This window comes from Thomasclavelia cocleata (genome assembly GCF_900102365.1).
Lineage (GTDB): Bacteria > Bacillota_I > Bacilli_A > Erysipelotrichales > Coprobacillaceae > Thomasclavelia > Thomasclavelia cocleata.
In genome coordinates this window covers 97,735-213,077 of the sequence record NZ_FOIN01000001.1, presented here as the reverse complement: position 1 = coordinate 213,077, position 115,343 = coordinate 97,735, and the positions used below count along the sequence as shown (strand labels likewise).

The 115,343-nt window shown below is 29.2% G+C and carries 128 protein-coding genes (2 of these 128 only partly in view); 75 read left to right on the top strand and 53 right to left on the bottom strand.

From position 1 onward, the window contains the following. The 52 genes from BMW96_RS01200 to BMW96_RS00945 all read left to right on the top strand — a co-directional run. Nucleotides 1-123 carry the 3' end of a DHH family phosphoesterase gene (locus BMW96_RS01200; RefSeq protein ID WP_092351656.1) on the top strand. It extends 816 nt beyond the left edge of the window, so only the last 123 of its 939 coding nucleotides appear in the window; its start codon lies off the left edge, out of view; its stop codon occupies nucleotides 121-123. Next, nucleotides 116-1,783: a hypothetical protein gene (locus BMW96_RS01195; protein ID WP_092351654.1), complete on the top strand. Its 1,668-nt coding sequence runs from the start codon at nucleotides 116-118 to the stop codon at nucleotides 1,781-1,783. The genes BMW96_RS01200 and BMW96_RS01195 overlap by 8 nt, the downstream gene beginning before the upstream one ends. Nucleotides 1,784-1,877: 94 nt before the next feature. Beyond that, a complete protein-coding gene (locus tag BMW96_RS01190) occupies nucleotides 1,878-2,549 on the top strand; it encodes a response regulator transcription factor (RefSeq protein WP_092351652.1) in 672 nt (223 codons plus the stop codon). Continuing rightward, nucleotides 2,546-3,940, top strand: coding sequence for a HAMP domain-containing sensor histidine kinase (locus BMW96_RS01185; RefSeq protein WP_092351650.1), 1,395 nt, complete (start codon nucleotides 2,546-2,548; stop codon nucleotides 3,938-3,940). The genes BMW96_RS01190 and BMW96_RS01185 overlap by 4 nt, the downstream gene beginning before the upstream one ends. A 3-nt stretch (nucleotides 3,941-3,943) precedes the next feature. Continuing rightward, nucleotides 3,944-4,516, top strand: a complete 573-nt coding sequence (locus tag BMW96_RS01180) for a xanthine phosphoribosyltransferase (RefSeq protein WP_092351648.1) — start codon at nucleotides 3,944-3,946, stop codon at nucleotides 4,514-4,516. 16 nt (nucleotides 4,517-4,532) lie between these two features. Then, nucleotides 4,533-7,478: a chromosome segregation protein SMC gene (locus BMW96_RS01175; RefSeq protein WP_092351646.1), complete on the top strand. Its 2,946-nt coding sequence runs from the start codon at nucleotides 4,533-4,535 to the stop codon at nucleotides 7,476-7,478. A gap of 12 nt (nucleotides 7,479-7,490) precedes the next feature. Next, nucleotides 7,491-8,474: a signal recognition particle-docking protein FtsY gene (ftsY, locus tag BMW96_RS01170; RefSeq protein ID WP_092351644.1), complete on the top strand. Its 984-nt coding sequence runs from the start codon at nucleotides 7,491-7,493 to the stop codon at nucleotides 8,472-8,474. A gap of 1 nt (nucleotide 8,475) precedes the next feature. Continuing rightward, entirely contained in the window at nucleotides 8,476-8,805 is a 330-nt protein-coding gene (ylxM, locus tag BMW96_RS01165) for a YlxM family DNA-binding protein (RefSeq protein WP_092351642.1), read from the top strand. 12 nt (nucleotides 8,806-8,817) lie between these two features. Next, on the top strand, nucleotides 8,818-10,209 hold the full coding sequence (gene ffh / locus BMW96_RS01160) for a signal recognition particle protein (protein WP_092351640.1): 1,392 nt from the start codon (nucleotides 8,818-8,820) through the stop codon (nucleotides 10,207-10,209). 242 nt (nucleotides 10,210-10,451) lie between these two features. Further along, complete coding sequence (gene rpsP / locus BMW96_RS01155; RefSeq protein ID WP_092351638.1) at nucleotides 10,452-10,724, top strand: 30S ribosomal protein S16; 273 nt, start codon at nucleotides 10,452-10,454, stop codon at nucleotides 10,722-10,724. Nucleotides 10,725-10,726: 2 nt separating this feature from the next. Beyond that, nucleotides 10,727-10,975, top strand: coding sequence for a KH domain-containing protein (locus tag BMW96_RS01150; protein ID WP_092351636.1), 249 nt, complete (start codon nucleotides 10,727-10,729; stop codon nucleotides 10,973-10,975). A 40-nt stretch (nucleotides 10,976-11,015) separates the two neighbouring features. Next, on the top strand, nucleotides 11,016-11,525 hold the full coding sequence (gene rimM / locus BMW96_RS01145; RefSeq protein ID WP_092351634.1) for a ribosome maturation factor RimM: 510 nt from the start codon (nucleotides 11,016-11,018) through the stop codon (nucleotides 11,523-11,525). After that, entirely contained in the window at nucleotides 11,515-12,234 is a 720-nt protein-coding gene (trmD, locus tag BMW96_RS01140) for a tRNA (guanosine(37)-N1)-methyltransferase TrmD (protein WP_092351632.1), read from the top strand. Before rimM ends, trmD begins: the two co-directional genes overlap by 11 nt. A gap of 104 nt (nucleotides 12,235-12,338) precedes the next feature. Beyond that, nucleotides 12,339-12,689, top strand: a complete 351-nt coding sequence (rplS, locus tag BMW96_RS01135) for a 50S ribosomal protein L19 (RefSeq protein WP_092351630.1) — start codon at nucleotides 12,339-12,341, stop codon at nucleotides 12,687-12,689. A 286-nt stretch (nucleotides 12,690-12,975) separates the two neighbouring features. Further along, nucleotides 12,976-13,521, top strand: a complete 546-nt coding sequence (gene lepB / locus BMW96_RS01130; protein WP_092351628.1) for a signal peptidase I — start codon at nucleotides 12,976-12,978, stop codon at nucleotides 13,519-13,521. A gap of 11 nt (nucleotides 13,522-13,532) precedes the next feature. After that, a complete protein-coding gene (ylqF, locus tag BMW96_RS01125) occupies nucleotides 13,533-14,399 on the top strand; it encodes a ribosome biogenesis GTPase YlqF (protein ID WP_092351626.1) in 867 nt (288 codons plus the stop codon). Beyond that, the gene (locus BMW96_RS01120) at nucleotides 14,386-15,006 is read left to right on the top strand and encodes a ribonuclease HII (RefSeq protein ID WP_092351624.1); all 621 of its coding nucleotides are present in this window, start codon (nucleotides 14,386-14,388) and stop codon (nucleotides 15,004-15,006) included. Before ylqF ends, BMW96_RS01120 begins: the two co-directional genes overlap by 14 nt. Before the next feature lie 72 nt (nucleotides 15,007-15,078). Beyond that, on the top strand, nucleotides 15,079-15,831 hold the full coding sequence (gene dprA, locus BMW96_RS01115) for a DNA-processing protein DprA (RefSeq protein WP_092351622.1): 753 nt from the start codon (nucleotides 15,079-15,081) through the stop codon (nucleotides 15,829-15,831). A gap of 75 nt (nucleotides 15,832-15,906) precedes the next feature. After that, nucleotides 15,907-17,979, top strand: a complete 2,073-nt coding sequence (gene topA / locus BMW96_RS01110; protein ID WP_092351620.1) for a type I DNA topoisomerase — start codon at nucleotides 15,907-15,909, stop codon at nucleotides 17,977-17,979. Between the two features lie 61 nt (nucleotides 17,980-18,040). Continuing rightward, nucleotides 18,041-19,345 carry a methylenetetrahydrofolate--tRNA-(uracil(54)-C(5))-methyltransferase (FADH(2)-oxidizing) TrmFO gene (gene trmFO / locus BMW96_RS01105; RefSeq protein WP_092351618.1) on the top strand — a complete coding sequence of 435 codons (1,305 nt, stop codon included), beginning with the start codon at nucleotides 18,041-18,043 and terminating at the stop codon, nucleotides 19,343-19,345. Further along, on the top strand, nucleotides 19,326-20,231 hold the full coding sequence (gene xerC, locus BMW96_RS01100) for a tyrosine recombinase XerC (RefSeq protein WP_092351616.1): 906 nt from the start codon (nucleotides 19,326-19,328) through the stop codon (nucleotides 20,229-20,231). The genes trmFO and xerC overlap by 20 nt, the downstream gene beginning before the upstream one ends. Before the next feature lie 159 nt (nucleotides 20,232-20,390). Continuing rightward, nucleotides 20,391-21,251 (top strand): 30S ribosomal protein S2, encoded by an 861-nt coding sequence (gene rpsB, locus BMW96_RS01095; protein WP_092351614.1) that lies wholly within the window; start codon nucleotides 20,391-20,393, stop codon nucleotides 21,249-21,251. Between the two features lie 69 nt (nucleotides 21,252-21,320). Beyond that, complete coding sequence (gene tsf / locus BMW96_RS01090; protein WP_092351612.1) at nucleotides 21,321-22,208, top strand: translation elongation factor Ts; 888 nt, start codon at nucleotides 21,321-21,323, stop codon at nucleotides 22,206-22,208. A 708-nt stretch (nucleotides 22,209-22,916) separates the two neighbouring features. Next, nucleotides 22,917-23,633: a UMP kinase gene (gene pyrH, locus BMW96_RS01085; protein WP_092351610.1), complete on the top strand. Its 717-nt coding sequence runs from the start codon at nucleotides 22,917-22,919 to the stop codon at nucleotides 23,631-23,633. 1 nt (nucleotide 23,634) lies between these two features. Continuing rightward, complete coding sequence (gene frr / locus BMW96_RS01080; RefSeq protein ID WP_092351608.1) at nucleotides 23,635-24,180, top strand: ribosome recycling factor; 546 nt, start codon at nucleotides 23,635-23,637, stop codon at nucleotides 24,178-24,180. Between the two features lie 123 nt (nucleotides 24,181-24,303). Beyond that, nucleotides 24,304-25,059 (top strand): isoprenyl transferase, encoded by a 756-nt coding sequence (locus BMW96_RS01075; RefSeq protein ID WP_092351605.1) that lies wholly within the window; start codon nucleotides 24,304-24,306, stop codon nucleotides 25,057-25,059. After that, complete coding sequence (locus BMW96_RS01070; protein ID WP_092351603.1) at nucleotides 25,059-25,841, top strand: phosphatidate cytidylyltransferase; 783 nt, start codon at nucleotides 25,059-25,061, stop codon at nucleotides 25,839-25,841. Before BMW96_RS01075 ends, BMW96_RS01070 begins: the two co-directional genes overlap by 1 nt. Nucleotide 25,842: 1 nt before the next feature. Next, nucleotides 25,843-26,994, top strand: coding sequence for a 1-deoxy-D-xylulose-5-phosphate reductoisomerase (locus tag BMW96_RS01065; RefSeq protein WP_092351601.1), 1,152 nt, complete (start codon nucleotides 25,843-25,845; stop codon nucleotides 26,992-26,994). Further along, nucleotides 26,994-28,073 carry a M50 family metallopeptidase gene (locus tag BMW96_RS01060; protein ID WP_092351599.1) on the top strand — a complete coding sequence of 360 codons (1,080 nt, stop codon included), beginning with the start codon at nucleotides 26,994-26,996 and terminating at the stop codon, nucleotides 28,071-28,073. Before BMW96_RS01065 ends, BMW96_RS01060 begins: the two co-directional genes overlap by 1 nt. A gap of 72 nt (nucleotides 28,074-28,145) precedes the next feature. Beyond that, nucleotides 28,146-32,465 (top strand): PolC-type DNA polymerase III, encoded by a 4,320-nt coding sequence (locus tag BMW96_RS01055; RefSeq protein WP_092351597.1) that lies wholly within the window; start codon nucleotides 28,146-28,148, stop codon nucleotides 32,463-32,465. A gap of 98 nt (nucleotides 32,466-32,563) precedes the next feature. Beyond that, complete coding sequence (locus BMW96_RS01050) at nucleotides 32,564-33,031, top strand: ribosome maturation factor RimP (protein ID WP_092351595.1); 468 nt, start codon at nucleotides 32,564-32,566, stop codon at nucleotides 33,029-33,031. A 12-nt stretch (nucleotides 33,032-33,043) separates the two neighbouring features. Next, nucleotides 33,044-34,357 (top strand): transcription termination factor NusA, encoded by a 1,314-nt coding sequence (gene nusA / locus BMW96_RS01045; RefSeq protein WP_092351593.1) that lies wholly within the window; start codon nucleotides 33,044-33,046, stop codon nucleotides 34,355-34,357. Between the two features lie 12 nt (nucleotides 34,358-34,369). Next, the gene (rnpM, locus tag BMW96_RS01040; protein WP_092351591.1) at nucleotides 34,370-34,627 is read left to right on the top strand and encodes an RNase P modulator RnpM; all 258 of its coding nucleotides are present in this window, start codon (nucleotides 34,370-34,372) and stop codon (nucleotides 34,625-34,627) included. Then, nucleotides 34,620-34,916: a L7Ae/L30e/S12e/Gadd45 family ribosomal protein gene (locus BMW96_RS01035; protein WP_092351589.1), complete on the top strand. Its 297-nt coding sequence runs from the start codon at nucleotides 34,620-34,622 to the stop codon at nucleotides 34,914-34,916. Before rnpM ends, BMW96_RS01035 begins: the two co-directional genes overlap by 8 nt. Nucleotides 34,917-34,920: 4 nt before the next feature. Continuing rightward, complete coding sequence (gene infB, locus BMW96_RS01030; protein ID WP_092351587.1) at nucleotides 34,921-36,768, top strand: translation initiation factor IF-2; 1,848 nt, start codon at nucleotides 34,921-34,923, stop codon at nucleotides 36,766-36,768. An 8-nt stretch (nucleotides 36,769-36,776) separates the two neighbouring features. Further along, complete coding sequence (gene rbfA, locus BMW96_RS01025; RefSeq protein ID WP_092351585.1) at nucleotides 36,777-37,124, top strand: 30S ribosome-binding factor RbfA; 348 nt, start codon at nucleotides 36,777-36,779, stop codon at nucleotides 37,122-37,124. Between the two features lie 157 nt (nucleotides 37,125-37,281). Further along, on the top strand, nucleotides 37,282-38,442 hold the full coding sequence (nagA, locus tag BMW96_RS01020; RefSeq protein WP_092351583.1) for an N-acetylglucosamine-6-phosphate deacetylase: 1,161 nt from the start codon (nucleotides 37,282-37,284) through the stop codon (nucleotides 38,440-38,442). Continuing rightward, entirely contained in the window at nucleotides 38,423-39,301 is an 879-nt protein-coding gene (locus BMW96_RS01015; RefSeq protein ID WP_092351581.1) for an aldose 1-epimerase family protein, read from the top strand. The genes nagA and BMW96_RS01015 overlap by 20 nt, the downstream gene beginning before the upstream one ends. A 38-nt stretch (nucleotides 39,302-39,339) precedes the next feature. Next, entirely contained in the window at nucleotides 39,340-39,513 is a 174-nt protein-coding gene (locus BMW96_RS01010; protein WP_092351579.1) for a sporulation protein Cse60, read from the top strand. Between the two features lie 66 nt (nucleotides 39,514-39,579). Further along, on the top strand, nucleotides 39,580-39,729 hold the full coding sequence (locus BMW96_RS01005) for a DUF1540 domain-containing protein (RefSeq protein ID WP_092351577.1): 150 nt from the start codon (nucleotides 39,580-39,582) through the stop codon (nucleotides 39,727-39,729). Between the two features lie 63 nt (nucleotides 39,730-39,792). Next, complete coding sequence (locus tag BMW96_RS01000) at nucleotides 39,793-40,290, top strand: hypothetical protein (protein WP_092351575.1); 498 nt, start codon at nucleotides 39,793-39,795, stop codon at nucleotides 40,288-40,290. Next, complete coding sequence (locus tag BMW96_RS00995; RefSeq protein ID WP_092351573.1) at nucleotides 40,271-40,990, top strand: pseudouridine synthase; 720 nt, start codon at nucleotides 40,271-40,273, stop codon at nucleotides 40,988-40,990. The genes BMW96_RS01000 and BMW96_RS00995 overlap by 20 nt, the downstream gene beginning before the upstream one ends. Before the next feature lie 32 nt (nucleotides 40,991-41,022). Further along, complete coding sequence (gene trmB, locus BMW96_RS00990; RefSeq protein ID WP_092351571.1) at nucleotides 41,023-41,676, top strand: tRNA (guanosine(46)-N7)-methyltransferase TrmB; 654 nt, start codon at nucleotides 41,023-41,025, stop codon at nucleotides 41,674-41,676. Next, nucleotides 41,669-41,989 (top strand): thioredoxin family protein, encoded by a 321-nt coding sequence (locus tag BMW96_RS00985; protein WP_092351568.1) that lies wholly within the window; start codon nucleotides 41,669-41,671, stop codon nucleotides 41,987-41,989. Before trmB ends, BMW96_RS00985 begins: the two co-directional genes overlap by 8 nt. 11 nt (nucleotides 41,990-42,000) lie before the next feature. Next, on the top strand, nucleotides 42,001-42,600 hold the full coding sequence (gene ytpR, locus BMW96_RS00980; protein ID WP_092351565.1) for a YtpR family tRNA-binding protein: 600 nt from the start codon (nucleotides 42,001-42,003) through the stop codon (nucleotides 42,598-42,600). A gap of 14 nt (nucleotides 42,601-42,614) precedes the next feature. Beyond that, a complete protein-coding gene (locus BMW96_RS00975) occupies nucleotides 42,615-43,298 on the top strand; it encodes a hypothetical protein (protein ID WP_092351563.1) in 684 nt (227 codons plus the stop codon). 2 nt (nucleotides 43,299-43,300) lie between these two features. Beyond that, the gene (acpS, locus tag BMW96_RS00970; RefSeq protein ID WP_092351561.1) at nucleotides 43,301-43,633 is read left to right on the top strand and encodes a holo-ACP synthase; all 333 of its coding nucleotides are present in this window, start codon (nucleotides 43,301-43,303) and stop codon (nucleotides 43,631-43,633) included. A gap of 220 nt (nucleotides 43,634-43,853) precedes the next feature. Further along, nucleotides 43,854-44,036: a single-stranded DNA-binding protein gene (locus tag BMW96_RS00965; RefSeq protein WP_244881233.1), complete on the top strand. Its 183-nt coding sequence runs from the start codon at nucleotides 43,854-43,856 to the stop codon at nucleotides 44,034-44,036. 755 nt (nucleotides 44,037-44,791) lie between these two features. Next, nucleotides 44,792-45,190, top strand: a complete 399-nt coding sequence (locus BMW96_RS00960; protein ID WP_092351560.1) for a DUF2513 domain-containing protein — start codon at nucleotides 44,792-44,794, stop codon at nucleotides 45,188-45,190. Nucleotides 45,191-45,273: 83 nt separating this feature from the next. Then, nucleotides 45,274-45,561, top strand: a complete 288-nt coding sequence (locus tag BMW96_RS00955; RefSeq protein ID WP_092351558.1) for a hypothetical protein — start codon at nucleotides 45,274-45,276, stop codon at nucleotides 45,559-45,561. A 136-nt stretch (nucleotides 45,562-45,697) separates the two neighbouring features. Then, nucleotides 45,698-46,132 (top strand): hypothetical protein, encoded by a 435-nt coding sequence (locus BMW96_RS00950; protein ID WP_092351556.1) that lies wholly within the window; start codon nucleotides 45,698-45,700, stop codon nucleotides 46,130-46,132. Nucleotide 46,133: 1 nt separating this feature from the next. Continuing rightward, on the top strand, nucleotides 46,134-46,721 hold the full coding sequence (locus tag BMW96_RS00945; protein ID WP_092351554.1) for a hypothetical protein: 588 nt from the start codon (nucleotides 46,134-46,136) through the stop codon (nucleotides 46,719-46,721). Between the two features lie 30 nt (nucleotides 46,722-46,751). On the opposite strand, the gene BMW96_RS00940 is transcribed toward BMW96_RS00945, so the two are convergent. From BMW96_RS00940 to BMW96_RS00845, 18 genes are all read right to left on the bottom strand, one after another. Next, entirely contained in the window at nucleotides 46,752-47,078 is a 327-nt protein-coding gene (locus tag BMW96_RS00940) for a hypothetical protein (protein ID WP_092351552.1), read from the bottom strand. A gap of 908 nt (nucleotides 47,079-47,986) precedes the next feature. Next, nucleotides 47,987-48,361, bottom strand: a complete 375-nt coding sequence (locus BMW96_RS00935; protein ID WP_092351550.1) for a hypothetical protein — start codon at nucleotides 48,359-48,361, stop codon at nucleotides 47,987-47,989. A 40-nt stretch (nucleotides 48,362-48,401) separates the two neighbouring features. Next, nucleotides 48,402-48,587 carry a hypothetical protein gene (locus BMW96_RS00930; RefSeq protein ID WP_092351548.1) on the bottom strand — a complete coding sequence of 62 codons (186 nt, stop codon included), beginning with the start codon at nucleotides 48,585-48,587 and terminating at the stop codon, nucleotides 48,402-48,404. 235 nt (nucleotides 48,588-48,822) lie between these two features. Continuing rightward, complete coding sequence (locus tag BMW96_RS00920; RefSeq protein ID WP_092351544.1) at nucleotides 48,823-49,914, bottom strand: peptidoglycan-binding protein; 1,092 nt, start codon at nucleotides 49,912-49,914, stop codon at nucleotides 48,823-48,825. A 59-nt stretch (nucleotides 49,915-49,973) separates the two neighbouring features. Beyond that, nucleotides 49,974-50,354 (bottom strand): hypothetical protein, encoded by a 381-nt coding sequence (locus tag BMW96_RS00915; RefSeq protein ID WP_092351542.1) that lies wholly within the window; start codon nucleotides 50,352-50,354, stop codon nucleotides 49,974-49,976. 76 nt (nucleotides 50,355-50,430) lie between these two features. Next, nucleotides 50,431-50,667, bottom strand: a complete 237-nt coding sequence (locus BMW96_RS00910; RefSeq protein WP_092351540.1) for a hypothetical protein — start codon at nucleotides 50,665-50,667, stop codon at nucleotides 50,431-50,433. Nucleotides 50,668-50,690: 23 nt separating this feature from the next. After that, nucleotides 50,691-51,179, bottom strand: a complete 489-nt coding sequence (locus tag BMW96_RS00905) for a hypothetical protein (RefSeq protein WP_092351538.1) — start codon at nucleotides 51,177-51,179, stop codon at nucleotides 50,691-50,693. Further along, entirely contained in the window at nucleotides 51,179-52,024 is an 846-nt protein-coding gene (locus BMW96_RS00900; RefSeq protein ID WP_092351537.1) for a hypothetical protein, read from the bottom strand. Before BMW96_RS00900 ends, BMW96_RS00905 begins: the two co-directional genes overlap by 1 nt. A 14-nt stretch (nucleotides 52,025-52,038) precedes the next feature. Continuing rightward, the gene (locus BMW96_RS00895) at nucleotides 52,039-54,720 is read right to left on the bottom strand and encodes a S8 family serine peptidase (RefSeq protein WP_092351535.1); all 2,682 of its coding nucleotides are present in this window, start codon (nucleotides 54,718-54,720) and stop codon (nucleotides 52,039-52,041) included. Nucleotides 54,721-54,731: 11 nt separating this feature from the next. After that, nucleotides 54,732-55,439 (bottom strand): hypothetical protein, encoded by a 708-nt coding sequence (locus tag BMW96_RS00890; protein ID WP_092351533.1) that lies wholly within the window; start codon nucleotides 55,437-55,439, stop codon nucleotides 54,732-54,734. Nucleotides 55,440-55,545: 106 nt separating this feature from the next. Continuing rightward, on the bottom strand, nucleotides 55,546-56,280 hold the full coding sequence (locus BMW96_RS00885) for a hypothetical protein (RefSeq protein WP_092351531.1): 735 nt from the start codon (nucleotides 56,278-56,280) through the stop codon (nucleotides 55,546-55,548). 26 nt (nucleotides 56,281-56,306) lie between these two features. Then, the gene (locus tag BMW96_RS00880) at nucleotides 56,307-58,109 is read right to left on the bottom strand and encodes a hypothetical protein (protein ID WP_092351529.1); all 1,803 of its coding nucleotides are present in this window, start codon (nucleotides 58,107-58,109) and stop codon (nucleotides 56,307-56,309) included. A 14-nt stretch (nucleotides 58,110-58,123) separates the two neighbouring features. Further along, nucleotides 58,124-58,321 (bottom strand): hypothetical protein, encoded by a 198-nt coding sequence (locus tag BMW96_RS00875; protein WP_092351527.1) that lies wholly within the window; start codon nucleotides 58,319-58,321, stop codon nucleotides 58,124-58,126. A 2-nt stretch (nucleotides 58,322-58,323) separates the two neighbouring features. Then, nucleotides 58,324-62,352, bottom strand: coding sequence for a hypothetical protein (locus BMW96_RS00870; RefSeq protein WP_092351525.1), 4,029 nt, complete (start codon nucleotides 62,350-62,352; stop codon nucleotides 58,324-58,326). Beyond that, nucleotides 62,343-63,161, bottom strand: a complete 819-nt coding sequence (locus tag BMW96_RS00865) for a phage tail domain-containing protein (protein ID WP_092351523.1) — start codon at nucleotides 63,159-63,161, stop codon at nucleotides 62,343-62,345. Before BMW96_RS00865 ends, BMW96_RS00870 begins: the two co-directional genes overlap by 10 nt. A 213-nt stretch (nucleotides 63,162-63,374) precedes the next feature. Beyond that, nucleotides 63,375-63,680 (bottom strand): helix-turn-helix transcriptional regulator, encoded by a 306-nt coding sequence (locus BMW96_RS00860; RefSeq protein WP_092351521.1) that lies wholly within the window; start codon nucleotides 63,678-63,680, stop codon nucleotides 63,375-63,377. 639 nt (nucleotides 63,681-64,319) lie between these two features. Continuing rightward, nucleotides 64,320-64,655: a hypothetical protein gene (locus tag BMW96_RS00850; RefSeq protein ID WP_092351517.1), complete on the bottom strand. Its 336-nt coding sequence runs from the start codon at nucleotides 64,653-64,655 to the stop codon at nucleotides 64,320-64,322. Between the two features lie 114 nt (nucleotides 64,656-64,769). Then, a complete protein-coding gene (locus BMW96_RS00845; protein ID WP_092351515.1) occupies nucleotides 64,770-69,446 on the bottom strand; it encodes a coiled-coil domain-containing protein in 4,677 nt (1,558 codons plus the stop codon). Nucleotides 69,447-69,522: 76 nt separating this feature from the next. Here BMW96_RS00845 and BMW96_RS00840 point away from each other — a divergent pair, with 76 nt between their 5' ends. Beyond that, a complete protein-coding gene (locus BMW96_RS00840) occupies nucleotides 69,523-70,110 on the top strand; it encodes a zinc ribbon domain-containing protein (protein ID WP_092351513.1) in 588 nt (195 codons plus the stop codon). A gap of 620 nt (nucleotides 70,111-70,730) precedes the next feature. Here BMW96_RS00840 and BMW96_RS00835 read toward each other — a convergent pair. From BMW96_RS00835 to BMW96_RS00665, 35 genes are all read right to left on the bottom strand, one after another. After that, entirely contained in the window at nucleotides 70,731-71,456 is a 726-nt protein-coding gene (locus BMW96_RS00835; RefSeq protein WP_092351511.1) for a hypothetical protein, read from the bottom strand. Continuing rightward, complete coding sequence (locus BMW96_RS00830; protein WP_092351509.1) at nucleotides 71,447-71,689, bottom strand: hypothetical protein; 243 nt, start codon at nucleotides 71,687-71,689, stop codon at nucleotides 71,447-71,449. The genes BMW96_RS00835 and BMW96_RS00830 overlap by 10 nt, the downstream gene beginning before the upstream one ends. A 504-nt stretch (nucleotides 71,690-72,193) precedes the next feature. Further along, complete coding sequence (locus tag BMW96_RS00825) at nucleotides 72,194-72,529, bottom strand: phage tail tape measure protein (RefSeq protein WP_092351507.1); 336 nt, start codon at nucleotides 72,527-72,529, stop codon at nucleotides 72,194-72,196. A gap of 498 nt (nucleotides 72,530-73,027) precedes the next feature. Beyond that, nucleotides 73,028-73,324: a hypothetical protein gene (locus BMW96_RS00820; RefSeq protein ID WP_143050692.1), complete on the bottom strand. Its 297-nt coding sequence runs from the start codon at nucleotides 73,322-73,324 to the stop codon at nucleotides 73,028-73,030. A 196-nt stretch (nucleotides 73,325-73,520) separates the two neighbouring features. After that, entirely contained in the window at nucleotides 73,521-74,783 is a 1,263-nt protein-coding gene (locus BMW96_RS00815) for an NUMOD1 domain-containing DNA-binding protein (protein WP_092351503.1), read from the bottom strand. 123 nt (nucleotides 74,784-74,906) lie between these two features. After that, a complete protein-coding gene (locus BMW96_RS00810; protein WP_092351501.1) occupies nucleotides 74,907-76,238 on the bottom strand; it encodes a phage tail tape measure protein in 1,332 nt (443 codons plus the stop codon). A 3-nt stretch (nucleotides 76,239-76,241) separates the two neighbouring features. Beyond that, nucleotides 76,242-77,207: a tyrosine-type recombinase/integrase gene (locus BMW96_RS00805; RefSeq protein ID WP_092351499.1), complete on the bottom strand. Its 966-nt coding sequence runs from the start codon at nucleotides 77,205-77,207 to the stop codon at nucleotides 76,242-76,244. An 88-nt stretch (nucleotides 77,208-77,295) separates the two neighbouring features. Beyond that, nucleotides 77,296-77,733, bottom strand: coding sequence for a hypothetical protein (locus tag BMW96_RS00800; RefSeq protein WP_092351497.1), 438 nt, complete (start codon nucleotides 77,731-77,733; stop codon nucleotides 77,296-77,298). 1 nt (nucleotide 77,734) lies between these two features. Beyond that, nucleotides 77,735-78,352 (bottom strand): hypothetical protein, encoded by a 618-nt coding sequence (locus tag BMW96_RS00795; RefSeq protein WP_092351495.1) that lies wholly within the window; start codon nucleotides 78,350-78,352, stop codon nucleotides 77,735-77,737. A 13-nt stretch (nucleotides 78,353-78,365) separates the two neighbouring features. Beyond that, nucleotides 78,366-78,827 carry a RusA family crossover junction endodeoxyribonuclease gene (locus tag BMW96_RS00790; protein ID WP_180320333.1) on the bottom strand — a complete coding sequence of 154 codons (462 nt, stop codon included), beginning with the start codon at nucleotides 78,825-78,827 and terminating at the stop codon, nucleotides 78,366-78,368. A gap of 127 nt (nucleotides 78,828-78,954) precedes the next feature. Further along, complete coding sequence (locus BMW96_RS00785) at nucleotides 78,955-79,269, bottom strand: hypothetical protein (RefSeq protein ID WP_092351493.1); 315 nt, start codon at nucleotides 79,267-79,269, stop codon at nucleotides 78,955-78,957. A 34-nt stretch (nucleotides 79,270-79,303) separates the two neighbouring features. Beyond that, nucleotides 79,304-80,074, bottom strand: a complete 771-nt coding sequence (locus tag BMW96_RS00780) for a hypothetical protein (RefSeq protein ID WP_092351491.1) — start codon at nucleotides 80,072-80,074, stop codon at nucleotides 79,304-79,306. Between the two features lie 34 nt (nucleotides 80,075-80,108). Then, the gene (locus BMW96_RS00775; RefSeq protein ID WP_092351489.1) at nucleotides 80,109-80,948 is read right to left on the bottom strand and encodes a hypothetical protein; all 840 of its coding nucleotides are present in this window, start codon (nucleotides 80,946-80,948) and stop codon (nucleotides 80,109-80,111) included. Then, nucleotides 80,939-81,457 carry a hypothetical protein gene (locus BMW96_RS00770; RefSeq protein WP_092351487.1) on the bottom strand — a complete coding sequence of 173 codons (519 nt, stop codon included), beginning with the start codon at nucleotides 81,455-81,457 and terminating at the stop codon, nucleotides 80,939-80,941. Before BMW96_RS00770 ends, BMW96_RS00775 begins: the two co-directional genes overlap by 10 nt. Then, a complete protein-coding gene (locus BMW96_RS00765) occupies nucleotides 81,457-82,437 on the bottom strand; it encodes a hypothetical protein (RefSeq protein WP_092351485.1) in 981 nt (326 codons plus the stop codon). The genes BMW96_RS00770 and BMW96_RS00765 overlap by 1 nt, the downstream gene beginning before the upstream one ends. Continuing rightward, nucleotides 82,430-82,729, bottom strand: coding sequence for a hypothetical protein (locus BMW96_RS00760; RefSeq protein ID WP_092351483.1), 300 nt, complete (start codon nucleotides 82,727-82,729; stop codon nucleotides 82,430-82,432). Before BMW96_RS00760 ends, BMW96_RS00765 begins: the two co-directional genes overlap by 8 nt. Beyond that, nucleotides 82,729-83,172 carry a hypothetical protein gene (locus BMW96_RS00755; RefSeq protein WP_092351481.1) on the bottom strand — a complete coding sequence of 148 codons (444 nt, stop codon included), beginning with the start codon at nucleotides 83,170-83,172 and terminating at the stop codon, nucleotides 82,729-82,731. The genes BMW96_RS00760 and BMW96_RS00755 overlap by 1 nt, the downstream gene beginning before the upstream one ends. Before the next feature lie 8 nt (nucleotides 83,173-83,180). Continuing rightward, nucleotides 83,181-83,813 (bottom strand): hypothetical protein, encoded by a 633-nt coding sequence (locus BMW96_RS00750; protein ID WP_092351479.1) that lies wholly within the window; start codon nucleotides 83,811-83,813, stop codon nucleotides 83,181-83,183. Nucleotides 83,814-83,876: 63 nt separating this feature from the next. Beyond that, the gene (locus BMW96_RS00745) at nucleotides 83,877-84,890 is read right to left on the bottom strand and encodes a hypothetical protein (RefSeq protein WP_092351477.1); all 1,014 of its coding nucleotides are present in this window, start codon (nucleotides 84,888-84,890) and stop codon (nucleotides 83,877-83,879) included. Between the two features lie 4 nt (nucleotides 84,891-84,894). Beyond that, nucleotides 84,895-85,377, bottom strand: coding sequence for a hypothetical protein (locus tag BMW96_RS00740; RefSeq protein WP_092351475.1), 483 nt, complete (start codon nucleotides 85,375-85,377; stop codon nucleotides 84,895-84,897). 82 nt (nucleotides 85,378-85,459) lie between these two features. After that, the gene (locus BMW96_RS00735; protein ID WP_092351472.1) at nucleotides 85,460-86,866 is read right to left on the bottom strand and encodes a hypothetical protein; all 1,407 of its coding nucleotides are present in this window, start codon (nucleotides 86,864-86,866) and stop codon (nucleotides 85,460-85,462) included. Nucleotides 86,867-86,868: 2 nt separating this feature from the next. After that, the gene (locus tag BMW96_RS00730; protein ID WP_092351470.1) at nucleotides 86,869-87,054 is read right to left on the bottom strand and encodes a hypothetical protein; all 186 of its coding nucleotides are present in this window, start codon (nucleotides 87,052-87,054) and stop codon (nucleotides 86,869-86,871) included. 13 nt (nucleotides 87,055-87,067) lie between these two features. Continuing rightward, entirely contained in the window at nucleotides 87,068-88,612 is a 1,545-nt protein-coding gene (locus BMW96_RS00725; protein WP_092351468.1) for a hypothetical protein, read from the bottom strand. Nucleotides 88,613-88,628: 16 nt separating this feature from the next. Further along, nucleotides 88,629-90,410, bottom strand: coding sequence for a hypothetical protein (locus BMW96_RS00720; protein WP_092351466.1), 1,782 nt, complete (start codon nucleotides 90,408-90,410; stop codon nucleotides 88,629-88,631). A 9-nt stretch (nucleotides 90,411-90,419) separates the two neighbouring features. Next, complete coding sequence (locus BMW96_RS00715; RefSeq protein WP_092351464.1) at nucleotides 90,420-91,403, bottom strand: hypothetical protein; 984 nt, start codon at nucleotides 91,401-91,403, stop codon at nucleotides 90,420-90,422. Between the two features lie 24 nt (nucleotides 91,404-91,427). After that, nucleotides 91,428-91,820, bottom strand: a complete 393-nt coding sequence (locus BMW96_RS00710) for a hypothetical protein (protein ID WP_092351462.1) — start codon at nucleotides 91,818-91,820, stop codon at nucleotides 91,428-91,430. Then, nucleotides 91,820-92,098: an HU family DNA-binding protein gene (locus BMW96_RS00705; protein ID WP_157796128.1), complete on the bottom strand. Its 279-nt coding sequence runs from the start codon at nucleotides 92,096-92,098 to the stop codon at nucleotides 91,820-91,822. The genes BMW96_RS00710 and BMW96_RS00705 overlap by 1 nt, the downstream gene beginning before the upstream one ends. A gap of 68 nt (nucleotides 92,099-92,166) precedes the next feature. Next, nucleotides 92,167-93,396: a hypothetical protein gene (locus BMW96_RS00700; RefSeq protein WP_092351458.1), complete on the bottom strand. Its 1,230-nt coding sequence runs from the start codon at nucleotides 93,394-93,396 to the stop codon at nucleotides 92,167-92,169. Between the two features lie 158 nt (nucleotides 93,397-93,554). Further along, nucleotides 93,555-94,556, bottom strand: a complete 1,002-nt coding sequence (locus tag BMW96_RS00695) for a hypothetical protein (RefSeq protein WP_092351456.1) — start codon at nucleotides 94,554-94,556, stop codon at nucleotides 93,555-93,557. A gap of 328 nt (nucleotides 94,557-94,884) precedes the next feature. Further along, on the bottom strand, nucleotides 94,885-96,693 hold the full coding sequence (locus BMW96_RS00690) for a hypothetical protein (protein ID WP_092351454.1): 1,809 nt from the start codon (nucleotides 96,691-96,693) through the stop codon (nucleotides 94,885-94,887). Further along, nucleotides 96,693-97,826: a cysteine desulfurase family protein gene (locus BMW96_RS00685; RefSeq protein ID WP_092351452.1), complete on the bottom strand. Its 1,134-nt coding sequence runs from the start codon at nucleotides 97,824-97,826 to the stop codon at nucleotides 96,693-96,695. Before BMW96_RS00685 ends, BMW96_RS00690 begins: the two co-directional genes overlap by 1 nt. 18 nt (nucleotides 97,827-97,844) lie before the next feature. Further along, complete coding sequence (locus BMW96_RS00680) at nucleotides 97,845-98,645, bottom strand: BRO-N domain-containing protein (RefSeq protein ID WP_157796127.1); 801 nt, start codon at nucleotides 98,643-98,645, stop codon at nucleotides 97,845-97,847. A 40-nt stretch (nucleotides 98,646-98,685) separates the two neighbouring features. Beyond that, nucleotides 98,686-99,060, bottom strand: a complete 375-nt coding sequence (locus tag BMW96_RS00675) for a hypothetical protein (protein ID WP_092351448.1) — start codon at nucleotides 99,058-99,060, stop codon at nucleotides 98,686-98,688. Then, the gene (locus BMW96_RS00670; protein WP_143050690.1) at nucleotides 99,060-99,734 is read right to left on the bottom strand and encodes a hypothetical protein; all 675 of its coding nucleotides are present in this window, start codon (nucleotides 99,732-99,734) and stop codon (nucleotides 99,060-99,062) included. The genes BMW96_RS00675 and BMW96_RS00670 overlap by 1 nt, the downstream gene beginning before the upstream one ends. A 2,134-nt stretch (nucleotides 99,735-101,868) precedes the next feature. Further along, on the bottom strand, nucleotides 101,869-102,411 hold the full coding sequence (locus BMW96_RS00665; protein WP_092351444.1) for a hypothetical protein: 543 nt from the start codon (nucleotides 102,409-102,411) through the stop codon (nucleotides 101,869-101,871). Between the two features lie 301 nt (nucleotides 102,412-102,712). Here BMW96_RS00665 and BMW96_RS00660 point away from each other — a divergent pair, with 301 nt between their 5' ends. The 22 genes from BMW96_RS00660 to BMW96_RS00560 all read left to right on the top strand — a co-directional run. Next, nucleotides 102,713-102,931: a hypothetical protein gene (locus BMW96_RS00660; RefSeq protein WP_143050689.1), complete on the top strand. Its 219-nt coding sequence runs from the start codon at nucleotides 102,713-102,715 to the stop codon at nucleotides 102,929-102,931. Nucleotides 102,932-103,649: 718 nt separating this feature from the next. After that, complete coding sequence (locus BMW96_RS00655) at nucleotides 103,650-104,105, top strand: hypothetical protein (RefSeq protein WP_092351440.1); 456 nt, start codon at nucleotides 103,650-103,652, stop codon at nucleotides 104,103-104,105. Between the two features lie 24 nt (nucleotides 104,106-104,129). Next, nucleotides 104,130-104,342 carry a hypothetical protein gene (locus BMW96_RS00650; protein ID WP_092351438.1) on the top strand — a complete coding sequence of 71 codons (213 nt, stop codon included), beginning with the start codon at nucleotides 104,130-104,132 and terminating at the stop codon, nucleotides 104,340-104,342. A gap of 49 nt (nucleotides 104,343-104,391) precedes the next feature. Further along, entirely contained in the window at nucleotides 104,392-104,724 is a 333-nt protein-coding gene (locus BMW96_RS00645; protein ID WP_092351436.1) for a DUF3574 domain-containing protein, read from the top strand. A 15-nt stretch (nucleotides 104,725-104,739) separates the two neighbouring features. Beyond that, nucleotides 104,740-104,964, top strand: coding sequence for a hypothetical protein (locus BMW96_RS00640; protein ID WP_092351434.1), 225 nt, complete (start codon nucleotides 104,740-104,742; stop codon nucleotides 104,962-104,964). A 117-nt stretch (nucleotides 104,965-105,081) separates the two neighbouring features. Further along, nucleotides 105,082-105,339: a hypothetical protein gene (locus BMW96_RS00635; RefSeq protein ID WP_092351432.1), complete on the top strand. Its 258-nt coding sequence runs from the start codon at nucleotides 105,082-105,084 to the stop codon at nucleotides 105,337-105,339. Nucleotides 105,340-105,354: 15 nt separating this feature from the next. Then, nucleotides 105,355-105,822, top strand: a complete 468-nt coding sequence (locus BMW96_RS00630) for a hypothetical protein (protein ID WP_092351430.1) — start codon at nucleotides 105,355-105,357, stop codon at nucleotides 105,820-105,822. 91 nt (nucleotides 105,823-105,913) lie between these two features. After that, nucleotides 105,914-106,102 carry a hypothetical protein gene (locus tag BMW96_RS00625; protein WP_092351428.1) on the top strand — a complete coding sequence of 63 codons (189 nt, stop codon included), beginning with the start codon at nucleotides 105,914-105,916 and terminating at the stop codon, nucleotides 106,100-106,102. Nucleotides 106,103-106,138: 36 nt separating this feature from the next. Beyond that, nucleotides 106,139-106,393, top strand: coding sequence for a pentapeptide repeat-containing protein (locus BMW96_RS00620; protein WP_092351426.1), 255 nt, complete (start codon nucleotides 106,139-106,141; stop codon nucleotides 106,391-106,393). Nucleotides 106,394-106,524: 131 nt separating this feature from the next. Next, on the top strand, nucleotides 106,525-106,806 hold the full coding sequence (locus BMW96_RS00615) for a hypothetical protein (protein WP_092351424.1): 282 nt from the start codon (nucleotides 106,525-106,527) through the stop codon (nucleotides 106,804-106,806). Then, entirely contained in the window at nucleotides 106,799-107,005 is a 207-nt protein-coding gene (locus BMW96_RS00610) for a hypothetical protein (RefSeq protein WP_092351422.1), read from the top strand. The genes BMW96_RS00615 and BMW96_RS00610 overlap by 8 nt, the downstream gene beginning before the upstream one ends. Before the next feature lie 22 nt (nucleotides 107,006-107,027). Then, a complete protein-coding gene (locus BMW96_RS00605) occupies nucleotides 107,028-107,705 on the top strand; it encodes a hypothetical protein (protein ID WP_092351420.1) in 678 nt (225 codons plus the stop codon). 3 nt (nucleotides 107,706-107,708) lie between these two features. Further along, nucleotides 107,709-108,050, top strand: coding sequence for a hypothetical protein (locus tag BMW96_RS00600; protein WP_092351418.1), 342 nt, complete (start codon nucleotides 107,709-107,711; stop codon nucleotides 108,048-108,050). 42 nt (nucleotides 108,051-108,092) lie between these two features. Continuing rightward, nucleotides 108,093-108,533 (top strand): JAB domain-containing protein, encoded by a 441-nt coding sequence (locus BMW96_RS00595; protein ID WP_092351416.1) that lies wholly within the window; start codon nucleotides 108,093-108,095, stop codon nucleotides 108,531-108,533. A gap of 256 nt (nucleotides 108,534-108,789) precedes the next feature. Next, nucleotides 108,790-109,374 (top strand): hypothetical protein, encoded by a 585-nt coding sequence (locus tag BMW96_RS00590; RefSeq protein WP_092351414.1) that lies wholly within the window; start codon nucleotides 108,790-108,792, stop codon nucleotides 109,372-109,374. Then, on the top strand, nucleotides 109,358-109,516 hold the full coding sequence (locus tag BMW96_RS13995; protein ID WP_157796125.1) for a hypothetical protein: 159 nt from the start codon (nucleotides 109,358-109,360) through the stop codon (nucleotides 109,514-109,516). The genes BMW96_RS00590 and BMW96_RS13995 overlap by 17 nt, the downstream gene beginning before the upstream one ends. Nucleotides 109,517-109,549: 33 nt before the next feature. Then, complete coding sequence (locus BMW96_RS00585; protein ID WP_092351412.1) at nucleotides 109,550-110,380, top strand: pentapeptide repeat-containing protein; 831 nt, start codon at nucleotides 109,550-109,552, stop codon at nucleotides 110,378-110,380. A gap of 162 nt (nucleotides 110,381-110,542) precedes the next feature. Next, nucleotides 110,543-110,791, top strand: a complete 249-nt coding sequence (locus BMW96_RS00580) for a hypothetical protein (RefSeq protein WP_092351410.1) — start codon at nucleotides 110,543-110,545, stop codon at nucleotides 110,789-110,791. Nucleotides 110,792-110,807: 16 nt separating this feature from the next. Beyond that, nucleotides 110,808-111,737 (top strand): RNA ligase family protein, encoded by a 930-nt coding sequence (locus tag BMW96_RS00575; protein WP_092351408.1) that lies wholly within the window; start codon nucleotides 110,808-110,810, stop codon nucleotides 111,735-111,737. After that, nucleotides 111,737-112,285 carry a hypothetical protein gene (locus BMW96_RS00570; protein WP_092351407.1) on the top strand — a complete coding sequence of 183 codons (549 nt, stop codon included), beginning with the start codon at nucleotides 111,737-111,739 and terminating at the stop codon, nucleotides 112,283-112,285. Before BMW96_RS00575 ends, BMW96_RS00570 begins: the two co-directional genes overlap by 1 nt. A 47-nt stretch (nucleotides 112,286-112,332) precedes the next feature. Then, a complete protein-coding gene (locus BMW96_RS00565; protein ID WP_092351405.1) occupies nucleotides 112,333-113,517 on the top strand; it encodes a hypothetical protein in 1,185 nt (394 codons plus the stop codon). After that, nucleotides 113,517-115,343: the 5' portion of an AAA family ATPase gene (locus BMW96_RS00560; RefSeq protein ID WP_092351403.1), read on the top strand. The gene runs 366 nt beyond the window's last position; only the first 1,827 of its 2,193 coding nucleotides appear in the window; it begins with the start codon at nucleotides 113,517-113,519; its stop codon lies off the right edge, out of view. Before BMW96_RS00565 ends, BMW96_RS00560 begins: the two co-directional genes overlap by 1 nt.

The following is a 115,343-nucleotide window of genomic DNA, read 5'->3' as shown; positions in this document are numbered from 1 at the left end:
ATTAATGGGATTGCACAAAAATATAATGGTGGTGGACATGCTCTAGCAAGTGGTGCAAAATTGGATGATTTTGAAATGTTGCCAAAATTAATTGAAGATTTAAAGGAGCTAATAAATGAATAAAATTAATGAAATATTTGCAAATTTTGTTGAAGGATTTACCTTTCGTAAATATCAAAACAATGTGGTTAATAAATCAGAAAAAGGGGCTTTTGTTAAAGCTTTTATACTTACTTTAGTTATAGCTTTAATTAGTGAATATGCATTATTGATACCATTAAATATTAAGGCTCCACAATTTATTATATATGTTTGTTTTTTATTAATTATTTTTGATTTTTTATATTTTAGTTTTAATCGTGGATTTAATAAGATCATGAAATATAGTCTGATTATTATTGGATTGTTAGTTATTTATGTGGCAGGAGGAACATTTGCCAGCTCAACGATATTTAATGCTAAAAGTTATCAAAAACAGTTAACATTAGACAAAAAAGCAGATTTCTTTGAAGATAATAAGACTATCTCTTATCAGTCAATTCCAGTTGTTGATCGTGACAGTGCAATTAAACTAGGAGATCGTAAAATGGGTGAAATGGTTGATTATGTTTCTCAATTTGAAGTTGATGAATCATATGAACAAATCAATTATAATGATAACCCATATCGTGTAACACCGCTTGAATATAGTGATTTGATTAAATGGTTTACTAATCGTGGAGATGGATTACCTGCTTATATTCGGGTAAATATGGTAACTCAGGAATCAGAAGTTGTTAAATTAAAAGAGGGAATGAAGTATTCTAAATCGGAGCATTTTGGAAGAAAAATTGAACGGCATTTACGAGCTAATTATCCAACTTTGATGTTTGATACTCTTGCCTTTGAAGTTGATGAAAAAGGGACACCATACTGGATTGCTCCTGTTTATGATTATAAGATTGGTATTTTTGGTGGTAAAGATATAACTGGTGCTGTGCTGGTTAATGCGATTAACGGTGATCATCAGTATTATGATATTAAAAAAGTTCCACAATGGGTTGATCGGGCATATCCGGCAGAATTAGTTTTAAGTCAGTTGGAAAATTATGGGAAATTTACAAATGGATATATTAATACTTTACTTTCACAAAAAGGTGTATTACGTCCAACTGATGGTTATAACTATGTTGCTATTAATGATGATGTATATTTATACACTGGTTTAACATCAGTTTCTAAAGATGCTTCTAATGTCGGTTTTGCAATGATCAATTTACGAACTAAGGAAGGGAAATATTATAATATTTCTGGGGCAGAAGAGTATTCAGCAATGTCTTCTGCTGAAGGACAAGTTCAAAATCTTAAATATAGGGCAACTTTCCCGATTTTAATTAATGCAGGGGGACAACCTACTTATTTCTTATCTTTAAAAGATGATGCTAATCTTGTGAAAAAATATGCTTTTGTTAGTGTCGAGAATTATCAAATTGTTGCTACAGGTGATAGTGTAGCTCAAGCTGAACAGGCATATTATGCTTTGCTTGAATCAAATGGTAAAAAGATGGATGCTGGTGATTTTAAGACAAATAAATTGACAGGTGCAATAACTGCGATTAATGAAGCTGTAATTGATGGGAATAGTACTTATTATTTTAAAATCGAAGGTAATGAAACTGTATTTATTGGTGATATTAGTTTAAGTAATCGTTTCCCATTGGCTAAAGTGGGTGATAATGTAACAATTGAGTTTGTTAATAGTAAAGATGACAGTGAGGTAATTACTTCAATTAAATTTAACTAGCAGAAAACTGTAGTTTTCTGCTTTTTTACTTGGGGTTTGACTATATTTACAAAATAAATTATGTTATAATCTTACAATGAATTGAGGTGTTTATATGAAACCAAAGGTATTGGTAGTTGATGATGAAAAGGATATTAGAGAATTGATTGGGTTTTATTTAAATAAAGAGGGTTTTGAAATGTTAGAAGCTAGTAATGGTGAAGAAGCATTAGAAATCTTTGAAAACGAATATGTTGATTTAGGAATCATTGATGTTATGATGCCAGTAATGGATGGATTTGAGCTAGTTGAAAATTTAAAGGAGTTCAAAGATGTTCCAGTAATCATGCTGACAGCTAAAGGTGAAAGTAAAGATAAACTCCGTGGTTTTTCAGTAGGGGCAGATGATTATGTAGTAAAGCCGTTTGATCCTACTGAGTTAATGGCTCGTGTAAGAGCAGTGTTAAAAAGATATAGTGTAAATACATCAAACATCATCAAATTAAATGAAGTTGAATTTGATGGTGAAAAATATGAGATTCGCTATAAGGATGAAATGATTCATCTGCCATTAAAACAATTTGAGCTAGTATTTGAGTTAGCTAAACATCCTGAACAAATTTTTAGTCGTGAGCAGTTAATTGAAAAAATATGGGGAATGGATTATGATGGTTTTGATCGTACTGTTGATGTACATATAAAAAGAATTCGTGAAAATTTAGGTCATTTACCAGGATTTAAGGTTGTTACGGTAAGAGGGCTTGGATATAAGGTAGAAGTTGAATGATGAAATCTATTTATGGTAAATTAATTTGTGGTTTTTTAATTACCATAGTTTTTAGTTTTTCAGTTGCAGGATATGTAGCTTTAAGAAGCAATTATGATCAGATTGCAGATATGGCACAAAATGAATTGAGTGCGACAAGTGAATATGTTGTGGGAATTTTAAATAGTTTAGAAGATACTAATATTAATGATATCATGGATCAGTATGCAATTAGCTCAGAAATTAATATTACGCTATATTCACCAAATTATGGATATTATACATATGGTGGTAATAAATATGCACCATCTAAAGAGATGATGAAAAGATATTATTATGATGATAGTAAAAATGGCTGTTATGCTGAACAGAAAAGTATCCAGTCATATGGTAGTAAGACAAATATAAGAGATATGGATGTATATGTTTATGTTCAAAAAGATACTAGTTATGAAAAAAGTATTTTTGCCAATTCAGCTGTATTAATTCTAGGATGTGTATTTTTATCAGGAAATTTAGTATTTATTGCGATTGCTGATATTATTGTCAAACCAATCACCCGTTTGACAAATGCAACTAAAGAGTTATCTAAAGGAAACTATAGTGTTCGAGTGAATTATGTTGGTGATGATGAGATATCAAGATTAAATCAGGGGTTTAATCAAATGGCACAGCAGTTAGCTAAACAGGAGGAAACTAGACAGAAATTTATTTCTGATATTTCGCATGAATTTCAAACGCCATTAACTGCGATACAAGGATTTGCTAATATATTAAAAGAAGAAGATTTGCCAAAAGAACAGCGTCAAAAATATGCTGATATTATTTTGTTTCATTCTAAACGTTTATCAACATTATCTAAAAATATGTTACAATTGACTCTTTTAGAGCGGGAAGAAGTTGAGTTAGAGTTTACGACTTTTTCTATTGTTGAACAGTTATTAAGGGTTATTTCGACTCAAGAAAATCAGGCGATTTTAAAGGATATTGAAATTGAATTTGAAAGACCTCGAAAAGATGCCATGGTATATGGTGATGAACAAAGATTAGAACAAGTATGGATAAATATTATTTCTAATGCAATCAAGTATACTGATAAAGGTGGATTGATTACAATAAGAGTTAAAAAGACTTCTAGAGAAGTTGAAGTTTCAATAGAAGATACTGGACATGGAATGTCAAAAGAAGTTATTTCACATATATTTGAACGATTTTATCGTGAAGATAAGGCTCGTTCAGTTGAAGGTAATGGACTAGGGTTATCAATTGTTAAGTCTATTATTGATTTACATCATGGAAATATTGATGTTATTTCACAAGTTGATGTGGGATCAACCTTTATTATAAAGTTACCAAGTGAACGAAAATCTTTTGATTTAAAAGAGAAATTATCATTAAATAGAAAGGATTAATACATGGAATTATTAAAACAAAGAATTTTGAGAGATGGTATTGTAATTATGCCTAATATACTTAGAGTTGATAGTTTTTTAAACCATCAAATCGACTGTTCGTTATATCGTGAAATTGCTAAAGAATTTAAAGAACGTTATAAAGATACCAATATTAATAAAATATTAACTATTGAAGCTTCAGGAATAGGAATTGCTTTAGCGACAGCTTTTGAATTTGGAGATATACCAGTGGTTTTTGCAAAAAAAGGTACTGCTAAAACAACTAGTACTCATTTATATACATCGAAAGTTCATTCTTTTACAAAAGGAATTGATTATGATGCAATAGTAAGTAAAAAATATTTGAATGAAAATGATAATATTTTAATCATAGATGATTTTTTGGCTAATGGTCAAGCTGTTTTAGGAATGATTGATATTGTGAATCAAGCTAAAGCAACAGTTGCTGGGGTTGGAATTGTAGTAGAAAAAGGTTTCCAAGATGGACGAAAACTGATTGAAAATCAAGGATATCGTGTAGAATCATTAGCGATTGTTGATGATTTTAAAGATGGAACAGTAATTTTAAGATAACGAAAAGGGGATATAAATGTATTTAAAAAGAATTGAATTACATGGTTTTAAATCATTTGCCGATAAAGTTAATGTTGAGTTCCAACCTGGAATTACAGGGATTGTTGGACCTAATGGTTGTGGTAAATCGAATATCTCTGATGCTGTTAGATGGGTACTTGGAGAACAATCAGTAAAATCATTACGTGGTGCTAATATGTCTGATGTCATTTTTGCAGGAAGTGAAGATCGTCGTGCTCAAAATTTAGCTGAAGTTACTCTTGTTTTTGATAATAGTGATCGTTTTATGAAATATGATTATAATGAAGTAGAGATTACAAGAAGGCTTTATCGCCAAAATAATGAAGCTGAGTATTTGATTAATAAGCAGCAGTGTCGTTTGAAAGATATTGTGGATTTGATTATGGATACTGGTTTAGGGCGAGATTCTTTATCAATTATTTCGCAAGGTAATATTTCTAGTTTTGCTGATAGTAAGCCAGAAGAACGAAGAGGAATCTTTGAAGAAGCAGCAGGAGTTTCTAAATATAAAAAACGTAAATTAGAATCAATTCGTAAATTGGAAAGAACTAAGGAAAATCTGGAACGGATTGGAGATATTGTTGCAGAGTTAGAGAAGCAGGTTGGTCCTTTAAAAAGGCAGAAAGATAAAGCTGAAAAGTATTTAGCTTTGAAAGATAAGTTAACTGCAATTGAAGTTAATGTTTTAATTAGTGAAATAAGTGAAGCTAAAAAAACACTTGATGGGCTAAGTAAGACAATGAAAGATTTAAATGAACAACAGGTATCATTAGAAACTGATATTCAGTTAAAAGAAAATAGTAATGATGAGATAAAGAAAAAAATGTTTTCATTAGATCAGCAAGTTAATGCACTGCAAACCAAACTATTAGAAGCAGTTTCCAATGTTTCTAAATTAGAAACAGCTAAAGTAGAGGTTGATCAAAAAAGAAAACATGCTTTAGAAACACTAAGTAAAGAAAATTTACAAGAAAATATTGCTAATATGAAAGCAATTTTAAGTGATATTGTTAATGAATATAATGATCGTGTAGAACGTTTAGAAAATACTGAAAAAGAGTTAAATGAGGTAATTGAAAGTCAGGGAAATAGAAATAAACGTTTAGCTAAATTGAAAGAAGAAATTGAATATTTAGCTAGCGAAATTAATAAAAATAAATCACGAAAAGAAATTTTAATTGATGCAGTTGAAAATAAATCAAATTATCATCATGGAATTAAAACAGTTTTATCACTTGCAAAAAGTAATAAAAATATTATTGGAGTTTTAGGTGATTTGATTTCTACAAAGGAAGGCTATGAGCTGGCAATATCTTCAGCATTAGCTGGGGCTTTAGAGTTTATTGTTACAACTGATGATTTAACAGCACGTGAGACAATTAAATTTTTACGTGATAATAAAGCTGGTAGGGCAACTTTTCTACCAGTTAGTACAATGAAGCCGCGTGACGTTCGTGAAGAACATCTGATGGTAAGTAAGACAATGGAAGGTTATCTTGGATTGGCTAGTGATTTTGTTAGTTATGATGATAAAATCAGTAGTATTGTGCTAAATCAGTTAGGAAATATTATTGTTGCTCAAAATATTGATGCTGCTAATGAAATAAGTAAGGCAACATTTTCACGTTATAAGATCGTTTCTTTAGACGGAGATGTTGTAAATGTTGGAGGTTCTTTGACAGGGGGAAGCTTTAATCGTAGAAAATCATCTTTGGTTCAAAAAAGAGAACTTGAAGAAGTGGCTATTACTCTAGAAAATCAGGAAAAAGAATATGCAATTAAGCGTAATGAATATAATGTATTGGATAATGAAATTAAAGAAGTTTCACATGCTTTATTACAAAAACAGATGGCCTATGCAAAATTAGAGGTTGTTGTTCAAGGCAAAAGAGAGGAATTAATTAAAGCAAAATCTGAATATGAATCTTTATCAGACCAAAATATAGAATTAGAGGATTTTGCAAGTGGTAAAACTGAAAGTAAATTGATAAATCAATTGAATGAAGCAATTAAATATCGAGATAATTTAACTGAAGAAATTAAATCTAAACGAGAACTTAGAATGTCTTATGTTAATCAAAATGAAGCTTTAGATGTAGAATTAAGAGAATGTCGTAAAGATTTAAAAGATATTCAAAATGAAGTTAATAGCAGTGCTATTAAAGCAACTAAATTAGAAACAATGTTAAATAATCACTTAACTCGTTTAAATGATGAATATCGAATGACTTATGAATATGCTGTAGAACAATATCAAGAAGAAATTGATGTTGAACAGGCTAAACTAGAAGTCTATGAATTGCGAACTAAAATAACAAGATTGGGAAATGTTAATGTTGATGCTATTGAAGAATATAAAACAGTTAGTGAACGGTTTGAAAATATGAATCGCCAACGAATTGATTTGATTCAAGCTCAAGATAGTATTTTAGAGGCGATTAGGGAAATGGATGAAATTATGGTTGAACGTTTCTCTAATACTTTTGAAAAAATAAATTTGGAATTTAATACAGTGTTTAGAAGTTTATTTGGCGGTGGGAAGGCTAAAATAAAATATACTGATCCAACAAATATTTTAGAGACTGGTATAGATATTGATGTTCAGCCCCCAGGTAAAGCAGTACAAAATATTACTTTGTTTTCAGGTGGAGAAAAAGCATTAATTGCTATTTCCTGCTTATTTGCAATATTAAGAGTTAGACCGATTCCAATGTGTATTTTAGATGAGGTTGAAGCAGCTCTGGATATCGCAAATGTTGAAAGATTTGCCAAATATCTAAAAGAGTTTTCAGGAACGACACAATTTATTGTAGTTACACATCGTGAAGGAACAATGGAAGAATGTGATCTGCTTTATGGAGCGACAATGCAACAAAAAGGAGTTACTAAATTAGTTAGTGTTAAATTAGAAGAGGCAATTGATTTAAGTGATCCAAGTTAGGAGGAATTTTAAATGGGATTTTTTAGTAAAGTTAAGGAGAAGTTTGTTGGTAAGTCGGCTAAACAAAATGATAAGTATGTAGCAGGGTTAGATCGTTCAAATACAACTTTTTCTGATCGAATCAATGAATTAGCTGCTAGATTTAGAGAAATCAATGATGAGTATTTTGAAGAATTAGAAAATATTTTGATTATGTCAGATGTTGGGGTTTCAATGGTGATGAAGATTGTTGCTGAAATCAAAAATGAAGTACGTTTACAAAATATTACTAATCCTAAAGAAATTAATGAAATAATTGTTGATAAAATGTTTGTGATTTATGCAAATGATAGTGTTATGACAACTAAGATAAATTATGCTGATGAAGGTTTAACAGTAATTTTGATGGTTGGGGTTAATGGCGCTGGTAAAACAACTACAATTGGTAAATTAGCTAATCGTATTACCAAAGATGAGGGTAAAAAGGTTATGGTTGCTGCTGGAGATACTTTTAGGGCTGGAGCAATCGATCAATTAGCTGTTTGGGCAAATAGAGTTGGTGTTGAAATTGTTAAAGGTAATGAAGGTGGTGATCCATCTGCTGTGGTTTTTGATGCTTTAAAACAAGCAAAGGAAAAGAATGTCGATGTTTTGATCTGTGATACGGCAGGTCGTTTGCAAAACAAAGTTAATTTAATGAAAGAATTGGAGAAAATGAATCGTATCATTAAACGTGAAGTACCTGATGCACCACATGAAACTTTATTAGTTATTGATGCGACAACTGGTCAAAATGGAGTTAGTCAGGCTGTTGAATTTTCAAAAATCACTGATGTAACAGGCTTGGTTCTAACAAAAATGGATGGAACTGCAAAGGGTGGAATTGTATTATCAATTAAGGATCAATTAAATTTACCAGTTAAATTTATTGGGCTAGGTGAACAGGTTGATGATTTACAAGAATTTGATTTAGACCAATATATTTATGGTTTATGTAAGAATTTAGTAGAGGAATAACATGGAGTCTAGTTTAGAAAAGAAACAGCGAGTCAATTTATTGATGGATTGTTATGGTGATTTATTGACGGAAAAACAACAAGTGTATTTGGATTATTATTATCATGAGGATTATTCGCTTTCTGAAATTGCAGAAATATTAGATGTTAGTCGAAATGCAGTTTTTGATAATTTGAAAAAAGCTGTGCATTTATTGGAAAATTACGAAGAAAAGTTAGAATTAATGAAAAAACATCAAGAAAGACTTGACTTAATTCAAAGAATTGAAGAAGATATATCTAGTGAACATAAAGAAATAGAAGAATACTTAGATTTACTAAGGAAGATATAGGAAGGGGTAATTATGGCTTTTGATTCATTATCGGAACGTCTGCAGGGGACATTAAAGAAGGTCTCTGGTCAAGGACGTTTAACAGAAAAAAATATGGAAGAAATGCTAACTGAGATTCGTTTAGCATTATTAGAAGCAGATGTAAACTTTCAAGTTGTAAAAGAATTTATTGCTTCAACTAAGGAAAAGGCTTTAGGACAAGATGTTTTAGGGTCATTAAAACCAGGTCAAGTAGTAGTAAAGATAGTTCATGATGAATTGGTTGAATTATTAGGAACTAGCGTTGCCACAATTGATTATGATAAGAAACCTACTGTTATTATGATGGTTGGTTTACAAGGGTCAGGTAAAACTACTACTGCTGGTAAGATTGCCAATTTAATTAGTAAAAAACATGCTAAGAAACCATTATTGGTAGCGGCCGATATTTATCGTCCTGCTGCAGTTGATCAGTTAAAAACATTAGGTGAACAATTAAATGTCCCTGTTTATGAAAAAGGAACTTCACAATCAGCTGAATCAATTGTTGAAGAAGCGATGCGTTTTGCTCGTGAAAATAATAATGATGTAATTATTATCGATACCGCTGGTCGTTTACATATTGATGAACCTTTGATGAAAGAGTTATCAAATATTAAACAAATTGCACATCCACATGAAATATTATTAGTAGTTGATGCTCTTACAGGACAGGATATTGTTAATGTTGCAAGTTCATTTAATGAACAATTAAGCATTACAGGAGCGGTTTTAACGAAATTAGATGGTGACTCTCGTGGTGGTGGAGCTTTATCTATTCGACACATTACTCATGTTCCAATTAAATTTATTGGGACTGGTGAAAAATTAGATGCTATTGATTTATTTTATCCAGATCGTATGGCAGATCGTATTCTTGGAATGGGGGATGTTGTATCTTTAGTAGAAAAAGTTCAAGATGTCTATGATGAAAAAGATACAATGAAAACTTATAAACGGATGCAGTCAGGACAATTTGGTCTTGATGATATGCTTTCACAAATGCAACAGTTAAGAAAATTAGGACCTCTTTCTGGAATATTAAAAATGATTCCTGGAATGCCTAAAATTCCTAAACTTAATGATGAGGATTCGGATCGTAAGTTAAAAGAAACTGAATCAATTATTTTTTCGATGACAAAAGAAGAACGCCGAGATCCTAGCATAATTAATCTTGCTCGTAAAGAAAGAATTGCAAAGGGATGTGGAAAAGATATTGCGGCAATTAATCGTTTATTAAAACAATTTGAAGAATCTAAAAAGATGATGAAAATGTTAGGTAATTTTGATCCAGAAATAGGAATGCCAACACAAAAACCTAAAAATAATAAATCATTTGATCCAAATCGTAAAAAAGTACGTCATAAAAAGAAAAAGAAAAAATAAATTTGAGATATCAGTAAATATCTGATATCTTTTCTATTTTTAAGATAGAATATAACTAGTATATTTTTTAAATCAATAATTAAGGAATGATTATTATTGTTATTTTTATTATTGATTGTATAAGTAATAAAGACTAAATTACTTGAGAAGATTAAATATATTAGGGTGTCAAGTTTTTTTGCTTGACACCTTAGAAGCATTATGTTAAAGTATACACGTAAATTAATTAGGAGGAAATATAAATGGCAGTAAAATTAAGATTAATCAGAATGGGTGCTAAAAAAGCTCCTTTCTATAGAATTGTAGCAGCTGATTCTAGAGCTCCAAGAGATGGGCGCTTTATTGAAATGTTAGGAACTTATAATCCTTGTACTAATCCTGCACAAGTTACAATCAAAGAAGAAGAAGTATTAAAATGGTTAAACAATGGTGCACAACCATCAGATACAGTTAAAAGCTTATTATCTAAACAAGGAATTATGAAAAAATTTGCTGATTCAAAATTAGGTAAATAATTATGGATTATGCTAAGATTCTTAAAGATATCGCAATTGAATTAGTTGAAGACAAAGAGCATTTAGAAGTGCGTGAAATGCCTTCTTTAGAAGAAAATGTAGTTGTTTTGTATGTATATTCGGCTCAATCTGATATTGCTAGATTAATTGGTCGTAAAGGAATGATGGCTAATTCAATTAGACAATTAATGTCAGTAGCTGGTCGCAAGACTAATAAGAAACTAGATATTAAGTTTGAATCGTATGAATAATTATAGATGTGCATAGCACATCTATTTTTTTGGAGGAAAAATGGATAAAATTAAAATTGGTAAAATTGTGGGGACCCATGGTTTAAAAGGCGAAGTGAAAATTAGATCTAGTAGTGATTTTGGTGAGGAAAGGTTTAAAAATGGAAATTTTATAATTGTTAGCTATCAAGGAAATGAGCTTGAATTAGAAATTGTTTCATCTAGAGTTCATAAGAGTAATTATTTAGTTTCGTTTAAAGATAATCAAGATATTAATTTAGTAGAAAAATTTATCGGGTCTTTTGTTTATGGTTTTAAGGATAAAGGTTTATTGGATGATGATGAATATTTTTATGATGATTTGGTTGGATTGGAAGTTAGTAGTATTAAGGGTAAAAAGATTGGGATAGTTACATCAATTTATAATAATGGACGTCATGATATCTTAAATATTGATTATAATGGTAAAAATGTTGCTATTCCTTATGTGGATGCCTTTATTAAGGATGTTGATATTGATAATAAAGTAATTATAGTAGAATTAATCAAGGGGTTAATTGATGAAGATTGATATTTTGACGTTATTTCCAGAAATGTTTACTGGTTTTTTAAATACTTCAATTATAAAAAGAACAATTGATAAAGAACTTGTAGATGTTAGATTGCATGATTTTAGAGAGTTTTCTAAAGATAAACATAAGCATGTAGATGATTATCCATATGGTGGTGGACAAGGTATGGTATTGATGTGTGAACCAATTATAGAATGTTTAAAGACACTTACCACTGATGATAGTATTGTTATATTAATGTCTCCTCAGGGTTTAACATTGAATCATGGTCTAGCAGTTGAATTATCTAATAAAAAACATCTAATTATTATATGTGGACATTATGAGGGATTTGATGAAAGAATTAGAGATTATGTTGATATGGAGTTGTCAATAGGTGATTATGTATTGACTGGCGGGGAGTTAGGCAGTATGGTTGTTAGTGATGCTATAATTCGTTTGCTTGAAGGTGCAATAAAAGAAGATAGTCATCAGGATGATTCTTTTAGTCATGGTTTATTGGAATATCCTCAATATACTCGACCAAAGTGTTATGATGGAAATGAGGTACCAGAAGTGTTATTAAGTGGACATCACGAAAATATTCGTAAATGGCGGAAGTATCAATCATTGAAAAAAACCTATTTAAAAAGACCCGATTTATTACAATCGTATCAATTTGATAAAGAAAGTTTAGAAATGATGAAAAAAATCAAAGAAAATGATTGATTTTTACTGTGTATTTCTTTATAATGAAAAAGTCGCAAGACTGCAGATGTTCCGCTGGTTAATCGAATGAACATTTAAGACAAATTTGTTAAAGGAGAATAAGGATGAATTTACAATTAGTAGAACAAATTACTAAAAAACAATTAAGAAATGATGTTCCTCAATTTAAAGCTGGGGATACATTAAAAGTATTTGTAAAAATTAAAGAAGGTGACAAATTCCGTGTTCAGTTATTTGAAGGGGTTTGTATTGCGAGAAAAGGTAGCGGTATTTCAGAAACATTTACAGTAAGAAAGATTTCATATCAAGTAGGTGTTGAAAGAACTTTCCCTATTCATACACCAATTATTGACCATATTGAAGTAGTTAAAGTTGGTAAAGTGCGTCGTGCTAAACTTCACTATTTACGTGGTTTATCTGGTAAAGCTGCTAGAATTAAAGAAATTAGAAAATAAGAAACGGATTCCCGTTTCTTTTTTATTAAAAATGTATTGGTATGATTTATAAAATTTTATTTAGTAAATGATTATTTATTATATTTTAGATTAAAATTGTTGTTTGGATTATAATCGTAAAAAATTGATGTTTTTATAATCTTAATATAATGAATATAAGAATAAAATTGTTTACAAACATTAAAAAAGCAGATATTATTTTAGTAGTAGAAAAATTATTTTATTAAGTTAATCTAGGCGATATATCTTTTTCTATTTTGATAATAATTTTGTAGGAGGCTTTCTAATGGCAAAGAATAAGGGACTAATCAAGTTTTCTCTTGAAATGATAGTGGTTGTAGTTATTGCTGCTATAGTTTTTACTAAAATTGTAATTCCTATACGTATTGATGGGGAAAGTATGTATCCTACTTTACACGATAAAGATACTGCTATTATAAATGCCTTATATCTAAGTAAAAGTGATATAAAACGATTTGATATTATTGTTTTAAGATGTGATAAATTAGATAAAGATATTGTAAAACGGGTAATTGGGTTACCAGGAGATACTATTATTTTTAAGGATGATAGATTATATATTAATGGTACATATTATTCAGAAGATTATTTAGATAAAAAATATATTGAAGAAGCAAAGGTAAAATATAGTGTTGAATTATTTACTAATGATTTTGAAATTGCTTTAAAAGATGATGAGATTTTTGTACTTGGAGATAATAGACTTCGTTCTGCTGATTCAAGAACTCTTGGAACATTTAAATATAGTGATATTATTGGTAAAAAAGGGATTATAATATATCCATTTAGTAATATGGAATTTATTAGTTAGGGAGGTAGAGTATGTCAAAACAAATTCAATGGTTTCCAGGACATATGGCCAAAGCACGAAGAGAAATTAGTGAAAAAATAAAATTAATTGATATTGTTATTGAATTGGTGGATGCAAGGGCTCCACTTTCTTCTAAAAATCCAATGTTTGATCAGATTTGTAATAATAAACCAAGATTAATTGTAATGACCAAAAAGGATTTGGCTGATGAAAGAGTTACAAATAAATGGATTGAGTACTTTAAAAAGAAAAATATAGATGCAATATGTGTTAATTTAAAGAATTTTAATGAGTATCAGTTAGTTATTAATATCAGTAAAGAAATTTTAAAAGAAAAGATGGAACGTGAAGCAAAACGGGGGTTAAAACCACGAGCGATGCGGGCAATGGTGTTAGGAATTCCAAATGTTGGAAAATCTACTTTCATTAATCGTTTAGCCAAGCGTAAAGCAACAGTTACGGGTAATCGTCCAGGAGTGACTAAAGCACAACAGATTATTCGCGTTGATAAGGATTTTGAATTATTTGATACGCCAGGAGTGTTATGGCCGCGGTTTGAAGATATCAATATAGCTCGTAATATTGCTTTAATTGGTTCTATTAAACAAGATATTTTACCATTAGATGAGTTATTTATATATGCGGTTAAATATTTAGAGGCTGTATATCCTAAAAGAGTAATGGATCGTTATGATATTGAAATTGATTTTAATGATGACTGGGTAGAAAAAGCATATGATGATATTGCTAAAAATCGAAAAATTAAACCAGTTCGTGGGTATACTGATTATGATCGTGTAATGGAAGTTTTTTTTAATGATATATTTGATGGCAGTATGGGGAAGATTACGTGGGAGAGACCAGATGATACGTTATGAATATGAAACTAAATATTATCAAGAAGGTTATGATTATATAATTGGTTTAGATGAAGCAGGCCGAGGACCAATGGCTGGTGAGTTAGTTGTGGCAGGAGTTATTTTTCCTAAAGGTTTTTATGATGAAAGAATCAATGACTCTAAACAGCTTTCAAAGAAAAAACGTGAAGAATTATATGCTTTAGTGATTGATAATGCTTTAGCTTATGATATAGAAATTATAAGTGTTGAAGATGTTGATAAGTTAAATGTATATCAAGCAAGTAAACAGGGAATGGAAAAATGTTTAGAGAACTTAAAACGTGATAATATGTTTGCATTAAGTGATGCTATGCCCTTAAATTATATAAATCATGAAGCAATTATTAAAGGTGATGCGAAGAGTATTTCAATTGGTGCGGCCAGTATTCTAGCTAAAGTAACACGAGATAGATTAATGGAGGAATATGCAAGAGTATATCCAGAATATGGTTTTGATAAGCATAAGGGTTATGTTACCAAAATGCATAAAGAAGCGATTGAAAAGTATGGAATTTGTCCAATTCATCGTAAATCTTTTGCACCTGTTCAAAGAATTCTAAATAAACAAATGTCATTTAATTTGTGAAAATGATATTTGTTTATTTTTTTTGTAGTAATGATATATTTGTTGGGGTAAAAGATAATGAGGTGATAAATAGTGGAGGAAATTCTATTATATTTTTCGTTAAAATATCAAGGAGACTTTGATAAAATATATCAAGCTTTAAAGTGTAAAGAAAAAGTAGATGTTTTATTGAAAGAAAGGTTATTAAAAAGTTTAAAATCACAATATACAACCATAATATCAAAAGACTATCCAAGTGCATTAAAAGAAATTAGTTGCCCACCATTTGTTTTATTCTATTATGGTGATTTAACGTTGACTGCTACTAAGTGTATTGGAGTTATTGGAATGCGTCATCCTAGTGATTATGGAACTGAAGTAACAAAGGCAATGGTTGCTAGTTTGGTTAAAGAAAATTACACAATTGTAAGTGGTTTGGCTTTGGGAATTGATGTGATTGCACATAAAAGCGCAATGAATAATTTAGGTAAAACAATTGCAGTTTTAGGTAGTGGTATTGATTATTGTTATCCACTGAAAAATAAGTCAGTATATCAGGCAATGAAAAATAATCAGTTGATTATTAGTGAATATCCTGGTAATTTAGTACCAAAGAAATTTAATTTTCCCCGGAGGAATCGCATAATTTCAGGGTTGAGTGAATCTATATTAGTAACTGAGGCAAATAAGCGAAGTGGGACAATGATTACAGTTGGCCATGCTTTAGAGCAAGGAAAAGATATTTATTGTATTCCAGGTAGAGTAGGTGATGCTTTGGGGTGTAATCATTTGATTCAACAAGGTGCAAAATTAGTTATGGATATTAATGATATTATTGATGATTAAACACTTTTTTTAAATTTGTATTGACAAAAGAATAAAAAACACTAATAATTGTGTTATTCGTGTGGAGGAAATGAAATGAGCAAAAAAATAGTTATTGTCGAATCGCCATCAAAATCCAAAACAATTGAAAAATATTTGGGAAGTGATTATATTGTTACTTCATCAAAAGGTCATGTTAGGGATTTGGCTACTTCTGGAAAAGAGGGATTAGGTGTAGATGTTGAAAACAAATTTATACCTAAATATGTAATAAATAAAGATAAGCGTGATGTTGTTAAAGAATTAAAACAATTAGTAAAAGAGTCAGATGATATATATTTGGCAACTGACCCTGATCGTGAAGGAGAAGCGATATCATGGCATTTAGCACAGGTGCTGAATGTTGATATGGATAAAGAAAATCGAGTTGTTTTTAATGAGGTAACTAAAGATGCAGTAGTTGATGCTTTGAGTCATCCTCGTAAAATTGATCAAAATTTAGTTAAATCACAGGAAACAAGAAGAGTTCTTGATCGAATCATTGGATTTAAATTATCAAAATTATTACAAAAAAAGATTAAATCTAAAAGTGCTGGACGTGTTCAGTCTGTTGCTTTGCGTTTGATTGTTGAAAAAGAACGTGAGATTGAAGCTTTTGTTCCTCAGGAATATTGGAAGATCAAAGCTGAGTTTGAAAAAGATGAAATTGAATTTACTGGTGAGCTTGCTAAATATAATAATAAGAAATTAGAAATTAAAAATGGTGAAGAAGCAAGTGCGATTTATGAATCTTTAAATAAAGAATTTGAAATTGCAAATGTAAAAAAGACTACCAAAAAAAGAGAATCTAAACCTCCTTTTATTACATCTACTTTACAACAGGAAGCTTCATCTAAACTTGGTTATAAAGCAAGAAGAACAATGTCAATTGCTCAAAAACTTTATGAGGGGATAACATTAGAAGATGAAACTGTTGGTTTAATTACGTATATGCGTACTGATTCAACACGATTATCTGATTCATTTGTAAGTAGTGCTCAAGAATATATTAATGAAAAATATGGTAAAGATTACATTGGAAAAGTTAAAGTTAGTAAAAAAACTGAAAATGTTCAAGATGCTCATGAAGGGATTCGTCCTACCAGTGCACTTAGAACACCAGAAAGTGTAAAAGAGTTTTTAAAGCCAGAAGAGTATAAATTATATGCTTTGATCTATTCTCGGGCTATGGCTTCGCTAATGGCACCTGCTAAATTTGATGCAACTTCAGTTTCAATGATGAATAATGGTTATGAATTCAAGGCTAGTGGTTCGGTAATTAAATTTGATGGTTATCTAAGAGTTTATGGGGCTTACGAAAAACAAAATAATGAATTATTACCAATTCTTACAGAAAAAGAGATTTTAGAAAGTAAAAAGATTGAAAAGAGTCAGCATTTTACTAAACCACCTGCTCGTTATAGTGAAGCTAAATTAATAAAGGAAATGGAAGAATTAGGAATTGGACGTCCAAGTACGTATGCAATGATTATTGATACGATTCAAACTAGAGGATATGTTGAATTGATTGAAAAGACTTTCAAACCAACTGAATCTGGTATTTTAACAAGTGATCGTTTAACTCAATATTTCAATGATATTATCAATGTTGAATATACTGCTAAAATGGAACATGAATTAGATGATATCGCTGAAGGTGAAGATGATTATGTTAGTGCTTTACAAAGTTTTATGGATATCTTCCAGCCATTGTTAGATAATGCATATGATAAGATGGAAGTAATTGCTCCAAAGAAAACAGGTGAAAAGTGTCCTGAATGTGGTCATGATCTAGTTGAACGTAAAGGTCGTTATGGAACTTTTGTGGCTTGTGAAAACTATCCAGAATGCAAGTATGTAAAAAAAGATCCTGTAGAAATTGAGTATACTGGTGAAGATTGTCCTAAGTGTGGCAGTAAGATGGTTTTTAAGAATGGTCGTTTTGGTCGTTTTGAAGCATGTTCAAATTATCCAGAATGTAAATATATTAAAAATTCAAAGAAAAAAGAACCTGTTATGACTGATGAAACATGTCCAAATTGTGGGTCGCCAGTTGTAATTAAACAGGGACGCTGGGGTGAATTCAAAGCTTGCTCGAATTACCCAAAATGTAAAACAATTATCAAGTAGGACGTAAAGTTCTACTTTTGTTTTCAAATTAGAAATGATAAACTATAGAAGGTGATATAAAATGGAGAAAATAGTAAATATAATTGGGGCAGGATTAGCTGGTGTAGAAGCTTGTCATCAATTAGTGAAAAGAGGATATAGGGTGCGTTTATATGAAATGCGTCCTAAAAAAATGACACCAGCACATCATAGTGAAAATTTTGCCGAATTAGTTTGTTCAAATTCTTTACGAGCTGATGGAACTGGTAATGCTGTAGGGGTTTTAAAAGCAGAAATGGAAATGATGGATAGTATCATTATTAAATTTGCAAGAATACATCAAGTTCCAGCTGGGGGAGCTTTGGCAGTGGATCGTGATAATTTTTCAAAGGCGATAACAGATTATATTGTTAATCATCCTTTGGTAGAAGTAATTCATGAAGAGGTAACAGAATTTCCAAAGGGAAAGACAATTATTGCTTCTGGTCCCTTAACTAGTGATAGTTTATCTAATGCAATTAAAGATAAATTAGGTGAAGATTATTTTTATTTTTTTGATGCTGCAGCACCAATCGTTACTAAGGAAAGTATTAACTTTGATATTGCTTATTATAAATCACGTTATGATAAGGGGGATAATGAGTATATAAATTGTCCAATGAATGAAGAACAGTTTGAATCTTTTTATGATGCATTGATTAATGCAAAAGTGGTAAAACCAAAAGATTTTGAAGAAAAATTTTTTGAAGGCTGTATGCCTTTTGAAGAGATGGCTAGACGAGGAAAACAGACTTTATTATTTGGGCCCATGAAACCTGTTGGATTAACTGCTCCTGATGGAACTCGACCATATGCTGTAGTACAATTACGACAAGATAATGTGCAAGCAAGTTTATACAATATTGTTGGTTTTCAGACACATCTTACCTGGCCTGAACAAAAAAGAATAATACAAATGATTCCAGGACTTGAAAATGCTAATTTTGTTCGTTATGGAGTAATGCACAGAAATAGTTTTATTTGTTCACCTAAGCATTTATTGAATACATATCAGCTAAAGACTTATCCAGATATATTTATGGCAGGTCAAATTACAGGTGTTGAAGGATATGTAGAATCTGCTCAAAGTGGAATGGTAGCAGGAATAAATATGGCAAGAATGCTAGAAGGTAAAGAAATGTTAGTTTTTCCTAATGAAACAGTTATGGGCTCTCTAGCTAATTATGTTATTAATGCTTCAAAAGAGAATTTTCAGCCAATGAAAGCAAATTTTGGAATATTACCAGATTTTTCGATTCGTATAAAAAAGAAAGAACGAAAAGCAGCTTATGCCACTCGAGCATTGGATACAATGAAAAAATTTGTGAATGAAAATGAACTTGGATAAACTAGCAGGTCAATATCTTGAGTACCTTCAATATCAACGACATTATTCGATTAAAACAATTGAATCATATAATCGTCAAATCAAGCATTTTATTTATTTTTTAAATCAAGAAGCAATTACTGATTATAATGACGTTAATTATTTGATGCTACGTGGTTATTTAACAAAATTGTATGAAGAAAATTTAGCTAAAACATCAATCAATCATAAGTTAAGTGCGTTACGTAGTTTTTTTAACTATTTATTGAAAGAGGAATTAATTTTAGATAATCCATTTTTATTAGTTGAGTCTCAAAAAACTACTCAGCGTAATCCAGATTTTCTTTTTTTAGAAGAGATGCTTGATTTATTGGAGAGTATTGAAACAAAAGATGATTTAGGGGTTCGTAATAAAGCAATGTTGGAATTGATGTATGCTTCAGGTTTACGATGTTCAGAAGTTGTTAATTTACAAATATTCGATATTGATCTTGGTCAAATGATTTTATTGATTCATGGAAAAGGAAATAAAGATCGTTATGTTCCATTTCATGAATATGCCCGTGATTGGCTGATAAATTATATTGAAGAGGCTAGAACAAGTTTAATGATTAAAAATGAAGGTCATAACTTTGTTTTTGTTAATAAATTTGGTAATCCTCTAACAAATCGTGGGGTTGAAGATATAGTTGATCGAGTAACACGACATTACGATCCAACTAAAAAAATTCATCCACATACTATTCGTCATTCTTTTGCAACACATTTATTAAATGCTGGAGCTGATATTAGAACTGTGCAAGAACTCTTAGGGCATGAAAATTTAGCTACAACACAAATATATACTCATATTACAAAAGATCATTTAAAAGAAGTATATTTGTGTGCACATCCACGAAGTAGATAAAATAAAGAAAATTAAAAAAATATGCTTGTATGGCTAGGTTTTTTATGATAGAATATGTCAGGTATGAAAATACACACATTATGAATTCACTTATCTAGTGCCTGATTAGGTGATAAGTGTTCGAAATAATGGAGGAAAAACAAAAAGGAGGAAGTTACAATGTCAGTAATTTCAATGAAAAAATTATTAGAAGTAGGTGTTCATTTTGGACATCAAACAAAAAGATGGAATCCTAAAATGGCTCCATACATCTTTACAGCAAGAAATGGAATTTATATTATTGATTTACAAAAATCATCTAAAAAAATTGATGAAGCTTATAAAGCAATGAATGAAATCGCTGCTAAAGGTGGAAAAGTATTATTTGTTGGTACTAAAAAACAAGCTCAAGAAGCTGTAAAAGAAGAAGCTATCCGTTCAGAAAGTTTTTATGTTAATTCTCGCTGGTTAGGGGGAACTTTAACAAACTTTAAGACAATTCAAAAAAGAATTAGAAGATTAATTGAATTAGAAAAAATGGAAGCTGATGGTACTTTTGAATTATTACCAAAAAAAGAAGTTATATTGCTTAAAAAAGAAGCTGCTAAGTTAGAAAAGAACTTAGGTGGTATCAAAGAAATGAGAAGATTACCTAATGCTTTATTCGTTGTTGATCCAAAAGCTGAACATAATGCAGTTGCTGAAGCAAGAATTTTAGGAATCCCAGTATTTGGTATTGTTGATACTAACTGTGATCCTGATGAAGTTGATTATGTTATCCCAGCTAATGATGATGCTATTAGAGCAGTTAAATTAATTGTTGCTGCAATGGCTGATGCAATTTGTGAAGCAAAAAATGAACCTTTAACTGTAGCGTACATTAAAGATGAAGATGATAAAGAAGTATCTATGAATGATGCAATCACTTCAGTTGAAAACAATCAAAGAAGAGCTCCTAGAAATAAAGGTGGAAGACCTAATCCTAGAAGAAATAATGCTCCAAGACCAAATAAAGATAACGCAGCTGGAACTGAAAAATAATTCTGTAGAATAAGGGAAAGCATGGCTTTTCCTTTTTAAATAAAAATATATAATAAAGGAGATAATAAAATGGCAATTAGTGCAAAATTAGTAAAAGAATTACGTGAAAAAACTGGTGCTGGAATGATGGACTGTAAAAAAGCTTTAGAAGCTTGTGAAGGTGATATTGAAAAATCATTTGACTGGTTAAGAGAAAAAGGTATTGCTAAGGCTGCTAAAAAAGCTGATCGTATTGCAGCAGAAGGTTTATCAGCTTTTGTAGTAGATGGAAATACTGCAGCAATCGTTGAAGTTAACTCTGAAACAGATTTCGTAGCTAAAAACGCAGAATTCCAAGGGTTAGTTAAGTTGATTTGTGAAACTGTTGCAGCTAACAAACCAGCTGATTTAACTGCAGCATTAAATGTTGAATTGGATGGTAAAAATTTAGAAACAGTTATTGCTGAAGCTAGTGGAAAAATTGGTGAAAAATTAAGTTTTAGAAGATTTGAAGTATTAACTAAAGAAGATGATGAAGTATTTGGTGCTTATTCTCATATGGGTGGAAAAATGACAGCGATCGTTAAAGTTGCTAACTCTACTGCAGAAAAAGCTCGTGATGTTGCTATGCATGTGGCTGCTTCAAATCCTCAATATATTGATAGAACTGCTATTCCTCAAGAAGTATTAGATCATGAATTAGCAGTATTAAAAGCTCAAGCAATGGAAGAAAATGCTCAAGCTGCTAAACCTAAACCAGAAAATATTGTTGAAAAAATGGTTGAGGGTAGATTAAACAAAAATTTAAAAGAAATGTGTTTAGTTGATCAAGAATTTATTAAAAATCCTGACGAAACTGTAGCTAAATTCTTAGGTGAAGGTAAAGTTTTAAGTATGGTAAGATTCCAAGTTGGTGAAGGAATGGAAAAAAGAGAAGAAAACTTTGCTGAAGAAGTAGCTGCTCAAATGGGAAAATAATTTTATTTTTGTAAATATTAAATAAGAACCTTGAAAATTTAGTGTTTTCAAGGTTCTTACTTTGTATTCTGGGCATGACATATGTTTTGATTGATTCAGTGAAATTATCCATTCTTGTTTTTGTAACTATTACCATAAAACAGATGTGGAATTTTAGTTGGAGTTTGGTATTGGAATGACTTACAGAATAAAAAAACATATACTGAGGGATTTTGGATTCTATTTTACGCAATTGTAATATATCAAGTGAAAAACAAAAGATTCAAGCCTTCTCTTGAAACTGAGAAAGAGTAATGACAATGATGAAATTCAAGTAATTACAAAACGATTCATGTCAAGCGAATTTGAAAATATCCAAAATTTATTCCAATTTCCTTATTGACAATGAGCCTCGATTCCTAAGAACCTAATAAATCATCAAAAAGGTAAAAAACAAGGAACGATATACCTTTTTTTGATGAAATAGTATAACTTAGAAATGCTCATTATCAATAAGTTTTCTCAACATAAATGGGACAAAGTCATTTTTGATAAGTTGAGACAAATTTATTTTCGAATCACAGTGTACTCTTTTACCTGCCTATTGTACCTTGACTAAAGGAAGAAAATATGATAAATTTTTTAGAGAAAAAGTAATCATTATTGTTGATGATAAATGCAAAATTATGCATAAATCTTTTTAAAGAAATTATAAAAAAGGAGATTAATATGAAGTATAAGCGGGTATTATTGAAATTAAGTGGTGAGGCTTTAGCTGGTGAAGAAAAGACAGGAATAAGTGCTTTAACTGTAGCTGATATTGCACGTCAAATTAAAGACGCCAAGAACTTGGGTGTTGAAATTGCAATTGTATGTGGCGGAGGAAACTTATGGCGTGGTAAAACTGGTGCTGATATGGGAATGGATCGTTCTAGTGCTGATTACATGGGAATGTTGGCAACAGTAATGAATGGTTTAGCAGTACAAAATGCTTTAGAGGCTATAGATGTTCCAACTAGGGTTCTTTCTGCAATTGAAATGCGTCAGGTAGCAGAACCTTATATTAGAAGAAGAGCTATCCGTCATTTAGAAAAAGGAAGAATCGTAATATTTGGAGCTGGTACAGGGAGTCCTTTTTTTACAACCGACACAACTGCAGCTTTAAGAGCAGCAGAAATTAACGCTGATGTGATTTTAATGGCAAAAAATGGAGTTGATGGTGTATATTCTGCTGATCCTAAAGTGGATTCTAGTGCTATACGTTTTGAAGAAATTTCATATTTTGATGTCTTACAAAAAGATTTGAAAATTATGGATCAAACAGCTATTACTTTATGTAAAGATAATAATATTGATTTATGCGTATTTAATATGTCTGAAGATGGAAATATTGCTAAAGCATGTAATGGCGATAAAATTGGAACAACTATTACAGGAGGAAAATAAAATGATAGATATGATTTTAGAAGATACAACTGAAAGAATGAATAAAACTATTGAGTCTTTCCAACGTGATTTAACTACTGTTAGAACAGGTCGTGCTAATCCAGCAATGCTTGATCGAGTTATGGTTAGTTATTATGGTTCACCAACACCAGTTAATCAAATAGCAGGTATTTCAGTAGTTGAAGGTCGTCAATTGGTTATTAAGCCATATGATAAATCTAGCATTAAGGATATTGAACATGGTATTTATGAAGCTGAATTAGGATTGACTCCTCAAAATGATGGTGAAATTATTAGAATCATGGTACCAGCTTTGACAGAAGAACGTCGTAAAGAGTTTGCTAAACAAGTTTGGAAATTTGCTGAAAATGCTAAGGTATCAATTCGTAATATTCGTCGTGATGGTAATGATGAAATAAAAAAAATTGATGGAAGTGAAGATGAGATAAAGGCTGGACAAGAAAAAATACAAAAATTAACTGATAAATTTGTTAAAGAAATTGATGAAATTGCTAAGGTTAAAGAAAAAGAGATTTTGACAGTATAATAATGAGGATGCTAAAGTAAAATTTAGCACCTTTTTAATTTGCTTGAAAGAGAAATTTTGAAAGCCTTTTTTTTATGAGGAATTTATGGTATAATCTCGAGTAGTTAAACAGGAGGTCAACAAATGTTTTTTAAAAAAGATAAAGTAGAAGGTAATGATTATCATAATCTTGATTTAGATAATATACCTAAACATATAGCATTTATTATGGATGGAAATGGGCGCTGGGCTAAAAAACGAAAAATGCCACGTACTTATGGTCATCATGAAGGAACCAAGACAATTCGTAATATTGCTTTAAAGTGTAATGAGTTGAAGGTTGAAGCGATGACAGTATATGCTTTTTCAACAGAAAATTTTGCTCGTCCTGAAAAAGAAGTACAATATATTTTTAAGTTACCAAAGGATTTTTTTGAGGCTTATATGAAAGAATTGATGGAAAATAACGTTAAAATTTGTACAATTGGTCATTTAGATATGGCCCCTCAAGAAACACAGGATATCATTAATACAGCAATTGAAAAGACTAAAGATAATACTGGTTTAAAATTATGTTTTGCTTTTATATATGGTGGACGTGATGAAATTGTTCATGCTAGTAAAAATATTGCTATCAAATTAAAAGAGGGATTAATTAAAGAGGATGATATTAATGAACAATTATTTTGTAATGAATTAATGACTAAGGATCTTCCTGATGTAGATTTGATGATTAGAACAAGTGGAGAACAGCGTTTATCAAATTTCTTATTATGGCAGTTGGCCTATGCTGAATTTGTATTTACTAATGTCTTATGGCCAGATTTTAATGATGAAGAATTATATAAAGCAATTTGGCTGTATCAAAATCGTGATCGACGCTTTGGAGGTTTGAAATAATGAAACAAAGAATAATTACTGCTATTTTACTTATGGCAGTGGCCTTGCCTTGTGTTATTTTAGGGGGATATTATTTCAAAGGTTTAATAGGGGTGATCTTAGCACTTTCTGTTTATGAGATGTTGCATATTTGTACACGTCCTAAAATTAAATTATATGTTTATCCAATTGTATTTCTATTTTTTAGTTATGGATTTTTATTTGACCAAAATGATTTGTTTTTGGCTTCGTATGGAATTTTAGTTTATTTGATTACTTTGTTTGCAGCAACAATTTTTGATGAAACACTAACAATTGAAAGAACAAGTTATATTTTTACTATGGGTGTATTAGTATGCGCTGGTCTGCATTCATTGATGTCGCTTCGTGATGTGTATGGATTTCAATATTTGTTATTATTGGCATTAGCTACTTATGGCAGCGATACTGGAGCATATTTTGCTGGTGTGTTTTTAGGTAAGCATAAATTAATACCAAGACTTTCACCAAAGAAAACAATTGAGGGTTCGATTGGAGGAATTGTCTTAGGAACTGTTTTAGCAATTAGTTATGCAGGATATCTTGGACTTGTTGAAATAAATCCGGTTTTAATAATAGCTTGTTTTGTATTAACATTTACTAGTCAAATTGGTGATTTGGTTTTTAGTGCTGTAAAGCGTCATTTTGGAGTTAAAGATTATTCTAGTTTATTACCTGGTCATGGTGGTATTTTAGATAGGATAGATAGTATTTTATTTAATGCAATTGTATTTAGTTTCTTTTTAGTGATGGTGAGGTTATAAGATGAAAAAGATTACAGTATTAGGGGTAACTGGTTCAATTGGCATGCAAACTGTTGATGTTGTTAAAAATCATCCTGATAAATTTAAGATCGTTGCAATGTCAGCTGGATATAATATAGAAAAAGTTGAAGAAATTTTAAAAATAATCGATGTTAAATATATTTGTGTAGTTAATGAGGAAGATGCTGATTATTTACAAGCTAAGTATCCTAATAAATATATTTATCATGGAACAGATGGTTTAGTTAAAATTGCAGTATTAAATGAAGTTGATATTGTATTGAATGCAATTGTTGGATTTGCTGGTTTAGTACCAACAATAGAGGCAATTAAAGCTAAAAAAGATATTGCTTTGGCTAATAAGGAAACTTTAGTTGTTGCAGGGCATATAATTACTAAGCTTGTAAAAGAATATGATGTTGCTCTTTTACCAGTTGATAGTGAACATTCAGCAATTTTTCAATCATTAAATGGTGAAAATAAAAAACAGATAAAGAAAATTATTTTAACAGCTAGTGGTGGAAGTTTTCGTAATAAGACTCGTGAAGAGCTTATAGGTGTAAGTGTTGAGGAAGCTTTAAATCATCCTAATTGGTCAATGGGGGCTAAAATTACGATTGATAGTGCAACTCTTTTTAATAAAGGATTAGAGGTTATCGAAGCAAAGTGGCTTTTTGATGTTAGTTATGATCAAATAGAGGTTTTAATTCATCCTGAGAGTATTATTCATTCAATGGTTGAATTTGTTGATACTTCAATTATTGGTCAATTAGGAAATCCAGATATGCGTTTACCAATTCAGTATGCTTTGACATATCCGCAACGTGATATTTTATTTGGTGGAGAGAGTTTAGATTTGGCTAAAGTTGCTACTTTAACATTTAAGAAACCAGATTTTAAACGCTTTAAAGCTTTAGCTTTAGCGTATCAAGCTGGACGAGATGGTGGTAGCAAACCTTGTGTCTTAAATGGTGCTAATGAACAGGCAAATGAATTATTTAGAAGAGGTAAAATAGAGTTTTTGCAAATCGAAGAGTTAGTTGAAAAGGCTTTGAATAGTCATCGATTTATCAAGGATCCAACTTTACAACAATTAATCGAAATTGATGCTTGGGCACGTAATTTTGTGTTAAAAGAGATAGGAGAAAATTAATGCAGACGTTAATAAATATAGTAGTTTTTATTTTAATTTTAGGAATTGTTGTTTTGGTACATGAGCTAGGGCATTTTTTAACAGCAAAATCTTTTGGTGTTTTTTGTAGTGAGTTTTCAATTGGAATGGGACCAAAATTATTTTCTCGGAAAATTGGTGAAACTGAATATGAAATTAGAGCATTACCAATTGGAGGCTTTGTCAGTATGGCTGGTGAAGCAGATAATGATATTGAGGAGTTTAAAGATGTTCCTATTGAAAGAACTTTAAAAGGGATTAGCTGTTGGAAAAAGTGTGTTGTTTTTTTAGCAGGTGTCTTCATGAATTTTGTATTATCATTAGTTATTTTAATTGGTGTTTATTGTTTTATCAATGTTCAGACAAATACTTCAGAAATTGGTACTGTTAATCAAAATAGTCCTGCGATGATGGCTGGTTTAGAAGCTGGAGATACAATTTCTAAAGTAACATATAATGGACAAGAGAATATTATTGCTTCTTTTAGTGATCTTCAAGATGTGTTAAATAATTCAAATTTGAAATTAAATAGTGATCAACTTACTTTAGAAGTTGAAATTGTTCGTGATGGCAAAACGATGACTAAAAATGTAAATGCTAAATATGATAAAGATAGTGATTCTTATGTTATGGGAATTAAAGCGGCCACAAGACATTTAAGTTTTTTTGAAGCAGTCAATTATGGTTTGGATCAATTTAAAACAATGTCGTTATTAATATTTACAACTTTAGGTAAATTAATTACTGATTCTGCTAATACAATTGGTCAATTATCTGGACCTGCAGGGATATATAATGTTACTTCAGAAATAACTCAGAGTGGTTCAATTAGTCAATTATTGATTTTATTATCACTATTATCTACTAATATTGGAATGTTTAATTTATTGCCAATTCCTGGATTGGATGGATGCCAAGTGCTTTTTGCTGTAGTGGAGAAGGTAATTGGTCGTGAGTTACCAACTAAATTAAAATATACTCTTCAAGTAATTGGATTGTTATTAGTGTTTGGTTTAATGATTTTTGTTACTGTTAATGATATTTCTAAAATATTTGGCTAAAGGGAATTAAATTCCCTTTTCTTGTGTTATAATAGCATTTATGGATTTTAAGTTTAAATGAGAGGTGAAAGAATGGAAGATAAATTATTAATATTATTAAAGAACTTGAAAATTGATGAGCAGGTTTATAATTTAAAAGAGGGAAAAATAACCAAGGTAGTAGTAGGAAAAGATGATAACTATATATTTCATTTATCATTTAAACAACTAATTCCCTTTGCTGAATATCAGTTATTGTTACAAGGTAGAGAAAATTTTCCTTATCCGATAAAATATCAAATCACTTATGAAGAAACAAGTTTTAATGTTAAAGATCTATTACCATATGTTGGATATCTTTTAGAAAAGTTAAAATTAGATTATCCTGTTTGTTCTACTCTAACTGTAAATAACTTTAAAATTGGTTCAACTATAAAGATTGAGACTTGTAATGAGATACAATTAGAACAATTATCACAATTAAAAACAGTGATTGAAGCATTATTTAATAGTGTTGGTATTAATAAAACAATTGATTTTTATATTGATGAAAATAATGATGTATTTAAAGATATTAAAGAAGAAATGGAAGCTTATGAGCCTGTTGAAATTGATATATCATTATTACAAAAGTCAGAAAAATCACCAGTCCAGGAAAATAATTATAAAAATAATTATCGTTCTAAAGGAACTGCTATAGATATGAAAATTGAAGAAATCACAAATCAAACAATGGAAAATAATATTGTTATTAAAGGTTATGTCTTTAAAGCTGATATGGTTAAAACAAGAGCTGGAAAACATATTCAAAGTCTTTGGGTTACTGATTATACTGATTCAATCATCGTTAAAAGATTTGAAAATAATTCAAATAATTCACTTGAAGAATTAAAAGTTATTGGTAAAGGGAATATTTGGATCAAGGTACGTGGTGAAGCACGATTCGATAGTTTTGCTCATGAAACTGTATTGATGGCTCGAGAGGTAGAAGTAATTAAAAGTCCTGCACCAAGAAAAGATACTTGTGAAGCTAAAAGGGTTGAGTTACATACACATTCAAAAATGTCTGCAATGGATGGAATTGGTACTATTTCTCAATATATTAATGCTGTAGCTTCATGGGGGCATAAAGCTATTGCTGTAACTGATCATGGAAATGTTCAGTCTTTTCCAGAAGCCCAAATGGCAAGTGGAAAGGCAGGAATTAAGATGATTTATGGAGTTGAATTTAACATGGTTGATCCTGTTTTAAATATTGTATATAACCCTATTGATACATCAATCGAACATGCAACTTATGTTTCTTTTGACTTAGAAACAACAGGTCTTTCAGTAATTCATGATGGAATAACAGAGTTTGGGGCAGTTAAGATTCGTAATGGGGAAGTAATTGATAGAATGCAAAAATTTATTAATCCTGGTAAAACAATTTCCTCTAGAATCACTAATCTTACTAGTATTACTAATGATATGGTTAAAAACGAGCCAACGATTGATGCTGTTTTATCAGAAATAATAGAATTCTTTGATGACTGTATTTTAGTTGCTCATAATGCTAATTTTGATATTGGATTCTTAAATGAGAATCTAAGACGTAATAATTTACCAGAAATTACTAATCCAGTAATTGATTCTCTTGCTTTAGCTAGGGCAATCTTAAAACCAATGAAATCATATCGTTTAGGAAATGTTTGTCGTACATATCGAGTTAATTATGATGATGAAGTCGCTCATAGAGCTGATTATGATGCACAAGTACTAGGAGAAGTTTTTAATTTAATGATTCATCAAATTATGCAAACTGGCAAATATAACTTATTAGATTTATGTGAGTTGACTGGTGACGATATATATAAAATCGTCTACCCTTATCACATGACAGCGTTAGCTTTAAATAAAACAGGTTTAAAAAATATGTTTAAGTTAGTCAGTGAAGCAAACACAAAATATTTTCATGGAGAAACACGTATTCCTAAGGAGCGACTTGAATATTATCGTGAAGGCTTATTATATGGGAGCAGTTGTTATAATAGTGATGTTTTTGAAGCTGCACTAAATCTTTCTGATAAAAAGCTTGAACAAGCAATGAAATTTTATGATTATATTGAAATTCAGCCAATTGAAGATTACTACCATTTAATTGAACGTGGTAAATTACAAGATCGTGATGAATTGATCAAGTCATTACATCGGATTGTTGATTGTGCTAAGAAATTGGATAAGCTGATTGTAGCTACTGGTGATGTTCATTTTCTTGATGTAAAAGATAAAATATTTAGGGATGTTTTTATCTCAAATCCAACTATTGGAATTGGTCATAAAGCTCATCCATTATGTGATCGTCGTAATCCCAAGGCTAAAAATCCTTGTCAATATTTAAGAACTACAAATGAAATGCTGGAATGTTATCCATATTTATCTCAAGAAGAAGCTTTTGAGTATGTGGTTACTAATACTAATAAAATTGCTGATATGATTGAAGAAATTAAACCTGTTCATGATAAACTTTTTACACCTAAAATCGAAGGTGCTGATGATAACTTAAAAAAATTATGTTATGAAACAGCTTATAAGACGTATGGTAAACCTTTACCATCGATTGTTGAAAAAAGATTAGAAAAAGAATTAAGTAATATTATTAAACATGGTTTTGGAGTAATTTATTATATTTCTCATTTATTAGTTAAAAAATCAAATGATGATGGTTATTTAGTTGGTTCGAGAGGATCAGTTGGTTCTTCATTTGTTGCAACAATGTCGGGGATAACTGAGGTTAATCCTTTACCACCTCATTATGTTTGTCTTAAATGTTCACATAGTGAATTTTTAGAAGAAGGGGTTATTGCTGATGGTTATGATTTGGAGGATAAAGTTTGTCCTAAATGTGGTGCAATAATGAAAGGAGAGGGTCATAATATTCCATTTGAAACCTTCTTAGGATTTAATGCTGATAAAGTTCCAGATATTGATCTTAACTTTTCTGGAGAGTATCAAGCTAATGCACATGCTTTTACAAAAGAGATTTTTGGTGAAGATCACGTGTTTAGAGCAGGAACTATTTCTACTGTAGCAGAAAAAACAGCTTATGGTTACGCTAAAGGATATGCTGAATTAATGGGAACTGATCAGAGTATTAGGAGTGCTGAGTTAGAAAGAATTGCTGCTGGTTGTGGTGGGGTAAAAAGAACAACGGGTCAACATCCAGGAGGAATTATTGTAATCCCTGGAGATATGGATGTGTTTGATTTTACACCGTATCAATATCCAGCTGATGATTTATCAGCAGCATGGAAAACTACTCATTTTGATTTCCATGCAATTCATGATAATGTGTTAAAATTTGATATTTTAGGACATGTAGATCCAACCGTTACTAGAGCATTGCAGGATTTGACGGGAGTTGATCCTAAAACAATTCCTACTAATGATAAAAAAGTTATGTCACTTTTTACAAGTAGTGAAGCATTAGGATGTAATTTGGATTTTATTGGATGTAAAAATGGTGCATTGGGATTACCAGAGTTTGGTACTACCTTTGTTCGAGGAATGTTAGATCAGACTCAACCTAAATCTTTTAGTGATTTAGTTATTATTTCGGGATTATCTCATGGTACAGATGTTTATTTAGGGAATGCTGAAAGTTTAATTAAAGCTGGTACTTGTACACTTTCTGAAGTAATTGGGTGTCGTGATGATATCATGGTTTATTTAATTGAAAAAGGTTTACCGAACAAAGACGCATTTGATATTATGGAGTGTGTACGTAAGGGTAAATCACCAGCTGTTTTTCCTGAAAAAAAATATGAAGAATTAATGAAAAAACATAATGTACCACAATGGTATATTGATTCTTGTAAAAAAATCAAGTACATGTTCCCTAAAGCTCATGCTGTAGCTTATGTTCTTTCGGCGATTCGAGTTGCTTGGTGGAAAGTTTATTATCCTCGTGAATATTATGCGGTATACTTCTCAACACGTTGTGATTTCTATGAAATTGAAACTTTAATTCAAGGAAAAGATGCTATCATGGCAAGACGTGAGGAAATCACTCAGCTTAGATCAGAGAGAAGTGCGTCAAATAAAGATGAAGGATTGTGGGATGTTTTTGAAATTGCTTTGGAAATGATTGAACGAGGATTTCGCTTTAGTCCAGTTAGTTTAGAATATTCACAAGCAAGTAAGTTTATTTTAGACCCTAATGATAAATATGCTTTAATTCCTCCTTTTAGTGCAATTGATGCTTTAGGGGAGGCAGTTGCTTCTACGGTAGTAGAAGCTCGTAAAAACGGCCCATTTTTATCAAAAGAGGATGTAATTAAGCGAACTAAGTTAAATAACTCACATATCAAGACATTAACTAAGATGGGCGTTTTTAATGGGATGCAGGAAAGAAATCAGTTATCGTTATTTTAAAAGGTTGCAATTCTAACTGATATATGCTAATATATGATCAGTTTCATAGAGAAGCGAGTGGGGCAACCCACTCTTTATTATTGAATAGAGGTGAAATAATGGAACTTTTGGATAAAATTAAAATAATGATTGAACCAATTTTAAAAAGTAATAATGTTTATCTTGATGATCTTGAATATGTTCAAGATCGTGGAGAATGGTATCTTAGGATATTTGTTGAAAAAAATGAGGGTTTCTTAGATATGGATACTTGTGTTGCAGTAAGTGAAGCAATTAGCCAAAAAATGGATGAAGAGGATCCAATTGAGGGAGAATATTATTTGGAAGTTTCTTCACCAGGTGTAGAAAAACCATTGAAAACATTTGAACAAGTTAAATCTTCTCTTGGTAAATATGTTTATGCTAAATTTTATAATCCTGTAGCAGGATTAGATGAAGTTGAAGGTTTTATTAAAAGAATTGAAGATGAAACGATTGAATTTGAATATTTAGTTAAGAATATTAAGAAAAAGATTAAAATTGACTATAACAATATTAAATTTATTAGACTAGCTGTGAAATTTTAGGAGGATAAAAAAGTGGCAAGTAAAAAATTCATGGAAGCATTAAATTTGTTGATTGAAGAAAAAGGAATTGAAAAAGATGTTTTCCTGGAGATGTTAAAAGAGTCTATTGCAAAGGCATATAAGAAAAATTATTTAAATCCTGATGCTAATGTTCGTGTTGAGATTAATGAAAAAACTGGAAAGTTTAGATTATTTGAAATCAGAACAGTTGTTGATGATCTTGATGATGAAGATATTGAATTATCGTTAGAAGAAGCTCAAGCTATTAATCCTTTTTATAAAGTTGGAGATGTTGTAGAAACAGAAGCTGATGTTGAACATATTGGGCGTTTAGCTGCAATACAAACAAAGCAATTATTTAGACAAAAAATTCGGGAAACTGAAAAAGAAACACTTTATAATGAATTTGCAGATAAAAAAGATGATATCATTACCGGTATTGTTGATCGTGTTGAAGATAAATTTGCAATCGTTAATATTGGTAAAACTGGGGCTTTTTTAGCTATAAATCAACAAATTCCTGGTGAAAAAATTAAAGAAGGACAACATTTAAAAGTATATGTTAGTGATGTTGATCGTGGAACAAAAGGTACTCATATTGTTGTTAGTAGAACTGAACCAAATTTTGTCAAAAGATTATTTGAATTAGAAGTGCCTGAAGTATACGATGGAACAGTTGAAATTAAAGCTGTCTCTCGTGAGCCAGGAGAAAGAAGTAAAGTAGCTGTTTATACAAGTAACGAAAGTATTGATCCAATAGGGTCTTGTGTAGGCCCTAAGGGAAGTCGTGTAAAAAATGTTGTTGATGAATTAAATGGTGAAATGATTGATATTATTATTTGGAGTAGTGATCCAGTTGTATTTATTTCAAATGCTTTAAGTCCTTCAGAAGTTAAATATGTTGCAATTAATGAAACTGATCATAGTGCATTAGTTGTAGTACCTGATGATCAGTTATCTTTAGCAATTGGTAAACGTGGACAGAATGCTCGTTTAGCAGTAAGACTTACTGGATGGAAAATTGATATTAAATCTGTTAGTGAAGCTTTAGAACTTGGTTTAATTACTGTAGACGATATTACTGCTTCAGTAGAGAATTCACCAGTTGATTCTAATTTTGAAGAAGAATTTGCACAAGAAATGTTAGAAAAAACTTTGGATGAAGATATTGATGATACCGAAGAAGAAAATATCGAAGAAGAGGAAACTGTACCAGTTAAAAAAGTAATTGAATATGAAGATTTTGAAGATTTAGATGATGAATATAGTAAGTATGATGAAGAAATTGATTATGATGAATATGATAAATATTATGATGCTGATTAAGGAGTGATGATATTGCGTAAAATACCATTAAGGAAATGTTTAGCTACTGGTGAACAATTGCCAAAAATGGAACTGATAAGAGTTGTTCGAAATAAAGAGGGCGAAGTGCATGTTGATCCAACTGGTAAAATGAATGGACGGGGAGCTTATCTAAAAAGAGATAGAAAAGCATTTGAGATCGCAAAAAAGAAAAAAGTTTTAGCTCGTGCTTTGCAAGTTGAGATTCCTGATCAAATTTTTGAAGAATTGGAAAAATTTGTTAATGAGTAATTTTTTAAACACACTTGGTTTGGCTAGTCGTGCTCGCAAAATTGTTACTGGAGAAACATTAATTAATAAAATTCGGTCTAATGAGGTACATTTTGTTATTATTGCAACTGATGCAAGTGATAATACAAAAAAGAAACTTACTGATAAATGTACTAGTTATAATGTTGATTATATTATTACTAGTAATATTGATGAACTTTCTAAAGCGGTTGGTAAAAATAATCGTGTTGCATTAGGTATCCAGGATGCTGGATTTGCTAAAAATTTAAAAGAAAAGATAGGAGGGTGAAATTATGGCAAAACAAAACATGAATAATAAAAAAGGGGCTCCAAAAAAGAAGCAGCTTAAATCTAATTTTCCAAATAAAAAGGAAGAAAATACAATTAAAGATGGTGTAATTGTATATGAAGAAGGGATTACAGTTGGACAATTAGCAGAAAAGGTGGGGCAAACTCCTGCAAATGTTATCAAAGTATTATTCTTACTTGGTACGATGGTTACAATTAATTCTTCATTAACTGATGAACAAGTAGAGCTAATTTGTTTAGAGTATGGCTTCGAAGTAGAAAAACATATTGAAGTTAGTGAAGTTAATTTTGAAGAAATAGATATTGTTGATGATGAAAAAGATTTAGTTCTTCGCTGTCCAGTTGTAACTATAATGGGACATGTTGATCATGGTAAGACAACATTATTAGATACAATTAGAAAATCGGCTGTAGTTGAAGGAGAATTTGGTGGTATTACACAACATATTGGTGCTTATCAAGTTGATGTAAATGATAAAAAGGTTACTTTTTTAGATACACCTGGCCATGAAGCTTTTACAGCTATGCGTGCTCGTGGAGCTCAAGTAACAGATATTGTTATTATTGTTGTTGCAGCTGATGATGGTGTTATGCCACAAACTAAAGAGGCAATCGATCATGCTAAAGCAGCAGGAGTTCCAATCGTTGTAGCTATCAATAAAATTGATAAAGATGGTGCTGATCCTGAAAGAATTAAGGGTGAAATGTCTGAATATGGATTATTACCTGAAGATTGGGGTGGGGATACTGTTTATTGTGAAATCTCTGCCAAACAGGGAATTGGAATTGAAGAGTTGTTAGAAACATTGACTGTTGTTGCTGAATTAGCAGATTTAAAAGCTAATCCAAATCGTTATGCATATGGTAGTGTTGTTGAAGGCAAACTAGATAAGGGACGTGGTCCTGTTGCAACTCTATTAGTAGAAAACGGAACTTTAAGAGCAGGTGATCCAATTGTTGTTGGTACTGCTTATGGTAAAGTTCGTCAAATGTTAGATGATCATGGTAAAATAATCAAGGAAGCTCTTCCTGCCACTCCAGTAGAAATTACAGGTTTAAATGATGTGCCTGCAGCTGGTGATAAATTTATGGTTTTTGAAAGTGAAAAACAAGCTCGTAGTGTTGGTGAAGCACGATTAAAGGCAAAACAAGATAAAGAACGTGCCACTGGAGCTGCTTTATCACTTGATGATCTATTTTCACAAATCAAAGATGGAGAAATTATTGATTTAAATATTATTGTTAAGGCAGATGTTCAAGGAACTGCTGAAGCTGTTAAGGCATCGCTTGAAAAAATTGATGTAGATGGAGTTAGAGTAAATGTAATTCGTTCTACTGCAGGTGGAATTACAGAAGCTGATGTTTTATTAGCGACTGCATCAAAAGCAATTATTTATGGATTTAATGTGCGTCCAAATGCTAAAGTACGCCAAAAAGCAGAAGAAGAAGGAATTGAAATTCGTCTTCATAACATTATTTATAAGATGGTTGAAGAAATAGAAACAGCTATGAAAGGAATGCTTGCTCCTGAAGTTAAAGAAGTAGTAACTGGTCAAGCTGAAATTCGTCAAGTTATTAAAGTTTCTAAAGTTGGGAATATCGCTGGATGCTATGTAACAGATGGGTTTATTCGTCGTAATTGTGGGATTCGTTTACTTCGTGATAGTGTTGTTGTATATGAAGGTAAATTAGGTTCATTGAAGAGATTCCAGGATGATGTTAAAGAAGTTGCAAGTGGTTTTGAATGTGGTTTAAGTATTGAAAACTTTAATGATATTAAAGAAGGGGATATTGTTGAAGGATATATTATGGAGGAAGTAGAAGTTAAGTAGGTGATTGAATGGTTCTTAAAAAAGACAAATTAAGTGGTATTATTCAACGTGAATTATCACATATTCTTCAAGTTGAAGTACGTGATCCTAAAATTGGTTTTTGTACTATTACTGCAGTTGATTTAACAAATGATTTATCAATTGCTAAGATTTATGTTACGTTTTTAGGCAAGGATTATAATGTTCGTAAAGGTATGGAAGCATTAGAGCGTTCTAAGGGATTTATCCGTTCATTATTAGCTAAACGTTTAACTATTCGTAAAGTACCAGAGTTACATTTTGTTCATGATACTTCATTAGAGTATGGTAATAAAATTGAAAAAATTATTGATGATATCAATCATCATGATAAATAATTTTAAATTATATTTATTAGGTCTTTTGGCTTACAGTATAAATCTGTTAGTCAAAAGACTTTTTATTTTTTAGTAATAATAAATTGCTAATGCCTTATTCGTATAATTTAAATATGAAAGTGTCATAATATGTTAATGATAAAGGAGATTGAAAAAAATGAGACAATGTATTATAAATGGACAAGTAATTTTAAAGGATAAAGTTATTAATGCTAATGTTTATGTAGAAGATGATCATATTTGTGAAATTTCAAAGCGTTTGCCTGATAACGAAAAAATAATTGATGCTAAAGGACGTTATGTTTCACCAGGATTTATCGAATCCCATAGCCATGGACGTAATGGTAGTGATTTTATGTATCCTTCTTTTGAAGATTTAAACACAATTACTAGTAGTTTTATTAAGAGTGGTGTGACTGGAATTTTAGCTACAACTATGACTATGTCAAAAGAAGATATCTATACAGCAGTAAAAAATATTGCTGAAAACAAAGATAAAGTTAGTGGAAGCAAAATTTTAGGTATTCATTTGGAGGGACCTTTTTTTAACCACAAATATAAAGGAGCTCAGCCTGAAGAATACATGCTTGCTCCGACAATTTCTAACTACAAAAGCCTAATTGGGAAATTTAGTTATTTGATTAAAAAAATAAGTTTAGCACCTGAATTGGAAAATGCTAATAAGTTAATTGAATATTTAGTAAAAGAAGGTGTAGTTGTAAGTTTAGGACATACAGATGCAACATATCAGCAGGCAATTGAAGGAATTAGAGTAGGAGCTACTTCAGGAACACATACTTTTAATGCTATGACACCACTTACCCATCGTAATCCTGGTGTTGTTGGTGCAATCATGGAAAGTGATGAGGTATATGCAGAATTAATACTTGACGGTATTCATGTAAATTATCCAGCTGCCAAAGTGCTATTAAAAGCTAAAGGGATAGATAAAGTAATGTTGATTACTGATTCAATGGAAGCTTCAGGACTTGAAGATGGGCAGTATAAAATTGGTAATCAAGCTGTATATGTTAAAGATAATTCAGCACGTTTAGAAAGTGGAACTTTAGCGGGAAGTGTTTTAGCAATGAATAAAGCAGTTAAAAATGCACATCATCATTTAGGTTTAACTATTTATGAAGCTGTTAGATTAGCTAGTTATAATCCTGCTAAAAATTTGAATTTAATTGATTTAGGAGAATTGGCAATTAATAAAAAAGCTGATATAATTATGTTTGATGAAGATATAAATGTTGACTTTGTTATGATTGATGGAAAGGTTTTAATTGGTGAAGGAAATGATAACATTAAAAAATGAATTTTTAGAAGTAACACTTGAAAATAAAGGTGCTGAAATTATTAAAATAGTTGGTCAAAATGATAGAATTAATTATATGTGGCGACGTGATCCTATTCAATGGGGAAGCAGTGCACCAGTTTTATTTCCAATTGTTGGAGCTTTACAAAATAATGAATGTCGTATTGATGGGAAAACTTATAATATGAATCAACATGGTTTTTCCCGTCATAATGAGTATAATGCAAATCAAATTAGTGATCAGGAAGTAATTTTTACTTTGACTTCAAATGAAGAAATTATTAAACAGTATCCATATTTATTTAAATTAGAGGTTACGTATCGTTTAGTTAAAAATGTTGTTGAATGTAATTTTAAAGTTACTAATGTGGATGAAAAAGAAATATATTTTCAAATTGGTGGTCATCCTGCTTTTGCTTGTCCTTTTATGGATAATGAATCAAGTAATGATTATTATCTTGAATTTAGTGAAAATGAGACTTTAGATAGAAAAGTAATTAATCTTGAAAAAAAGGGAGTTACTCATGAAACTGTACCATTTTTAGATAATGAAAAAAGATTTTTTATTCGGCAGGAATTATTTAGTAATGATACAATTATTTTACAAGATTTTAAATCAAATAAAATAGCTTTAAAATCTTTAAATCATGATAAATCTTTAATTGTTCATATGGATAAGTTTACACATTTAGGAATATGGGCAGCTAAACATGTTGGTGGATTAATTGCAATTGAACCTTGGTTTGGTCATAGTGATTATGATGATTTTAAAGGTGAATTAAAGGATAAAGAAGGAGTCATTACTTTAAAACCAAATGAGGTATTTGAAGCTGTATTAAAAATCGAAATCAACCAATAATGACAAATATTTTGTAATTATAGTTTTATAATTTAATCATGAAAGTAAAAATTATTGAAAAAACGCATGAATTAGATTTAGAAGATGAAATCAATGAATTTATTGCTAAAAAAAATCCTAATATTTTAGCAATGCATTATCAAGTAGCGATGACTTTTTCTAGTGAATTAGAATATAGTTTTAGCTGTTTGATTGAGTATGAGGATAAATAAGTTTATTTATCCTTTTTTTGTATAGTTTTTGAAAAATATGTTAAAAATAACTATGGAGGTGATACCATGGCAAAAGATGTATGTTGTCATGTTGACAGTTGTGTATACAATCGTGATTGTAAGTGCGATGCCCAAGAAATTACAGTATGTAATTGTAAATGTAATGAAGCAAAAGATGTTAAAGAAACTGCTTGTGATACTTTTAGATGTAAATAGGAACTTCGGTTCCTATTTATTTTATTGTACAATAAAACGTGTTATAATAATGTGGGTGATTACATGAAAAAAATTATTTTTGTTATCATTTGTATATTATTGACTGGCTGTTCTAATGAGAATATAGTTGATGATAGTAATAGATTATATGAGCAGTATCTCGAATATGAAAAAAAACTTGTTAAGCAACAAGATTATCAAGTGACTAGTGATGAGTTTATGATCAGGCTTGTTGTTAATAAAATAGATGATAATAATAATCGATATGATATTATTATTGACAATCCCAAGATTAATATGTATCATTTACAAGCAATTGCTAAAGTTAGTCAAGATGAAAATGAAAGTCTTCCTAGTTTAGGAATTCTAGAAAATGATGTTTTTTCACTTATTCCAAATCTTGTTGACAAAGCAAACGGGATTTATAAAGGTGTAAATTTATCAGGGATAACGAAAGAAAATAAGTTTGATGTTTTAATATATCTAACATTTTATAGTGATGAAGAGTGTAAAAAAAAGGAAGAAAGGTATTTAAAATTATATGGTGATGCGACTAGATAAGCTGCTTTCAAATTATGGAATTGGGACACGTAAAGAAGTTAAAGCTTATATTAGAAAAGGTTTTGTAGAAGTAAATGGTAAAGTAATAAAAAAGGATGATTCCAAAGTTGATTATCAAAAGGATATCATTATTTTCGATGGTGAAGTAGTAGAATATCGTCCCTATGTATACTTAATGCTTAATAAACCACAAGGTTATGTTAGTGCTACTAAAGATAATGTTCATCCTACTGTAATTGATTTAATTATTGGCTACGAAAATTATGATTTATTTCCTGTAGGAAGGTTAGATATAGATACAGAAGGGTTACTTTTAATAACTAATGATGGGGATTTTTCACATAAATTAATGGCTCCTAGTAGAAATCATTCTAAGCTCTATTGGGCTGAAATTGAAGGAGTTATGGATGAAAAAGATATAGATTCTTTTAAAAAAGGGATTGTTTTAGATACTGGATATTGTTGTAAAAGTGCTAATTTAAAAGTAATTGAAGTAGATGATAATTGTTGTGAAGTTGAAATAGAGATTTTTGAAGGAAAGTTTCATCAAGTTAAAAAGATGGTTGAATCTTGTGGGAAACATGTTACTTTTTTGAAGCGTTTAAAAATTAAAAATTTATTATTAGATCGTAGTTTAGAACTAGGAGACTTTCGTGAGCTTACAGATAAGGAATTAGTCGACTTGATGAATGATTTATGATAGAATATGCATATATGTAAAGGGGAGTAGTAATGCGACTTAGAAATAATCCAAAGGCTTATGAGATAATGAATGAAAATAGTGATTTTGTTGTTATTGAGCCTGAAAATTTAAAAAACAATTGGAAAGATATTTTTGATAATGATAGACCAATATATATTGAAATTGGGATGGGAAAAGGTGATTTTATATTTCAGAATGCTTGTAATTATCCAGATATCAATTTTATTGGAATTGAAAAATATCCAAGTGTATTAGCAGCAGCAATTAATAAGATTAAACAAAAAGAAAAAAAAGTGACAAATCTTAGATTGATGCATTATGATGCAATTGAATTAGAGAAAGTATTTAGTGAAAATGAAGTTGATAAAATCTTTTTAAATTTTAGTGATCCATGGCCTAAAAGCCGTCATGCTAAAAGAAGATTGACATCTAATAAATTTTTAGATGTTTATCGTAAAATATTAGTAGATGATGGAGTAATTGAATTTAAAACTGATAATCGAAGTTTGTTTGAATATTCGTTGATTTCATTAAATCAATATCCTATGGATTTAGAATATGTAAGTTTAGATTTACATAACAGTCCAGAAAATGAAAGTAATATTATGACTGAATATGAACGTAAATTTTGTACGAAAGGACCAATTTATAAATTGGTAGCTAGGTATCGAAAGAATGGATAAGTTAATAGAAATTAAGACTATTGAAGAATTTGACAAGATTCGCACTGGTAAAACGATTATAATGTTTACAGCTGATTGGTGTCCTGATTGCATGTTTGTAAAACCTTTTATAGGTGATATTGTAAGTGCTAATCCTGAATTTAAATTTTATTTAGTAAACAGGGATAATTTATTAGATCTATGTAAAGATTTAGATGTTTTAGGAATTCCTTCGTTTATTGCTTATGAAGATAGTGAAGAAATAGGACGTTTTGTAAGTAAATTACGTAAAACTAAAGATGAGATACAAGCATTTATTGATGGTTTAAAATAAGAGGTGTAGAGATGATATTTCATGGATTTTATAATTATAACTATGTTGGCGATATCGTGTTAGCTAGATGTGGTGAAGGTAAAACATTTGATTATGATAAGTATGATGATTTAGTTGTTTTAAAAGATAAAAAAGATAGTATAATTGGTTTTAATTTACTAAATGCAAGTAAATATTTAGGAAAAATCAATGATGGCTTAATAAATTTTAGTGATTCACAAATAGAGATTTTTAATGAATTATTAGCTAAATATAATTTAGCTCCAGTAGTTATAGATAAAACACCACGTTTTATTGTAGGCGAAATTATTTCTATGAGTGAACATCCTGATTCTGATCATTTACATGTATGTCAGGTTGATTTAAAGAACGAACAGACACAAATTGTATGTGGTGCTCCCAATGTAGAGGCTGGTCAAAGAGTAGTTGTTGCAACAGTTGGTGCAGTTATGCCAAGTGGTTTAATAATAAAACCATCAAAACTACGTAAAATAGATTCTAATGGTATGATTTGTTCAGCACGTGAATTAGGGTTACCTAATGCACCTCAAGTTCGAGGAATTTTAGTGTTAGATAAAAACAAGTATAATGTAGGAGATTCATTTTTTTAGAAAGGGTGATAAATATGTTTAGAAGCTTATTTAAAAAACATGAGCAGGATGATGATATTTTTGAAGTTGATCCTGTAGTTGAACAACGTCGTAAAGAAAAGTTCAGTACACCTTTAATTTATGATGAAGAGTTTAAAGAGGAAGAGGCTAGTGAACCTGATGAAAAGGTAATAAGTAAGCCTAAAACAAAACCAAAGGTTAATGAGGTTAAACCAGTAGTTGAAGAAAAGCCCAAATCAGTTTATCAAATGAGTGAAGTTATTTCACCAATGCATGGTATTTCTAGACGAAAAGAAGCTGAAAAAACTGAAAAAAGAAAAAAAATTTCAAAACCTAAAAAGAAGAAAAATAACGATCAGCTAGTACCAGTAATAAGTCCATATTTTGGCAACTATGAAGAAAAACCGATAATTGAGTCAGAAGCTAAATTAACTTCTATAAATGAAGAAAAAGAAGCCGAAAAATTAGCTAAAGAAATTGAAAAATTACCTACTGTTGAAGAAAATCTTCGTAATATTGCTAAAATAGTTGAGGAAGAAAAGGATCAGTTAAAAATTATTGAAGAAAGAACTGGTGAATTCAAATTAGATTTTGGAACTAAAGAAATTGAAAAACAAAATTCATTAATTGATGAAATTGATGATGATATGTCATTAGATGAATTAATGAGTTTATATGAGAAAAAATTTAAGGATTAGAAATGATTAAAGGTATTGGTTGTGATATTGTAGATTTAAGTCGTTTAGATATTAATAATGATAGCTTAGCGTTAAAAATTTTAACTGCTAAAGAGTTTGAAATTTATAAAAATAAAAAAACTTTTAAACAAAAAAAAGAATTTTTAGGTGGGCGTTTTGCTGGAAAAGAAGCTTTTTTTAAGGCGATTGGAATTGAAAAAGGGTTAAATTCATTTCAAGATATAGAAATATTAAATGATATTAATGGTAAACCATATCTTAATTATTCTAAATCATTTATTTCTTTAGCTCATGAAAATAATTATGCAGTTGCATATGTGATTATAGAAGTCTAAAATGACTTCTTTTTTTGTGTACTGGTCACTTTTTTTCGCCATTTTTCAATAGACATGATTGGACTATTTTATCATATTTGGTTGATATTTAAACAAAAGTGAGAAAATAGTAGTCATCTGTGACTAATTTTAATTTTTTTAAGAAATAAAGGTAAAAATGGTGAGCTTGCAAAAAAATATTTTTATGTCTATAATTGCTTCTGCAAAGGAGGGGATTAAGATGTTGAATCAAGTAATGTTAGTAGGCCGTCTTATAGATATTCCAATAATGAAGACGACAAAAGGAGGTGTTAAAGTAGCTAATGCTACACTTCAAGTCGAACAAGGATTTAAAAATGGTTTAGGTGCTTATGAGAGTGATTATGTTACAGTTTCATTGTGGCGTGGTATTGCTCCTGCGTAGTGAAGTTCAAACATGTTTACAACCTCCTGAAAACGTTGATATAAAGCCATTTTTTAATGTTATATAGTTTTATAACACTGTAAAAAAATACAAAATTTCTTATAATTTCTTATAAATTTTTAACAAATTGGTACAGAAATGGTACAGAACTCAAAAAAAATTGGTACAGAGTGGTACGGAAAAAGAAAGAACTCTTCTACGAATTTAATTGGATAAGTGAAATATTAAGAATATTTAAATGTTCTTTTTTTTATAAAAAATAATAAGATGTATCTAAGATATTGTAACAAATCTTGAATAAAAAAACTAAATTTTGTACTATTTTAATGACATGTATATGAAAATGTGTTAGGATTTAGTAAAGTAGCACGAATTATATGTGAATATATTTTATTTACAAGACGAATGTGGAACAAATTGTTTAGATTATAATACATTGTAGGAGGGGGGATTATATGGGAAAAGTGTTATTAGTTAAACAAAAAGAAAGTGCTAATTGAGGTATTACTGCTTTACAATAGGAGTCAATTTTTAGGTTTTTAAAATTCATAAAAATATACCTTTAAATATTATAGTTTTATCCTAAATAAATTGTTAGGAAACAGTTAAAAGCTGTTCCTTTTTACTATGTTATGCCCAAGATACATTTTGGACATAAAAAAAATCTAGCCCAACAAATAGGAATTATATATAAATTATTTTGCGAAAGAAGAGTGTTTGATTTTTTTTGATATTATTACTCAGAGGGATGATAAATGGAATTAAAAGTTGAAAATATACGAAACGTTTTATTGGCTATTGAAAAATTATCTTTTGTAAATGACCAAGGTGTGTTTAATTACATACATATACAAGATTTATTAAACTGTTCATATTTAAAACATTTTAATAAAAATGATTTAATATACACATTAAAAAAATTGATAGATGCAAATTATATAGTAGGTGTATTAAAGTTTTCAAGAGGCGGTTTGGTTAGTACATCATATATTACTGAGTTGACTTTTGAGGGACATCAGTTTTTAGATACAATTAGAAGTCAAAAAGTGTTTAGTATGGTTATGGATAAAATAAACGATATTAGCTCAAGTGTGACACTTGATATAGTTAAAGCGATAGCATTAAAAATACTGCAACAAAAACTAGGGTTGTAAAAAAATATCATTTACAACATGATGATAATTATAACACTAGTAAAGTGAATACTATTTTTATTATATAATAGCAGGTGATAAAAATGAAAGATAGAGAATTGATAGCAAGAAATATAATTAACATAATAGATATTACAAATTGTCATAATTGGATTATGTTTATGAATGATGATATGTACAAGCAGATTTATGATTATATGATGGTTATTTCCAAAGGTAATAAAGCAGCTAATAAATATATTGAAGAAATAATGCTGAATAATAAAGAAGTAATAGACAAAATAGTACAAGATGTTGATATTTCTACCTTGGAATTCAACACACTGATGGAATCGTTTAGAGAGTATAAAAGAGAATTTATGCTAAAATAATTTAGTATTTAAATTTAAATGTAGTACAAGGTACAGATAGTACATGTAGAATCCAGTAATACTTGGAATTGTTGAACTATAATGTAGTACTATATAATTAAAGTACAAACAAAAATGTTCATGGGGGGATAAAGAAATGAATCTAGAAGAAAGAATAAATAGAGCTGAAGAAGTAAAAAATAAATATTGTGAAATAATAAAAAAACTTCCAATATTGGAAGGAAGTGAAAAACAAATTTTATGGGCTAATGACATAAGAAAAACTTATGTTGAGTTAGTAAATGAATTTGTAGCCTACAAATTTGACAAAAAAAGATTAACACCCATAATCGTTAACTTGGTAGTAATTAATTATATGTTAGAAAACATTAAAGAAGCTAGGTTTTACATAAATAATAGAGTGTTGTTAAAATGTGGATATGAGGCAATGGCAGAACGGTTCGCTCTTAATAAAATAAAAAGACCTAGTGATTTTGATAGCTCGATTGATTATTTAGTTAGTCTTGTAAGAGATGGAATGGATATTGATAATATTATAAAAATGTTAAATGAAAAAATAAAGGAGAAATGATATGGAGCTAACTGTAAAAGAATTGAAAGAAAATATATTTAATTATTTAGAAAGTACAATAAAAAATACACCACAAAATTTTAAAGATTTAATAGAAGCTATTATTTTGTTTAAAGAAAAATGCAACACAAATCTTTCTGTGTTTGCTGGATTAGAATTTAATGCATGGGGAGATTTTCGTGGAGGGGTTATTAGAATAGGTGAAGGATATGCCAATGAAGACGAGCGTATTTTAATAGATAGTGATGATTTCGAACATTTTCAAAAATATGATAGTGTTAAAGATTATATTTTTGACTACATTTGCAAAGCTTTTCCTTTCTTCGATGAAGACAGTGATAGTTATGATGAAAAATCGTCTGATGATTTGTATGAAGAATTACACAAATCATTTAAAAAAGATGAAAAATTTGCAGAGTATGAAAAAAAATACTTATATATGAGAATGGCTGAAAGAATGAAAAAAAGATTTGAAACAATTTTAGTTGGTTCAGGGTTGACTGATAAAGCAGAGCAAACATATCCTTTAAAGGTGTATCATAACAATAGGTTGATAATTTCTTTTGGTATTAAATATAAAATTGACTAAATTAAGATAAATAAAAGGATGATCGCTAATTTAGATTGTCTTTTTATTATTACGCTTGACTCGCTCTATTATTTTACCTTTGTTATCTTCGTAATAATTTTTAAAATATTTTTTCTTTTTTTCTTTAGTTGCTATTTCTCTACATTCTACAGAACAATATATAAGATGTTTTTTTTCAATATAAAAAATTTTTTTACATACAGGACATTTTTTTGTTTTTTTCTGTCCACTGTATCGAGTAAAATTTCCTCTAGCATAATGTTCTCTTTTTCTTACTAAATAACATTCGTGTGAGCAAGTAATAACACCATTTTTGGAATTAAAAATCTTTCCACAAACTATGCATTTTTTTTGCATGATAAACTCTCCTTTAATATACATAAAGAAAAAGAACTTAATTTAAAGTTCTTTTTCAATACACCTTGTGTTGATATTAAAGTTATAGCTATCGATCGAGGTAATAATAAAATTTCAATACACCATGTGTTGATATTAAATTATTAAAATAAAGATATAAAATTATATCTAAATTTCAATACACCTCGTGTTGCTATTAACTATTAATATTATAGCAAATAAATATAGTTATGTAAATAAAAATATGAATTAAATATAAATAAAAAAACATAGTCGTAGATGATATTTAGAGAGGACTCGACTATGTATAAGAATATTATCATAAAAAATTAAAAAGATAAAGTATTTTATAGGCGGATAATAGAAGATGAAAAAAATGATTGTTTATAATATATTAAAAATGTCTTTACAACCCAAAAAAGTTTTACGCAAATATCATATATAACGCTTGTTAATTGAACATTTTCAACAAAAAGATACAGTGTAATAAAATGCATGTTTAAAAATTAGTTTTGTGGTTTTGAAAAAATAATATTTGGATAGAGCTAATCTTGAAAATCTTATGATAGTATTAGATTTAAATGTCAAAATGTTTGAATCATAAATTTTTCAATTAGCTAGTTTAAAAGTGTTCGTGGGTTATAATATAGGTGCTAAGGGAACAGCCAATAAATGGTTATACCTTGGATTTACTAAGAGAAATAACTATCCCGTAGCTTCCAAAACATATGAGGTAGTTATTTTTTTATTTGATTATATTATCTCTTGTTTAACACAAAATGTATAATATACAAAGTGTTTTTTTATTTAATTTTATTAAAATGCAAAAAAATAGGGCTGGGATATACTAATTAGATTTACTTTTAAATAAGTAATAATCTACCAATGTATCCCAGCCCTATTTTTTTTTAGTACTGTTCTTTAAATTTTTTCATTATGTATTCAAACCTTGCATCCAAATACCCATTATCAAAATCATATTTATCAATTAAACTGTGATAATCTTTATTTGCATCAATTAGATGCTCGTATTTTTCTTTAGAGAACACTGCTCCATTTTCTAATTCGTCAGCGGCAGTTAATATTTGGTGGCGAAGATTCTTCATCTCTTTTTTATCTGATTCTTTTATATGATATTCCAATCTTTCTCTTATATCTGCGTTGATTAAATTGCCAATCCATCTTAATGGATACAATTTTATCGGAGATACCTCAACAACTATACCAAAAGCTCCTAAAAATCCGATTATACTTGGCAAGTTTTCTTCAATAAAATTTAACATTTATTCAAATAATTCCTTTCACTACAAATTGTATAATGGTTTAATCTTTTACATTATCTTGCTTGATAAGAAATTGATTCTTAAACCAATATTCACTTTTCCTATTGCTAACTCTTGAAAATTCTTTGCCTTCTACAATTAGTTCAAATTCATCATCGTAATCTCCTATCTTTTCTAAGGCATCATGGTCAATATCTTTTGCTCCACGAACTATTTTTACTTTCATATAATTCTCCTTTAACATACTTGGTTAATAAATCCCAAACTGCTCGTCCATATTCTGTTTGACAGTTTCTAATTCATTAATTTTATTATTCTTAATCTCTATAATGTCCTCTTGGATTTTAATCTTGGCTTCCAAATTTCTATTTCTAGTCAATATATCAGATAATAAAATTAATAGGAATGCCACTAAAATAATCAGCATTCCTATAATCTTATTTTTAGTAAAATATCTCATATTACAAATTTAATAACTTTTTCCATGTATTGGTTCCAACTATACCATCAGGAGTTAGACTATGTTTTTTTTGGTAGTTGATTACTGCATTTTTAGTATTATCTCCAAAAATACCATCTGCTTTAATACCAAGTTTTTCCTGAAGTAATTTAGTTAGATTACCTCTAGTTCCCTTTTTTAATATTGGACATCCATTTAAAGTATTTTTACCTGGAATACCATCTACTTTTTGTTTACTAAACCCTTGTGTATTGCATTCAGCTTGTAATCTAGCTACCCAATCATTAGAATTATTTCTATTAGCATATACAGAGTTTAATTTGGAAATAGTTTTTTGACCAGCCAAACCATCAACTGTTAAACCATTATCCTTTTGAAATAATTTAACTGCTGATAAAGTATTTTCTCCAAAGTTGCCATCAGCTCCCGATTTGCCACATGTATATCCACATGCAATTAGTTTTGTTTGCATATCTTTTACATCGTTGTTATTATCGCCTTTAGATAAATAATTCTTAGAAGTTTGAGAAGGAGTAGGGGATAACTCGTCTTTAGGTATTGTTGTGTTTGGTATTTCACCAGTAATTCCTTTAACAATTGCATTAGCTATTTCATCTAAATTAAATCTGTTAACATCTTCTTGATTATCACAAAAGAATGCTTCAATAAGCAAAGCTGAATTTGTTGCATTTTTTAAATAATATAAATCTTTACGTGCTTTTACACCACGATTAACATATCCCAATGACGCAATTTCGTTTACGATAGCATTAGCATATTGTTCGGCTTTATTACCTAACTTGTAAATCAATACTTCTGTGCCTTTAGCATTGCCATCATAACAATTTAAATGAATTGAAACATCTAAATCTACTTCATTAGTATTAGCTTTTGAACAAATATCTTTCAAAATCGTTTTGGCCGATCCGCCAAACTCACATGTACAGTCATAAACTACATGTCCCAATACTCTTAGCTTAGAAATAACTTCATCTTTGATTTGTCTGTCAATAACACTTTCGTTTAAAATACCAACAGCACCACTTCCAATCATATTGTATGGTGCATGACCAGCATGAATATTAATTTTCATTTTGTTGCCTCCTGTATTAAAAGTTAAAAAGAGGGGAGTGCCCTCTTAGTTTTTCAAATTTATTTATTTTCAATTTTGTCAAAATCAATTGCATTATCCAATTGAAGTTGAACATATTCTTCAATTTCTTCAAATGTACTTTGTACAATTTCTTCAATCATTGATTTTGTGATAATAGTTTTAATAGCAGTAGGGACTAAAGCATATAATTTGTCTACAACTTCGTTAAATTTTTTACCACCCATTTTAGTTGTATCTTTGTAATTTTCCTCTGCTTCCTTGATATAAATTACTGTTTTTGCAGTTAGTTCGGCGATAACTTCTTGTATTTCTTTAGCCTTTTCTTGTGCTTTTTTAGAAGTTTCTAAGTAAATAGCTAAACCTCCTGTTATTAAGGTAGCGATTGTTGTTAAAATACTATAAATAATTTCTAAATTCATAATAATCTCCTTTATAAAATTAAAAAATGGATATTTCTATCCATAAACTATTTCAATAGAACAAAATATGTTTGCTCTATTTTTTATTAATTAAATTTGCCAATAGATCTTTATTTGGTTTTAATCTTAAATTAACAAATACTTTTACTAATTCTGTGTATTTTCTAGATGCTTCACAATCAACATCTTTCAAGAACTTATTAGCTTCATTTAGCTGTTTTTCAAATATATTCCATGTTTCTTCTTTGTAATTTTCTTTTTTCAAACTCTCATTGCTCTTAACAAATTCTTGTAATTTTTTAATATTATCCATAAATATTTCTCCTGTATATTTTTTTAATTTGTGGGTTTTAATCTAAGCCCTATATAAGCCATTGTCAACGCTGTATCAGCTTCATCAACTTCTTTTTGTGTTGCCCCTGGATATTCCAATATTTCATGTGCTTTTTCTAACGCAACTGCAAAAGGCAGCCATGAACTCTCAATATATTTATCTGATTCTAGATTTTTATATTGATTGTACGTTTTCTGTAAACTTGTTTTGTTACTGGTTACAACAACAATTCTTTGCCATTTTTTAATACCAGTAGGGATGTTTACGTATTTAGATGTAATATCCCACCAGTCACCACCCAATACAATGCTTGGATCAACACTATCCTTTAATCCTATTACTATGCCTATTGGATAAATTTTATCAATCAACTCATTTTTAGCTACAAATAGTGATTTTAATCGAATTAATAAATAGCTTAAAGAGACAGTTCCAACACACTTATTTGAAACTGTCTCTCTTGAAAATAATTTTTTTATAAAATTTGGCATTATGCAAACACTTCATTAATTATATTATCAATATCACTTGTTGTAGCAAAATCAATAGTAATGTTTTCTAAATTATCTAACTTGTCTTTATACTCATTAGTGAAATCATTTGTAGATAACCCTTTACCATCTTCTTTATCTACTTTGCTTGTCACTTTACCATTAACAATAGTTTCAACTTGAGCAGATGTCTGGAATCCAGAATCATTAGTCAATAGAGAAGTTTTGGTTGGCAATTCGCTTTTTAAGGCATAAGAGCTTAAATCTACATTACCACCTAAATTATCCCATTCAGTACCAGTCCAACCAACATTGTCTCCAGCTTTAATATTGTTAGTACTATCAGCTGCTTCAATGTTCCACACATCACCTACAATATTTCCAGAAGTAGGCAAGGCTGCATAATTAGCTTTGCTTCCTTTGTATTTATAAACACTAGCTATATCTGTTTTCTTTGCATAATCGACAAGTTTAGAATCAACATTTTCAGCGGTTTGGAAATCACTATCATTTGTAAACTGACTTAATTTATCAGGTTTTCCAACAACATTCTCCCAATTTACGCTATCTGCTTCTCCGCCACCTGTAGCGCTTAAATTACCATCAGTGTCAATTGTTAAACCAGCTCCAACTTTAACCCCACCAAGGATAGTTGAACTAGCTTTTGGCAATGTATAATTGCTTAAACTTTTTAATTTATTCTTTTCTGCTGTTGTATAGTCTTCAGTAGACAGTTGTTTTCCGTCTACTTTGTCAACTTTGTTATTCAATAAAACATCAATTTGTCTTTTGAAACCAGTTGCAAATTTTCTTAGCAAATCTAATGTTATATGTATTTTATTCATCTGATCATTCCTCCTTATCCAAATAAATCTGAGATTATATTATCTACATCTTCGCTTGTTGCGAACTTGCTGTTATCTCCAGCTATCTCATCAATTTTTTGTTCGACAGATTTAAATGTTCCGTCTTCATTTTCTTCATTCTTATACTGAACTGCAGTAGCATCGACTAATGGAAATTTTCCATTATTTGCTTGTCTCAATCCTGAAATTAGAGTTACACTTCCTTTGTATTCCACTTTGCCTTCATCTCCTTCTATTTCTGTAATATTGTTGTTAATTTTTAATTGTCTTGCTACATTATCAAGAACCTCGTCGTTTGATAACGCTTTGCTGAATACTCTCACTTCTGAAAAATTGGCTCCTACTACTGCTTTATTATGCATTTTTGAATTTCCTATACATATTTTTAAATTGTTTGGCATTCTATCTGTTAAATATTCTTCAAGAATTTTATTTCCATCTAAATAAATAATTATTTGTTGTACCCCTTTATTAAAAACACAAGTTATATTGTTTTGATTAAATGCGTTTTTGATATTAGGAAACTGATTGTAATACTGTTTTGTATAATCACTCTTGCCATTTATATCCCTCTCTAATAACCCTACAAGCATAAGATTATTATCTTTTACTGTTGCCATAAAATCTAATGTGAAAAATTCATCTTCATTATAATTATAAAGAGAAAAAATTCTTCCATTATATTTAAGGTCAATAATGTTTCCAACATAAAACGATACTGTAAAATCTGTTTGGATATGAGGTATTTCTAAATATCCATTAACACTTGTAATATTCAAATTATTATCAATGTCAACGGTATTTAATTTTATATTACTTCCTTCAATAGAGTTTATCCATTCACCATTAGGTGTAAAATTTTCTCTTTCAAATTTACCAACCATACTTGTGTTTTCTTCTTCAATTTTAGCCTCAGTTATGCTATTAACTGTAATAGGTATATTTTTTTTTATTGATCCATCATTGGAAAATACTACCACTTCACATGAGCCTACACTCAATGCAAATAATGTGTTATCTTCACTTATTTGAACTATATTGTTATCTGTGGATTCTATAGTAATATTATTATTATAAATATTATCTGGTAGAAGTTTATATTTGAGTTTATATTTTGAATATAAATCCATAGTAACAGATTCCTCCGCCTGGATTGATTCTGCAAGAATATCAAAACTTTCCATAGTATTATATGTAGAAAAATCAATTCTACCATTCCCGATTTTATATCTATGATATTGTTTTAAAGGATTACATCTTCTAACTATCTCGTCTATCACTTCATCTTTAGTTGGCTTTTTACCATGTTTTTTAGTAAGTAACACTTGTATAATTCCTGCATATCCTGCCACTAGAGGAACAGAATAAGATGTTCCATTAAAATATCGATATATAAAATTTTTTGTACTGTTTGAAAATTCTGGAGCGTAACCAAATGCCCTTTCTGCTAAATCAACACCTTGGCACCAGGTTGATATTTGATATATGGTATTGTTGTTCCCTAGTCCAGCAACATAATGCATAAACCCGCCATCCTCAATCAAATGAGAACCTGGATATTCGGTTAAAGTATGATCATCAGTGTTTAACGCACCATCACCATCATTCCCAACACTGGAAATTACAAGTCTCTTTTTATTATTTGATAATGATGCAGCAATTTTAGTGGCAAGTTCTAAATTGGTGAATGATTGAGCTAGATATATTATATCTATAGTATCATCATAAAAATCACGAATCAAATTAAAGTAAGCATCAGTCTTATAACTATCATTGTTCATTGAGTCTAATAATTTAAACTTACATCTAGGCAATACTCCATATATTTTATTTGAAGCTCCAATAACAGATAAAGTTTTAGTACCATGAGATTGAAAATCGCCTTGAGCAATAGAAGCGTTTGTTTTGTCAATTAAAGAAGTAGGATTGGTTGCAGTATTAAATTGTTTATGCTCAAGTATTCTGTTACTTTCAATTTCTGGATGATTTAGTGCATAGCCATTTTCTTTAGAACTAACTACTAACCCCTCACCATATTCAGCAGATTCCCAAACATCAGTAACATGAGATTCTTTTATGTTCATACATTTTGCATATTCTTCTTCATTGTAAATAATTGCACTTCCAAAGTACCAGTCTTTAGGAATAGATGTTTTTTCTAATTTTTTGCGCACATCTCTTTCATATAGTTGATCCATTGTCATATTTTCGAACTCTCTAGGAGGTACAAAATCATACATAATAATGGAACCAAACGCCTTGTTATTCCTATCTGGAAGGGAATTGATCATATTTGTCATAGCACTTTCATTTGTACACATTGGATTGTTTTGAATATGTACATATTGCAAAGCGTTAGAGTTAGTAAATTCTAATTTGTTAATATTGTTATTGTACGCTACAAATTTCTTTAATAAGGTACATAAATATAAATTAATATTGTTAATTCCATTGTTCGAAATATCTATTTCAGTAATATTTTGAGCATTATTTATAACAATATAATGAGAATCAGTATTTCCGAAATCATGTTCAACAACAATTTCATTTTTACTTAAATTATAATTTTCAGTTTCTGTTCCAAATTTGACAGAAACTGAATTAACTCCTTTTAATTTTACTATTATCCTTTGTTTGCTGGAAACAAAGGATAATGATCCTATAATATTTGCCACGTCAAACCTCCTTATTTACAAGTTACAGTCTGTGTACCCAAATTTGCGTTGTCGGACTTGTAAATATCATAGTTCTCTGTATATCCAGACGCATTTGTAAATTCAATAGTGGCAACTTTAGTAAATCCTCCATCGAATCCACCAACATTGAAATTGACAGCACCATAACGAGCTGGCACAGCATAGAATAGATATTCATTTTCTCCAGCAGTAGCTGTAAATGTTTTGTTTTTATTGGCTTGCAATCCTTTTGTTAATGTTAATACAAATGTACTATCGTATGTACTAGGCACTGCTTTGGCGCCCCAATACACACCGTTTAAAAAAGTGATGGCAGTAGTTTTAGTTGTGCTTGCATCTTTTTCATCTACTGCTCTTAATGTAAATGTTTTATTTGTTGTAATATTTTGACCTGTCAAGGTCTTAGAAGTGTCAGTTGCAGAAACATTTGTACCATCTAAAGTTAATGTTTTAGCCTTTTTGTTTAATGTCCAGTTTAAGACAACATCTGTGATTGTTGTACCCATTTCCTGAGTGTTTTTGTTATTTGTGAATGAATTAATAGCTATGGGTTTGTAATTAAACTCATCCTGAGTAACGAAATTTGCATTAATATATTCTAATGCATGCTTTAGTCCGTTAGTCCCTACAACTTTTTCCGCTGTTTGTTCGTCAATTAAAGCGTTTAGTGCTTTAGCACTTAATTTTGTTTTTACCATTTTACTTCCTCCTTTTATTTAAAATCGTAATTTTATTCTTGTTAGAAAAAGTCAATTATTGTTAAGATAATTGACTTTAATCATTACATATACCAGATATGATGAATTATTTCTTTTGGGTAAATACTTCGTCACATAATTTATCTACCTCTTGATTATTAATAAAATCAATAATACAATTGCAGTTTTTATTTGAATTAAACACATCATTGCATATATCATCTATTTCTTTAAATGTAGCAAAATCTATAGTTGGATTTTCATTTATTTTTAGATTTGGAGTAATTATTTCACTGTCCTTATTTTTTATAATCAGTCTAAAAGAATCTTCTGTATCCTCATAGATTGATATAGTAGGGGAGAAGCCATTAAACCATCCGCTTTCTATTTTGTTAATCAGATCATCTTTTAAATCTAATAATTCATCATATAAAAACTTTATATTTGGATCTAATCCCTCTACCTCATCGTCTTCATCAAAAATAGAACGCATTGTTTTTAGATAAAACTTGTTAGATACTTTGATAAAGCTGTTTTCATTAATTGATTCACCAGGCTTAATTTTTTTATTTCTAAAAGCAACTTGACATAAGTATTTGCCTGGATATCTAGTCATAAAAGATGGTATTTTAAACTCATTATTTTCAATTAAGATATGCTTAACCTTTTCGTCATGTTCGCTTCTAATAATTACATAATAATAAAAACCAGGTACAAATAAGTCCTGGTTTGTAAATCTTATTACATTAGAATTAATATCATGCTGGTTTCCAACCTTGTACTCATATATTTTAGTTTGTTCACCAAAAGTTAGAATTTTATCAACATAAAAATTATCCATCAGTTGCTCCTTTCTTACTGTTTTATTTACACTGTAACAGGAATAGGTGGCGCTCCAGTGTTCATTAATACAACAGTAACCTTAAATGATGACTTTACTGTTGTGTCAATCCAATCAAGATTGAGCTCATCATTACTCTCTATATAGATGCGTGCTTCTTCTTGTGAGATTAATCTGGTTCTTCCCATAGAAATATCATGAACACTTATAGACAATATGATTGTATTGGTTACATCAAATCCGATAGGTAACGGTTTTGAGAACGATGCATAATCATAATTAACATCAAAATTGAATTCTACAGTTGAAATATTAGGAACTTCATCTTCTAAAGCTAATCTTCTTAGACCATTATTTGAACTAATCCAGTAGGGGACGGAACTGCTTTTAATTCCTACTTTAATAGAACCATCGCCAATTACAACAAAAGGATAGTTCTGTGTTGTATTATTTTCCTGAAATGATTCAGCACCAATTAACTCATATTCCAAATTAGAAATTTTTCCTTTTATTTTTGCTCCATCACTTAAAATTCCTCCCATTGAAGTCATAATATCATATTCATTCGAGTTATTTCCTATTTTACATTTTGGTATACCACTTGAATACAAACACATCTGGTTAGAATTGTTTCCAAGATTAAATTTATTACTTAAATTGTTAAACAGCCTATATGTAGTACCACTTGAGCTAATCCAATAAAATTGAGTGCTGTTATTTTTTAAATAAACATTTCCGTTATTAAAATGCAAACCGCTATTTAACCGAAGCTCACCAGTTAATGTACCTCCATTTATATTGAGTTTGTTATTTAAAAGACCGTTGATTTCAGTTTTATCATAATAGTCTTCCAAACCAAAAGCTGTTGGTAATACAAAATTAAGTACTGGATTATTTTTATCTCCAACTAAAAAAACAGCAGCACTTCCTTGACTAACAGTACCAATAGTAAAATTTGGAGTGAACTCACCATTGTTCAATTTGGTAGTTAAAGTTGAGTGTATACTATTGCAGTTATTTATTGCAGTAGTAGTAGCAGCTTTACGTTCGTTTTCGCTATTTATTCGTTCGTTTTCATTGGTTTTTCTAGTATTCTCATTGCTTATTCTTTTTGTTTCGTTAGCTTTTCTAGTGTTTTCATTAGAATTTCTAGTATTTTCACCAGAAACTCTTTCTTCCTCATTAGATTCACGGGTATCCTCGTTTTGTTCTCTTGTACTTTCATTAGAATTTCTAGTGTTTTCATTAGAATTTCTATTAGATTCAGCGTTTTGTCTAACTGCTTCATTTTGAGAAACTTCGTGTTCTAATTGCAATAATGTCTCAGTTTGTTCTTCTACCAATCTTAAAAGTTCATCAACTTTATTCTTTTGTTCTGTTACAATTTCCTGATGCTGTTTTGCTTGCTCAATTAATTCATTTAAATCATCTCTGAGATATTTGTCTATATATTCTTCAACAATAGAAGTTACTGCTTCTTGCCATAATAAATCATCTTCTGGTAGAATATTTCCACCAGTTGATTTATTAACTCTAAAACTTAATTGATTTGTATTTACTACTTTGTTTTCCTTGTATAAAGAAAAAGCAATGTTGATATAACCATTGCTTTCAAATGCATTTGGTGGAATTGTGAAAATATTATTATTCAGTCCTCTTGGATGAGCTATTGCTTGTCCGTTGTTTATATATCCAACTACTGGAGTAATAATATATAAATCATCAAAAGAAGGGTCTTTTTCAAACTCTATTTCAATATTACCACTATATTGGGATGGAATATTTTTGAAATCTGCAAATAAATTATTTCCATGTTGAACAATTTTCAATGTTTGTTACCATCCTATTTTATTTTTGTCATTAAAAAAGATTGAATGTCTTCAATCTTTTTTTCAATTTCTTCATCCATAACTATAATAGTATGGCGTTCGTTTTCTTTAATCTTTTGTCCATCTTCATTTATTTCTGAATAAGTGAAAGTAAGGTTTTTACCTTCAGCAGTAGTAAGTGAGGTAAATGAAGTTATAACTTTTTTTGTCATTGTTATCCTCCTTGTATCAAATTGTTTAAATAATTTTCATACCAGTATAAATCAATACTATTATTTTCAATTGTATTGATATCTTTTTCATTTTGCATTTTAGATGAAATATCTCCAGACATTTTTGAATTAACAACCATTCTATCAGACTCATATCCTTTTTGTTTAACTTTGACAGACCAATCAAATTCTAAATGCGGAGTTCCTGAAACTATAAAATAGTTTAAAGTTTTTTCTTTAACATAAACATCTCCAATACCACATTTTGTTAAGTTAACATAATATTTACATGCAGTGTTAATTGTTTCAATAAACCTTGAGTCGAATGCAATTATACATTCTCCATTCTCATTCAAGATGCCACTTCCCACATCTTCAAAAAAACATGACGGTGATTCAATTGCATTTAATGCAACACTACCATAATTGTCAGTATTAACTATTCTGTTTTTTGTGCCATGTACATAAAGGTTCCAACAATGAACACCATCACTTCTGATTTCCATTTGTCCAGAACCGCTTTTATTTGACGCAATCCAAATATCATTAGAAGCACGTATAGCTAATTTCGGATCAGGTGAATCATATATTTCAGATTTATTTTTTAAATAAATTGGACAACTAAAATATGAATCTTCTTCAAACATAATAGGAGATATACCGTTTTGTTTGTCAAATTTCATATACCTATAAGAAGTTGAATTGTTTTCTCCCTCGGTAAGAAAGTAGCTTATTGCCAAATAATTATTTTTTGAATTGCACAATGTTAAAAAGTTATTTCCTGAATACATATTTCCAACAAAATTTTCACTATTGTAAGGAAATTTCAATACATTGCAGGAGATATTCTCACTACAAGAACTTTCACTATACACATTATCGCTTGATAAATAATGTGTATTAATTGAACCACCCTCTAATGTAACAATTTTTCCACTATCATCTACTATAAATTTATCGCCGATATTAATCGAACCTTTTTTTATTTCAACTGTTCCATCAGGTGCTACTTTAAAATTATTGTTAATATTAATAGATGATCCCGATTCTATTTCTCCAACTATAAAAGCTTTTTTTGCTGTTAAAGTGCCATCTTTGTCTACTGTAAAATTATCATTAATATTAATCGTAGAACCATATATTGTACCTGTAAATTCACCATTTATCGCTTTTAACTCATTAGCCACCAGGTTTCCATCTCTATCAATATACAACATTGGGGTACCGTCTTTTTGTACCTGAAATATATTTTTAAACTGATTGTTATTATTTAGTACATTTAAAATTAGTCCATTGTTGTCAAACGACATTACAGCATCGCTATCTGAACTGTACAATCTTAAATTTTCTCCAATAATAAATTGTCCAACAACATTTTCTGCCAATACTCCAAATTGTTCTTTTATTTCTCCAGTTATCGGATCTTTTGATGTGAATTTTCCAATTGCAGCTTTAACAGTTTTCCAATTGTCGTTAGTTATTGCAAGTGTAGAGTTTACTAAACGTAACTGAGTATCTTCATATTTTCCAGTTATATCGTCAACATTTCTACATAGCAGCCCATTTCGATCAATAACTATATTATTATCATTAGAGTCAGTTATTTTTTGGGCGGTTGCATTAAATCCATTTTCAATCCAATTAGCAACAATTTTATTAGTCTTATCATTTTGCTCAGCTTGATTGGCAATATAATCATAATTAGTTGACATTGATTTAGCAGAGTCCAAAATACTCTTAATATCTGACATATAGGTTTCATTTTTTTCGAGCGTAGAGAAAGATATCCCTATATTTAATATATTTGAATAATCTAAACTCCAATTGACAAATCTTAATTTAAATATGCGACTATTTATTTCAAGCCTAATCCAATTCCCTAAAACAAATTTTTTTTTAAAAGGGGTAAATTCTTTCATTGTCATAAAATTGCTTAATGTTGCTGAGACGGTATATTGAAGATTTGATGCTTTATATAGTTCTTTTTTTGCAGTTTTTAAAAATTCATCAGCCTTAGAAATCAATTTGGAATTAGATAATCCATCAGAGATGTAATTGCTATTTTCGTATACATCTTCTCTTCTGTAAGCGTTGAATACTTTCCATAACTCAACGCCTAAATAGTTTTTTAAATCTAAAGATTCTTGAACATTAGCTTTAATTTCTTCTACTAGTAATGTAATATCATCAATATATTTTATTTCACTATTTCTTACCTCAATTTCCTCTTTTAACGAATTCAATCTGTTGTAATATGGTAAATAAAAAGTCTTATACAAATCAGCTCCCTCTGAAGCCTGATCAATTTCTATTAAAATATTTAACGCAGACTGATAAGCATCGCAAAATGACGTAAGTCTGTTTAGAGAATAGTAGGAGAGGGCGCTAATAAAATCTGTATCTGACTCAGTATACTTGATAGAGAAAATATCAAATATACTTCCATAATCTTCATCGTTTTTTTTAAGATTTTTTTCTATTTTTTGACTTATGAAAGCTTCATAATTATCGTATATTTTTACTCTAATTAAATCAGTAGTTGCCACATCTTCTTTATCGCCATAATTAGTAATAGTGATAGTTCCACTCCAAATACCATAATGGTATTCTTCGTCATCAGTTCCATAATAGTCCCATGATAATGTATTTACAGTAACATTAAAATTACTATATATTAATACTTTAGCATAATTTTTAATAGTGCTTTCAACAGTATTTGATGAAGTAGAATCGCTAACTTTAACTAATCCAAGTGGACTTAAATTAGACTCGTTTAATTTGGAAATTTCAGTTTTAGATGTGTGTTCCTCATCTAATATTAATGGCATTAAATTTGATTCTAAATATAATTTAAAATCTATCAAGTCATAATACACGTTAATCAACTTGTTATATCCAATTATATTGTCATCAAATTTAATATAAGAATTTCTTAATAACTCTTTTTCTCCATCGTCATTGTATTTGTAACTGGAATATTTTTCATCATTATATTTATCTACCAAACTATTATAATTGTTTACTATTTGTGTATCTGTACCTATATTTGGTTTAAAATTCTTTATACAGTCATCATAATCTCTATCATATTCATTTAATTTATTTATTAAATCAATTGGCATATCATTTTTTGTATCATTTGAAAAATTAAATATATAATCACTGCCATTAGGATTAACTCCCTTAATTGTAGCAGTCATTAATTCATCTCCAGCTTTTAATCTAAAACAGTTTTTTAAATTATCGGAATTTGTTTCAATTGATACTTCTTGTGCTAAATTTTCTGTAGATATAAATATACCAGTATCTTCACCATAACCTTTTTTTATATTGTTAGAACCACAACTAGGACATATATCTGTAAATTCTTCACGTATTTCACAATCATAACAGTATGATAAGGTGTCATATACATTAATTGTTCTTGTAGTAGTATCAAAAAGAAACAAACATTTTATTTCATTTGCTAAATCACCAACTAGAAAATCATAAATACTTGTTCCGTCAACAGAAAAAGTTCTTTGAATATTCCAAAGAGAAACATCAACATATCCTACTTGATAATGTGGTGCCTTTTCTAAAATACGATGAAGTAGCGAATTTGTTATATCGTTAGGTTTATAAAATGTTGTAGGTATCTTATATTCTTCTCTTAAAATATCTGTTTCTGTGTTTATCTCTATGTTATATAACATAATTTGAGATAATTCAGCTTCACATAGAGAAGTAAGAGTGATATTTTTAATTGTTTCAACAGTGTCAGTACATGATATTTTCGCCTGATAATATTCATCTATTTCTGGAACATATACAATCCTCAAATCTTTTAACTCATCCCATCCATTAGCCTTGTTGTTATTGACTTCTTTTCTGATAGTAAAACTAATTTCATTTGCCGAATTGTAGTTTTGGTTTATTGTAATGTCACTAATATTATTTAAAATTGACATTTTATGCAAGCTTCTATCAGCTAAAACAAATGTCAATTCTTTTACAGAACCATCTTTATGAAAAAGTTTGTTTATTGACATAATATTGGAACCTTTCTTAATGGGCGATATTTTATATTAACTTTACACGGTAATGAAAAAGAAAGCGTATTAACAAAATCACTCTTTGTTTTATACAGTTTTAAAAAACAGTAATTGAAATCATCATAAAGATTATGTTTATTCTCACTGGACAACAATATTTTATGTTCGTTATCAAATGTAATAATTTCATCAGCTTCACAGTTTTTTATACATAAATCAAGCTCATCGTTAAGTAGATTTTTTATTAAAAGATCGCCTCTTTTTTTTAATTGAATTTCAACAAGAGAAGGGGAAAGGTGACCAGTTTCATCACTGTCATTAATTATATCATATGTACTATTTTCTGAAAGTATCTCAAAATTAATATTTCTTTCAACTCCATAACCAAAGGAAGAATTAGTTTCAAAAGCAACAATTAACTTATAAATATGTTCACCATGTCTCACAAAATCAATTTTTACAAATGAACCATAAAACACTATGTCATCAAACTCTTCGTCACATGGTTGAAATTCTTCATAATCATTGCCAGACAACCAGTTTATGATATCTTCAAGTTCATACTGGTCAAAATAATTCTTATTATTATCACATGGACGCTTGCATATCCCAAAAATAGCAGACAGGGGAGACTCATGTGAAACGTATGTTTTATTATATTTTTCACTATTTGGCATTTTTATTGTATTAAAAACAAATTTTACTCCTTCAACTGTGTTATTTCCACTATTGTTGTTTGGGTCACACATAATAAGATCAAACTCACTAAGCAATTTATCTTTATATTTAAAGTCTTTTATTTTCACTATTTTCCTCCTTTACTTTAATTATGACAATATAAAAAAAACGCTTATAATGCAGTATTCTCTTTAAAACTAGAATGTTTTTGAGAAAGTACTGCACAAAAAAGCGTTTTAAAAGTCTAATAAACAACGTAAAAATAATAATAAATATTATTGAAACATAAATATAAAAAGATTTAATTTAAATCTGAATTATAAGTGAAATTGTTTGTTGTATTATATTGTTGCATGATCTTTGTTGCGACAAATTTTCATTAATATTTTCAACATTAATTGTTGATAATTATATCTTCTTTTATTAGTAGTATTAAGAAAATAACAAAGTGTTGCTTCATCTATTTTATAGAGGTCGCACATTTTTTTTATTAGACTGTCTGATGGTTGTTTAGCACCACGTTCTATAGCATTTACATGTTGTTGTGTAACATCTAGTCTTTCAGCAACATCATTAACAGTGTAACCATAACAATTTCTTAATATCTTATAAATATTTAGTTCGTTTTTATTCTCAGAATCTTCCATAAGCCCTCCTAGAGAAATAGATTAAAAATAATTAAATTTCAGGTATTTTAAAAAGCACTTTGTTCAGATATTAAAAATTATATTTAATTAATATTATCTAAACTTTTTGATGTATTCTTTTTTCGCTCTCCAGTTTCATTTTCAATTTCAAATATTATTAAGCTATATAATTTTCTAATAGTTTTCATTTTTCTCCTTTCTTGAACAGTAGACAGTCTAAACCCCCTCCTAGAGGGGCGAGAGACAAAGATTGCTAAGATTATTTTAAATGTTTTAAAATAGTTTCGATTATTTTATGTTTAAAAATATTGACAATACCTAATATTAAAATAATCACTAGAACAAATCGAATGATAACAAACTCTAATAAGTAACTTAATAAATTTGGTAAAAATAACTTTACAAGTATTTCGTGTTTATTAATCCATTTCTCGACAATATTGAAGAAATACTCGATTTTTTTTAAACAAACAACCATCCATGTAACAATCTTCACAATAAGTCGTGCTTTGTCTCTCTTTCCCTTTAATTGCATAGGCGAAATTCCTTTCTGTTCTGATCTTTTACAAGTTCTGTTCGCTTTTCTTTACCTGATTTAATTATAACAATAAAACAACTAAAATACAAGTAGGTTTAGATTTAAAATAAATCTTTTTTTCGGCGTAAAAATACGTGTTGTTTAGATTTTGATTTGTTTTTCTTCATTTTATTTTTATCAAGGTCCTTAATTATCTTTAAACCATTTTCATAATTAATTTTAGCACTACGTGATGCTTTTACAGCATCATGCAACTCTTTGTTTCTCTTTTCACAAACTGTCATCAGTTCATAAAATTTTAGTTTTTGTTTTGAAATAAAATTCTCTTTTATTACTAATGCATTTTTCAACAATTCTATCTCTTCATTAGCTCGTTTAAGCTGAAGTTTAAGTTTTTGGTTTTCCTTGTTTAAAGTCTCTATTTTATTTTGTTTCATTATTATTTCCTTTTATTCTGTAAAATAAAAAAGAAGAGGAATCTACAGACTCCTCTTTGCCAGCACCCATAAGCCATTTTTTATTTTTTACGATTACATGTTAATTAATTGCACTTACCTCATAAATCTTCTGTTTGATAAACTGTTACCACCTGTTAGTGTGGTGTTAACCTTAGTTAATATCGCATTATTAAACTTAGTATCAGTAATTAGAGCTGACTTAAATTCCTCGTAATTTGTAACATTTGGCAAAACTATTTCCATGCCATTGAAATTATATGTTGGTGTACCGTTTCCTATTTGATTGTTAACCAAATTGTTTAATGACGGTAATGAGGCTACAAATTTATCAAATTTAGGCATCATGTTTAGCGGAATAATTCCTTCACCTTTTTGAAGAGTGTTGATGGTAATAGAATCATCACCATTACTGCGAGCAATAGTTTTTAAACTTCCGACAATTCCTCCAGTAGAATACCCCATAATATTACGAAAATTGGACAACATCCAACTGTTTTGTCGAGAATTTCCAACATATGTACCAGAACCACCTAATTTGTCGTAATAAATTTTACGCATATTAAATGAAGAATCAAAGTCAAAATATTTGAGGGCATCCACGAGGCTTTGGTATCTATCCAATTTTCCCTTTGGATAGGTATCTTTCTTGTGAACGAAGATACTTTTATCTCCGCCACCACTGCTGCCTCCAGAACCACCAGCACCAGATCCATTTGAACTTGAATTCTGATTTTGATTCTGATTTTGTTGAGCCTGTTGCTGTTTAATGACTTCTTCTTTAGCTTTTTGCTCTGCTTCAATTCTGTCTGCTTCTGCTTTGGATTGAGATGCCATGTAGTCAATTCCGCTCTTAATTGCATCTATAGCACTTTGAAGAGTAGTCATTCTTGAGCTGAAATTACTGTCATAATTATTAATAATATTAGCGATTTCACCATCTTTGGCATTAAAGATAGTGTTAAACGAGTCACTTAAATTATAACCAACTTCATTAGCACTGTTTTTGATGGTTTCGGCTACCTCAGTACTGTTTTCGTTTATTTTGTCTATTATTTCTGAGAATGTTTCGTCAAAACTGTCTAGGCGCTCATTCATCCACAACTCATAGTCGTCAACGAACTTATCCAACAAAGCTTCTTGGTCGCTTATATATTTATCATATTCAGTTTCTTCAAGGTCGTCCTGAGCCTTTTGCAATTCAACTTTCAATTCTTGAACAGTTTTCTTAGCTTCTTCAGAATTGTCAGTTGCGTAAGAACCAAGTTGTTTTTGAATTTGTGATATAGTTTTTGTTTTTTCAGCTATAGCTTTTTGATATTCATATAAATCTTTAGTACTATTTCTTAATTCACTGTTTAATTCAATCAATTCTTTTATGGAATCCAACTGAGTTTCATATCCATCACGTACAAGGTCTTTGATTGCTTCTTTTTCATTTTGAGCATTTGATATCATATCTTGTTGTAACTCAACAAGTTCCTGTCTTCTTTCAAGATAATCTTTGTTTAAACTGTCATCTTTATACTGTTTGTCGAGTTCGCTGATAGATTTAGCATATTCATCTGCTTGAGACATATAGGTATTATAATTAACACCATGAAGTGCCTGAATAGCTTTATTGTACTCTGTCTGATTTCCTTCGTCATCAAACATTTTATTGTTTTCCATTAAACTGATTAGGAAATCTGCTTCAGTTGTTATTTGAGATATTGTATCCTGAAGGTAATCAAAATTGCTCCATTCAATATCTCTAATAGTATTCTGAAAATCAACAATAGACTGATTAACATCAACAATCAGTTCGTTTACATCTTCAATTTTACCTTGCATTTTAAACCAGCTTTCGCTATATTGAACAATACTTTGGTCGTCCAGTGCTTTTTGCAAAGTTTCTGTCAGTGCTTTTTGCTCTGCTTCAAGATTTGCCAGGTTTTCTTCCTGATACTGAAGCATTATTTTATAATATGATGCAGAAGCTAATAAACCTTTTGACTCAGCTAAATTTGATGATTTCTCAACCTGACTGATAAATGATTCAATAAAATCAATCTTGTCATCATATTCTTTTGATACATTGTCAAATGTTTCAGAATAAATATCACTTATAGCTTTTTCAGTTTCCTGAATAGATGATAAAACCTCTCTTGCGCTGTTGTACCAATTCTGATATTCCTCGATTTTTGAAGCAAGAGCTTCATCTGTAATAGTTTCAATACTTAGTGCGCCATTTTGAACCAAGTTTTTATAATGGTCGCTTAAACCTAAAGACTCAGCTTTGTTTATATATGTAGCATAAGCACTCTGTTGCAATTCGAGTTGGTCAACAAGATTAGTTAATTCACTGCTTAATGCGGTATTTCTTTGCGACCATGTTTTATAAACGTTTGAAGCTGTATTTCCCAGTTTTTTAATCTTATCCGATATGTTATCTAAAGCAATAGACAGCCAATCAAAAGTTTTTGAAAACGACTTGTTTTCTTTGTTCTTTTTTTGTTTTTCAGGAGCGTATTTACCTGAACTGTATTTGCTTAATGGGGTATTTTTACCACTGCTGATTAGTGCAAGCTGTGCATCAATCTTACTAATAGCCTGATTGTACTCACTTAAATCTAATTCAATCTTATCAATATAATCAGGCATGTTGAATGAAGAAGATATTATACCTTTTATAGCATTAAAAGGAGTTGACACAACACTAAGAGTAGATTTAGTGGTTTTTGTTTTACTTCCACCAGCACTTGCCTTACCATTATATTCGCCAGTAACTTCCCCGCTTGAAGCAGCCTTTATTTGTTTTGCAAGGGCAGCAAAAGCTTTATTGGCAGCGTTGGCATTTACAATCATACCATCCATATTGGTTTTAGAATTAGTAGCAGCATCAGCTAGGGCGTTAGCTAAATTGTTTGATGTTTCATCAGCAACTTGTCCAACCAGTTTGTTGTAAAGAATCATGTCTCCCTGCATTGCTGCGTTAGCTGCCTGTTCTGCTTCAACTTGAGTAGCACCACACTCAATCAAATAGTCAATTAACTGTTGTCTTCCTTGAGCCATTAATTCAATCTGCTCTCTAGACATCTTTAATTCACCATTAGCAACTGCATTAGCTAATTCAAGTTTTGCTTCAGCTTCAGCTTTCTTACCTTCTAGTTCAGATTTTGCATTTAATAAAACCTGTTCTCTTGCTGTTCCGTCGGCTTTTATCTCAGCTTCTTTTGCAGTGATAAAATTATTGGCTATATCTTCATCTAATTTAATTAAACCATCTCTAGTAATAACCGCATTGTTAAATATTTCAGGGAATACATTGGCAAATTCTCTTGCTTCTTCAATGCCAAGAGTCCATCCACCATTTAATGCATCTTTTAGATCAGCTAATTGAGTTAAACGATCAGCCATATCATCAAGTATTTCAACTGTTTCAGACATACCATCAGCTATGTCAAAACTAAAATCAATTTCATTTTCTGAAGTTATTAATGATTTTAACTCCTGATTAAATATCTCAAGATTGGTTTTTCCTTCAGTTGAAGCGAAATCAATGTCTTTTATTGCCTTGGCTAAAATAGGGTAGTTGCCTAAGTCAACTAACTCTCCAGCTTTTAACAATTCAATTAACTTTTCTTTAGTTAATTCGATTCCTTCAATATCGAATATCTCATCAAATTTAATCTGATTATATGTATTAGGATCAGTTATTTGTAATATTAAATCAGCATATGCCTGAGCGTCTTCATAAACATATAAAATATCTTTTTCATCAGAAGATAGGGGTTGGTTTGATTTTTGCTTTTCTGCAATTTCATTATATATTGGTCTTATGCTGTCAATAACTGTATATTGTTCAGCCAATAATTCTTTTAATCTAGAACTAACAGAAACCATGTCGCTATATTTGTTAGCCCATGCTTCTGTACCTTCTTTTAGTTTTGATAACTCTGCACCCAACTGCTCATAACCTACTAAGAGTGTAGAAATATCAGTGCTTTCATCATCAAAAAGATATCCTGAGTCTACATTATTAAACTTGTATGATTCACGTGTTTGTTTGTAGTCATCTAAAACAGTTGTACCATTATCATTATTTCTATCATGAGAATATGTGTGATATTTACCATATGCATCTGCTTGAGCTAATGCTAATTCTCTTTGCTTATTATCTAATAGGTTATCCTCTAGCGATAACAGTGTCTCTAATTCTTTTCTAGTTTCTTTTAATCTTTCTAATTCGCTTGTTTCAGTAAATGAAAGATGTTCTTTAGAATTAAGCTCATCTATCTTCACTGATACATCATCTAATTGATTCTTTAAATCTTCAATTTTGCTTTCTGAATCAGAAATGCTATTTACTGCATCAGAAACTGCTTTATCTAGTTCTGCTTGAGTAACAACTAATGAATCGACTATTTTAAAAGCAAGCTCAAAACTTTTAGCTATAGCCATCATTGCAACCATATTTCCACCTATAGATAGAATGGTTTTTCCAAAAGAAGCTAATTTAGGAATAAATCCATTTATTCCAATTGTATTTTCCTTAATTGCTTGTCCCCATGACATTTGGTAATTTTTAAAATCTTCTATATCAGTTTTACCACTTTTAACAGTTCTAAGGTATCCTATTATTTTATCGTCTAAGTTTTCAAATTGTTTAGCTAATTCGGTAATTGATTTACTTTCGCTATCATTAAAATAATTAAATATTTTCTGTACTTTATTTAGTTTTAATTCACTATCACTAGCATCTCTTTTGTATTGTAATATTTCTGAAAACAATGAATCTATCTAACTGTTTTTAATTTTAATTATTTTCAAAATATGTTACAATATAAATGTATTGGAGGAAATAATAATGCTAATAGAGTGCCCAGAATGTAATCATAACGTATCAGATAAAGCAAAAATCTGTCCAAATTGTGGGATCGATATTCAAGAATGTTTGCAAAAAAGAATATTTATAGAAATATGTCCCAAATGTGGGTCTACGACCTGGCATAGTGAGGGAAAATGTGAGGTTTGCGACACTGATATCATAAACACTGAGTTTTATTTTTTTACCACAAATCTTGAAAAAGCAGAAATTGCTAGAAATAAAGCTTTTGAAAAATATTGTGTAAACAACCCTGATTTTAGTAAAGAACTTAATGAAAAGTTTAAATCTTTATATCGTAGGGCAAGAACATTTGATTATACAGAAGAAGATGATAAGTTATGGCAAGAGTTTAAACGAGAAACTAGCAAAAAATATGGTCATCAAAAGCTAAAACCTGAACCTAACCCAACACAAGAGAAGTTTGTTGTCAAATGTCCTAACTGTGGTTCAACTAATACAAAACGTGTTACTGCAACAAGTAGAATGGCAGGGGTACTAACTTTAGGGTTGGCAAGTAGCTCTATTGGAAAACAATATATGTGTAAAAGATGCAAATATAAATGGTAGGGGAGAAGCAACTAAAAAAATCTAGTATTATTGTTACTAGATTTTTTAGCTTTTTTGCTAAAATAAAAAATAACTACCACTTCTGTTTTGGACAACGCTGAGGTAGTTATTCTACATTAACAAATTTGATTAACAAGTTATCAAATTTCTTCTTGCCATCATAGGCAAATATATTATAACTTATGGATATTTAAATATCAAGCAATTAAAGAAAAATAGTACTGAGATTACTATATTTAATTTATTTTTGCCCAAAGTAAAACAACTCCCTCATACGTTTTGGAGTGCGTGAGATAAATAAAGTTGTTTTACCTTAATAAGTTTGATTGTTAAATTGTTTTTTTTGTCATTATTGATAAGGATAATCAAACAAAAAATAACCACCTGTAACTTTGATCGAGTAAAATAGTTATTCCAATTTAACAAGTATATTATAACTTATAAACACATGGGTGTCAAGCAACTAGATAAGAGAAGCAATACTAACTGCTAGCTTTTTATTGCTCTGTTAAATTTAAAAGCAAATGTAACTAATACACTCTTCTTACAATCCGTTTACAATCGTAACATTTTAACAAAAATAAAAGACAGAAACTTGTCTGTCTAGATTTAAATTTCAATTATATAAAAACGGTTGCTATACTTATAATAGTAGCTATGACTCCTATAATCCCTATTATATTATTAATAAGAATTTTTCTGTTTTCTTTATTGCTTTTTATAATTGCTTTTTGCTTAAGATTTTCAGCTTTTATTTGTGTATTTTCAAGAATTTTATATATTTCTGAATACTCAAAATATGCATTTTCATACTTAGTATATTGTTCATCCAATGATTTGTTTTCAGCTTCTGATCTCTTTGCTTGAATCATCAAAGAGTTCGCTAAACAAAGTTTGTTAGTAATTTTTATTAAAAATTCGCCATTATCAATTAAAGATAAATCAACATTTTTATATTGATCCATGAATTCATAGTATTTATCAGCATATGCCAAACTGTTATATTTATAACAATCTAAAATTGCTCTTTTTGCATGGCTATATGCTTTAGTTAAGTTATTATTTACATTTTTTTCATCAGTATCAAATGTACATCTGCTTAAATGTGTAAAAATAGAACGTATTTCATTCAATATCTCTATAGGATAATTATCAGCCAAAATTTCATACGTAAATATCATTGGATTTATTTTATTTACATAGACTTCAAAAATACCATTTAGCTCAGAAATTTTACTACAAAGTAACTTACAATCAGTTTTAATCATATTTTCATCATTTTCTTCTAAGGTTTCATTTGAGTTTTGAGATATAGACAACAATGATTCTTTTTCTTTTATTGACATTTTTTAATTAATTCATCCAGTCTTTTATCAATTGATTCTATTGATGTTATTTTTCGTCTTGCTAAAAGTGGATTTCCTCTCCCAAAACTTCTATTACTTATTTTTGTTGAAAAAGCTAGAGGCTTTTTATTTTTTTTTTCAATAAACAACTTTTCATCTTCAAAATCCAAATTATTAATTTGCCGAATAGTCAATTCAGCTAAATTTTCAACTGCTATTTTTGTCTTTCTCATTTTACTCCCCTTCCAATTGTTAAGCGACAATATTGTTCTTATATGCTCACTAATATGGACATTTTCTTCTATAACATATTAATTATATATGTATTTTAAAATGATTTAAATCATCTGTATGAAAATAACATAATTTCACATAATTTTAAATTGATGTAATATTATAGTAAAAATAATTAATTTTGTTTAGATTTTTATCTTAGACAATCTAACCTAATTCTAAGACCAGTCTGGAGTACACATTAATGAATAGGGGAGATATCGTTCTCATATCCATTGAGGTTTATACTCTCTGAACGTTCTCATATACACTGTTATATATGAGATATCGCTGCGGATTATACTATATATCTATTTAGGTTTTCAATATATAGTGTTTTCCCGACTTAGTATGTGTTTATTACATACGATAATGGAATCTTAACCATTACCCAAATTAACCTCTTTTGCCAAAAGCTTCTTGCTAATAATACGATTATTGTTATTAGCTCGTTAAACTCACGTTTAAGCTTTATCTGGGCATAGATTATGTCGGCAACTGTATATGTATAAACATACATTTACCCAACCCAGACCTTTTGCACCTAGAAGTCCTCCACTTATTGCTCCTATAGTGCCAGCACTACCTATAAGTTCAGCAAGATTCTTAATTACCTGAAGTAGGTCTGTTAATAAATCTATACTGACTTTGATAGCACTGCTATCTAACATTGTAGTTGATAAAGATTCCCATGACGCTTCTAATTGCTGAGCTTTAGCCTCAATTGAATCTAACCAACGTTCCTGTTCCTTTAATGCTGAGCCTTCGGAGTTGATAGAAGCCTGAAGTGCTTTTTGCATTTGTCCTGATTGTGCTGATTGAATTAACGCAGCAACCTGGTTCGCTCTTTGTTTCGTTTATGTTTTGAAATACTCGTAAAATATTTCATGTTGTTAATTTGTTTTTTAATATTTTTTCTATTTCGTTAAATTTATAATAAGGAATCCTAATCGCTAAGATTTTTATTAACTAACAACACTCACACTTTCGTGTGAGAGTAGACTATTTCTTCACCCTTTTTAAAAATAAAGGGGTACCTTTTTCGATTTAAGGGAGTTTCACCCACGCCATTTACAATTGCGCCCTACGATTGTTGACTTAGATATTCAGGATTTCCACCTTTATTCTCAAGTCTAAGTCTCGACATGAATCTAGTCGTTGAACGTTTACCCTCGTCTAAAGCACCATATGTTCTATGGAATACGTTAGGGTACTTCGCTGCACGAACGCCCAATCCTTACGTTGTAAAACTATCATAGTTTAGTTTCCTAACTATTGTAGTGTAAGGCTCTAAGGGATTACCTGCAATTAAGTGTATTCATATTATGTATTACTACACAATCAGGCAAACATTTGCCTGCTATAATTTCAAGAAGATCAGCTTGATCAGTTTGTGATATATGATCCCAAACTTTTGCTATTTTTTCAATAATCTCATAGGTACTTTTAAAATTTCTGCTATCATCAAAAATATTAACATTTCCCTTAGTTAGATTAAGTATTTGGGTTTGAATTTTACTTATCGATTCAACATTTTCATATTCTTCGCCTAGTTTTTCTAGATCACCCTTCATCATTTCTGTTACTTTCACCATGACTGGCTACTGACTATAAACTTTATAGCGGTTAGTCATTTCTGGCTAACTCTCACGTTTCATTTTTTTTATTTGGGATTATAGCGTGAGATCGGACTGTATATTACCATTTCTAATATCTATTAGAGAGTGGAACAACTTCAATGTTTATGTTGCCACAAACATCCTGCAGTCTCTACGGATTTTTGTAATATCGTTATTTCTTATATTTAAACTTGTAACCTAATAAACTTTTTCTAATTCCCTCAGCAACTCTCCAAATACTGTAATTGTTTGTATTCAATTCTTTTGATGCTTCTATAATTGCATTAAATGATTTTATATATTTATTATTTTTATCAAACATATCTATTGGTTGCCTAAATTTTTCAAATCTATTGGTTCTAAACTTATATTTATCATAATCATGTAAATAATACCAGTAATATCCAGAAGAATAATTTCTTTTCTTACGTAAACAAGAAGCGATATTAGATGCTTTAACTCCCGACTTTAATTGTGCTTCTGAAATACTTTTATACTTGTTAATAATGTTTCCACTTAAATCTGTCTGCACAACTGGGGAACAATCAGGACGTTGATAATTATTAGGATATATTAATTTTTTTGAATATATAGCATCATAAATTCTGTGTTTATCTATATTTAAAATATTTGCTATCTCTGGAATGTTTTTACCTTTATTTAGCATATTTTGAATGTTTTTAATATTTAATTTATTACTATAATCATAATTTATATAACTTGGCAATTCACTAATATTAAAAAATATTCTACACATTTCTAATACTGTGTAATCTCTTATATCTAATGCATAAAATTTAAAATTCCTAGCAATCCAAAATTCTTTTTTTATTAAATCTTTTTTTTTACTATATTCATTATCGTGATATTCACTCTGTACTTCTATTGCAATTTTTAGTCTATGATTAACAATATCAGTTGGCATTATTTTATTTGTAATTGGATTTCGACAAGAATTATCTTCACAAATAGTATCAGGGTAGTTGTACATAAAAACTTGTTTTAATATTGATGCATGTAGCGATTCTATTCTACCATCACAATTAGGACATAATATAGGGGTTCTATTTATTCCTTTTCTATAAACATTAATCCATTTCTTTTTTACAACTTCTCCACATCTATTGCATCTAAATAGCAACTCTGTTTGATTGTTAATATATTTTTCAGATAAACAAGTAAAATTGTTACCTATTTTTGACTTTAAATAAAAGTTGATATTGTCGATAGTATATTTGTTTGAATTTGAAAATCTTCTAAATTTTGATTTTCTATGTATCAATTTATCTAAGATAACATAAACATAATACCCATCATTGTCAGTGCACAATAATTTTGATTTAGTGATTATAGATGAAATATTCATGTTTTTATTAACCAATTTATAATTATGAAGTTTTAAAGCTTCTTGTATTTTTTCAAATGTATATTTCATATTCCTTCTTTTTTACTTTGTTATGGAAAAATTAAATAGTTATATTTTATTGATATTACAAATCTTTCCTCGGTCTTTAGCATCCCATTGTTTTTTAACCGATATAGTTGTTATCTATGTTTTTTACGAAACATAGCATATAGATTTCTCTATATGGAGGCATGAAAATTTACCTCGCAAACGCATGCTTAATACTTTTATTGCATTAGATTGCTCAGAAGCATTTTGAGTTATTTCTGAACCCCCAGTAATCATAGCCAATGTTTGGTTAATATCATTTCCAGCAAAAGCTAATGCACTAGCTGAATTTTTTAATCCATCACCTAAAGAAGCTGAATCTGTTGCAAATTCGTTTCCAAGTTTGTTAAGTTTATCAACAACAGTAATTGCATTTTTTGCTTCGATATTAAAACTTTTTAATGCAGTTACGATATCTTTAACTGCTGTCTCATCATCTACTTCTCCAACATTTGCATATATAGCCGAAACTTCAGAAAGTTTTGCACTGTCATCTAAACTAAATCCTAATTTTGCCCATGTGGCAGTCATCTCAATAAGAGAACTTAGACTTCTACCTAATTCAACCGCTTTTGAACTAGCGTTAGTTAAAAACTGATTGTATTTTCTATCAGTTTCATCAGTCACCTTATATAGATTTGTCATTGCTGAATCTATTGCAACTACATTTTTAAATAAGTCTTTAGCACTTCTAACAACTTGCATTACAATAGTTCCAGCGCTAATCCACTGACCAAACTTACTCATAGAGTTTTTAAGTTCATCACTAAAACTTCTACCACTGTTTCCAGAGGCTTGGATTTCTGCTGTCAAAGCTGCGAATTGTTTTCTTGCAGTTGTCAATTCTTTGACATTTGTTGCATTTTGCATTTTGTTTCGAGATTCTTCTAATGCAGTACCATATTCTTTTGCAGCTTTAGTATTTTCGTTTATATATTTTTTAACGTTATTAACTGCTTTGGCCTGGTCTGCTAAGAAATTTATGCTTTTACCATTTGCGAGTTCCTTATTATATGTACTGATGTCACTTGATAATATTTTAAAATTACCATCAAGCTTACTTAACGCAATTGATTGTGCTCCTAAATCAGACATTCTTTTAATAGCTTCAAATTGTTTAGTTATTGAAGCAAGTCTTTGTTGAAGTCCACTGTCATCAATGTTTAACTTACCAAGGTTATTTAAGCCTATTGCAAGTTTATTCATTTTATTAATATTAGATACAACACTGTTGATCTGCTTATTAACACCACTAGCATCTATATTGATACTGAATTTTGATGAGTTTAATTGTTTTTTAATGTCACTAATTGCAGATTTAGTTATATTAAACTTACTAATATTTGCAATAATCTTTTGATTGTTTAACTGGTTATTCAGTGCTTTACCAGCATTTTTATCTAATTTAACGCCTAACTGTACTTTAAAGTTTGTCATTTGTTATACCTCAAATTTATCTTTTAAAGCTGATATTTTCTTATTGTTGGGCAATAAATAATGTTTTTTAGTAACTTCAGTCGAAATGTGATTGAGAAGTGTGGAAATATCTTCTAAAGGCATTCCAGATATAGAAAGTTGATTGCTACCTGAATGGCGAAAGTCGTGTGGGTGAAGAGTTGAAATACCAATCATTTGTCCAATTTTTGAACACCAACCTGCTAACGTCCCATTGGAAACGCAGTCGTATTGATTGGTGTATGGAGTTCGCCACAACCATCCAAAATCATCAATATCATAATGTGTTCTATATTCTTTTAACTGTACTAATAATTTTTTTACTTTTTCAGAAAAAAATAAAGTCACATACTTTTGTTCTTTTTCTAACACATCGTTACAAACACGATTTTCTAAATCAATCTGTTCCCATCTAAGATGAGCAATGGCATTAACTCTAGCCATAGTACTTAGTGATAACTCAGCATAAGTTTTTAGTTGTAAATCTCCAAGTTCATCAAGTTTTTTTCTCATCAATTCAATTTGTTCTTTTGACAAATATGTTTGTGTTACAACAGGCAAACCTCTTTTTGGTCTTTCAATATATTCAGTAGGACTGTCTGAATTTAATATTTTCTTACGTTTTAAAAACTTATAAAATGACGAAATACTTGACAATCTTCGTTTAATTCTTTCTGTATTGTTTCCCTGACTTTTAGCAAATGTTACAAACTCTAAAATATCATCTTCACCTAAATCCAAAACAGACTGATTAAACTGTTTGTCTAAAATAAAGATAAACCATTGTGTTAAATCGCTGTTGTAATTATAAATCGTTTTTTCTGACAATTCCTTTACATTCATGTACTGCTGGTATTTTTTCCAGCACTTAAGTGTTTCAGGATTGATCATTTTTAATTTTTCCTTATCATGCAGTTTTACCCGCCTTGACCTTTTTTTACCTATGGCCATTTCATCACTCCTTTATAAAATAGTAAAAAAGAGAGGGGTGCCTCTCTGTAAAATTAAATGAAATCTTGTTTTTATATGACTGTTATATCTATATGACATCTAAGCCTTGTTTAATTAGGGTTTGCTTAAAAGTATCAATAAAGATATTATATTTTTCAATAAATTCAACACTGTCATCCCAGACTTTAGTACCTGGTATATCTCTAGCTGAACCCATCTTTTTCATGGCGTGATATCCACTATTGATCATCTCAATTACCTCTTGTCCAGTGGCACTTTTGTAATCAAGATTGGTATCTATATATACTTCACATACAACAGTTGAACCTCTGGTCTTAATAGAAGTTTTTGTTATACTTTCCATAAACTGATAAGTTCTCTGATAAACAGTAGGGGAGTATTCTGAATAATACTGCTTCACAAAGTTTTCAATACATCTGTGAACTTCTTCTTGAGCTTCAAGGAGTGTTTGCTCTGCAATTTGTTTTAATGCTTTGTTTAAATCAGTCATGTTTTTAATTATCATATTAATTAATCTCTTTTTTGTTGGTAACTGTAATTGACTCGATTAATTCATCTTTTGACAATTTATCGTTATCCATAACCTGCTTAGCGTGCTCAATAAACGTATCTAAGCTAATCTTATTGTTTGTTAAATCCTGAAATTTATCTAAACTGTTTAATACCTTTTCAACATCTAAATTATTGAAATTATTATTCATACCATCAATGAATCCAGTGATAGATTTTTCAATATTTCTCATAAAATCATTTGCATCATATCGTTTTGACTCATAAAATTCAGCTTGCGTCTGATCTAAATATCTATCAATTGACAATTGTAATGTACTATATTGAACATCATTAATTAGACAACGATAATCACAAGTATTAATACCACATACTAATTCATAATCTTCTAGAAAATTATCATTGTCATCAATATTTGGCAGCTCAACATCTAAATAAAATTTTGCAAAAGCAAACTGCATCATGATATCTTGAAGATCATAAGCAATAGTTAGTTCATCTAAATCAATTAATCTACTGCAAACCCAATTTCTAAAATCTAAAAATTCTTGAAGTGACAATGATTGTTTTTTTACTCCATAAATAATTTTATTAAACTCTTTATTTTCTTTCATTTCTATTCTCCTTTTATTCTATAACTTCTTCAATATTTATTTGTCCATTTATATAGACAACTATTTCTGTTCGTGGATTATTTTTATCATAATCACACGCCAAAATTATTTTTTTTAGATGCTTATAATCATCATCAACTAAAAAACCAGATTCTACTAATCCATCGTTGATGAATTTTGGTGTCATATTGTCATTATCTGCACGTCTTTTAGTTGGCATAAAGTATGTATATTCGATGATACAATTACCAATTTTAAAATCCTGATAACCTAAATCATTAATATACCAGATAATAAAATCTTTCCATTTCTGTTTAAGTAGATTCATAGCAGGGCGCATTAAAATCATCCAAACATTAATAGAAGGGTGGATAGGCTTTTCAATAGGGACTTTGCGTGCTCTTGGATGTTTTTTGAAATAATATTTGTTATATTTATCTAATACGTTATTGTCAATGATTAATTTTAACTTCAAGTTTTAACCTCTATAGCAATTAATTTATTTTTTTTCTAAATTATCCTTATATTCTAAAAATAGTTGTCTTAAATAAAACAGGAGAACTTAAATTTCTCCTATATAGATACTTGTTTATTTAAGACAACTATAAGTTATCTTTTTTTATTCTCAATTTTTTATTTTTACAATCATCATAAGCTAAAATATCTGATATGATTTTACTAACATGTGGAAGAAAATCTTTATAACCTGTTAAATCACATTTATTTAGCATATTTTTTGCTTTCTTTTTATTAATAATTCCATTAGTATAATCATCAATAATTAGCCTAATTGAATAATGGTTTGATGTATCAGTTAGTGTTTTCCAAGGTGTAAATGATTTAACGTCATCACATGAATTACATGCATGATAACCTTTCCCACATACTATACACCAATGATTTATTTGTTTTGACATTATAAAGTTAGAGAAGATTATTCTTCTCTAACTCCTATTCATCAATAATAATTGAGAATAAATCTGTGTTTTTAGAACAATACTCTTTATTAAAGTTGATTGTAAATGCATGTCCTGCTTCAGCATTTAATCCAATTTCAACTGTTGATGGATCAATTTCTGCTCTATTAGAAACAATAACACCTGTATAAATTTTGTTCTTATTGCAAGCGTCACGCATTATAACATAAACTCTTGCTTTATATACCCCAGGGAATTTGTCGGACTTATTTGATAATTTGTTTGCAGTAGCTGATTCATATTCATACTCAACGAAATAAGAACCTGTTGAGCCACTAGGTAAGGTAATTTCTTTTTCATTAACAGTAAATGTTTTATCAACTGCTTGTCCTGTACCCAAAGTTAATTTTTCAGCAATTCCATTATTTACTAATTTATAAACATATTTAACAGAATCACTAGCAGGTTTTTTATCTAAGTTTAATTTTCCATCAACCGCATCAATAATTTCATATGTAGGTGTTGCTATCAAAGCATCTTCGGTAGCAACTGTCTTTTCATCTCCAAATTGAGCAGCGCCTAAATCCGCATTGAATAACGCATTTGTTCCTGTTAAAACACCTGTTTTTGCATTATAAAGTGTCATAATTGTAGAACCGATATTATCAGTTACACTTTGTCCCTCTGATGAAGTTTGTAAGTTTCCATCTTTAACATTTGTTAAACGAACAGCTAACGAATCGTCTTCAATGTTATTTAACACAAGAGAATCAATTTTTTCTAACACTAATTCACTAATATTCATTTATTTCTCCTTTTTCTTATAAATAAAAAAACGACTAATCTAAGTCGCTCATCATGTTTAATTCAGTTTCTTTATTTTTTAATTTTGACAAATCAATTCCAAATCCAGAGTAGCCGCTTTGATATAATACCTTAGTATGAAATATTTTGTTAATTCTTTTAACGCTGTCCATAAAAGGGTAATATTTCATATCAAACACAGTTACTTCATCATGCTTAAATCCTTCAGAATTAACCATTGTTGATATAAGATTAAGTAAATATGATTTATCGTTAGTATTGGTTTTAGAATTTTCAAATTTTTCTTTTGACTGATCAATGAGATATTTTCTTGCTCCCTTGTTACCAGGCTTATCTCCGTTCTTTTTGATGTTGAACAGTTTTCTCAAAAAATCTGTAATTCTTGTATAAATATATCGGTCAAAAACAATATCATATTCTTCAGTAAGAATTTTTGGATAGGGCGAGGTTCTTTTTAACCTGAATTTTTGCAACTGATTGACATCTGTAATTTCTTTTTGTTTTATAACATGCTGTTTTAAAACAATTTCATCAGTTCCTCCAAGCTTTTCTAATCTCATTTTTGAAAAATCAATATTATCTCCAAATAACATTTTTGTTTTTTGATTATCAAGAGAAGGTGCGATAAACTTAACAAAAATTTCATATTCATCAGCGGTGACAAAATCAATATTGAAATATTCTTCTAACTGCCATGCTAAATCTGTTGGTGTTGCACATATTGTAAACACAGTTGACATGTACTTTGTCTCATTATCAAACACTTCACCAACAGTAGGGTGATAAATTGTTATATGATCGTTAAGTTTGATATCTTTACCTCTGTAAAGACTGTTTTCAGTTATTACTTGCATAATGAATCGTTAATGTCAATCCCTTCGAAGACTAACCGTCTATAAACAAAATTGTCATCATATACACCAGCAGTGTTAGATTTTAGTGTGATATCCCCATATCCCGCTTTTTTACCATTAAACATTTCATCTAATAAGATTGATATATAATCATTCCTGTTATCTTTAACACCCAAAATATTATCAATACGATTATGCTTATTGTGAGAAACTATCCATATTTCCAAAACTGGATATGCATATATACCATATTTATCTGTTTGAGGTATATTAACTTCCATTGTTATAAAAGTTATTGCATCGGTAATGATATTTTGATTTTGATGTTCTCTAAATATAACAGGCGTAAATCCCATATCAACTGTCTCTTTAGAATTTATCAAATATATAGGTTCCCAGTTTTCTTTATCCATACTTGGACAATCAATTGCTTTAACTATCTCGTCATTGTTTATAACATCTTTAATAACCTTTGATTTTAATTCACTAATTATTTTACTGTTTGCCATTAAAATAACCCTGTAACTTCAAGTATAATGTTGTCATCTTGATAGTTTCCTTCCTTATCTTTTAAACTTAGACTAATTCTTTGACCGATGTAAGAATCATCATTAATTAAAATTGTTATTTTATCCCCATCTTCTTTAATAGTTAATAATTCATTAAATGTTGAATTAATTGACCAGGTAGGGGAGATATTGTTTTGTTTTAAATCCTGATTATAAAATTCAGCACTAAAAGTTGTTCCTTTATCATAACCAGATTTAATTTTTAAAGATTTATATACAATTTTTGCATATAAATCATCTTCATGTGTATCAGAACTGTTGGGAGCTTTATAATCACAAATTCCTAATATTAAATTATCATCTTCATGATAAACGTCTTCTGATACTATTAACTGTAAATAACCATGTCCATTGTAAACATTAGAAGTAGTGTTAATACTTGTTAGTTTATAAGGAGTAGGTTTTTTTTGATTGTTGCTAATAAAAAATCTTTGATCTCTTTCAAGCTCAATTGTATCTTTGTCAAAAGGGATATAAATCATTAACTGATCATATCCAATAGTAATAAGCGCCTTATCTTCGACACCGCTATTATATGCAGTAGCTACTATGTCACGTTCAATGATTTCTCTGCTTTTGTTTTGCCATCTCAATTTAAAATTGCACTGCTGTAAATTTCCATCTATATAAAGCTCATCATCAAAATCAGCATTTGTTACTAACCAAACTGTATCTTTCCAGTAAACAATATCTCCTGGATATATTGTTTCATCAGGCATTGTATGAAATTTTTTATAATATGGTTTTGTTCCACTGTTGATTGCTAATATCATGTTTTTGCCATTAACTTTAACTTTTTTGTAAGATGGATTATCTTTTCCATATTTATTGATATGATATTTTGCTCTATTTAATCTGCTTTCTCTAAGGCTTGCACCCTGAACTTTAAGATGCTGATCGTAACTATCCCAATCAATCATCTTTTAGTTCGTTCATAATGCTATTTAATAATGAAATACATTTAAACACTTCACGTTTGCACTGTTTTGTAGTAAATGTATTATCTTTTAAATAATTTACAGTATTAATGATTTCAATATATTTGCGACTGTACAAATTATTAGTTGTAAAGTCTGTACATGTTTTTCTTGCACCCTCAAGCTGAATAACAAGGCTGTCTAAATATTCATACAAACTAGCATTATCTGACTCTTTTAATGGCAGTATTTTATATATTTTTGAGATGAGATGTTCTATTTGGAGTTTGTTCATTATCTATTTTCTCCTTTAATCAAATCCATTGGATCGAACTCTGACAACGAATACTCATTCATATCAGCATATACTTCACTGTTTGCGTCCTTATATGTATTATTTAAAGTATTTAGTAGATTTGCTGGACTAAAAATAGAATAATCCTTTTCACTCATACAGTTTTTTGTATTTTCTTCTCTATCTCTTTCTCTTTTTAACCATACTACAACCATATTTTCAGCAATTAAATAGATGGCTTTTTTATTTAATTTATAATTAAAACATTTTTTATCTTCATTAATATCATATAAGTCTTCTTTGCAATAGCCATCAAATCGTGCTAGCGCATCATCCAAATATGATCTTAATATTCGTTCTCTTAATTCGATTTTTAAATTTAAAAAAGAGTATATTTCAACTCTTTTTAAAAACCTCTCGTATATTTCCGAAAACTCAGTCATTAAATCACCTAGTTTTCTAAATTTCTTAATTCACAGTTTAAAATTCCTTCAAGTTTTCGAATTAGTGAAAAACTGTCTAACTTTTGAGAGTCAATCATATCATTACATTTAACGGTTACTGATGTTTTAAAAGTGTTACCCATTTTTTCAATATAATAATTGATTTTATCTGGATGATTTAAAATCAAGTCTTCTATATCTAGTTCGCTGTTCTTAATATATTTTTGAAGCATTAAAGCTTCGTAAATATCCTTAGATGTATATTTATCATAACCATCATCAGCAATACTGATTAAACGAACCCAATTTTTTTCAAAAAATCTAATTTGATTAGATTTCATAAAACGAACACTCTCAACTGAGATCTGTTGAATATCGCCTTCATGCATCCACTTAACTTTGTCACCATTCTTACTATTAGCAAAAATTAGAGTTCCAAAAGTTGTTGATTCTACATTTAAAACCATATCATCTATCAATTTAAGTTTTGGCTTAGATTTATTCGTTTTAGATGTATTGTTTTCTTTTAACTCATCAGTTTGATTTTCCTGAATTACTTCGGTTTTTTTTTCACTTGTTTTTTTATTTTCTTTATTTTTTGTAGACTTAGATGTATTGTCATTTTTTGTTTCTTTTGTCATTATTATCTCCTTTTATTCCAATTTTATAATATCAGGGCTAATGAATAACCCTGATATATTTCATTACGCTTGAGTATAGAATCCCATTTTAGCATTAAATGCCAAACCTACTCCATAATCTTGAGCATATGTATAATTATTAGTAAAATCTCCGGTAGTTGGATTTCCTACAGTTTCATCAAAGATGTAACCTACACCCATGTTTACCACTTTAATAGGTTTATCCATTCCAACTGGAATTATATACAATTTCTTATCATCGAACATAAATTCATCAGTTCCAGCCTTATGTCTTTGAGGCATGAATACACATTCGTGTCCAAAGAAATTACCATAATAACCTAAGTTGTATAAATCTGTTTTGGCTTGATCAGAAAGATTAGCAGAAGACAAACCTCTCAATGCTTTCTTAGTTCCTAAAATAACAACTTTTGCCCCATCATTGGCAGCAGAAACGTGTTCAGCTAATTCTAATACTTCTTCCTCGTCGTTTGTTCCTGTAATTACATATTTAGAAGACAAACCTCTCGTACTTGCAGTAACACCAACAAACGCATTATAAATATCTTCATTCAATCTATCTAACATTGCTTTTGCAACTTTTTGAACAAACTTATCGAAATCAACTCGTCCTGCTAAGAAACGTTTGAACTCATCATAAATTTTAATACCTTTTAAACGTGTTTGAATAGTATATGACTCACTTTTACCCAATCTTTGACGTCTAATTCCAGCTGTGCCGTATGATAAATCCGATACAATGAAATCGGTTTTGTCTTCAGTAATAAATTCTAAATCATCACCCAAGGCAATATTTCTATATTCAACTAAATTAGTCCAAAATTCATTACCAGTAAATCCTTCATGAACAATTATAGGGATAATCTCTTGGATAATATCAAAGCAGGCACTACCTTTATAAAAATTCTTATAAGAAAGTTTGTTTGATCCACCATTTGCTTCAATAAACATGTCTCTTAATGCTTTTGAGTTAGTACGTGTATCTGAAAATTCTTCTGGGCAAGTTCCAGTAATCATACCAGTAGCTAATTCAACAATTTTATCTCTGTTATTCACTTAATTAATCCTCCTTACCAAATTCAATTCCATACTTATCGTTGTATAGATCAATAATCTTTCCAAAAACTGTTGAACCACTTGTTGGTGTGTCAACAACTTTTAGTTTTCTTGAGGCTTGTAATTCAACGAATTTTCCTACAACAGGTTCTCCGTCAAATCCTTCTTTAGTCATTGCAACGACATTTCCTTTTTCTAAAATATCTGCATTTCCAATTGTGCCTTTAATATTAATAAAGTCACTCATGTTACGCTTTCTTTCATCTGCCCATACTTCTGGTGATGCTACAAAACCAATCTTTTCAATAGGTGTATTAGCAGCAGGTGTTTTTACAGTAAATAAGTTCATTTCACCTTCAACACGATTATCAATTAATACGACAGATCCGTTTTGCATATTTTCGTCAATTTCAATTGCAATTCTTTTAGAGCCATCCCATTCGGCAGCTACTAACTGTCTATCTACAACAGCATATTTTTCAGCCATTATTTTTCCTCCTGTTTTTTTTAAAATCAAAAAAGAGCCACACGTATGCATGGCTCATTAAAATTATTGTTTTATTTAATTGTTATTTATTGTAATATTTATTCAAATATCCGCCCAAGTAATCATTTTGAGAATCATCTTCAAATTCGGCATCAGCACCAGTGACAACTACTTCAATTTTGTTACCATCGCTGTTTTTACCATTATTGCTTTCATCAAAATTTACACTTGATTCTAATTTAGTTCTACCAAATAACGCAAAACATTTTTCTTCAATTGTTTTCAAATCAAAATCCACATTATTTTTTTTTAACTCAACATACTCTTTAACGTCTTTTAGTGAACTATCAAATTTATCAAACAATACATCCAACTGAGCTTTACGTTGAGCTTTAACAGTGTTTACTTTAAATGCTTTTAATTCATCAAATTCAATATCTTGTTTTTTACGCTCGGTTTCCAATGTGTTCCATTCATCAATAGTTAAAATCTTATTAACTGTTTCTATTTCATCATCACCAATAGTAACTTTACCATCATTCAAAGTATAACTGCGTCTTAAATGGTTTGTTGTATAAACACCATTAATTTTTTGTTCTTTGTTTAAGTACAAATATTTACTATCATAATCATTTAGCCAAATATAACTAGTAGAATTTACACTTAAACCTCTTACCGCATCACATATGGCTTTACGAACTTCGTTTGCTGTTAGTTCGAATTCTATACTGTCTTTAACAGTAATAGTATCAGTAATTTTATTTTCCTGATTTTCATCCGTTTTATTTTTTTCTACTTGCAAGATTTTGTCTCCTCCTTCTTTGCTATTTTTATTATCAAAATCATGAAGACATTGTTTTAATTCATTCATAATAGCAATCATATATTCTTTTTTGTCAATTTTAGAATTGTCAAATTCTATAGTAGCTTGAGCGTTTTTCATTCCTGGATTTCTGTGATTTCCCAATAGTGTAATACCATCGTATTTAAATTTTTTTACAACTTTATAATTAGTTTTTTTATCAATGTAAAAATCCAATATCTGAATCTCAGCAGACAGTTTAATATTTTTATCTCTATTTATAATATCCAAAGCATAATTTGAATACCTTTTCCAAATATATGCTTCAGCATAAACATAATTTCGACCAGATTCCTTTTTTATTTCATAAGTACTACTTTCAGTAATTACTCCAATTGGAATTTCGTCGTAGATTATTCTTACATTTCCCGCATAATCCTTTTCGATATGTTTATCATGAGAAGAAAACTGAGGTTGATTCTTATCGTCAAAAATAACATTAGCTAAAATAGGGGAGTTATATAAGGTGTTTTCAGCTTCTTTTAACGAGTCTGGTAAGAAACTTATTTTATGAGCTGCTTTTCCGTCATGCATTATCCTTAATTTTAATTTTAAAAACTTTTTCGAATCAAAACTCTTATCTACTTCAAATTCTACGTCAAGTAACATATTTTCATTATTATTCATTTTTACAACTCCAATGAAATTGAATTTGTGTATATCACATTGTCGCAAACTAACGAATTATCAAACTCAACTTCACCAGGGTTGTTAATAAAATAACAACCATTATCGTTTTCAAGAAAAACTTCATATGATTGTTTTAATAATTCAATAGTTTGAGGGGTATCACTGTATAAAAATTTTTTACTCATTTTTCAAATCATCCTATTCGTTTCTGTCTCTTTTAACACGAGTGTTTTCTCCTTCAATTTCAAGTTCTCCATCTTTGTTTTTTGGACGACCTTCACTATTAGAATTACTATTACTACTTTGAGTATAAGAACTCTGTAAAGGTTTTAGTCTATTGTGTAAATCCAATACATCATGTTCCAGATAAAGCATATTATCAACATCATTAAACTCGTATCCTAGTAATGCCATCAACTCAGATATGCCAATTCCCAAATTAACAGTTTTCATATATCTTTCAAGTATACTGTCATAAGTAAGCTCAGTTACATTTAATATTTGAACCCTAAACTTATATTCAGTTGGCATTTTTTTCAATCTATAATTTAACCAACGTTCTAGTTGTCTGTATATAGGGAAAAGTAAAGCTGAATCAACCAAAATACTAGATTTTAATGCTGTTGTACCAGATTTATCAGATGAAAATAAAAGAGAACTAACTCCTGATGCGCCCCAATATTGTTCTAATGCTTCAGCCACAGCATTTGTATTGGCTTGTCCAGCTCTCTCAAATGTATGTTCCATTAAATCCATAGGGGTTAATGCAATACCGATATTTTCTGGAAGCCTTGCATCAATCATTTTATAGTATTGAATAACTTTTTTTTCTGGTATTTTAAACTTACCGTTGTCATCAACGGGAATTTTTAATGAAATCAACTTATAATTATTTAATTTTTCTTTATTCTTTTTTAAGTTTTTATAATCCTCCAAATCATATAAACAACTAAATACGCCAGCAAATGGCGGGATACTATAATCGATTGATTCATCAAATTTTATACAAATACCGTCACCGCTTGGAATATCCTGCCATTTCAATTTTCTATTTGAGCGGTATTTTTTATATCCATCTTTAAAAAAAGAACCATACATATTTAACCTGTTTTTATATCTGTCAAAATATGAAAAGTCAAAAGATACTACACGTGTACCATCTTCAACTGCTCTAACATGACAATATCTAACGGGTAATTTTCTTATATAAAAAGAATCTTTGGTTTCATATACATATCCATAAAATATCTCTTCTCTAAATACTACATCTATAAGTTTTAAAAACTCATGTTTTAAATTCATGTTGATTAACATATTACTTGTTTTATTGTAATCACTGCGAACCCTAATAACATTTGCTTTAGCTGTATCTAGACCTCTAGGTTTTAGAACCATTGCAAACATTGCAGTACTACTAAAATATTTTATCAACCTTTTATAATGATTAGATACATTGTAGAGGAACATTGATACACTTCTCAATTGATGTTGAAATCTAGATGGATTTTCCAACCACATTAAAATATCTTTTTTCTTAAACTTAGTGAAAAAAATATGTTCATATCCAGCAGCTTCTATCTCGTTTAAAATTACTTTAGACGTATAAAGTTTTTTTATTTCATTTTCAAACAAAACCTCGTCCGCTTCAATCCGATCACGTTCATCAAATTTGGTCTGAATATAATCGTCTATCATTTTTTGAGTTTTTTCGTCAAATTCGGCAGTTACATTATTTGTTTCCACATGTCCTCCTTTCTTATTAACAATACCCTTCACTTATACCCAAATTGGGCTGTCTAAATGGCAAATCATCAAATTCTATATCTTCTTCAAGTTCAGGTTCTAATCTAAATTCCAGTTGTTTCATTACCCATATATTGTATGCCAAACTGGAATACCTATCTTTTCGCATACCTGATTTTTCTTCTACTTTTACATATACGCCAACTAATTCCCATTCAAGATTTATCATTTCATTGATCATTAACGCAGTCTCGATATATGGTTTTTGATAATTTAATTGAATTTTATCATTTTTGTTTTCAAATCCTGGAACTGTTTCAATTAAATAGTTATAACAGTCATATTCACTTATCAACAGACTAAGTTTGTTGTTTAAAAATCCATTTCTAACATAATTGTTCGCTTCATCATTGAGCTTTGGAGAACCGTTAATTATCCATAAACTCTTGGTGTATGTATCAGATTTACATCTGTTTGCCCACTCGACATCATTTACTGCTTTAAAAGGAATTAGTATTTCTCCAGTATGTCTATCGTGTTGCTCTTTTGTTATATGGTCTATTACACCTTGTCCATTGCCTCGTGCATCAACTACAATATCTGTACATTTGTATTTGTAGTAGTATTCCATTGCTATAGAACCAAGTTCTTCTGTTCTTAATCCTTCAAAAGTCTCTACAAATCTAATATTTGCATTATATGTATAACTATTATCCATTATTGCATCGTTGATAATAATACATGCAGCATCATTATTTTTATTTCCATTTGAAGCCATTAACGCTACATCTAATGATAAAATTCTGCGTTCATTAAATTTAGGCTCTGGAACTTTCGATTTATTTAGCATAACATTATCTGGTATAGGCAAAGAATCATTTAAAATACATCTTGGTTTTATATCTTCATAAGAGAAGAACTCGCTGCCACTTGATCCAAACCATATAGCTTCATACTCCATAGCAAATTTAATTGGATCAAAATTTCTTTTTTTATATACCGCTTTTATTCTACTTGGAGACAAAAGACCGCTTTCTATTGATAATTGATAGGGGAGAGAGCAACTAAAATAACTATCTCCCAATAACATGTTCTCAATATAGTCTTGAACACGCCCGAAGCTCCATTCACTTTGATACCATGCAGAACTTAAATAAAATTCACTATTTTCCTCTACATCATTAGCATATTTAGCGTTGTTAATAAAACCAGGCTGTCTTTTCGAGGTTAAAAACGGTTCAAGAACATCATTGATAATTGTGGGATCCATTTGAACAAATTCGTCATATATATTATCTGTTGACCGTTTTGATCTTGCGTTTTTATTTGCAGCAACAGCATAAATAAAAGAACCATTATGAAAAATTATTTGAGGGTCTTCTCCATTTAATAGTATTTTTTTTATTTCTGCATTAAGCAATTCTGAACCAAAACCTTGTTTGAGACAAAGTTCGTTTGAAATTTTTTTTAAAACTTCTACTGCTTGCTTTAACTTACTGCTTGTAACACACACTTTTGACCCTGGATATAGAATACATTTAATTACTGCATACACAGCAATTAACCAGCTTTTACCCAACCCTCTACAAGCATTGAGGTTCACATGATTGTTATGAAACATTTGATATAAAACTATTTCTTGAAAAGGTCTCAATTCAATGTTTAAATAATATTTTGCAAATAAATGAGGGTATTCTCTAAAATAACTGGTTAAGTCGCCTATAACTTTAAGAAACTTTTCTTCTTTTTCTATTTGAATCTCTAAATCTGTTTTAATTTCAAACTTGTCAACTATCATAATTATTCACTATCCAAACAATTTGTCGTGAATATTCTTTTTAAGCTTGTTTTCTTCAACTGAATTTTCAACTGTATATTTTTTCATATGTTCATCATATTGTTTTACATATACATTTTTGATTCCAACAGATTTAGATAAGTGACCTAACATATAAACTTCAACTAACTCTTTTAAATAACTTTTATCTTTATATTCCTCTATTGGCTTATCCATTTCATATTTTTTTATCCATGTTCCAAAAGTCTCTTTTGATAGACTTTCATTTTTAGTGTCTGGTTTCCAGCCACCAAATTCAATATTTTTTATTAACGATTCTTCATATGTTTTAGTAGGATTTCCTTTTTCTCTAGCTTTAGTTATATTAAAAATATCCCAACAGATATTTTTTATTGTTTCTCTTTGAACGATTGATGATGCTCCAGTTTTCACCATCCAATCATTGTATAAGTATTTTAAAATTTTTGAGTCTTCTAAATTTAAATTAAAAACTCCAAATATGTTTGCAACTTCAGCTATAGTATTTGTATCATCTTCAGTTAACTCATTAGCTGAATTATTTTTTTTTACATCTTCATTTTTTTTATCAATATTTTTTTTTGACAATTCTTCTTTTAGTTTTTGTGCTTTTTCTTCGTCCTTTAAAGTATCATCATATGTTTTATCAAAAAACTGATTTAAATTCATTTTAGACAAATAGCGTGTAACCATTGTCTTTAGATCACAATCTTTTACATTATTAGCAATAGATTCTGTGTAATAAAAATCATACAACTGACAAATGCGCTTAATTGCTTTGTAGTGATCGTTGTATGACTCAAGATATTTTATATATAATTTGTTTAAACAGCTTTTACAGATAGGCAAACGTCCATCTAACCCTTCGTATAGTGGATTTTGCACCTTTGAAAAATCGTCTGCTTTTTTAGTTGTTTTACCACATTTGCAACATCTATATTCTTTTTTGGATACAATTTTGTTATTTTTAGGCATAATAAAAAGCAGTTTTATAACTGCTTAAAGCTCCTTCTCGAAATCATAAATTAATATATTTTCTTCGTTGTTTTCTAGGGCTTTTAAAAATCGAGTAGGGCATGTAGCATCAAATATCGTTAATGTTGCTGATGATAATGTAATTATATTGTCATTTACTGTTGGTTCAACAATGATATTTCCATCATAAGCTATTGTTACTATGCAAAAATCATCTTCTGAATATAATTCATCAACTTCAATATCATATGTTTCCAATAACCATTTTGTAAATTCATTTGTTGTATAAATTGCAACAAACTCATATTTTCTTAAATTATCACATAATTTACTTAACGATATAAGAAAGTCCGCTTTGTTCTCAAATAATATTTCTTGAGTCAATTCTTCGCTTTTAAAATCATAGACATCATTCACTATTGATTTACCTCTGACTTAAATATATTGCTACATTTAAATTTTATTGTGTTAAATGAAGGAACGACAATTTTTTGATTAGTTTTTGGATGAGTTCCAATTCGCTCTTTATAGTTTTTAACTTCAAAAACTCCAAATCCTCTAATTTTTATTTTACCAAATTCAACGATTGTTTCTCTAATGCTTTCAATTACAGCATCAAAAATAATTTTAACCTCGTCTTTTGTGCATCCATCTACTTTGTTGCAAATTTTTGCAATTAAAATTTCTTTATTCAATATTCACTTTTTCTCCTTTTATTCTTTTTTTTCTGGCGTTTTGCCGATATTATTTTTTTTGTGCTTTTTTATGATTGACAGGAAAGTTTTAAAGTATATTCGCAAACTTTACCTTTATTTTCTTCAAAAACTATTAGTTTGGCAGCAGAATCAGAAGATTTTCGCAATGACATAGAATAGGAATCAATCCCTATAATACTAGGTATATTAATTACTTCACTGTTTTTACCAACTTCTTCCACTTTTGTGTGATGTAAATGTCCTCCGATCAAATAATCAATATTAGTATTATATATTTTAGAATAGTCTTTCATAGCTTTTTCCATATTTTTAACTTCTCCATGAATTCCAAAAAGAGTGCTTCCTGCTATGGTCGCATAGATGTATCCTGTTGGATTGGTATGCAGTTTAAAATTTTTGTTATTTTCCAATCTAATTTTGATAAATTCTAATAAAAATTTTGACACATTGTCATTAACAAAGGTTCCTTTAGGCTGAGATAACATTCTTAGCTCAGTATGATTTGCTTGAACTACAGTGTGAAATTCAACTCTTACATAGTTGGTTAATTTTTCCAACCATGTGCAAATAAAATTATTGTATTTAATAGTACTGTCAACTATTCCATATCGAAGTTTCATTAATTGTGATACTCTTAAAATTCCATCACTAAAATCACCCATAGAAAAAATATGAAGAGTGTCTATATTATCTTTTTTAATAATTTCCAAAGTTTGGTTAAATAATTCAATCATTCTATCTTCAAATATTTCTGGACTATAGGAATTGATTATTTCATTGAATAAGCCTCTAATTTCAAATTCTGCACCAAAATGCTCATCACCAAAACATAATAAATAACCTTTGCTGTTATGTTTTGGTTCAATATAATCTGGAACAAAAGATGTTTTTAAGGATTTTACAGATTCAATAAATTTTTCTAATAACAATTCATCTCTAGCTTCTTCTCGTAGCCATTTGTTGTATTCATTTTTTTCAGTCTGTAACTTTACTCTTTCTTTTTGCAGTTCTCTTTTTAAAATATTTAATTCATTAATACTGCTTTCATTTTCTCTGTCACTAAAAATTCCTTCATCATAAAATTTTTTTGCACTTTGATACATCTTGCGATAGGCAGATTCCGAAAGAAATTCATCTTCTGGAACACCCAATTCACGATTAATATCTTCTGATATATGTTTCCAGTGAGGTAAAACCCCACTATCAACATACTGACCTATACGCCAGATGTATTGATATTTGCCCTCATCAGGCTTTTTTCTTAATGATTCTTTCAAAATTTTACTCCTTTTATTCATAAAAGGGCGTAAAAAAGCACTTTTGGGATAGAGTTTCTTACTCCTTACCATACCTCTTCAGAATTTGAAAGTTAAGTTTTTTTCGTAAAATTCCGAGTTTTAAGCACGTATTTTTTTTGCGATTTGTGAAAATATCTCTAAAAATTGCATTTTTTTGAAAAAATATAGCCTAAAATATTTATTTTACCATCTTCGCTTTCATGTAAATCTTCAATAGGAAGCTTGCTTTTTTTTATAGCTTCATAAAAACTTAAATTGGGATAACCAAAAAGAACCTTAAACAATGTTTTATAATATTTTCTATATTCATCGGTGTCAAATTTTTTTAAGATATAAATTATGGTACTTTTATTTAATTTTAGCTGACCAATAAATCTTATTACTTTTTCTCTTTGTATAAGATAATAAGCTGTTTTTATACTATGATCAAAATTTGTTTTTGAAAATAAATATTTGGTTGTTGAATCGAATTTCCTAATTTCTGACATAATTTTAGCTATTTGCTTCCTATTAACCTTACTATTGTCATATGATGACTTGTCAATAATTTCATAAAAATGACAGTATGTTTTCCCATATTCTTTTCTTATGGGTTTCCAGTTGTTTATAGCACATTCCAAATAGTCCATTGAAGTGTCCATTTTTTTATATTTGATTTTTTTACCTATTTTTTTACAATTGTAAAAGCTTTTGTTTTTTACTATTACTCCAAAAAAATACGGTTTAACCGTTTTATTATCCCATGTTTCCTCCTTGTATCTGCTTCGAATACACTCAATTTCTTTGCTCATTGCAACATCAAATTCTTTTTTTGCTGCATCTATTTCTATATTTGACATTACATTTAACTGACATGTATCATGATATATTTGTTGAATTTCATTTATCAGTCCACCATTGTTCAGTTTATTCCAAACTTTTGAATTTAGTTCTTGCGATAAATTAATTATTACTCCGATTTGATTTTTAGAAGTTTTATAATCAAGATCTGATTTTTGCTTCGCTGTATAATATCTTTTGATTTTTTTTGCCTCAACATTATTTATTGATACTTTAAAATTTGAATAATTTTTTCTTCCAGCTTTGATTAATATCGGATTATCAGTAATCATTACTGTGTCTGAATCAAACCATAACACCCTCTGTTACCAGATATTTTAAATTACTTTTCATTGAAAGTAGGGAGTAGACTATCTCATTAGCCCTCGAAATATGCGTTAGGGCTGACTTGCGCTTCCAAATAAGGAATTTCACCTTAAATGTACGTGGTCTAACCAGTTAAGGCTGTTTCCACTAGTCGTTACACCTTCATAAAGATTTCTCTTTATGCTTGGCACGATATTATCCAAACATTTTAATGAATGGAAATTCTTCGTTAGCTTACTATTTTAATAGTAAACACCCTAGATTTCTAGGTTCACAAATCTTTTTACTTGAATATTACTACTCAAGGCGGACTTATTATGGTTAATCCGCACCGCTCAGACGATCAAGTGTTGATTCTTTAATGCTGTTTACATAAACTATTTCATCAGTTGTATTCATATATTTATCAATTTCTTTATTAGAAGAGTTGAGAGGTAGCCAAATATTACATTGGCAAATGTGGGGGCTTCTTGATCCAAGAATTGTTTTATTGTATTTGAATCTAGTTGTGTGTATTTTACCAACACCTATTTGAGATTCACCGTTAAATTTTCCAATTGAATGTTGTAACATTTCAATCGGATTGCCACATATAGTCGAATAGTTACCGTTAACAAATAAATGACCTTCTCTTAGATTATTTTTATAGGAATCTACAATTTGTTTTTTTAAAATTGCGTACATTTCAGTTTCAGTAAACTTATCATTTAATCCCAATAGCTTGTACGTTATATCATTTTGATATATTAGTGGTTCATTGTCGAGATTGATATCGTTAGAATACCTAATATATTGTCTTAACACCGCTGGATCACTTTTTATCAAATCAAGATACTCCAATGATGGTTTAACCAATTCTTCAACTTCTTTTTTTGTCATTTGTAATGAATTTATCAATTGATAATGACACCTTACAACTTTGCCATTTAAATAATGAGTTTTCTTTTCATGTTTAACTACACCAAAAGTAGGCGAGATGGCTCTTAACCATTTTTTTAATGTTCCAAACTTTAAATATTTAATACTGCTTGGCGTAGTAATTAGCTTGATCTGACTAATATCATCAGCGATTGTCTTGCCATTCAATTGGTCTAATGATGTTATTCCGTTATCTTTGAACCATTTTTGAATATTGCAGTTAAAACAGCACGATTTAAAGAACTGGTTTCTTAGCAGTAACATTCCTTTGTTCTCATATTTACCAAACAGCGAGACATCCATCAATGACTGTCCATCCCAAATGCTATTTTTTAATGTGATTCTGTTTGGCTTTGTAACAAGTTCTCCATTAACTAACCTTGTTTCAATAACATCTTCTTCAAATTCACTTTCATAGTCGTTTATTACAAGAATACTCTTGGGATCTATTTCAATAGTATCTATTATAGATGATAAAGTAAGCGCTATATAGGCTTCTAGAGCTGCTAAATCAACTTCATCTCCTTGATTAACTTTAAGTTTACACAATTCCCATTTATGCATTCTAGGGTACAATTGTTCATCAATAAACAAACATTTTCCAACTCTGGCTGAGCCAGATGAACGCTTAAATCTTGTGAATTTAATCCCATCACAGTAAAACCCTTTGCTGTATAATTCATCTCTTAACTGTCTAACATTTTTTATTGTATGAAGTTTGTAATCATAGACTGAATATTTGTTTTTTTGTGGATTATAATGAAACCAGCGACCTAATTCTTTTTTTGATAGGGGATTTTTGACACCTTTTTTGGTATCTATAGCAATAATCTCACCATTTTCAATATAAATATGATCATCTATTTTATTTATAACCTTATTTAAATCATATCCAAATTTAACCCAAACATCCCCATAATAGCGATTATATTCTTTAACTGAGTATTTAAATCTTACATTAATAACTCTCTGAGAGTATAATTTATTGTTTTCCTCGAAAGTTAGCTTGTTATTTCGATATGTTGTTTTATAAACATCAACCAATTTGATTAAATCAAGTGAATAATCAAGCTTATTTAAAAACTTAACTGTGTTTAAATTTCCTGCACTGTTTCTTGGGTTATATCCTATGCAGCCATTATTGTAATTTGCTAGATATATATCCTTCGCATCTAAACCAAGGATATATACCCCATCTTTTATAGATGGCACTAAGAAGCGTCACCACCATTATAAAAATTTTGTCTTATTACGAATCTTTGAATTACTTCAAAAGCTTCTTCAAGTTCATCAACTGTACTATCTTCGTTTAACGAAAATCTGATACAGCTATGAAGGTCGTCTTCAGGCAGTCTTATTGCTTTTAAAACGTGACTTGCTTCTAAATTTTTACTGTTGCAGGCAGAACCACCAGATGCATAGATTTCATATAGATTTAAATACGATAACAGTGATTCTGCTTCGATGCCATGAAAACAGATATTTATATTATTGGATAATCTGTCATTACCATTTGCTCCAATTAGATATGTATTAGGCAATATTAGGAGTTTATTAATAAAATAATCTCTTAAACTTTTTAAATGATTAGATTTTGAATAATTTAACAATTCTACTGCCTTTGAGAGTCCAAGTATATACGGTATGTTTTCTGTGCCACCACGCATACTTTTTTCCTGTTCACCTTGTATTAAAGGGGTTACAGATATACCTTTTTTAACATAAAGAAAACCAATTCCAGAAGGGCATCCGATTTTAGAACCTGATACACTCATTAAATCTATTCCTAGCTCTTTAACATCAATCTTCTTATCGGCAATCAGTTGAACTGCATCAACATGAAATATTATATCGTGTTTATGGCATAGTTTTGAAATTTCTTTAATCGGCTGAATTGTTCCAATTTCATTGTTAGCTCCACATACTGATACAATTTTGTAAGATTGTATGTTATGTGTATTCGCAAGCTTGCTTTCTAATGATTTTAAATTAATAACCCCATTACTATCAACTTCAAGTGACCAATAATAATTGTTTTTGATAACCGATTTATGTGAAGTAGGATCAGCTAAAATAAAATGAGCTTTATTTTCTGAGTTTGTATAGCATCTTAATGCTAAATTATTAGCTTCACTACCGCTTGAAGTAAATATAATTTCTTCAGGACTACAATTAACCCTTTTTGCAATCACTGACCTGGCATCTTCAAGTTTCTTTTTTACCTCCTGGGCAGGATGGTAAAGAGAAGAGGGGTTATACCAGTCTTCGTGTAATGATTTAACGATAACGTCCAAGACCTCTTTTTTAGGCTTACTCTTAGCAGCGTTATCTAAATAAACGGCTATTCCTTATCCTCCTTTAGTTTAATTTTTAATATTGTTAAGCTCATACATTTCCTGTACCAGTTCTTTAACATCGTTCTCATAGAGTTTACATGCGATTTCGTAAAGCTCGGGCAATTTACCCATTACTTTATCAATATAGTCGACTCTATTCTTGCATTTAGGTTTGTTGTGTTTATTGTATGCTTCCATTCTGCTATAAACTCTAATATGGTATTTATTATCAAATTCACGATAAAGAGTATTCCATCGTTTTTGTGCATTAGCTTTATTATGTCTAACAACACGATTAAGAACTTGACGTTTTTCAGCAAGCGAAACATCGTCAACTAAATTGATAATAACTTCTTCCTTATAAGCAATTTCTTCTTTTTGCTTTTGTATGAGTTTATTTTTCTCTTTAATTTGAACTAGTGAATTGACCATAAATTGTTTTGAGGCTTCGTCCATCTCAGGAAAATATGACTCAACAAAAATTTCTTCATTATTAGCATAGCCTCCAGTTTTACGAATAGTAGGCAAAACATCATGAGTTACCCATCTTTTAAATTCACGTAATTTTTCAATACGCTGCTGTATAAGGGGTTCGTTTTGTGACACCCCCTTGGCTTTTTGAGGTTGCATGGCAAATAATAAAGAATACAAACCACTTTCGTTAATAATAACCATGTTTTGTTTGCCTCCAGAAGTATCAACCCTATATGTATCTTTATCATTCTCATCAATTTTTGATAAAGATCTTTTATGGTTAGTATCTCCAAATGCCAAACATACATCTTTTCCAACAAAGTAAGGTTCTCCATTAATTAATAAACTTCTCACTTCGCCAAATTCATTATTTTTAAAAACTTGTAATTCTATTTTAATTTTCCTCCTTTGGTTTAATTTCCTTATTTTTATCTTTTAAAGCATCTATAATTTGTTTAAATAATTCTTTATATTTAGCATCAGCCTCGATTGCGTCTAATGGATAACATTTTGCGAAACTCTTATTTTTACAATATTCTTTTTGAATATCGCTAACAGACATCTTGCTTAAATTGTTAAATATTGTATAGATTTTTCTAAACTGCTGATTTAATGCGATCTGATTTTCCAATGCTAAAAATTTAACATCTTTAAATATGTCCGATTTCCATGCGGTATTAACAGATTTATAGGATAAATCCTTATATCTTGACTTGTTATTTACAGATTCTATTAATCCATCCAAAAATAACTCATCATCTTTATGCACTATAATTTCCTCCTTTCGTTCAGTTTGTTATTTACATACTCAACACCATATTTGAGATTTTCTTCTGCTGAGTATTTAATATCCCGAGAATGGTAATCCGCCACGATGATATACCCCTTGATAAAAAAAGTGGTGTCTGGGATTTTTAATGTTTTTGTTTGATTAGTCTTGATAATTTTAATATCGCTTAAGATTTTAAGCATACGTGATATAGTTCGCATACTTATATTTATCTGTTCTGATAAATCATTTATACGAAAATATGAAATTTCAGGAGCTGTTTCTACTAAGGCGCCATTTCTTTTAATCATCTTTAGGCGATGGTAGGATAAGAATAGGAATATTTTTTTTGCTGATACTGATAATTCAGATTTTTTTTCCTGCTCAATAATTAAATCTATTTCGTCAAAATATATTTTAGCAAATTTAAATACATTTTTTTCAGGATGCAATTCCTTAAATTTTTTTTTACTATCTACAACATTGAGCTTAATGTTAATTAAGTCGTTTAAACTCAAATCAACAATATTAATAATTGCATTGCTGTATTTTTCTAATATATCACCCAAAATAATATCAGCTTGTTTTTTTAATTGTGGCTTTTTTATTCCCATAAACGAATAATACGATTTTTTTGAAAATTCAACACCGTCATTGCCATTTTTTCTATACATAAGATAAATGTAAGTCATTAAGTAAATATTATTTTTGACACCTTCTTGAATAATATGTTTGGGAATGATTATGAAATTATCTTTTTTTGTTTGATCTTTTATTATTGATTTCCTCCTTTTTGACAATAAGTTAATATTTTTTATACTTAAATTAAGACAAAAGGTTAATATTTTTTATACCTCGCTTGGCAAAAAGTAAATATTTTTTATTCAAATGTAATGCCAAATTAAATATACAAATATAATCTTTTTGTTACTTTCAATATAAATGAGATATTCGAGGCGGTTACTGGCGTACCCTTGCCTCTTAAAATAAATGAAATAGATACAAATTGTTATATGGGGGCGCACAGAGAATGCTTTTACCCTTTCAAAAAGAACAGAAAGAGAATCGTTTCGCTGCGCTTCACTTGTCTTACCTTCGCACTAACGTGCTCGGCGCTCGCCAACCCTTATCGTCGTTTACTGACGTAAACTCGATTCGGGATTGGACGTATTATATTTTCTGCTATCTTGTTAATTACTGAGTAGGATGACAGTAGATAACCATATCATAAATTAAGATAGATTGAATTATTGTAATAGATTAACCTGTATTCATAATATTTCTCCTTTCGATTAGATTTAGTAATTATTCATATCAAATATATATGTCATCACCAAAATAGTCATATATCTAAATATGGCTTATATTTTAATTCTAAGAAACATTTAATTGAATAGGTATAAATAGTCACAAATCAATAAAACGTTTCTTAAAATTGATTTAATAAGCTAATATCTACTTTGCTAAGTAACATTATATATTTGAATTTAAACTGGACTGAAAAACAATCCAGCTATCGTTACTACAATCACTATACACTAAATATAAGTTGATGTCAACTAGCAAAGTAAAAAATATATCAAAATTGCAAGTTTGATTTTTTGGGATTTAAAATTTGACTATTTCAGGTTCGGATATACCGATTCGGTAAATTAGGTTTTAATGTTGTTAATAATGCTGAAAAATTTCGCAAATAAGTCAATATATTAATAAGGATAGAAATAGGTATTTTAAAGGTCGGTTTTAAATCAAAATATACAACTTTTTGTTCTTCGGAGATAATACGGATGTTTAGGGGATAAAGTGAAAAGGTGATTTAATGATTAATTGTAAAATACAATAAATTGCTAATTAGATGGTTGGATAGTTATGGTTAGAATATACGAAGATTATGGTAATAAAGTAGGGGTATTTAAGGTAGTTATACCGATAAGTTACCGATAGGTTTGTGGACAAATATGATGCAAAATTGTATTTTTTTGAAAAAGTTAAAATAGGGTGATTTTTATGGTTGTTGGATAGTAAATTTTAATCGGTCGGTGAAATTTGGGGTGATCGTGTGGTAGAAAAATGGGGTAGATAGGCGATTTTAAGCAGTTTTAAATAGCTTGAAAAGTTCGATATACCCCGGGTTATCTAAAATAAAATACCATACTACTTATAGTAGTACAGTATTATTTATTGTATTGTACTGATTTTAATACAATTTATTGAGTTGGTGAGTTGGTCTGGTTGATGATAGGGTTGTTAATTGGTATCAGCTTAGAAACGGTATCGAAAACTACTTTTAGTAGTAATTATATCTATATACCGACTATATTAGTTGACACTATCAACTGTACTACTGTACTATTACATTAATACAGTTATGTCAATTACACTACATATCCAATCCAACCAACCATATCAATCAACCATATCAAGTCAATTAACCAGATTCATCTAACTAACCCACTAACTCTATCTACTATAACTGTAATATTACTATAGCATAGTACTAATATACTATATTGGAGCACTACATTAATATATTACATTAATATGTTATATTGGTACATTGCTATAATATTTTCTGTATATGTAGCTTACATCACTCTATGTTTTTATGTGTATCCTATATCCACATTACTACATTAGCATATCTACTATTACAATTATCATATCTCTACTCACATACTCTATAAATCAAATATTTCCATTCTAAGCCACATTACCTATATACCTTAGCTTACCTACTATAATATCATTTTAGCCTTTATACGTTAAATAAATAGCTTATAGCATGTAAAAGGACTATACTAGCATAGGCTACAACTTCTTATCTTTAATAAAGACTTTCTTCTTAATTAGTTCGTTGGTTTTTCCAAACGATACACCTTTAACCAATAGCGCTCTAGCATTATCTAATATCTTACCATCACTATCAAACAACTTGCTATTTATAATGTAACCGTTATTTTCCAACCAATTATCTACAACGTTTATACCACTGTAGCCATATTTGATTGTATCATTTAGCAATGCCAATATATCATCGTCAACAATATCTGTGTTGATTTCCATATTGTTATTCGTATTTATACTAATTGTATCAGGTAATTTATTTTTGATACTAAAGTTGTCTTTAGGTCTAAATTCTAACACTAAATCATATCCAACTACGTCTAATATCTTTTTAATATCATTAAAGTTAATATTTTTTTTATTTAAAGTATTTGTTAATTGACTATTGCTAATGTTTAGGTTGTTAGCTATACTAGACATTTTAATATCATTATACAAAGCTATTTCTTTAATAGTTTTTTTTAATTGGTTATTGTTGTTATATTTAAAAATAATTTCTTTAGACATAATATAATACCTCCTATAATTAATAATATACTTGTATTATTTAATTGTCAAACCATATTTGATCGTTTTAATAAATTGATTTAATTTAATATATAATAATTCATTAAAATAATTAAATAATTTATAAAAAAGTATTGACTTTTTAGCGTTTGTCATGTATAATATAGTTGTAAGGTAAAGGAAAGGTTAAGTCAAAAGATCAAAAACTTGACTTAGCTAAATGTCAATATCTTACAAATAAAAGCCTTATGAACCATAGCGTTGAATTGTGCTATAATAAATATAGCGAGGTGATATTATGGTGAGTGAAGCTAAAAGAAAAGCCAATGCTAAAAGTGATAAAAAAAATTCTAAAGTTATCACTATCAAATTTTCTAAAAATAAAGATAAAGAAATACTTGATTATCTTGATAATTTAGACAATAAAGCAGGCTATATTAAAAAATTGATTGAGGATGATTTGAAATCTAAGGAAGTTATAAAAAAAAGAAATCCTCAAAAAAATACAAGGAATACTTGACAAATACAAGTAATTCGTGTATAATTAAGTTGTAAGGTAGGAGAGATAAGATTGATCGAATCAATCCTAAACTTACAAATATCACAAGAAATAAAAAAAAAGGGTTAATCGTTGAAAGTCCGCAAAAACTGAAACGATTAACCAACCAGACCCCTAAAGGTCAATTACGATTATATATTATTAATCAATAATTGTCAATGAACTTTGGGAGATTGGGTAATTATTTCTTATTAGTTCATTGACAATTAGATACTTGATATCAAATCTCTACCAATATATTTAGAGAGTTAGAAAGTCGTTAGATTCCTAATACCCTAAACAGTAGTTGCAATGTTGTGATAACATAGCAATAATGATTGGCTTGAGATGGTGAAAATCCTTGATAGTATCGGGTGATTAGATACGCTTGTATTTATTATTTACAAGTACCTACTTAACTAATCAAATTTAAATCATTGCAACCAAGGTTAATTCAATCTTGGTTTTTAACATAAAAATTAAAAATAAACATTTTATTTTTAATACCATAATGCCAATCAAAAAAGCTCTTCTTTGGTTGATGTTTAAAATTTGTTGATAATTAAGAGAAACAAAGATACAATATAATTATCAATAAATGTTTAAACTATACATCAAAAAGTTGTATTTTTCATACATTAAAAGCTAACTGATTGGCGTTATTAATTAAAAATAAAATTAATTTAAGGAGGAAGAATTAATGAAAAATATCTTCAAATTAAAAGGAGAAGAGTTAAAAGAATATCAAAAAAATATAAATTTGATTTCTAAATACTTCAACTATATTGGGTACAAGTGGTTTTTTGATATCGTAACAAAAGAAACTATAAATCTCAATGATATAGAAGGCGTATTGACATTAGATCGCCCTCGTGCATTTGCATTTGGTGAAGAAGATATGTCATATGATGAATGGAGTGCTTATATAGATATATACGAATTTATCACGAACACTTTTTACAATGAATTACCAAAATATTATGAAGTTAGGAATATTGATACATATGATAAACAATTTCCAAACAACCCATATTATTTTGGGTACAAGATTTGTGATGGTGAGCGTAATCTATGTTTTTATGATGGATACACGGGGGTGGCTGGGTGTCATTGGGAGGCGTTGGCCTTTCATTATTGGTTTGAAGAATTAAATTAAATAATTAAAAATGGAGGAAAAACAATGAAAACTTATATAAGTGACGAAGCAGTCGATAAGTTTGAAAAAGATGAACTTATTGACATGTTTAAAAATTGTGATTGTGAATATAATGTAGAACATACAATAAAAAAGTATTACCCAGGAAGTTTATTTTATGAAATGTCAGATATGAGAGACGCTTACATATTTGTCAATGAAGATGATATAGCATTTAGTTTATTAGAAGAACTTTAAAAAGTTCTTTTTTTTCTTGCAAAAAATTATAAAAAAGGAGAAAAAGAAAATGAAAGAATATACGTTATATGTTGGATTAAATGACAAAGACACAAAAAATCAAAAAATTTCTACCATAGAGGCTTATAAGATGGTAGAAAACACATTACTAAACAATGATGTTGAAGGAGCTACTATCTACGAGGGTAGAGGCATCTATAAACATGAAAACGGAATTAAGATTAGAGAAACAACCTTGATTATAAAAACAATCATGTTTGACGAAAAAGCAGAAAATAAATATATTGATAACTTAAAAAGGGTTGTTAGTATATTAAAAACTACTTTAAATCAAGAAAGTGTAGCGGTACAAGTTAAAGACATTAATTCAAATTTATGGTAAGATTAAAAATAAGAGGTGATAAAAATTAAAGCAATATGGAAAAATGGCTATAATGCTACATTGCAATTTATTGACAATGATAAAATTGTTAATGAAATAGAACTTGATCTTATCATTGTTGATAAAAACAATAATGTTATGCTAAAGCAAGTTGAAAAATGGTATGACAACAACAATTTAAGTAAGGAAAACTTAGAATTATTTTTAATTCTTAACGAGTACGCTAAAAAGAATATTTAAAAGAAGTTTTTTAGTAGAACTTCTTTTTTAATAATTAATTCTACTTTGCTAGTTGACATCAACTCAAGTTTAATGTTAACATAGAGTAAACTAGCAAAGTAAATTGTGAGGGTAAGAATGAAAAAAATAACAATAATTTTAATAATTATAACTATATTAGGTTGTAATTTTAATATTAATTCTAATAAAACTAACAATGTTACATTAGACAATGTGTCTAAACTTGTAACAGAAAATGTAATTGTAAAAAAAGATTTAAAAATTATTTACAGAGGTAAAGCAGAAGATTTAAAACCAGCTTTACTAAATAAAAAAGTTGTAGAAATTGCTATTTGTGATGATGTAAAAAACACAATTTGCATTTTTGTTAAATAGGAGGAAAAAAAGAAAATGAAAAAGCAAATAATCAACAAACAAGTAATTAATAAATTTAAGAAAAAATATTATTTATTGGGTAAAGATTTAGATGATAACAAGGTGTGGTTAGAAGAAGCCTCATTTGATTGTGGTTGGTACTGGGGTTTAGGTTATGTTGAAAAATTTAATAAAAATTATTCTGACATAAAAGAACACACTCATTTTGATCGTTTATTTTTAAAAGAAAATATACATGATTCGTTTATTGAATATTTTTCTAAAATCACTTTAACTAACAATGAGATTTGGCAACTGTTAGAGTTAATGAAATCTTTGTACATATTTAGAGAATATAGCGATATGCTGCATCTTGGTGGAGCGCATATTTCTGAAAATCCTTGTCAAGATATTTTAAAAAATGATGAGGAATACAAAAGAATAAATAAAATTATAATTCCCAAAATAAACAACAAAGTTTACGAACTTTTGGGAGAGAAATAGGAAGTTTAATATAGATATGTACTTATGAGGACATGAAAAAAAGAGTTGCTCGTTTAGTTGACGATTTACTTTATTAAAGGGAGGTTTTAACATGAACAAAAGATTAAAATTTCTGTTAGAAAAAGAAATTTTAACAGAAAGTGAAATTGAAGAAGTAGAAGAACATGAGGAAGTATTAGAGTTTAACATCCTTGGAAGTTCTGGAAAAAATATAGGTTTTACATGGTTTGACGTTAAAACAAGTGATAGTCAAACATTTGATGTTTATTGTAAGTATTAAAATTGGTAACAAAAAAAACACAAGGAGAAAAAGAAAATGAAAAAGCAAATAACACAAAAAGAATTAAATAAAATCTTAAAGCTTTATGAAAAATGGTTAAATGATGAAGAGGGTGGAGTTAGAGCAGATTTAAATTGTTATGATTTAACCAACAAAGATTTAAGTGGTACAAATTTAACTAACACAAAATTAAGATATGCAATTTTAAATTGTGCAAAATTATTTAATACAGATTTAAGATATACAGATTTAAGCTGTGCAAAAGGCTTACGTATTTTGCCAGCAAATTAGGCGCTACAAAATACACTAAACCTATGGATTTTTTTTGATAGATACTAGGATATAAAAAACGTTTGTGAGCTTTAATTTAAAAGTATAAAAAAAAGGGGGAACTAGGTGATTTTACATCTGGTTAATTGTGAATGAAAAGAAATAAAAACAAAGCAGTAAATCTATATCTAATTAAAGAATTTATGTGTAATACAGAATTTTATTATTATAACACATATACACAAAAAATAGATTTGTATGCTTTTGAGTATCACACCATTAGCAACAATGAATTAGAAAGTGAATTAGAATTTTTAGTAAACGAACGTACACAAGAAATGTACTTAGTTGAACATTATTTATTAAATAATAGCGAAAATCGGGCACTAGCGTGTTGTGTGCTTGTTGAAAAAGAGGGGGTTTTTAATGAGTAATTTAACATATTTACAAATGTTTGTAATTGTTTTATTAATTCCAACTTTAACAATAACATTAGTTTGTTGCTTAGTTGATTGGAAAATAGAAAAAACAATTGTTAAATACCAGATATTATTTAAAATATTTAATTTAATTATATTTATCATTGTTGGAAAAATTTATATAAAAAGCGTTTTTAGTTTTATATTTAAATAATAAAAAAAAGGAAGGTTATAAAATGGAAGAAACAACAATATTATTAAAATTAAAAAAAATAAAAGCAACATTAGAAGAAAGTTGCTTAGATACAAATGATGTAAATTGGTTGATAGCTAAACAAGAAGAAAAGATTATGCTTAGTAAAGTGTCTAACCCATCAGAAAAAAAAGCATTAAAAAAACGATTGTCGTTTTTGAACAAATTAAGAAAAGGAGATCGTCCTATTCTTGGATATGCTGACATCCAAAACATTAACAATCATGATTATGTATGTTTTTCAGATCGTATTAAATTGTTTTGCTTATACAAAAATGACAATAGTTTACCATTTTTAAAAAATGCAGAAGATGAAAATATTAAAAAATTAAATTATCCTGAGATATCAAGGATAATTAGCAATGACAGAAAAAATATTGCAGAACTAGTATACAAAGATGTTACCACAGCTGTTAAGCTAAATAAAAGTAAAGAATATGAAAAAATAATTCGTTGTACCTTTGATGGTTCAAATTTTTATAACTTAAATTTTATCAAAGAGATATTTGAAATTTTAGGGGCGAATGAATTAAAAATTGAATATGATACATATAAAATTTTATATTTGACAGATACTTTAACTGGCAATTTTGCACTATTGATGCCATTGACTAACCCAACTAATCAGAATGATGCTGTTTTTTTAAAGAAAGAAAGATAAAAAATGAAAATTATAGAAAAAACTACCATGAAAGATGGTACAAAAATTTTATTAACAGATTGGAGCGAGCATAATACCAAAAACTTTCCTAATTTTTATGGGTTACAAATTCATGCATACCCTATTGCCAAAAGAACAAGTAAATATAAAATTATTAAACGAAATAATAAATTTTTGCTAGCAATATCAATGAATCCTTATTGTAATTATACTAATGAAGATGTTTTAGCAGATTTTAAAGCGTTAAAAATGGGGGTTAAAACCTTAGAAGATTTATCAAACCATTTTTGGAATGGTAAAGAAGACATGTACTATTTGGGTATGGATGTTGATTACCAAGAATAATAAATAAATTTTATATTTTAGAAAGAAAGTAGAGGTAAGAAAATGTGTTATAAAGGAAGACTTTATTTAGTTAAAGAAAAAGAATTTAAGTACAATGAAAAAATCAAGAACCCAAGTGATATTAGAAATTTTTTAGTAACAAATACTTCTTTGGCATGTGAACCTGAAGAAGTTTTAATTTTAATTAATCTCAATATAGATAATACAATTATAAATTATTTTGAAGTTTCTAGAGGGGCAATTGATCAAACAATTGCCTGTCCAAGAGAAATTGTAAAACGCATTATTTTATCTAATGCAAGCAAATTTGTTTTAGCTCACAATCATCCTAGTGGCAATTTATTATTATCAAAAGATGATATTAAAATATATAAAACAATGAAGCAGGTTGCTGATTTAATGGAAATCGAATTGTTAGATAGTATCGTAATAAATCAAAATAAAAAATTTAGTTCTACAAGAGAAAAAATAGAGATAATTTAGAGAAAGGAAATACAAAAAATGAAAGCATACATCGTTGTAGAAACATATGAAGATAGTAATTGCATACGTGAATCAAGTATTTTAGGAGTATATGCACATAAACATTGTGCAATCAAATTTATATATGATTGAAAAAAAATCAGTTTAGGCAAATTAGTAACGCTGAAATTAACGACAATGATTGGTTTAAAACTGAATATTGCAATGGTTTTATAGAATGGAAAATTGAGGAATGTGAAATAAAAGGTATAGAATAATGAAAAATACAAACAACGAATTAAACTATTATAGGAAATTAGAATTAAAAAACGAGGTAAACAAATTTATATTTGATTCAATCAATTGCAGTGAGACAAGTAATTTGCATATAAATGATGTTGGTAAATGGATTTTGTACAAACACACTTGTATTAATGGTAATAGTTATACACATTATTATAAAGAAATTAGTGATATAGAAAGTGATTATGTGAATGAATTATTGAACTTGGTAGACAATGATGTAAATTATATGATGAAAAAAGTAATAATTATAAGTTTTGAAAAGACTGATCTTGATAATGAAAACAAAGTTTACCTAATTCATTATCAAAATGATAGTGGAAATTTTGGATATTATATTGAGGATACTTTGCCTAATCATAACATAGAAAAATTAAATCATTATTACAACAAACTTGATTATATTGCAAATTATAAGATGAACATGAACAAAGTTAATATCAAACAACTGAGTATTTATTTGCAAATGTTAATAAAATGTTTGGAGCTAAGTAGCAATTACATATATTATGTTGAGCGAGACGATAAAGAATATTTAGAACTTGTTAAAAAAAAATAATAACTTTGAAGATGATTTGCATAAAGAAATTGAAAAATATAATTTAGAAATTGAAAGTGAAAGTTTAGAAGAATTTGATGAATTTAGCGACGCATTAATTACAGTTTATGCTAAAGTTTTAGAACAAATATTGTTTGATTAAAAGAGAGATTTTAACGAAAAGGAAGGATAAATTATGTTAGATAACAGTGAATTAAGAAAAATTACAAGAGAAGATTTAGATAAAATATTAGAACTTCATAAAAAGTGGTTAAAAGGGGAAAAAGAAAGTGTAAAAGCTGATTTGAGTTATACTGATTTAATTGACGCAAATTTAATTAATGCAAATTTAAGTAATGCAGATTTAAGAGGTGCAAATTTAACTGATGCAAAATTAAGTGGTGCAAATTTAAGATATGCAAATTTAAGATATGCAAATTTAAGATATGCAAATTTAACTGATGCAAATTTAAGTGGTGCAAATTTAACTGATGCAAATTTAAGTGGTGCAAAATTAAGTGGTGCAAATTTAAGATATGCAAATTTAAGATATGCAAATTTAAGATATGCAAATTTAACTGATGCAAATTTAAGTGGTGCAAATTTAACTGATGCAAATTTAAGTGGTGCAAAATTAAGTGGTGCAAATTTAAGATATGCAAATTTAAGTAATGCAAAAGGCTTACCATCAGCAATCGAAATTATGAATAAATATTTCGAAAAAACTGATGAGGGATATATTGCCTATAAAACATTTGGTCTATGCTATAAACCAAATCCTAATTGGAAAATTGAAATAGGAGAAGTAATAGAAGAAAATGTCAATTTCAATAGAACAAGTGGCTGTGGGTGCGGTATAAATGTAGCAACTTTAGATTGGGTTAAAGGAGACATAACAACTTCAGGTCGAACAATATATAAAGTTCTTATTAGAAACGAATGGCTAATGGGTGTGTGCGTACCTTATCAAACAGATGGTAAAATCAGATGTGAGAAAGTTGAAATTATTGGTGTCGTAGAAGAATAAGTGCAAGTACTGGTATATGTTAAAGATATCAGAATGGTTTTATTGTATCTTGATGTTTAGGAAATAAACAAATATACAGTTTGTAAATTGTATAAATGGGAAAAATATGTAAAAAAAAGAAAATTGATGAATAGAAATAAATAGAAAGAATGAGGTAGAAAAATGGAAAATATTAATATGAATGAGAATGAGTTAAATGATGTTAACAAGAGAAACAAAAAAAGAAAAAAATATCAATATATGAAATGTGTGAAAACAAATAGACCAAGTTTGACAGTAGGTAAGATTTATAAAATTTTAAGGCTTAAGAACAGTACTCACGATATTAGAATAGAAGATGATAACCATCAGCCTATTTGGATTACGCCTGGAGCATCTAAAAAAGAACAATTTAGTTTGGTATTAAGATAAGGAGAAGGAATAGTAAATGGAGTTTAAAAAGTATCAACATATTGCAAGACTCGGAACTTCTGAAACCGAGGGTATTTTAAATGGAAAGGTATTTATCCAACCTAAAATTGATGGAACTAATGCTTCAATTTGGTTAAATGACGATGGAACACTAGGTTGTGGAAGTAGACGAAGAGAGCTGACATTATTTCAAGATAATCAAGGGTTTTATAATCATTATAATAAAAATGAAAATATAACAAATTATTTAAGAGAACATCCTAACCACAGGTTGTTTGGAGAGTTTTTAAAACCCCATTCGCTAAAAACTTACAATGATGATGCATGGGATAAATTTTATGTATTTGACGTTTGCGAAGATTTAGGCGAAGATATAAGATATTTAAGTTTTGAAGAATATAGTCCACTACTAGATAAATATAAGATTGATTATATTCCAGTTATTAATATATTAGAGAATCCTACAATTGATCAAATTGTTAAAGAATTAAACTCTAATACCTACCTTATTAAAGAAGGTATGGGGTATGGTGAAGGAATTGTAATTAAAAATTATCAATATGTTAACAAGTATGGTAGAAAAACATGGGCAAAAGCAATTCATAGTGAGTATCTCAATAACTCTGGTAAAAAATCCAAAGCTCAACTAAACGAAGATACAACTTCTATTGAAACAAAAATATCTAAAAAATATGTAACAGAGGCATTAGTTGAAAAAGAATATCAAAAAATTATAAATGGTGATAATTTTGATCCTATAAATGATAGAAAAAGATTAATTCCATGTTTATTAAGTGTACTATATCACACTATAATTGATGAAGAAATTTGGAATATTGTTCAAGACTATAAAAAACCAACTATAAATTTTAAAGTTTTGCAAGCTGAGATTACAAATCAAATTAAATTAATTAAGCCTAGTCTATTCGTGAAAGTAGCAGATTGATGGAAGAAAGAAAAGAACGTTTCTTTAAAGTTGTTAGAGATTCGCCCTTACACAAAAAATATTTTACTTGGAAAGAACATAAAAAGAAAATGGTCGAATTGGCTAATGAATTTCTTAAAGAAAATAACATAGATACAAGCGCATTTATACCTTTGTTTGACTCATTTTATTTGAGAAAAGGACAGTTAAATTTTAGCGTCAAAAAACAACTAGATAAAAATAAAACAATTGTTGATGGCACTTGGTTTTATAAATTGAAACAAAAATCTAAATTGATGGAAGAGTGGCATAAGCTACTATTAGAAAATAGTATAAAAAAGAATGTTGTAAAACCATCATTAGAGCCATATTTGAAAAATGTCGGTAAATATGAATATAGGTATTTTGATCAGGAAGGTGTGATTTATTATACACAAACAAATTGTGGCGAATGGCATGACCATGATTGTTTAGAAGAAATTTCAGAAAATAAATACATGGCAATTATGGCTGAGTATGACAAAAAAGTTTCAAACGTGAAAGATGACGAAGAAAAAGTAGTCCGATAGTAACGTTGAAAATAAATTTAAAATAAAAAAAGAAAATGGAGGATTTAATGGCAGAAAAACAAAATGGATTAAAAAGAGGTGCATCAAGCTTTAGTTTGGTGGGGAAAGTTGCTAAATTTAATAAATTTACTTTCCAAATAGATGAAAAGTCAAAAAAGAGTGATTGGATTTATAACAGCCTAAATCTTGGAATCAACTGCGGAGAAGAATGTGGTGTGATATACGGGAAAGCAATGGGTGGTTATGGAAAAGATCGTAAAAATTTAGTATATGTTCATGGTAAAGATGAAAATGGATATGATGATTTTGATAACAGATTTGATATTGCTTGGGAAGATAGAGACAATAAAGATATTTTAATGACTATTGGTAAAAATTGTTTCTATAAAGCAGGCTTAAAAAAGGATGTTAATGATAATTTAGTTATTGAAGAATTTTTGAGTTCTTATGATTTTATAAATTATATTAAAGAAAACCTTGAAGAAGGTATGATTGTTAATGTCAAAGGAAATTTAAAATATTCATTTAATAATGATGATAATGTAGTGGTAAATAAAGAAATTAAAGCAATCTATCTTTCAAATAAAAAACCAGAAGAATATGATGCCAAATTTACTCAAACAGTATTATTCGATAAGGACTGCCTAGATGTTAAAAAATATGACAAAGATAAAGGATGTTTATTAATAGATGGTTATGTGGCGGATTACCTTAAAGATTATAAAGGCGTTGATGTAAAACAAACTTATCCATTTAAAGTGAACTTTGAATATAAAATAGATAATTCAGATAATGAAAAATATTTAAAATTAATACGATTATTATTCAAAGTTAAAGAGGGCGTTACAGCAATTACTTTTGTAGGAAGATTTATTGAAGGTGGAACCATTGTAACAGCTACATATGACGATTTGGATGATGATATTAAACAAATGGTTGATATGGGAATATATGAACTTGACGAAGCATTGGATAAATGTTCAGTAAGTTCAAATAGAGAACGAAGAATGATGTTAATCAAACCTGACATCAAAATGATTATTAATGAAGATGGAACAAAAACTCCAAAACTTCAAATTGATAGAAAAAAATATGAAGAATCTGATTTAGAATTTATCTTGCCTAAAGCAACAAATAAAAAACAAGATACAGAAATGAAAGTAGTTGATCCAAAATTGGATGATGAAGAAGCGGCAGATTTAGAAAAATTATTGAAAGAATTAGGTGACTAATGGTTAGAAGATTTGGTAAAAAGAATCACGTAAAAGTTGATCCTTTATCATATAATACAATCTTATTAGGAGAACCTAAGATTGGTAAAGAACAACCTATCTCAGAACCAGTGCTTACAAGCGCAGGTTGGAAACCAATGGGAGAGATTCAAATTGGAGACTTGGTTTATGGTAGAGATGGTAAAACATATCCCGTAACTGGAGTTTTCCCACAAGGTGTAAAAGATGTTTATGAAGTAACATTTGAAGATGGTACTTCTACACGATGTGGACTAAAACATTTATGGACAGTGCAAACAGCAAAGCAACGTTCAAATATGGGAAAATATAATGACTATCGTTATAAAGTAGTAACATTGGAGGAAATTTTAAAAGATTATAAAACTCCCGTTAACAACATTAATAAAAAAAGTAAATTTAACTATAAATATAGTGTCCCTATAAACTTACCTATTGAATTTGATAATCAAAATAAATTACCATTATCGCCCTATGCTCTAGGATTAATGCTGGGTAATGGTGGGTTCACTGGTGATGTATATACTTTTACAAACTCAGAGAATGAGCTATTTGAAGAGTTAGCTAATGAGATTTCATCCTTAAATGTTAAACTTCATACAAGATGTTTTGATAATTATAAACAAGCAAGTATTGTATGTGAAACAGATAAATCGAATACTTTCAAAGAAGTAATTAAGAAATTAGGATTAAATAATCGTGGGTCAAAAGAGAAGTTTGTTCCTGAAATTTATATTTATTCATCTATTGAAAATAGGCTTGCTTTATTAAGTGGAATCATTAATACGGGGCATATAGCAAGAGGGAATAATATTTGCATTAGTATTTATTCTAAGCATCTTGCCAATGATATTTCTAGTTTAGCAAGATCGTTGGGTTATATTGTTAAGATTACCGAATATAACCATACAGATGAGAACAGTACAAAAAAGTGTAGCAATGAAATTGAATATTCTATGTCAATTTATGGTGATTATGAAAAATTGCATTTATCCACAAAACATAAAAACAAGTTAAATAAAGAGAGAAGTTTTGAATATTCTAAAATCATTAGAGATATTAAATTGGTTGGAAAAGAAGAATCACAATGTATTATGGTTGATAACCCCGATCATACATATATTACAAAAGACTATATTGTTACTCACAATACAACATTAATTAAAGAGGTTTGTGAAGAATTAGTTGGCGAAGATGGCTATTTATTCTTAGAAATGGGAAAAGAAAGTGGTGCAGATGCCATTGAGGGAATTATTGCTGAAGACGTATCAGATTGGGATACTTTTGAAGATATTAAAGATGACATTATTGAAAATAGAACCACTGATTATAAAGACTTAAAAGTAGTTGTTATAGATACATATGATGGTTTTATTGAATTAGCAGAAGCTGAATCTATTCGTCAAAGTAATAAAGAATATCCAGATGCTAAAGTCAAATCAATCGATGCAGCTTGGAAGGGATATCAAAGAGGACAAAAGAAAGCGTTGGAACTAATGCTTGATGCTTTGTGGGAATTTAAAGAAGTTGGTATTAACTTTATTGTAATTGGTCACGTGAAACCAAAAGAAATCACTGACACTGTTAGTGGTGAAACATATACGACATTGACAAATGATGTTGAAAAAGTTTATTTCAATGGTTTAAAAAAGAAAGTTCATTTCTTAGCATTGGCATACTTTGACAGAACTATCTCATCAGAAAAAACAGGAAAAAAAGATTTCAAAGGAAACGAAGTAATTAAAAAGACTTTAAAATCGCAATCTCGAAAAATTAAATTTAGAGATGATGCATATGTAATCGACTCT

Bases quoted from the DNA above. Each gene is read 5' to 3' on its own strand.
- BMW96_RS01195 (WP_092351654.1), top strand. From the start codon at position 116: ATGAATAAAATTAATGAAATATTTGCAAATTTTGTTGAAGGATTTACC.
- BMW96_RS01190 (WP_092351652.1), top strand. From the start codon at position 1,878: ATGAAACCAAAGGTATTGGTAGTTGATGATGAAAAGGATATTAGAGAA.
- BMW96_RS01185 (WP_092351650.1), top strand. From the start codon at position 2,546: ATGATGAAATCTATTTATGGTAAATTAATTTGTGGTTTTTTAATTACC.
- BMW96_RS01180 (WP_092351648.1), top strand. From the start codon at position 3,944: ATGGAATTATTAAAACAAAGAATTTTGAGAGATGGTATTGTAATTATG.
- BMW96_RS01175 (WP_092351646.1), top strand. From the start codon at position 4,533: ATGTATTTAAAAAGAATTGAATTACATGGTTTTAAATCATTTGCCGAT.
- ftsY (WP_092351644.1), top strand. From the start codon at position 7,491: ATGGGATTTTTTAGTAAAGTTAAGGAGAAGTTTGTTGGTAAGTCGGCT.
- ylxM (WP_092351642.1), top strand. From the start codon at position 8,476: ATGGAGTCTAGTTTAGAAAAGAAACAGCGAGTCAATTTATTGATGGAT.
- ffh (WP_092351640.1), top strand. From the start codon at position 8,818: ATGGCTTTTGATTCATTATCGGAACGTCTGCAGGGGACATTAAAGAAG.
- rpsP (WP_092351638.1), top strand. From the start codon at position 10,452: ATGGCAGTAAAATTAAGATTAATCAGAATGGGTGCTAAAAAAGCTCCT.
- BMW96_RS01150 (WP_092351636.1), top strand. From the start codon at position 10,727: ATGGATTATGCTAAGATTCTTAAAGATATCGCAATTGAATTAGTTGAA.
- rimM (WP_092351634.1), top strand. From the start codon at position 11,016: ATGGATAAAATTAAAATTGGTAAAATTGTGGGGACCCATGGTTTAAAA.
- trmD (WP_092351632.1), top strand. From the start codon at position 11,515: ATGAAGATTGATATTTTGACGTTATTTCCAGAAATGTTTACTGGTTTT.
- rplS (WP_092351630.1), top strand. From the start codon at position 12,339: ATGAATTTACAATTAGTAGAACAAATTACTAAAAAACAATTAAGAAAT.
- lepB (WP_092351628.1), top strand. From the start codon at position 12,976: ATGGCAAAGAATAAGGGACTAATCAAGTTTTCTCTTGAAATGATAGTG.
- ylqF (WP_092351626.1), top strand. From the start codon at position 13,533: ATGTCAAAACAAATTCAATGGTTTCCAGGACATATGGCCAAAGCACGA.
- BMW96_RS01120 (WP_092351624.1), top strand. From the start codon at position 14,386: ATGATACGTTATGAATATGAAACTAAATATTATCAAGAAGGTTATGAT.
- topA (WP_092351620.1), top strand. From the start codon at position 15,907: ATGAGCAAAAAAATAGTTATTGTCGAATCGCCATCAAAATCCAAAACA.
- trmFO (WP_092351618.1), top strand. From the start codon at position 18,041: ATGGAGAAAATAGTAAATATAATTGGGGCAGGATTAGCTGGTGTAGAA.
- xerC (WP_092351616.1), top strand. From the start codon at position 19,326: ATGAAAATGAACTTGGATAAACTAGCAGGTCAATATCTTGAGTACCTT.
- rpsB (WP_092351614.1), top strand. From the start codon at position 20,391: ATGTCAGTAATTTCAATGAAAAAATTATTAGAAGTAGGTGTTCATTTT.
- tsf (WP_092351612.1), top strand. From the start codon at position 21,321: ATGGCAATTAGTGCAAAATTAGTAAAAGAATTACGTGAAAAAACTGGT.
- pyrH (WP_092351610.1), top strand. From the start codon at position 22,917: ATGAAGTATAAGCGGGTATTATTGAAATTAAGTGGTGAGGCTTTAGCT.
- frr (WP_092351608.1), top strand. From the start codon at position 23,635: ATGATAGATATGATTTTAGAAGATACAACTGAAAGAATGAATAAAACT.
- BMW96_RS01075 (WP_092351605.1), top strand. From the start codon at position 24,304: ATGTTTTTTAAAAAAGATAAAGTAGAAGGTAATGATTATCATAATCTT.
- BMW96_RS01070 (WP_092351603.1), top strand. From the start codon at position 25,059: ATGAAACAAAGAATAATTACTGCTATTTTACTTATGGCAGTGGCCTTG.
- BMW96_RS01065 (WP_092351601.1), top strand. From the start codon at position 25,843: ATGAAAAAGATTACAGTATTAGGGGTAACTGGTTCAATTGGCATGCAA.
- BMW96_RS01060 (WP_092351599.1), top strand. From the start codon at position 26,994: ATGCAGACGTTAATAAATATAGTAGTTTTTATTTTAATTTTAGGAATT.
- BMW96_RS01055 (WP_092351597.1), top strand. From the start codon at position 28,146: ATGGAAGATAAATTATTAATATTATTAAAGAACTTGAAAATTGATGAG.
- BMW96_RS01050 (WP_092351595.1), top strand. From the start codon at position 32,564: ATGGAACTTTTGGATAAAATTAAAATAATGATTGAACCAATTTTAAAA.
- BMW96_RS01035 (WP_092351589.1), top strand. From the start codon at position 34,620: ATGAGTAATTTTTTAAACACACTTGGTTTGGCTAGTCGTGCTCGCAAA.
- infB (WP_092351587.1), top strand. From the start codon at position 34,921: ATGGCAAAACAAAACATGAATAATAAAAAAGGGGCTCCAAAAAAGAAG.
- rbfA (WP_092351585.1), top strand. From the start codon at position 36,777: ATGGTTCTTAAAAAAGACAAATTAAGTGGTATTATTCAACGTGAATTA.
- nagA (WP_092351583.1), top strand. From the start codon at position 37,282: ATGAGACAATGTATTATAAATGGACAAGTAATTTTAAAGGATAAAGTT.
- BMW96_RS01015 (WP_092351581.1), top strand. From the start codon at position 38,423: ATGATAACATTAAAAAATGAATTTTTAGAAGTAACACTTGAAAATAAA.
- BMW96_RS01010 (WP_092351579.1), top strand. From the start codon at position 39,340: ATGAAAGTAAAAATTATTGAAAAAACGCATGAATTAGATTTAGAAGAT.
- BMW96_RS01005 (WP_092351577.1), top strand. From the start codon at position 39,580: ATGGCAAAAGATGTATGTTGTCATGTTGACAGTTGTGTATACAATCGT.
- BMW96_RS01000 (WP_092351575.1), top strand. From the start codon at position 39,793: ATGAAAAAAATTATTTTTGTTATCATTTGTATATTATTGACTGGCTGT.
- BMW96_RS00995 (WP_092351573.1), top strand. From the start codon at position 40,271: ATGGTGATGCGACTAGATAAGCTGCTTTCAAATTATGGAATTGGGACA.
- trmB (WP_092351571.1), top strand. From the start codon at position 41,023: ATGCGACTTAGAAATAATCCAAAGGCTTATGAGATAATGAATGAAAAT.
- BMW96_RS00985 (WP_092351568.1), top strand. From the start codon at position 41,669: ATGGATAAGTTAATAGAAATTAAGACTATTGAAGAATTTGACAAGATT.
- ytpR (WP_092351565.1), top strand. From the start codon at position 42,001: ATGATATTTCATGGATTTTATAATTATAACTATGTTGGCGATATCGTG.
- BMW96_RS00975 (WP_092351563.1), top strand. From the start codon at position 42,615: ATGTTTAGAAGCTTATTTAAAAAACATGAGCAGGATGATGATATTTTT.
- acpS (WP_092351561.1), top strand. From the start codon at position 43,301: ATGATTAAAGGTATTGGTTGTGATATTGTAGATTTAAGTCGTTTAGAT.
- BMW96_RS00965 (WP_244881233.1), top strand. From the start codon at position 43,854: ATGTTGAATCAAGTAATGTTAGTAGGCCGTCTTATAGATATTCCAATA.
- BMW96_RS00960 (WP_092351560.1), top strand. From the start codon at position 44,792: ATGGAATTAAAAGTTGAAAATATACGAAACGTTTTATTGGCTATTGAA.
- BMW96_RS00955 (WP_092351558.1), top strand. From the start codon at position 45,274: ATGAAAGATAGAGAATTGATAGCAAGAAATATAATTAACATAATAGAT.
- BMW96_RS00950 (WP_092351556.1), top strand. From the start codon at position 45,698: ATGAATCTAGAAGAAAGAATAAATAGAGCTGAAGAAGTAAAAAATAAA.
- BMW96_RS00945 (WP_092351554.1), top strand. From the start codon at position 46,134: ATGGAGCTAACTGTAAAAGAATTGAAAGAAAATATATTTAATTATTTA.
- BMW96_RS00940 (WP_092351552.1), bottom strand. From the start codon at position 47,078: ATGCAAAAAAAATGCATAGTTTGTGGAAAGATTTTTAATTCCAAAAAT.
- BMW96_RS00935 (WP_092351550.1), bottom strand. From the start codon at position 48,361: ATGTTAAATTTTATTGAAGAAAACTTGCCAAGTATAATCGGATTTTTA.
- BMW96_RS00930 (WP_092351548.1), bottom strand. From the start codon at position 48,587: ATGAAAGTAAAAATAGTTCGTGGAGCAAAAGATATTGACCATGATGCC.
- BMW96_RS00920 (WP_092351544.1), bottom strand. From the start codon at position 49,914: ATGAAAATTAATATTCATGCTGGTCATGCACCATACAATATGATTGGA.
- BMW96_RS00915 (WP_092351542.1), bottom strand. From the start codon at position 50,354: ATGAATTTAGAAATTATTTATAGTATTTTAACAACAATCGCTACCTTA.
- BMW96_RS00910 (WP_092351540.1), bottom strand. From the start codon at position 50,667: ATGGATAATATTAAAAAATTACAAGAATTTGTTAAGAGCAATGAGAGT.
- BMW96_RS00905 (WP_092351538.1), bottom strand. From the start codon at position 51,179: ATGCCAAATTTTATAAAAAAATTATTTTCAAGAGAGACAGTTTCAAAT.
- BMW96_RS00900 (WP_092351537.1), bottom strand. From the start codon at position 52,024: ATGAATAAAATACATATAACATTAGATTTGCTAAGAAAATTTGCAACT.
- BMW96_RS00890 (WP_092351533.1), bottom strand. From the start codon at position 55,439: ATGGTAAAAACAAAATTAAGTGCTAAAGCACTAAACGCTTTAATTGAC.
- BMW96_RS00885 (WP_092351531.1), bottom strand. From the start codon at position 56,280: ATGGATAATTTTTATGTTGATAAAATTCTAACTTTTGGTGAACAAACT.
- BMW96_RS00875 (WP_092351527.1), bottom strand. From the start codon at position 58,321: ATGACAAAAAAAGTTATAACTTCATTTACCTCACTTACTACTGCTGAA.
- BMW96_RS00870 (WP_092351525.1), bottom strand. From the start codon at position 62,352: ATGTCAATAAACAAACTTTTTCATAAAGATGGTTCTGTAAAAGAATTG.
- BMW96_RS00860 (WP_092351521.1), bottom strand. From the start codon at position 63,680: ATGGAAGATTCTGAGAATAAAAACGAACTAAATATTTATAAGATATTA.
- BMW96_RS00850 (WP_092351517.1), bottom strand. From the start codon at position 64,655: ATGAAACAAAATAAAATAGAGACTTTAAACAAGGAAAACCAAAAACTT.
- BMW96_RS00840 (WP_092351513.1), top strand. From the start codon at position 69,523: ATGCTAATAGAGTGCCCAGAATGTAATCATAACGTATCAGATAAAGCA.
- BMW96_RS00835 (WP_092351511.1), bottom strand. From the start codon at position 71,456: ATGTCAATAAAAGAAAAAGAATCATTGTTGTCTATATCTCAAAACTCA.
- BMW96_RS00830 (WP_092351509.1), bottom strand. From the start codon at position 71,689: ATGAGAAAGACAAAAATAGCAGTTGAAAATTTAGCTGAATTGACTATT.
- BMW96_RS00825 (WP_092351507.1), bottom strand. From the start codon at position 72,529: ATGCAAAAAGCACTTCAGGCTTCTATCAACTCCGAAGGCTCAGCATTA.
- BMW96_RS00820 (WP_143050692.1), bottom strand. From the start codon at position 73,324: ATGGTGAAAGTAACAGAAATGATGAAGGGTGATCTAGAAAAACTAGGC.
- BMW96_RS00815 (WP_092351503.1), bottom strand. From the start codon at position 74,783: ATGAAATATACATTTGAAAAAATACAAGAAGCTTTAAAACTTCATAAT.
- BMW96_RS00810 (WP_092351501.1), bottom strand. From the start codon at position 76,238: ATGACAAACTTTAAAGTACAGTTAGGCGTTAAATTAGATAAAAATGCT.
- BMW96_RS00805 (WP_092351499.1), bottom strand. From the start codon at position 77,207: ATGGCCATAGGTAAAAAAAGGTCAAGGCGGGTAAAACTGCATGATAAG.
- BMW96_RS00800 (WP_092351497.1), bottom strand. From the start codon at position 77,733: ATGATAATTAAAAACATGACTGATTTAAACAAAGCATTAAAACAAATT.
- BMW96_RS00795 (WP_092351495.1), bottom strand. From the start codon at position 78,352: ATGAAAGAAAATAAAGAGTTTAATAAAATTATTTATGGAGTAAAAAAA.
- BMW96_RS00785 (WP_092351493.1), bottom strand. From the start codon at position 79,269: ATGTCAAAACAAATAAATCATTGGTGTATAGTATGTGGGAAAGGTTAT.
- BMW96_RS00780 (WP_092351491.1), bottom strand. From the start codon at position 80,074: ATGAATATTAGTGAATTAGTGTTAGAAAAAATTGATTCTCTTGTGTTA.
- BMW96_RS00775 (WP_092351489.1), bottom strand. From the start codon at position 80,948: ATGCAAGTAATAACTGAAAACAGTCTTTACAGAGGTAAAGATATCAAA.
- BMW96_RS00770 (WP_092351487.1), bottom strand. From the start codon at position 81,457: ATGGCAAACAGTAAAATAATTAGTGAATTAAAATCAAAGGTTATTAAA.
- BMW96_RS00765 (WP_092351485.1), bottom strand. From the start codon at position 82,437: ATGATTGATTGGGATAGTTACGATCAGCATCTTAAAGTTCAGGGTGCA.
- BMW96_RS00760 (WP_092351483.1), bottom strand. From the start codon at position 82,729: ATGAACAAACTCCAAATAGAACATCTCATCTCAAAAATATATAAAATA.
- BMW96_RS00755 (WP_092351481.1), bottom strand. From the start codon at position 83,172: ATGACTGAGTTTTCGGAAATATACGAGAGGTTTTTAAAAAGAGTTGAA.
- BMW96_RS00750 (WP_092351479.1), bottom strand. From the start codon at position 83,813: ATGACAAAAGAAACAAAAAATGACAATACATCTAAGTCTACAAAAAAT.
- BMW96_RS00740 (WP_092351475.1), bottom strand. From the start codon at position 85,377: ATGGCTGAAAAATATGCTGTTGTAGATAGACAGTTAGTAGCTGCCGAA.
- BMW96_RS00735 (WP_092351472.1), bottom strand. From the start codon at position 86,866: ATGAATAATAATGAAAATATGTTACTTGACGTAGAATTTGAAGTAGAT.
- BMW96_RS00730 (WP_092351470.1), bottom strand. From the start codon at position 87,054: ATGAGTAAAAAATTTTTATACAGTGATACCCCTCAAACTATTGAATTA.
- BMW96_RS00720 (WP_092351466.1), bottom strand. From the start codon at position 90,410: ATGATAGTTGACAAGTTTGAAATTAAAACAGATTTAGAGATTCAAATA.
- BMW96_RS00715 (WP_092351464.1), bottom strand. From the start codon at position 91,403: ATGCCTAAAAATAACAAAATTGTATCCAAAAAAGAATATAGATGTTGC.
- BMW96_RS00670 (WP_143050690.1), bottom strand. From the start codon at position 99,734: ATGTATAGAAAAAATGGCAATGACGGTGTTGAATTTTCAAAAAAATCG.
- BMW96_RS00665 (WP_092351444.1), bottom strand. From the start codon at position 102,411: ATGTCTAAAGAAATTATTTTTAAATATAACAACAATAACCAATTAAAA.
- BMW96_RS00655 (WP_092351440.1), top strand. From the start codon at position 103,650: ATGAAAAATATCTTCAAATTAAAAGGAGAAGAGTTAAAAGAATATCAA.
- BMW96_RS00650 (WP_092351438.1), top strand. From the start codon at position 104,130: ATGAAAACTTATATAAGTGACGAAGCAGTCGATAAGTTTGAAAAAGAT.
- BMW96_RS00645 (WP_092351436.1), top strand. From the start codon at position 104,392: ATGAAAGAATATACGTTATATGTTGGATTAAATGACAAAGACACAAAA.
- BMW96_RS00635 (WP_092351432.1), top strand. From the start codon at position 105,082: ATGAAAAAAATAACAATAATTTTAATAATTATAACTATATTAGGTTGT.
- BMW96_RS00630 (WP_092351430.1), top strand. From the start codon at position 105,355: ATGAAAAAGCAAATAATCAACAAACAAGTAATTAATAAATTTAAGAAA.
- BMW96_RS00625 (WP_092351428.1), top strand. From the start codon at position 105,914: ATGAACAAAAGATTAAAATTTCTGTTAGAAAAAGAAATTTTAACAGAA.
- BMW96_RS00620 (WP_092351426.1), top strand. From the start codon at position 106,139: ATGAAAAAGCAAATAACACAAAAAGAATTAAATAAAATCTTAAAGCTT.
- BMW96_RS00615 (WP_092351424.1), top strand. From the start codon at position 106,525: ATGAAAAGAAATAAAAACAAAGCAGTAAATCTATATCTAATTAAAGAA.
- BMW96_RS00610 (WP_092351422.1), top strand. From the start codon at position 106,799: ATGAGTAATTTAACATATTTACAAATGTTTGTAATTGTTTTATTAATT.
- BMW96_RS00605 (WP_092351420.1), top strand. From the start codon at position 107,028: ATGGAAGAAACAACAATATTATTAAAATTAAAAAAAATAAAAGCAACA.
- BMW96_RS00600 (WP_092351418.1), top strand. From the start codon at position 107,709: ATGAAAATTATAGAAAAAACTACCATGAAAGATGGTACAAAAATTTTA.
- BMW96_RS00595 (WP_092351416.1), top strand. From the start codon at position 108,093: ATGTGTTATAAAGGAAGACTTTATTTAGTTAAAGAAAAAGAATTTAAG.
- BMW96_RS00590 (WP_092351414.1), top strand. From the start codon at position 108,790: ATGAAAAATACAAACAACGAATTAAACTATTATAGGAAATTAGAATTA.
- BMW96_RS00585 (WP_092351412.1), top strand. From the start codon at position 109,550: ATGTTAGATAACAGTGAATTAAGAAAAATTACAAGAGAAGATTTAGAT.
- BMW96_RS00580 (WP_092351410.1), top strand. From the start codon at position 110,543: ATGGAAAATATTAATATGAATGAGAATGAGTTAAATGATGTTAACAAG.
- BMW96_RS00575 (WP_092351408.1), top strand. From the start codon at position 110,808: ATGGAGTTTAAAAAGTATCAACATATTGCAAGACTCGGAACTTCTGAA.
- BMW96_RS00570 (WP_092351407.1), top strand. From the start codon at position 111,737: ATGGAAGAAAGAAAAGAACGTTTCTTTAAAGTTGTTAGAGATTCGCCC.
- BMW96_RS00565 (WP_092351405.1), top strand. From the start codon at position 112,333: ATGGCAGAAAAACAAAATGGATTAAAAAGAGGTGCATCAAGCTTTAGT.